Below are 112,332 nucleotides of genomic sequence, written 5' to 3'. Positions count from 1 at the left end.
GCCCTGGAATATCTCCGGCTGCGGATCGATCGGCTTCGGCTTCATCGAGTAGTTGGTAAAGCGATAGAAGTCGCCCTTCAGAGTGAAATTGTCCTCGGTCCAGATGCCGCGCAGCGCACGGATGAATTCCTCCGAGCGGCGATAGCGCTCGTCGTGGTCGAGCCACAGCTCGCCGATGGCGGCGAACTCACCGCGGAACCAGCCGCTCACGACATTGACCGCGACACGGCCATTGGTCAGGTGATTGATGGTGGCTATCTGCTTGGCCGCCAGCGCTGGATTCCATGGGCCGGGCAGGATCGCCGCGATGACTTTCAGCGTTGTGGTGGCAGCGAGCAAGGCATGGCTGAACGAGACGGATTCGTGCTGGTTGTCGGCGCCATAGCCGGCCGTGAAGCGTATTTGGCTGAGCGCGTAGTCGAAGCCGTTGGCCTCGGCGATCTGGGCAAGCTTGCGGTTATAGTCGATGTCCCAGCCTGTCCGCTGCTCGATGTTGGAGATGACAAGGCCGCCCGAAACGTTCGGGACCCAGTAGGCGAACTTCACGTTGTCGGAATTCGAGGTCATTTCGTTCGTTTCCCCTTTTGATTGGCTTCAACCGACGCGCGTGGCGACGGCAGTGTTTGCATCACTGGAATTAAGCAAGGAAATCGCTTCGGTAGCGGCCCGTGAGATGCGCTCGATAATCGCCGCGCGGACGATCTTGGCATCGACGAAATCGTCGGGCGCGCCGTAGACGCCGGTCGGGACGGTGACGGCCCCGAAAAAACCGAACAATGGCCGGAGCTGATGTTCGAGAACCAGGCCATGGTATGGACTTCCGCCGGTTGCCGCGAGAAGCACGGTCTTGCCCGTCAGTGCACGATGATCGACGAGGTCGAACAGGTGCTTGAGAGCGCCGGTGTAGGACGCCCGATAGACCGGCGTTCCGACCACGAGCAGGTCGGCCTTCTCGACACGCTGGATGATCGCTTCGCCAGACGCGCCGAGCGCACGACGAGACAGCCCGGCGAAAATCGAAGGCGCCGCCTCGGTGATTTCGATCAGGCCGGTTTCTGCCGGGACGCGCAAGGCGACTGCCTTGACCAGCGCGTTGACCACCGCGGTAGTGCGCGATGGTGTGCTTACGCCGCCGGATATTCCGAGAACCGATAGCCTTGCCAACTCGTCAATCTCCCGGACCCTGCATGCGCATCGGGTCATTTCCAAACCGGGGCAGACGATATTCGACAAAATCTATAGAGATAAGGAACTACATTCCGATTTTTCGGCCTCGCGGAGAAAAATGCCGTTCTGCTAATGGACGTAGCAATGTCCGTATAGCGAGCAGACCGAAGCTCAGGCCATCAATACGGCTTCGCATTCATCCATCACCATTTTCAAACGCGCCTAAGCCTTGGGCAATTAGGTTCGTTGCCATGACCAGTGAAACGATCGCGCCGGAATTGAAAACGACGACCCACCATTTACCGCCGGTCAGGAAGCCGTAGCCGTCGGCGACGGCTAGCCCCCAATCGGCGGAAGGCGGCTGGATGCCGAGGCCCAGAAAACTCAGCGTCGCGATCGAAAAGAACGCGTAGCCCAGCCGAGTGACGAACTCGATGAGGATGGTCTCCCTGATGTTGGGCAATATCTCCAGGAACATGATGGCGAGCGCGCCTTCGCCGCCAAGCCGGGCGGCGCTGACATAGTCGCGCTGCTTCTGCTCGCGCACGGCGGCGCGGACGGTGCGCGCCACCAGCGGCGCATAGGCGATGCCGATCACCAAGACGACGGTCAGGTTCGACGGCCCGATCGCCACCAGCGTCATGGTGACGAGAACGATGAATGGAAACGCCATCAGTGTATCGAGCAACCGCGCGCCGATGGCATCGGTGAGGCCATCGAAATAGCCGAGCACCAGGCCGATGATGCTGCCGGCGGCAACGCCGACCAGCGTCGCCAGCGGCGCAACCAGCAGGATATCGCGCGATCCGACGATAATGCGGGACAGCACGTCGCGGCCGAGCTGATCGGTCCCGAACCAGTGCGAGGCATCGGGCGGCGTCAGCATCGCCAGAAAATCCTCGGCATAGGGATCATACGGAACGAAAAGATTGCCTGCTACCGCGCATACGACCCAGAACAGTAGCAGCAGCGTTCCGATCACGACCGATGGGGGCAGTCCGGAGAAGGCACTGCCGATCCTGCGCACCGCCGGAAAACCGGCCACGGCGCGCCGTGATGCGGAAAACTCCGTCAGATCCGTCATGGCGAGGTCCGACGGCGTTGCCGCGGATCGAGCAAGGCCAGCACGAAGTCGCCCGCCGCCGCCGAAAGAACAAAGATTGCCGCCATCACCAGCACCCCCGCTTCAAGCATCGGGAAATCTCGCGCCTTGGCCGCGTTCAGAACCAGATTGCCAAGTCCCTGGATGCCGAACAGCGCTTCGATCACAACCAGCCCGCCAAGCATGTATCCGGTCTGCGTCGCCAGCACCGCGATGGTCGGGGTCAGCGCATTGCGCAGCACGTGCCGAAGGATGATCTCGCGCCGCTCAAGCCCTTTCAGGACGGCGGTGCGTGTGTAGTCGGCGGCCATCGCCTCGATCACGCCGGCCCGCGTCATCCGGGCGATGTAGCCGGCCAGATTGAGCACCAGCGGCAGCGCCGGCAGGATCAGATAATAGCCTTGCGTCCAGAAGCCCGCGCCATCCGGCGCAACGCCTGAGATCGGGAACCAGTTCAGCCACAGGCCGAAAACGATGAGCAGCATCAGGCCGGACACAAAATCCGGGACGATGCCGAAGGAGACGCCCGCCATCACGATCAGCCGGTCGATGAGGCGGCCGGCGTTGAGACCGGCGATGACACCGCCGCCAACCCCGAGCGGAATGAGAAAGACCAAAATAATGCCGGCAAGGGATGCGGAGCGCTTCAGGCTCTCCAGCACGAACGGGGCCACCGGCGCGCGCATCGAAAACGAGGTGCCGAAATCGCCTGACACCGCCTTGCTGAACCAGAGCCAATACTGGACGAGAACTGGCTGGTCGGCGCCCAGCCGCTTGTTCAGCTCCGCCACCGCCTGCGCGTCGGCAAACGGCCCGAGCATCACGCGGCCGACATCGCCGGGCAAAACCTGCCCGGCGAAGAAAACCAGGACACTGACAAGCCACAGCGTGAGGACGAGAGTGCCGACACGCGCTGGCAGAATGCGGCCGGTCAGCATGTCGCGATCATGCCTGGACGAAGGAAACGCGATCGAGCAGCAGATGCGAGATTGCGGTGAAGCGCACGCCCTCGACCTTCGAGCTGACAATCCGGCTGTATTGCGAGAAGTAGCTGATGATCGCCGGCGTCTCGTCAAGCAAAAGCGTCTGGATCTTGCCGGCAGCAAGGCGCTGGGCATTGAGGTCACGCGCCTTCGAGTAGTCGAGCAGCAGCGCATCATAGCCGGGGTTGTTGAAATGCGCCGCGTTCCAGGCTCCCGTACTCTTCAGCGTGGCGTTGAGGAAGATGTCGGGCGTGCCGCGATGGCCGTAGTCGGTGATGCCGAGAACCGAATCCAGCCAGGGCGAGCTGCCGAAGGTCGCCGAGCCGTAATAGGCGTCCTGCGGCAGGACATTGAGCTTGACATCGATGCCGACCTTCTTGGCGAAGTTCTGGATGATCACCGCATAGTCGGGAATGTCATAGGCGCGTTCGGTGGTCAGCGTCACCTCGAAGCCGTTCGGCACGCCAGCCTCGCCAAGCAGCCGCTTGGCCTCCGTGATATCGTGCTTGCGCTGCGGCACCGACGGATCGGCCGAAGGGAAGATCGGCGCGAACGGGGTGTCGTTGCCGACGATGGCGCGGCCCTTCAGCAGGCCCTTGACCACCGCCTCGCGGTCGATGGTGAGTGCCAGCGCGCGGCGGATGCGCTTGTCGGTGAACGGCGCCTGGTCGGTTCGCAGATGCACCTGATCATGCGAGCTTGCCTGCACGCTGAGCAGCTTGAAGGCGGGGTTGCCCTCGATCGCCAGTTCCAGGCGCGCCGTGCTCGGGATGACGTCGAGCTGGCCGGCCTGCAGCGCCAGCACCTGGGCCTGCTCGTCGTCGAAGAACTTGATCTCGACACGATCGGGAAGTGCCTTCTCGCCCCAGTAATCGGTGTTGCGCACGAAGCTGGCGCCTTGCTTGGGACGGAAGGATTCGAGCTTGAACGGGCCGGTGCCGTTGAAAGTCTTCTCGAAATCGCCGGCATAGTCGGCCGGCAGGATGACCGCATTGTAGACGTCGGAGGAGACATAGAAGGGAAAGTTGCTGTTGGGACCGTCGAGATCGAAGGCGACTGTCTGCTCGTCGACCAGTTTGGCGCCACCCTTGGACAGGATGCCCTTGTAGGCTGAGAGCGCCGACGAGCCGCTGGCCGGATCGACCAGCCGCTCGAAGCTCGCCACCACGTCCCTGGCGGTGACCGCGCGGCCATCGTGGAATTTCACCCCTTGCCGCAATTTGAAGGTCCAGCGGCTGGCTGTCTCGTCGGCCTCCCACGACAAGGCGAGCTTCGGCTGGAGACCGTCCTTCGGATCGTCCAGGATCAGATATTCGCCGACCTGGCTGATCACCCCGATGCTGGCCGGATCGGTCACCGAAACCGGATCGATCGCCTTGGTCGGCTGACCGAGCCCGACACGAACCGTGCCGCCGGCGGCGGCCGCGGCGCGTGCGGCTCCGAACCCCTGCGAGGCGGCAAAGCCTGTCAGGCCGAGCAGTGCGGCGTATTTCAGGAGATCGCGGCGCTTGAGAAAGCCGCCCTGATATTCGTCGACGGCGACATTCCAGATGTCCCCCGACAGGCTGCGAAGTGCGTCGATATCCCTGCGTTTGGTCATGTTAAAACCCTGCTTTGAAATGAAAATTGAAAACCTATGCGACGGGTTCGCCGTCGAGATGGATGCGGTCAACGGCCTGCGGATAGAAGGCGATGAGGCCTTTGATCTTCGGCATTTCGGCGATTGGTTCCCGGTAGCTCCAGGCGATGTCCGGGCGCACCGTTCCGTCGCTCAGCAGCCCCGACCAGTAGGAGGCGATGCCCTTGTAGGGACATCGCGTCGTTGTAACGGACGCCGTCAGCCGCTCCAGCCGGATGTCTTCCGCCGGCAGATAGAAACGCGTCGGCAGATGGGTCTCGAACAAAAGCACCGGGCGGTGACTGTCGGCGATCGGCTCGCCGTCGAACCAGACCTGCACATGGCTCGTGCTTTGCAGCACATCAATGCGCGCATAAGGGTCTCGCGCATGGACGAAGACCTCTTCGTCCTCCTCGAACCATTGGTCGACGGCCTTCCAGGTGAAGGCGATCCGCCCGGCCAGGGACGCCAGCGCTTCGTCCGGCGGCGAGATGAACGCCCACGCCGCGTTGGCACTGCGCCTGTCGCCGCTGTCGATATCCCAATAGGCCGTCTCGCCACCGACTGGATGCGGTTCGCGATGCAGCGAGGGCTTCAGCACCGACGGGTCTACCGCTGACGGCGGGAAGAAATAGATCGGCAGGAAATGGTTGGAGCGCAGCACCAGCACGTTGCGGCTGTCGGCGATCGTGCGGCCGCCGAATTTGACGCGCACACGCTTGGGACTGTGCAGGACATTGACGAGCTGCGGCGCGGTGGCTTCGCGAGGCTGCAATCTTGGCGCGACGGTCATGATCGTTCTCCCGGTCAGGACACGGCGCGTGCGTTGTCGCGCTGCTCGGCGAAGCGGTTTGCCGGCCGCGCCAGACCGAAGCGGTCGCGCAGCGTTCCCGGCGCGTATTCGGTCGGGAACACGCCGCGACGCTGCAGCTCCGGCACCACCTGCTCGGCGAAATTCACCCAGTCCTCGGGCAGCAGCGGGAACATCAGGTTGAAGCCGTCGGCGGCGCCTGAAACGAACCAGTCCTGCAACTGGTCGGCGATCTGTTTGGGCGTGCCGGCGACGGTCGGCACCGAACCGCTGTTGGCGAGCTTGCGGGCGATGTCGCGTAGGCTGAGATTCTGCTTCGACCATTCCTTGACCCGGTTGAGCGATGTCCGTCCGCCATTGAAGGTGCTCTCGTCCGGCAGCGGCGGCAGCGGCCCGTCTGGCGGATAGACGGAGAGATCGATGCCGCTCCAGCTGGACAGAAGGTCGATGCCGACCTGATCGGGCAACAGGGTCTGGAGATATTCCTGCTTTTCGCGGCCTTCCGCCTCGGAAGCGGCGACAATCGGCAGAATGCCCGGCAGGATCTTGAAGCTCTCCGGCTTCCTGCCATAGCGGGCGAGGCGCTCGTTGATGTCCTGCCGGTATTTGATGCCGTCTTCCCTGGTGCTGTAGATGGCGAAATGCACGTCGGCCTGGGCGGCGGCGAAGTTCTTGCCGTCCTCGGACGAGCCGGCCTGGACGATCAGCGGGTGGCCCTGCGGCGGCCGCGAGACGTTGAGCGGCCCGCGCACCTTGAAGTGCTTGCCCTTGTGATCGACGGGGTGGACCTTGTCGGGATCGGCGAAATAGCCCGCCTCCTTGTCGATCAGCAGCGCCTCGTCTTCCCAGCTGTCCCAAAGCGCCTTGACGATATCGAGGAATTCGGCCGCGCGCTCATAGCGGAACGCATGTTCTATGTTGCCGTCGCGGCCGAAATTGCGCGCCTCCTCGTCCATGGCCGATGTGACGACGTTCCACGACGCCCTGCCCTTGCTGATATGGTCGAGCGAGGCGAACATGCGCGCAACATTGTAGGGCTCGCTGTACGAGCTCGACACCGTGGTGATCAGGCCGATGTGTTTGGTCACGCCGGCCAGTGCCGACAGCAGCGTCAATGGCTCAAGGCGGGCATTGGCGTAGTGGGCGACACCGCTCTTGACCGAATCCCAGATCGAAGCGTGGTCGGCGACGAAGATGGTGTCGATCCTGGCCCGCTCGGCCGCCTGCACGAGATCACGGTAGAACTCGAAGTCCAGCACCTCCCGGCCCGGCGCCCGCGGATGGCGCCACGACATCCGATGATCGCCCTGCGGGTTGAAGAAAAATGCGCTGAGGATCATGTGGTCTCGAGCCATGCCAGTCTCCTTCCAGATCTGCGCTGGAGCCAAATCTGCTCCGGAGATTGTCGCGCTGCTTCGGCAAGCGGCGACAATCGCTCTTGAGCCATGAAAGTTAGATTGCGCTCCGGCTTAATTCTAGTAATTTTATAGAGATAAAGCATTGCAAAAGTGGAAGCGATTGCCCTCGATCGCGACGCTGGAAGAAAGTGGTTTCAAGCTCCCAATGTCCTCCTCGGTTCTGAACGTCGACCAGCTTTCCATCGCCTATGACGGGCGCAATGGATCGCATCCCGCCGTCAGTGGCGTCTCCCTGCGCATAGGCGAAGGCGAAGCACTCGGCCTTGTCGGCGAGTCTGGATCGGGGAAAAGCTCGGTGGCGCTCGCCATCCTGCGCTATCTGCCGAAGAATGCCCGCATCGCGGCGTCAGCGCTGGAGTTCCAGGGCCGCGAAATCCGCGACCTTTCCGCCGAGCAGTTGCGCCAACTCAGGGGAAATCATATCGCCGCCGTCTACCAGCACCCGGGCGCGGCCCTCAACCCAAGCATGACGATCGGCCGCCAGATCACCGAGACGATCATGCGGCATCGCCCGGTGCGCCATGACGAGGCGCGCGAGCGGGCTTGCGAACTGCTCGGGCGCGTTCGGGTGAGCCATCCGGAGCGGGTGCTGGGGCTCTATCCACACGAACTCTCCGGCGGCATGCAGCAGCGCGCCAACATCGCCATCGCGATTGCGCTCGACCCGTCGCTGCTGGTGCTGGACGAGCCGACGACGGCGCTCGACGCCAGCGTCCAGTCCGAGATCATCGCTATCCTCTCCGGCCTGCGCAAGGACCACAAAACCAGCATTCTGCTGATCAGCCACGACATCAACATGATCCGCCGCACCTGCGACCGGGTGGCGGTGATGCAGTCGGGAACCGTGGTCGAAAGCGGCGCCGCCGGCGACGTCTTCGACAACCCCTCTCACGCCTATACGAAGGCGCTGATCGCCTCGATCCCGGCGCTCAACTACACGAAGCGGAATGGAAGACTGGCGGAGGCGGACGGCCTGCCATCGCACTCGGCGGTCCAGAATGAAGACGCGGGCCGGCGCAAAGAACGCCGAATCGCGATCGCCTGCAAAGGCATCAGCCATGCGTTCGGCAGCCAACTGGTGCTCAGCAATATCGATCTCGACATCGGCCACGGCGAGACCTTCGGGCTGATCGGCGAATCCGGTTCCGGCAAGTCTACGTTGGCAAGGATCGTCACCGGCCTACAGATGCCAGACGCCGGATCGGTCGAGCTGTTCGGCAGGACGGTCGCACCGCGCGTCGAGAAGAGAAGTATTGGCGAACGCCGCGATGTGCAGATGGTTTTCCAGTCGCCGGATCGCACGCTCAATCCGCGTAAGCGGATCGGCAGGATACTCGGCCGCCCGCTGCGCCGGCTCGCCGGCCTGCGCAGCAGTGAGATAAAGGCCCGCGTCAGCGATTTGCTGCAATCGGTTCGCCTTGCCGGCGCCACAGCCGAGCAGAAGTCGCGATCACTATCCGGCGGCCAGCGGCAACGGGCGGCCATCGCACGGGCCTTCGCCGGCGTGCCGAAGGTCGTCGTGCTCGACGAACCCACTTCGGCGCTCGACGTTTCCGTCCAGGCAACCGTTCTCAACCTGCTCAACGACCTGCAGCGCGACAAGGACACGACCTATCTGTTCATCAGCCACGATCTCAGGGTCGTGCGCTACATGGCCGACAGGATCGGCGTGCTGTACCGCGGCCGCCTGGTCGAAACCGGCTCATCCGACCAGATTTTTCACGGACCCAATCATCCCTATACGAAACTGCTGCTGGCGGCGTCTTCAGACGATGCAGCGCCGAAGATCATCTCTCAGGCCGACACCGCGGCGGGCCCGAGCCAGGGATGCGCCTTCGCCGGCCGTTGCTCGCTCGCTGTTGCCGATTGCTGGAAAGCCGAACCGCCCCTCAGCCAAGCTGGGGACGAGCACCTGATCGCATGTTGGCGGCTCGACCAAGGTTCATGAAGGACGGATCATCATTCTGAAGATCCGTCGCGCTCGCGAGGAAGGCGCGATGGAGCTGATCCCCGTCGCAAAGTGCCAAGAGACCGGGAGCTGCGGCCGTTCGAGGCGCGGATAGCAGGAAGCTTGGCGATCAAGCATCCACCGTAGTCACAGGCAAGCTCGCATGGTATTTCGTCTGAGGCTCGCTCCTTACAAGCCAATGTCTACAAGTTTGATAGACATTTGCTAAGAAGCCGGTCATACTGCCCGCTTCAAGTGCCTGACTTTTCGCCGTCCATGTTCGCAGGATCAGGAGATGACGATGACGCAGACATTTCTGGAAGCCGTTCCGGGCTGTATCAGGATCGTGATCGGCGCCCTTTTCCCGCCCATGGAGCGTTCACGTTATGCGCCGGATCAGGCGCAGGCGGACGACGCTTCTGACTCCGAGGCGAAATTTCGCCGCTCAGGACGGGATGAAGCCTTCTATTGGGGCATCGGCACTTGCGGCTATTGGGTAGGCGCCCGTCGCATCCGGCCATAGACCAATCATCGAAATGCGGGGGTTACCTGGCAGCATTGGCTGGCTGCCGCGATCCAGGAGGAGACCGATGACCACACGCCTTTTACCCGTACTGCATGAGGGCCATGCTCCGATTCATTTGCACGGAGCCTTCGACGATGCCTTGGAAGCTTACCAAACCTGGATTCCGGGAACGGACGAGCCGCACGTGGAATTTGAGGACCAGATGGTGCCGATCAGTTCGGTCTTCGGCCGCATGCGGACCTGCACCGATATTCTTCCTTGGCGCATCGAGGGCGATGTCCTAGAGGTTGTCGGCAATGCACTGGTTTTCGGCGGCGAAAAGGCGATCACTTACGCCGATGCCGCTCTGGTCCTTCGCGCTTTGTGCGTGAAGCGGCTCCGGAGCGGCGACGTCGGCAACTAACAGGCGACGCTGCATAGGTTCCCGTCAAAGCCGGAGGAGCCGGGCACAAGGCAGCTCGGCTCCGTATCATTCAGCCGGTATGCGTCGCGATCTGCCCTGATAGCCTCTATTTGCTCAGTCGGTCATGCGCGGCGATGGCCATAGCTCTGCATGGTGCGGATAGACTGGTGCTGCGAGAGAGGATTGAACTCTCGACCTCTCCCTTACCAAGGGAGTGCTCTACCACTGAGCTACCGCAGCCGCCGATGGCGGGGCTTCTGCCATATCGAACCGGCAAGCGCAAGGCCAAGACAAAGACGGGTTGAAAGGCCGCACCGGGCGATCGTTGCGGACATGGCCGTGCCACAATGTTGGCTATCCCTTTATATGCACCGGCGGGTCGCCGGCCGGGGGCAGAACGATGAACGGCAAGACAGTTTCTCCGAACAAGGATGGATCACCGAAGAAGGATGGATCACCGAAGAAGGATGGTTCAGCGAAAAAGGCCGGAACGGGCCGCAAGGACCGGCTGGCCGAGCAGTTGCGCGCCAACCTGCAGAAGCGCAAGGCGCAATCGCGCTCACGAAGAGCCGGCGACGCCGACAAGCGGCCGGAGGGGCTGCAAGCGGTGATGAAAAAAGATTAACGCGAATCGGCTATGTTGGTCGCCGGTACTTTGGCCAAGTCGGCGTGGGCCAAAGTGGGGAGTAGCCTGTTTCTTGAACCAAGCCGGCCAATGGTCTAGATGGCCGCAACAGACTCAACCGATTTAAACCGGCCTTGGCGCCGAGGGGACGCTCTTCATGGATCGCATCAGAATTGTCGGCGGCAACAAGCTTGCCGGAAGCATTCCGATCTCGGGCGCGAAAAACGCTGCGCTGCCGCTGATGATCGCCGCGCTTTTGACCGATGACACGCTGACGCTGGAAAACGTGCCGCATCTGGCCGATGTCGAGCAGCTGATCCGCATCCTCGGCAATCACGGCGTCGACTATTCGGTCAATGGCCGCCGCGAAAAGCAGCAGGAAGGCTATTCGCGCACCATCACTTTCTCGGCCCGCAACATCGTCGACACGACGGCGCCTTACGAGCTGGTGTCGAAGATGCGGGCGTCGTTCTGGGTGATCGGCCCGCTGCTGGCCCGCATGGGCGAGGCCAAGGTGTCGCTGCCCGGCGGCTGCGCCATCGGCACACGGCCGGTTGACCTCTTCCTCGAAGGCCTGCAGGCGCTGGGCGCCGATATCGACGTCGACACCGGCTACGTCATCGCCAAGACCAGGAACGGCCGGCTTGTCGGCAACCGTTATGTGTTCCCGAAAGTTTCGGTCGGCGCCACCCATGTGCTGATGATGGCGGCCTCGCTGGCCAAGGGCGAGACGGTGCTCGAAAACGCCGCGCGCGAGCCGGAGATCGTCAATCTCGCCGAATGCCTCAACGCCATGGGCGCGAAGATCTCGGGCGCCGGCACGGCGACCATCACCATCGACGGCGTCGAGGCGCTGTCGGGTGCTCGCGTCAGGGTGATCCCCGACCGCATCGAGACCGGCACCTATGCGATGGCGGTGGCGATGACCGGCGGCGACGTCGTGCTGGAAGGCGCGCGGCCCGACCTGTTGCAGACGGCGCTCGACATCATTTCGCAGACCGGCGCCGAGATCACGCAGACTAATTCCGGCATCCGCGTCAGGCGCAACGGCGCCGGCATTTCGCCGGTCGATGTGACGACGGCGCCCTTCCCGGCTTTCCCGACCGATCTGCAGGCGCAGTTCATGGGCCTGATGACGATGGCCAAGGGCAAGTCGCGCATCACCGAGACGATCTTCGAAAACCGCTTCATGCACGTCCAGGAACTCGCCCGGCTCGGCGCCCACATCACGCTGTCCGGCCAGACGGCGATCGTCGACGGCGTAGCGAAGCTGAAGGGCGCGCCAGTCATGGCGACCGATCTTCGGGCCTCGGTGTCGCTGGTCATTGCCGGCCTTGCGGCCGAAGGCGAAACCACGGTCAACCGCGTCTACCATCTCGACCGCGGCTTCGAGCGGCTGGAGGAAAAGCTGTCCGGCTGCGGCGCGGAGATCGAGCGCATTTCGGGGTGACCATAGCAGGCTCAGGTCGGCGCTGCCCCTCATCCCCCTGCCGGGACCTTCTCCCCGTATAGGGACGGGGAGAAGGGACGCCTCGCGAAGGATTTCGCCAATCTCCAGCGTTGCGGGAGGGTGCCGAGGTTGCGGCCAGCCCCTTCTCCCCGTCCCTATAAGGGGAGAAGGGGCTGGCAGGGGGATGAGGGGCAGCGCTGACCGGGGCGATTGCCTGGACAAGACCTCCGGCGCGGTTGCACGAGCAGGAAAGACCGCCTAACAGAAGGTCGAATAATCAACTCGCAGGTGCGAATTCCGCATGAATGGCCTCAAGCTTGTCGCGCTCGACGATCAGGATCTGAGCATCATCTCGGCGCATGTCCAGGATGCCGTCATGAAGGTCAGCGATCTCGAGTACCTGCCTTCGGTAAAGCGCTTCGTGCTGACCATGAACCGCTTCGTCTGGGAGGCGAAATCCGGCTTCTTCCGCCAGCACAATGAGCGGCGGCAGGCCGTGCTGCATTTCGACCGGGTGCTCGGCGCCAAGACCAGCGGCATTGCCCGCGACAAGCCGGACGAGGTGCTGTCGCTGCTGGCGATCAGCTTTCTCGCGCTCGACAAACCGGCCGGCATCGTCGAGCTGATCTTTTCGGGCGGCGGCGCGATCATGCTCGATGTCGAATGCATCGAGGCGCGGCTTGCCGATGTCGGCGGCGCCTGGGAAGCGACGTCGCGCCCGGTCCACAGGGTCTGATGTAATGGCTATCACGCTTCGCCAGTCCGACGCCGATTTCGAGCAGCGCTTTGCCGCGTTCCTGCTGACCAAGCGGGAAGTCTCGGCCGATGTCGACGCCGTGGTGCGCGAGATCATCGCCAAGGTGCGCGCCGAGGGCGACGCGGCGCTGGTCGGGTACACGCAGAAATTCGGCGGCGGCGACCTGGCCAGGCTCGGCATCGCCGTCTCCAGGGACGACATTGCCAAGGCTTACGAGGCCGCCGATCCGCAGACGGTCGAGGCGCTGAAATTCGCGCGCGAGCGCATCCGCTCCCACCACCAGCGGCAGCTGCCGCAGGACGACCGCTACACCGATGCCGCCGGCGTCGAGCTCGGATCGCGCTGGACTGCAATCGAGGCCGTCGGGCTCTACGTGCCGGGCGGCACGGCGAGCTATCCGAGTTCGGTGCTGATGAACGCGGTGCCGGCCAAGGTCGCCGGCGTCGAGCGCATCGCCATGGTGGTACCGGCCTCTGGCGGCGAGGTGCCGCCGCTGGTGCTGGTGGCAGCCGACCTTGCCGGTGTCTCCGAAATCTACCGCGTTGGTGGCGCCCAGGCGATCGCGGCCCTTGCCTATGGTACCGAAACGATAAAGCCCGTCGCCAAGATCGTCGGCCCTGGCAATGCCTATGTCGCGGCGGCCAAGCGCCAGGTGTTCGGCACGGTCGGCATCGACATGATCGCCGGGCCGTCGGAAGTGCTGGTTGTCGCCGACGGCAGCAACGATCCGGACTGGATCGCCGCCGACCTCCTCGCCCAGGCCGAACACGATGTGTCGGCGCAGTCGATCTTGATCACCGACGACCGTGCCTTTGGCGCAGCGGTAGAACAGGCGGTGGGGCGGCAGTTGCAGAACCTGCCGCGCGGAGAAACGGCGGCGGCGAGCTGGCGCGATTTCGGCGCCGTCATCCTGGTGCCGACGATCGAGGCAGCACTGCCGCTGGTCGACCGCATCGCGGCCGAACATGTCGAGCTTGCCATCGACGACCCAGAGGCGTTCCTGGCGCGGATGCGCAATGCCGGTGCGGTGTTTCTCGGCCGCCACACGCCGGAAGCCATCGGCGACTATGTCGCCGGCTCCAATCACGTGCTGCCGACGGCGCGCTCGGCGCGCTTTTCGTCCGGGCTTTCGGTGCTCGATTTCGTCAAGCGCACTTCGATCCTGAAGCTCGGGCCGGAGCAGTTGCGGGCACTGGCGCCGGCGGCGATCACGCTCGCCAAGGCGGAAGGCCTCGATGCGCATGGACGCTCCGTCGCCATCCGGCTGAACATGTAGAAATGTCCGACTACGACCAAACCCGCGCCAGGCTGATCGATGTCGAGCTCGACGAGACGATCGGCCGCTCGACGCCCGATGTCGAGCATGAGCGGGCGGTGGCGATCTTCGACCTGATCGAGGAGAACCGCTTCCAGCCGGTCAATGACGACGGCGCCGGGCCATACCGGCTGAAACTGTCGCTGGCCGAGTCCCGGCTGGTGTTCGCGGTGACGCGCGAGGACGGCGCAGCCGTGGTCACCCACATCCTGTCGCTGACGCCGCTTCGGCGCATCGTCAAGGACTACTACATGATCTGCGAAAGCTATTACGATGCCATCCGCACCGCGACGCCAAGCCATATCGAGGCGATAGACATGGGCCGGCGCGGCCTGCACAATGAAGGCTCGCAGAGGCTGATGGACCGGCTTGCCGGCAAGATCGAGATTGACTTCGACACGGCGCGCCGGCTGTTCACGCTGGTTTGCGTGCTGCACTGGCGAGGCTGAAACTGGCCGCCCCGCTGCCCCGCCAGATCCTGCCCCGCTCGATCCTGTTTGTCTGCGGCATGAACGCCGTGCGCTCGCCGATGGCCGAATTGCTGGCGCGCAAGGTGCTCCCGCCTACCACCTTCGTCGCCTCGGCGGGAGTGCGCGGCGGCGAACGCGATCCGTTCGTCGATGCCGTGCTGGCCGAAGAAGGGCTGTCGCTCGGCGAACGGCACCCGAGAACGATGGATGACCTCGAGGACGATTATTTCGACCTGATCGTCACGCTGGCGCCGGAAGCCCACCACATCGCGCTCGAACTCACCCGCTCGCTGGCCGTCGAGGTCGAATATTGGCCGATGCCCGACCCGACCGGCGTCAGCGGCACGCGCGAGCAGATCATGGCCGCCTACCGCGACGTGCGCGAGCGGCTGAAGGCGCGGATCGGCCGCCGTTTCCTCGGCAACGGGGCTGAAAACGCCGCGGATTAAGCATGTTCACAAGCGGGCGTTTATCATATAGGTTCCGCGCAACTTTCCGGCCGGGGCGCTGGAAGTACCCATCCAAGCAAAGGTATCGAATGCCGAAGGAAGAAGTCCTCGAGTTTCCGGGTGTCGTGACGGAACTGCTGCCCAACGCGATGTTCAGGGTCAAGCTCGAAAACGAACATGAAATCATCGCCCATACGGCCGGCCGCATGCGCAAGAACCGCATCCGCGTTTTGACCGGCGACAAGGTCCTGGTCGAGATGACGCCCTACGACCTGACCAAGGGCCGCATCACCTACCGCTTCAAGTAAGTTCAAGGACCCGGCCGGGATCGCGATGGGCATTTTGCAGAAGCTCGTGCTTGCCTCGGGTTCGCCACGCCGGATCGAGCTGCTGCAGCAGGCCGGCATCGAGCCGGACCGTGTGCTGCCGGCTGATGTCGACGAGACGCCGCTGCGCGCCGAGCACCCGCGCTCGCTGGCCAAGCGCCTGGCGACGCAGAAGGCCGAGAAAGCGCTGGCCTCGCTGAAAACCGAGACGGAATACGCGCCGAGCTTCGTGCTGGCGGCCGACACGGTGGTTGCCGTCGGGCGACGCATCCTGCCCAAGGCCGAGACGCTCGACGACGCCGCCAACTGCCTTGGGCTTTTGTCCGGCCGTTCGCACCGCGTCTATTCCGGCATCTGCCTGATCACACCTGGCGGCAAGCAGCGCTTGCGGCTGGTCGAGACCAGGGTGCGCTTCAAGCGGCTGCCGCGCGAGGAGATCGAGGCCTACATCGCATCCGGAGAATGGCGCGGCAAGGCCGGCGGCTATGGCGTCCAGGGGCTTGCCGGCGCCTTCGTCGTCAAGCTTGTCGGCTCCTACACCAACGTCGTCGGCCTGCCACTCTACGAGACGGTAGCGCTTTTGAGCGGCGAAGGGTTTAAGGTGCACGCCAACTGGCTGTCGGGTGCGCGGATATGAGCCCGGACGACAAGGTCACGCCGTTGCGGCCCAAGCGGCCCTGCCCCGAATGCGGCAAGCCATCGGCGCGCGAAACCTACCCGTTCTGCTCGACGCGCTGCAAGGACATCGACCTCAACCGCTGGCTGAAGGGGGTCTACGTCATCCCGGGCCGCGACGACGAGGACGAGAACGACGACCAGAAATAGCGCCGTCCACCTGCGGTTTTCCACAGGCTTGGGACGGTTTCGCAGCCGCGATCGTGACTAATGATCGGCCTTGCGGACTGCCTGTCGTTTCCCGCCTGCGATCAATGTCCAGAACCTGTTCCATCCCGGCACTGTCGGACGGAACAGGTTCTGGCGTTTTGTCTGAGCATGATCTTTTCCGAAAACCGGATTCCACTTTTCGGGATCATGCTTTTTGTCTGAGCATGATCTTTGCCGAAAACCGGATTCCACTTTTCGGGATCATGCTTTTTATCTGAGCATGATCTTTTTCCGAAAACCGGATTCCACTTTCGGGATCATGCTCTAAGCGCTGGACAGTCCGGATTCCCGTGCTATAACCCACGCGCTTTCAAGGGGTGCCGACGGCGCTTTCATGAACCCGGTGTGCAGATTGCCGCCCACCGGAGCAGGCCCAGATAGCTCAGTTGGTAGAGCAGCGGACTGAAAATCCGCGTGTCGGTGGTTCGAATCCGCCTCTGGGCACCATCACTTTCCTGTATGAATTCAAGCTGTTGGTGATGACTGGAGCCACGACGGAACCAGTTTCCATGTCGCGCCATGTTGCAACTGGGTTCCCTTGATTTCCAAGCGTTTCCTGCGACTATCGGCAGGTCCGCGCGACATGAAGCGCGATATAGCCTTTGGGGGCGAGGCATGGCTAAATGGGTGCTATCCATAGGAAAGCGCGTCATGAAGACGGCTGTCGCTGTGATAGCGCCCCTGGCTTTATCAGGCTGTGACGGTGTATTCGGCAGCCGCACGCAGGAGACCCACTGCTTCTCTGTTATCCCTGGCAATGGAAACCAGCCCTATGCATCCGTGATGCTCGACAATTGCACAGGCCGCACTTGGCTTCTGGTCAAGAGCCGTATGAGCAATAAGCCTGAAGACGGATACACCTACCAATGGTTTAACGTCGAGCGCTACGACACCCTCCACCCATCCTTGGTTGGTGGGTAAGCGCGAAGGGGGCGGCGAAGCTTGTCATTTCGCCGTGCCTCCCGTTACATTCGTTCGGCACAATGAGCCTCATGAGACACAGTTCGGTGACGATGACCGCTGACGTCTATGGCCACCTGTTCCCTCGTGGCGATGACGCCGAGGAAATGGCCGCCGCTGAAAGAGCATTTTTGGCATGAACCGTTTCACCATCGATTTCGACGCCGATACCTGGATGATGCCCCTGAGAAAGGAACTAGGAGACCTTCTGCCTAACGACATCGAGGCGGTCCTACGGAGTGCTGCGCCGAAATTCGTAGAAGATGCTCGAGATATCCTATACCGCGCTTCATCCGATCCCGAGACCCTCATTGATAGATCGATCGATTGGGTCAAAGGGAGTGACGTATTAGCGTTCCACGGAACGCGCCTCACGGACATTGAAGCCAATAAGTTGTGGCAATCAGGCCTTCGGGCGCTAGACATTCAAGACCGGATCGACTGGATTTTTCGAACAGTCCCGGATCTCGCAGATGCATTGGCGCAACATGAGGCCATTAAACTAGCTCACAGCCACAGTATGGGGAATCGTGGCGGTCAGGTTCATCTTGCCATCTCCAGGCAATTTACCCAGCTCGGCTACGACTATCATCGTGAAGGGTCAGAATTTGACCGGCGCCTCCTCCAATTCGCTGGCTTGGATCACCTTCTGCCACAGCTAACACAACGTGGCCGGTCATGGCTTGTGAGCATCCGACTGTCGGGAGGCCAAGCGTTGGATGGTATGCATCCCTTCTTTCCTATCGAATACACCCGAGAAAACGACCGATATCCGAACTTGGTGAGGGAACTATTGGAAGAGTTGGCCTGGCAGGATGCACCGCCCTGGCAGTCCTCGACGGCCGATTGACTCATGCTTCATGTTACGGGCATCGCTACCTGGATCTTCGGTCGAAGCAGTCGAGCCGATTTGATTGAAGTCAAATCATCGAGCGCGACATCAACATGGGACGCTGAAAGCCTTGGGATGCAAGGGGTCTGTTCGGACTGAAAATCCGCGTGTCGGTGGTTCGAATCCTGTCGGGTGCGCCAAATCTCAAATGTACGGCTCGGAGACATGGGTAACAGTTTGTACCTAAGACATGGGTGACAACCTCGCGCCGATCGGATTGTCGATGGCGTGCAAGAATTATCGGGACCATGGCGCCAGCGGCTCCTGCTCGCCGGCCAAATGTCGATGGAGAGCATCTTCGGCATCTTGCATCCCGCTCTGGCCATAACCGCTCTACAGACCGAGGGCGCAGCCGTCCTTGCGCGGTTCAGAACCGCCCAGCAGGGTCCCGTTTGCCCAATCGATGCGAATGGCCTGCGCACCGCCGATCGGGTCCGTGGCGGGAATGATTTCGAAACCGCGTCGGCTAAGTTCAGCTACGGTTTCGCCAGCGAGCCCGTGTTCGGCCTGGACGTTCATGGTGCCGCTGACGGGGGCGACCCGCGGCAGATCAATCGCCTCCTGCAGATCCATCCCGAAATCGAGCACCTTCGTCAGCAGGTGCGCGTGGCCCATTGCCTGGTAGTAGCCGCCCATAACGCCGAAAGGCATTTCGGCCCGGCCGTCTCTCGCAAGCATCCCGGGTATGATGGTATGCAAAGGTCGCTTGTTCGGCGCCACTGCATTGGGGTGCCTGGGGTCAAGCGAAAAGCTTTGCCCGCGATTGTGCAAGACGACACCGGAGCGTGGCGAGACCAGGCCCGAGCCAAAGCTGTCGAAGACCGAGTTAATGAAACTGACCGCATTGCGGTCCTTATCGACAACGGAAATATAGACCGTGTCGCTGTGCAGCGGCATATCGAACGCCGGCAGGTCCGCGCGGGCGCGCTTTAGGTCAATCATGCCGGCCAGACGATCGGCCCAGGCATTCGACAACATGTCGGCCACCGGGACCTCGGAAGTGTCGGGATCGGCGACGAGCAGGTCACGCGCGGCGTAAGCGAGGCGTGTTGCTTCGATTTCCAGGTGAAGCCGGTCCGCGGATTGCGGGTCGCCGTGCGCTTCGAAGCGCGAGAGGATGTTTAGAATGAGCAGCGCGATCACACCCTGGCCATTCGGCGGACATTCGAACACATCGCAGCCTCGGAACGCCGTGCTGATCGGGGTCACGTATTCGCCTGTTGCCGAGGCGAAATCTTCGAGTGTGTGCAATCCGCCGAGCCCACGAAGATAGGCGACCATGTCGTCGGCCACAGGGCCAGTGTAGAAGGCCTCTCGTCCCTTCTTGGCGATCAGCCGCAGCGTTGCAGCCAACTCAGGCTGGCGATGCACTTCGCCAACACGTGGCGCGCGGCCGTTTGGCAGGAAAATCCGTTTCGCGGCTACATCGGAGGCCAGAAGTTCTTCTTCCAACGCCCAGTCACGATGGACCCGCGGTGAAATGGCGTAGCCTTCCTCGGCGAAACGTATAGCGGGGGCCAGGATTTGATCGAAGGGCATATGTCCATGATCAGCGTGCAATCTGGTCCAGGCATCGATGGCTCCCGGGATGGTGACGGAGCCGGGAGAATTGCGGGCCACCTCGGCCATGCCACGTTCGAGGAACCAGTCAATTGTCAGGGCGGCGGGTGTCCTGCCCGATCCGTTGTAGGCGATGACCTCGCCGGATCCGTTTCGCGACAGAAGAGCGAAGCAGTCGCCTCCAATGCCGGTCGAGGCTGGCTCGACGACACATTGCACCGCGCAGGCTGCGATGGCGGCATCCATGGCGTTGCCGCCGGCCGCCATGATCTCGACCGCCGTCAGGGTCGCCGACGGATGAGAGGTGGCGGCCATGGCCTCGCGTGAAACGACGACCGAGCGCGTTGGTTTCTCAAAATTTCGCATGCTATGCCCTTCTGATCGTGCTCAAGAGGCGGCGTCGCTCATCGTCGAGGGGCGGTGCCGCAGATGCCGCGACATCCAGTATTCGAGTGCCGCCAAGGCACGGATGATCGCGAAGTTCAAAGCGAGATAAATGGCGCCCGCGCAGATGAAGACTTCAAAGGCGCGGTAGGTCTGGGAGATCAATCCCTGGGCAATTCCAGTCACCTCCATCAAGGTCACGATGGAAGCCAGAGACGTGCCCTTGATCATCAGGATGATTTCATTGCCGTAACTCGGCAGCGCCTGGCGAAAGGCCAGCGGCAGGATAACGTGCCGATAGGTCAAACAGGTGGACAGGCCGACAGACCGCGCCGCCTCGACAAGGCCGCGTGGCACCGATTGAATCGCGCCGCGGAGGATTTCGCTGCCATAGGCGGTGGTGTTGAGTGTCAGCGCGATGATTGCGCACCAGTAGGGTTCGCGGAAAACGGCCCATAATCCAATTGCCGACAGTTGGTGCCGGAATTGACCAAGGCCATAATAGGTCAGAAAAATCTGCACCAGCAGAGGCGTGCCCCTGAACACGGCAACGAAGCCACGGATCGGCAAGACGACGAAGGGCGATTCCGATTGCTGGGCAAGCGCCAATGTGACGGCAAGAATGAAGCCGGCAACGATGGAAGTCAGGGCCAGTTCCATCGTGAGCGGCAGGCCGGCGAGTAGCTTCGGCAGGATCTCGAGGAAAAAACTGAAATCTATCATGCCGACCGGACGCGCCACGGCGCCTTCCGTTCCAGACGGTAAAAGGCGTGGCCCGTGACGGAAGCGATAGCCAGATAGAGCAAGGCTGCAGCAATGTAGAAAATGAACGGTTCACGGGTCGAACCTGCAGCGATCTGCGCCTGGCGCATCAGTTCAACGAGGCCGATTACCGATATCAGCGACGAGTCCTTCAGAACCAACTGCCACACATTGCCGAGACCTGGCAGCGCGTATCTCAGGAGCTGGGGAAAAATAACCTGTCGCAGCCGCTGCAGCCGGTTGAGACCAAGCGCGCAAGCGGCATCGTGCTGTCCCTGGTCGATGGCGACGTAAGCCCCTCGATAGACCTCGGCTTGATAGGCGCCCGAGATGATCGCGATAGCCAAGGTTCCGGTGGCAAAGGCCGGAACGCCGACGAATCCGGACCCGCCCAGGCTATGACCAAGCGAGGTCAGGGCGACGCTACCTCCATAGTAAAGCAGATAAATGGTCAGAAGGTCGGGCACGCCCCTGAAAACCGTGCAATAGCCAAGGGCCAAGAACCTCAATATTTTGGAGTTGCGGAGACGCCCGGCCGCTGCCAGCCCGCCAAATACAGCGCCAAGCGCAAAGCCCAGCATAGACAGGAGCACTGTGACCGAGGCCGCCATGAGAAGAGCAGCCCCCCAACCTCCGTGCCGGAAACCAAGCAGCCGGAATGCGTCAACCATTGATACCCCCGGCATTGATACCCCCGGCATTGATGCCCCCGGCAGGACGAACGGCTCAGCTCCGGAACGTGGTCAGGAATGGCCGTTCGCCGGCAAGCGCTTACTTGACTGGAGTAACGTCGCTCTTGAGCCATTTAAGCGACAGGGTTTTGATCGTGCCGTCGGCGGTCGCGGCGTCGATGGCGCCGTTGAGCATGTCTTTCAGCTTGGTGTCCTCTTTGCGGATGCCGGCCCCGGAGCCAAGACCGAAGAGACCCCCGACAAATCCTGGTCCTGCAAGCGTATAGTCGCTGAACTCCGGCTTGCTCAGCGTGGCGGCCAGCGCTGTCTGTTGCGCGAAGAGCGCGTCGATGCGACCCGCGGCAAGATCGAGATCGTGTTGCTCGGTGGTCTTGTATTCGCGAATCTCGGCGACGTCCGAGAAGTATTTTTTCAGGAATTCCAGGTTCGCCGTTGCAGCCTGAACTCCAATGATCTTTCCCTTCAGCAATGGCTTGAGCTTGTCGATTGCCGCCTGCGAAGTGGCTTCATTGTCCAGCTTGAACCGCTCGTTGGAAATGCCGAGCTTGCCCAGTTCGCTATCCTTGGCGACCGCGAAACCTGAGGGGTCAACCGCATATGGCTGGGTAAAATCAATGACCTTCAGACGTTTTTCAGTGATGAACATGCTCGCCATGATCACGTCGAACTTGCCGACGGTCAGCGCGGGGATCATGCCGTCCCAGTCCTGTGCGACGATCTTGCACTCGATCTTCATTCGCCCGCACAGATCGTTGGCGAGATCGACTTCGAAGCCGTCCAGCTTGCCGTCGGCTGTTGTGAAATTCCAGGGCGCGTAGGCTCCTTCGGTGGCAATAGTAATTGCCTTTGGTGTTTCTTGTGCAACGGCGGCCTGGACCAGGCCGAACAGGACCGACGCAATGGCTGCGATGCGGCTAATTTTCATGTCATTCTCCTCTTTTTTGCCGGTACGGCAGTTCCCTTTCGTCGTGCCGGATTATCTTCCGGCTTCAACGAGTTAGATGGTATTCCCTAGCGGCGGCCGGGACTTGCGAAGTTGGCCAGAAGCGGCGCTGTCTCGACGATATGATCCCGCATGACGATCTCAGCCTTGCCGGCGTCACCTGACCGCAGCACGTCGATCAGGATCTCGTGCTCGGCACGCGCGCTGGCGGGCTTGTCGACATAGTCGAACCAGATGCGCAGGTAGGGTTCGATCACGACGTGCAGGCTGGCAATCTGCCGGACGAGTTTGGGTCGGTTGCTCAGTTGGCAAATCTGCAAATGGAAGGCCTGATGGCGCACGACCCAGTCGCTGCTGCCGGTCTGGCTGGCGCGCTCCATGCGGTCCAGCTGGCGTTCCAGTTCTTCAAGCACTTCGGCATCGATGTGCGGCATGGCAAGCCTCACCGCCAGCCCTTCGAGCACCGAGCGTATTTCAAAGGTTTCGTAGATCTCATCGAGGGTAAGCCCGGCGACGATGCAGCCACGGTTCGGGCGAATGACCACAAGACCTTCCGCGGCCAGTTGGCGGAATGCTTCGCGAACCGGCATGCGGCTCATGCCGATTTCCGTCGCGATCTCTTCCGGGATCAGCCGGTCCCCGGCCCGGTAACGCCCCATCCTCAGGGCCCGCTGAATGTGGCGATAAGCCTCCTCCTCGGCGGTCGTGATGCCCAACGGCTCGATTGCGTCAGCTGCCATGTCCCTGGTCCGATCAGAGCGTATCTGTGTATCCACTTATCCAGTTATCGAAACCTGTGTCAAGCACCGATGCTTGGGCGCTTTAGAATTTCTCTTGTGAGAATAAGCACTTGGCAGGGGAAATCGGGCTAAGCACACCGTGATCGGCTACGCCGCTGATCGGCCTACTTTTCAACGTCCGGCAAAAGGCCCGCCGCTCCATTTGCGAAGCGGCGAGGCCCCATATTCGGGGACGATTGCCGGGATTTCCCGGCATTGCCTGCAGTGCAATTCAGGTGCCAGATTTGTTGATCCAAAACGGGTCACCGCACCGGAGGCGCCAACGCGGACCTTCCGCGATCACGCTACTGCCGCGCTTTGCCGTTCCTGCTATGTTACTTTGCGGCGGACGTAATTTTTCCGCCTGGCCGGCGCCCCATCAGGCAACTTACCCCAACGCGCCCCCCAGTGGCGCCGGCCAATTTCCCCTTATTGGGGCACGGGCGCGCCGATTCCGTTATGCGCTTTCGAGCTATGGCAATCCGCCGGCGAGCCGCCTTGTCCAGCTTGCAACCATCAGTCCGCACGCGATTCCCGCGCAGTCGGCGACCCAGTCGAATAGATCCGGGTCGCGCCCTATCAGTCGCACGGCCTGAAGCCCCTCGATCGCTGCGCCCGTGAGAACGAGGAGTACGATCAGCTTCGCCTTGCGTTCCGGCCAGCCGAAACTTCCGAGAGCCGCCAGGACGACGAAGGCGGCGGCGTGATTGAGCTTGTCGTGATCAGACGTGAAAGCCAGGCCAAGGCCCCGCAGGAGTTGCTCCGGCAAAAGGGCGAACAGCAGAACGCCGGCAAACGCGGCCGGAAAAGCAACCCTTGCCACGATCTGATAAGAATCCAGGCGCGACAAGGGTAGAATAGCCTTTCATCCGAAATCTGCAGGGAGCATCGGCCGCCATAGTCGCGAGCGAGCGCGGTGTCCAATTTCCGCCGTCGGGGCGTCCGATGCATCGTCAGAATGAATGAATGCCGCGGTTCAGCCGCTGGGCAGGCCGAACTGCTGGGGAGGGCTCTGCAATGGTGCGGCTTCCGCGATCACGCAATTACCTGCTGCGCCGGCGCGGCTACAATCTGGCTGCGGCGGACCTGATTTCCGCTTGGCCGGCGCTGCGTCAGGGCACCTTACCCCATGCCACACGAAGCGGCGCCGGCCAGAATTCCATCGATTGCGTGATGACCGACCCGCGTCAAAAAAGCCCGCCGCCCTGTCGGACGACGGGCTCCGTTGCCTGGGCGCCAGGGCGCCGCGGTAGCGACAGATGTTACTAATGCTCCCGCAGGCCTCCAATATGCTGCTCCCGAACGGCGTTGCGCATCGGCTAAACAAACGAAGCCCGCGCCTCTGGCGGAGGGCGCGGGCCGATCGGGTTGCACCCGATCTGCAGCAGAAACCTGGGAGGTTCCCGCTGCTTAAGATAACAATTAGAGATTTCTAATGTTCCGCGCCAGGGGAAGTTGCCGCTGCATCAGAAATCTGATGGTCGGCGCGATGATGATCGAGCCGTCAGTTCGTGCGCAAGTCGATCCGGAAAATCCGCTCGTCGAAGTGCCGCGTTTCAACGGCAAAGGTCAAAGCCACTTCAAGGACCAGACCGCCACGGTCGTCCCGGACCTTGACTGCAATCCTGCGATGAGGAAGGCCATCCCTGGCCATCTCGGCCAATGTGCGAAGGGCTTCTTTCCTGACCAGCGGGAGATCGTCATATAACGTTCCCTGATCGTCGGAATAGACAATTCCGTCTTCATCGGAATCGAAGAAGTAGCGGGGCATTGCGCTTGGCCGAAGCGGCGGCATCCGGGCACGTTGTCGATAGCTGGCCGGATCTCGGCCGATCGCGATCAGTGCCTTTCCACCGTTGGCTTCGCCGCCAGCTCACTTGCGCTCGCGCAATGCCTTCACCGCCTGCGAGAGGATCATCCGGTCGCCGCCGGTCCTTTTGATCAGCTTGCTCACCTGGCTGGGCGAAACACCATTTTCCCGCGCGAAATATTCGACCTCATAATATTCATCCGCCGAAACGCGATTGCGGTCGCTGAAGTCTCGCTTGCTCTTGTCATCGGCCATTTCCGCTCTCCTCGCCCCTTCTCTTCGCTTCAGGGGGTCAACTTTGGTGCACGCAGCAATTTGAGGGTTCGCCCGCCACAAAGTGACGCGCGAACCCTTATCGGCGCAGGAAGGGACAGTGCTGCGCAGATGCCGGGTTCGATCGGAATGGAAACAGCCAGGACCGGTGCGAGCAACCGTCGACCTTTTCCATGGAATCCTCCCGGAACGTGCAGCCAGCAACGGCCACGCGCCGCCACGGTTCCGGGTCACGCGGCAAACCCACCCTTTGCGCGCAAGGATCAGACTTAGGTCCTGCGGCAACACGTCGGTTGGTCCCTGCCGGGCGGGACCGAAGCCCCGTCGACGGAACGTTTTCAGCTGCCTTCCGTTCGAGTGAGCCTTGGCGTGAAGAGCGGACCGAGTTCGCAAAGGAGACGACCATGAGAATGCATCTTTCCACCGCGGTGGCGGGATTTTTGCTGCTGGCAGGCATCGGCGCCGCTGCGGCGCAAGACGTTGTCATCGAACCGCAGCAGGAAACGATCATCAAGGAGTATGTGAAAAAGCAGCCGCTGGCCTCGGTGAAAATCCCTGGGGTGGAGCTCAATATCGGCTCGACGCTCCCCGATACCGTCGAGCTTCATGAAGTCCCCAACGTCAAATACCGCTATGTCGTCGTCGACAACCGCACCGTCGTCGTCGACCCAGGCACGCGCAAGATCGTCAAGATCATCGAGTGACGTGAAAGCTCGGGCAGTCGTCGCCCGCCGCCCGTAAATGAGCGGCGGGCGACGTATGCGTTAGGCGGTTCCTCGGCGTCGTCGCTCAGCAGGAACCCGCCGCACCGTCGAGGGCCGGGGGGCCTCACAGGCAGTTTCAATGCGAACAATCAGCAGACTTTTTGATTCCCATGACCAGGCGGCGCGAGCCGTCGAAGCACTTCAGGCGGCAGGAATTGCGCGCCACCAGATCAGTATCATCGGACCCTACGACGACGAAATCGGCGCCGTCTTGCGCGGTCCAGGCACCGGTGCCGCCCTTGGCGCGGCGGGTTTGTTGGCCGGCCTCGGCGCCTTCGATATCCCCGGCATCGATCCCCTCGGCGCGGGATGGCTGGCATCGGCCCTCGTCGGTGCAGCCTTGGGCTGCGTTGCCGGCAGACTTTTCGGCGCATTGTCCGATATCGGCAAGCAGCCAGGCAAGCCAGATGCCGCACAAGGTGTGATCCTGGTGCTGGCGCATGTCGATGAAAGGCAGGCAGACAGCGCACAGGCGGTGCTTGGGGCTTCCGTTCAGGCAACGCAGTCTTTGGCCAGGGCGGCATGAAGGTTCAGCTCGGGCAAGGCGCTTGACCAGGCCGCGCAGCGGGGCGGCGATCCAAGCGCGAATTCAAAAATTTCTGGCAAGCCGCCGCCAGAAAGTGTTGAACACCGTGCCGATCACATTCGGCGAGCGGTTGCGCTCGGCGAGGCTTGATGATTTGCTGTCGGTTTGCGGAGAACGAATAATGCATGAGCCTGTCGGTCAAGACGAATATGGGTCGACCAGCCCGTTCGATCCGGACGATCTGTCGAGGTTGAACGCAATCGGCCCGAGCGCCGGCAGCAACGATTTCGAGAAATACGCAGTCGCCGTGATCATCGTGTTCGGCGCCCTGATCATCGGTGGCCTGATGGCTGCCGGCTTGAGCTTCGGGCGCCGCAGCACCTTCTTTTTCGCGCTTGGTGGCGCCACCGCGGCATGGATATCCGGCAATGCGCTTCTGCTCGACCGGCCACGCATCTACGCCCTGTTCGTCGGCATCGCGGCGCTGATGCTGATAGCGTCCACGATCGCGCTGGTCACCTGATTCAGAGCGAAATCTTATTGTTGACCATGATCTTATCCGAAAAACCGATTCCCACTTTTGGGGTCTAATACCCGATAGCCTTGCCGGCTGCGGCGCGGCTGTCGATGGCGCCATTGTAGCGGGCGCCGCCACCCTTCTCGATTTCCGCCAGGCTCTTGCCACCGACCAGGATGCCGGCCGCCTGGCCCCAGGTCGTGTCGGCAAGATCGAGGCGGTAGCCCATGCCGGTAAGCAGCTTTTCGGTATCGGGCGACAGGCCGAAAGGTTCGATATAGACCGTGTCGGGCAACCATTGGTGATGGATGCGCGGCGCGTCGATGGCCTCCTGGATGTTCATACCGTGGTCGACGACGTTGACGATCGCCTCCAGCGTGATGGTGATGATGCGTGAACCGCCGGGGCTGCCGATGACCATGAACGGCTTGCCGTCTTTGGCGAGGATGGTCGGGCTCATCGAGGACAGCGGCGTCTTTTTCGGCGCGATCGCATTCGCCTCGCCCTGGACCAGGCCATAGAGATTGGGCACGCCGGGTTTCTGGGTGAAATCGTCCATCTCGTTGTTGAGCAGGATGCCGGTGCCGGCGGCGACAACGCCGGCGCCGAAAGAGCCGTTCAGCGTGTAGGTTACCGCGACGGCATTGCCATCATTGTCGATGATCGAAAAATGCGTCGTCTCGTTGCTCTCGCCAAAGCCCTTCGGCATCAATTCCTGCGAGACGCCGGCCCGGAACGGATCGATCTTTTCGCGAATTTCCCTGGCGTAATTCTTGTCGAGCAGTTTTGCGACCGGATTGTCGATGAAGCCGGGATCGCCGAGCGCCGAATTGCGGTCGACATAGGCGTGGCGCATCGCCTCGACCATGACGTGAACCGTCTCGGCCGAACCGGCGCCGAGATAGGACAGCGGATAGAACTCAAGCACGTTGAGGATCTCGCAGATGATGACGCCGCCGGAGCTCGGCGGCGGCGAGGAAATGATCTCGTAGCCGCGATAATTGCAGGTCACCGGCTTGAGCTCGCGCACCGCATAGCTTTCGAAATCAGCCCTGGCCAGAATGCCGCCCTTCTCCCCACTCGCCTTGACGATGGCGTCGGCGGTCGCGCCTTTGTAGAAGGCATCCGCCCCGCGTTCGGAAATGGCGGCCAGCGAAGCCGCGAGATCGGGCTGAACAAGACGCTCGCCGACAGCATAGGGCTTGCCGTCCGGCTTGAGGAAAATGGCCGCCGCCGCTGGGTCCCTTGCCAACCGCTCCGCGCCGCCCTGGAGCGAGGCCGCATCGCCCTGCTCCAGCACGAAGCCTTCCTTGGCAAAGCGGATGGCCGGCGCCAGCAAGTCCTGCCGCGACAGCGTGCCGTATTTCTCCCGCGCCATCTCGAAACCAGCGACCGAGCCCGGCACGCCGACCGCCAGATAGCCGTCGAGACTGGCGCCTTTTACCGGCTTGCCGTCCTTGTCGAGATACATGGTTTTGGTCGCGGCCAGCGGCGCGCGCTCGCGAAAATCGAGGAAGGTCGAGCGGCCGTCCTTGAAGCGGATGGTCATGAAGCCGCCACCGCCGATATTGCCGGCGGTCGGGTAGACCACGGCCAGCGCATAGCCGACGGCGACCGCGGCATCGACCGCGTTGCCGCCCCTCTTCAGCACCTCGACGCCGACCTCAGACGCAAGATGCTGGGCGGTCACCACCATGCCGTGCTCGCCCTTCGCCGGCTGCGGCGAGGCGGCATAGGCGAGGAAGGGTACGAAGGTCAGGGTGAGGGAAAGGCTTACGGCGATCAGCGTTCGGCGGGTGTTGTGCATGGCCGTGCTCCGAGGCGTGGGGTAGGCCTAGGAAACGCGCTTGGAGCGGTTGAGTCTACTGCGAAGATCGAAAGAATCGGGAGGGTTCGCACGCCTGTGCCGGTTCGCCTCGCAACCGCCGTTGCAATCTTCGGCGACTGCAACGGCATGGATCCTAGGGTCTCCGCTACGTCGCTTCGCTCCTGCTCCGCCCTAGGATCCATGCCGTAACTGCTGAGCGCCGCAGCGTTGGTAGCAAGGCCACGCTTCATCGCGGCTCTCAGAATTTTTCAGTTACACAGCAACTTTGTTCTTGCTTTGTGCCGGCAGCTATGCTACTAATTTGAATATGGTGCTAATTGGCTCCAACGACCCGCCCTTCGTGGCGGGTTTTCATTTTCAGCCAATATCAAACAATCCCGCCGCCGACGCTCGCCACCGCCGGCCGTTCGGCTGCGACCTTCGCCCGGTAGCCGGCGGCGCGGTAGGCGGCGACCGGATCGATGGCGCCGCCGGTCTTCAGCCGCGCCATAGCAAGGATAGGCCGCAGCCACTGAGCATGGTACAGGCGCAAGCATGGCTGATCCGAAGCAATCCCAGATCCACAACTTCAAGGACGTAGCCCGCGGGCCTGAACGCGACGACGAGAAGCCCTTGGGCGAGCGGCTCAAGAAGCTGGTGAAGTACAAGCCGACAGAGAATTTGACGTGACCGACGAGCAGTTGGTTTTGGTAGCGATCCCATCGCTTGTGGCGGTTCTGCTCAATCGCGAACAGCAAAAGGGCTCGCCTTTGACTGAGGACGAAGTCGTGGCGATCAGGGACAGCGCCGCATGCATGGCGATGCCATACGACGTCGCCGCGCAGGTGGCGGAGAAGCGCGGCTATGATGACATCAGGCTTGAGAATGCTTGGGAAGACTGGAATGCGATCCGCCCAAGCCTGGGCTTATAAACGCAACAATCGCAATTGATTCGCACCGACGACCCGCCTTAGGGGGGTTTTCGTTTTTCAGCCAATATCAAACAATCCCACCGCCGACGCTCGCCACCGCCGGCCGTTCGGCTGCGACCTTCGCCCGGTAGCCCGCGGCGCGGTAGGCGGCGACCGGATCGATGGCGCCGCCGGTCTTCAGCCGCGCCATGGCAAGGATAGGCTCGACGTCGGTGCGATAGGCTGTCTTCAGCGTCTGCGTCGCCATCAGCGCGTCATTGGCGTCCTGGAAGCCTTCGAGCGCCTTGCGGTCGACCAGCAGCGCCTGGGCATAGGCGCGCTGCACCTCGACCGCCGACAACATCAGGCTTTCTATCGGATCGGTGACGTTATGGCTCTGGTCGAGCATGTGGGCCGGATCGAAACCTTCGGCACCGGCAAGCTCGGCATCGACCAGTTCATTGAAGACGAGGAACAGCCGGTAGGGATCGATCGAGCCGGCGTCGAGATCGTCGTCGCCATATTTCGAATCGTTGAAATGGAAGCCGCCAAGTTTCTTGAACTGGATCAGTCGCGACACGATCATCTCGATGTTGACGTTGGGGGCGTGATGGCCAAGGTCGACCAGACAGAATGCCTTGTCGCCAAGCTCGTTGGCGATGATGTAGTTGGTGCCCCAATCCTGCACGACGGTCGAATAGAAGGCCGGCTCGTACATCTTGTGCTCGGTGAACAGTTTCCAGCCGTCCGGCAGTCCGGCATAGATCTCCTTCATCGCGTCGAGATAGCGCTCGAATGCCTTGGCGAAATTGACCTGGCCGGGAAAGTTCGAGCCGTCACCGATCCATACCGTCAGCGCTTTGGAGCCCAGCGTCCTGCCGATCTCGATGCATTCGAGGTTGTGCTCGACCGCCTGCCGGCGTGTCGCTGCATCGGCATGCGACAGCGAGCCGAATTTATAGGAAAGTTTTTGGTCCCTGGCGTCGGAGAAGGTGTTGGAGTTGATGGCGTCGAAGCCGAGGCCGAAGCGGGATGCCGCCTGCTTCAGCCGGTTCGGATCGGCCTTGTCCCAGGGAATATGCAGCGAGACGGTCGGCGTCGCCTGCGTCAATTGCCGGATGACGGCGCAGTCCTCGATCTTGTCGAAAATGTCACGCGGCTCTCCGGCGCCGGGAAAGCGGGCAAAGCGGGTGCCGCCGGTGCCGACGCCCCAGGACGGGATGGCGACGGCGAATTTCTCGACCTTGTCGCGGATGGCGTCGATGGCGATGCCGCGGCGGTCGAGGCGCTCGCCGAGGGACTCGTAGTCGCGCTTGAGATTGGCGTTGCGCGCGGCATTATCTTTCTCGACAACATCGGCGGAGATGATGGTTTCGGACACTAAAGTTTCCTCCCAAATGCGTTCGGTTGGCGCTGCCCCTCATCCGCCTGCCGGCACCTTCTCCCCGTATGGTAACGGGGAGAAGGGTAAAGCTCCGGCGTCGGCGCCAACCCTCAAACGACTGCTTATCGCGTAAAGCTCTGTGCGTTGCCGGCGTCGACGTTGATGATGTTACCGGTCGATTTGGCCGACATATCGGAGGCGAAGAAATAGATCGCCTCGGCGATGTCTTCGGGGAACACCGACCGCTTCAGCATCGAACGCGAGCGGTAGTGCTCCTCGAGATCGTCGGTCGACATCTTGTAGGCGGCGGCGCGCTGTTCCTTCCATTCGCCGCTCCAGATCTTCGAGCCGCGCAGTACGGCGTCGGGGTTGACGACATTGACCCTGATCTGCGCTTCCGCGCCTTCCAGCGCCAGGCAGCGTGCCAGATGGATTTCGGCGGCCTTGGCAGTGCAATAGGCGGCGGCGTTTGGCGATGCGGCAAGCCCATTCTTGGAGGCGACGAAGACGACGTTGCCGCCGATCTTCTGCGCCCGAAACAGCCGGAACGCCTCCCGCGAAACCAGGAAATAGCCGGTCGACAGGATGTCCATGTTCTTGTTCCACAGCGTCAGCGTGGTGTCCTCGATCGGCGCCGAGGAGGCCAGGCCGGCATTGGAGACCAGAATATCGATGCCGCCGAATTCGACCGCCGTTTCGGCAAAGCCGGAGATCACCTGATCCTCGGACGTGACGTTGATGACTACGGGCCGCACCAAATCCTTGCCATAGGCCTTGGCAAGCTCGTCATTGGCGCCGGCAAGGGCTGCTTCGTCGATATCGGCCAGCACGACGCACGCGCCCTCGCGCAGCAGCCGGTTGGCGGTGGCCCGGCCAATGCCGCCGGCGCCGCCGGTGACCAGCGCAATCTGGCCGGCAAGAGCCTTTGGTTTCGGCAGGCGCTGCAGCTTTGCCTCTTCGAGCAGCCAGTATTCGATGTCGAAGGCTTCCTGGTCGGGCAGGCCGACATAGGTCGAGACCGTCGAGGCACCGCGCATGACGTTGATCGCGTTGACGTAGAACTCGCCCGATATGCGCGCCGTCGCCTTGTCGCCGGCGAAGGTGAACATGCCAACGCCGGGCATCAGATAGACGACGGCGTTCGGATCGCGCACCGGCGGCGAATCCGCGTGCTTGCAGCGGTCATAATAGGCCCGGTAGCCGACGCGATACTCCGCCACATCATCGGCAAGACGGGCAATGACGGCATCGACGTCGGGATTTTGGGGGTCGAACTCGATGACCAGCGGCCGGATCTTGGTTCGCAGGAAGTGGTCCGGGCAGGACGTGCCGAGTGCCGCCAGCGGCCGCAAATCCCTGGAATTGACGAATTCGAGCACGGCAGGGGAATCGTCGAAATGGCCGAGCTTGTGGCTGTTCTCCGAGATCAGGCCACGGATCCTCGGCATCAGTTTTGCGGCCGCGGCGCGACGCGCAGGCGCATCGAGGGATTTGACGACTTCGCCGCCGAAAATCGGCTTGCCCTGGCTCTTGCGCTCGAACCAGTCGATCGCCTGGTTGATCACCGAGATCGTCGTCTCGTAGCATTCCTTCGGTGTGTCGCCCCAGCTGAACAGGCCATGACTGGCCAGTACGACACCCTTGGCTTCGGGGTTTTCGCGGCAGAATTTCTCCAGCCACAGGCCGAGCTCGAAGCCCGGACGTTTCCATGGCAGCCAGCCGATCGTGTCGCCGAAGATCTCCTTGGTCAGCGCCTGCGAATCCTTGGCGGCGGCAATGGCGATGATGGCATCGGGATGCATATGGTCGACAAAAGGCTTCGGCACGAAGGCATGCAGCGGCGTGTCGATGGAAGCCGCACGCGGGTTGAGGTTGAAGGTGCAATGGGGCAGATAGCCGACCATCTCGTCTTCATGTTCGAGGCCGCGATAGAGACCTTTCAGCGCCCGCAATTTGTCCATGTAGAGCGTGGCGAAGCCGTCGAGCTTGATCGAGGCGCTGTCGCCGCCCGAGCCCTTGACCCACAGCACTTCCACGCTCTCGCCGGTGAGCGGATCGTTTTGCCAGATCTTGGAGGAGGTGTTGCCGCCGCCATAATTGGTGACGCGCTTGTCGGAGCCAAGAACATTCGAGCGATAGACCAGACGTTCGGGCTCGCTCATTGCTTGCGCTTTTGCGTCATCCCAAAGATTGGCGAGGCGCGTGCCGGAGCGCTTGTCGAGCATAGGTATCCTCCCTTTGGGACACGCAAACGGCGCGGGTCCCTTTTGTACGAATTTCTACGCAAGCAGCGGCCTTGTCAATCACAAACGATCAATATCAGTCATATTGCATTGCACAATGAAATTATCTGATCGGAAATGATTGACACTGCGCGCTTTGGGTGACTAGATGCTCCGGCAGGGAGGAACCATGCACGAGAAAGAGCGCCACAGGATCATTCTGTCCGCCGTCCAGGAAAAGCCTGTGGTGACGGTGCAGGAGATGGTCGACCTGACGGAGTCGTCGGAGGCGACGATCCGGCGCGACATCGCGGCATTGCATGTGCAAAAACGGCTGCGCCGGGTACGCGGCGGCGCCGAGGCGCTTTCGCCGCCGCAGTTCATCGGCCTTGCCGGCCGGCCCTTTTCCGTCAACGAGACCATCAACGCTTCGCAGAAGCGGGCAATCGCGCGGGAAGCCGTCGAACTGTGCAAGGACGGCGAGCCGATCATCATCAATGGCGGCACCACCACCTTCCAGATGGTGCATTTCCTGACCGGCCGCCGCATGCCGATCTTCACCAATTCCTTCCCGATCGCGGAGCACTTGCTCAGGCACTCCAAGAACACGGTGATGCTGTCGGGCGGCACCATCTACCGCGAGCAGAACATCATCCTGTCGCCGTTCGACAATGACGTGACGCGCAATTTCTACGCGCGCCGCATGTTCATGGGCGCGCAAGGGCTGGGGCCGCTCGGTCTTATGGAAGGCGACCCGCTGCTGATCCAGGCCGAGCAGAAACTGATCGACCAGGCAGACGAATTGGTGGTGCTGGTCGATTCCTCGAAGTTCCGCAAACGCTCGAGCCTGATCCTGTGCGGCCTGTCGCGCATCGCCACGGTGATCACCGACGACGCCATCGAGGATCGCGAAGCCAAGATGCTGGAGACCGCCGGCGTGACGCTGATCATCGCCCGCACAACGGCAACCAACAAGGAAGAATCTTCGCTGCAGGCCTGAGAACCACTCGCGCCCGCAGCGGCGATGGAATGCAACGCTCAAGGGAGGATATTCGATGAGCTTTCTGAAGAAACTGATGGTTACGGCGGCGTTCTCCGCCGCCATGTTCGTGAATGCCGCCTACGCCGAAAACGTCAAGATCGCGCTGGTGGTGAAGTCGCTCGGCAACGGCTTCTTCGACGCCGCCAACAAGGGCGCCGAAGAGGCGGCCAAGGAGCTCGGCGATGTCGACATCATCTACACCGGCCCGACCAAGGCGACCGCCGAAGCGCAGATCGAAGTGGTCAATTCGCTGATCGCCCAGAAGGTCGATGCCATCGCCATTTCGGCGAACGACGCCGACGCGCTGGTGCCAGTGCTGAAGAAGGCGATGCAGCGCGGCATTACCGTCATCTCGTGGGATTCGGGCGTCGCGCCGGAAGGACGCCAGCTTCACCTCAACCCCTCCGATACCAACCTGATCGGCGAGACCATCATCAAGCTGGCCGCCGACTACCTGCCGGAAGGCGGCGATGTCGCCATCCTGTCGGCTTCTTCGACCGCGACCAACCAGAATGCCTGGATCGACGCGGCCAAGAAGGTGCTGCCGGAGAAGTTCCCCAAGATCAAGCTCGTCGCCACCGTCTATGGCGACGACGACTCGGCCAAGAGCACGGACGAAGCCAAGGGCCTGCTGAAGTCCTATCCGAACCTCAAGGCGATCATCGCACCGACCACCGTCGGCGTCGTTGCCGCCGCGCAGGTGGTGACCGATGAAGGCCTGATCGGCAAGGTCAACGTCACCGGCCTGGCGCTGCCGTCGGAGTTCAAAAAGTTCATCGACAATGGCGCCAGCCAGGCGGTTGCGCTGTGGAACCCGATCGACCTCGGCTACTCCGCCGTCTACCTCGCCCACGATCTGGCGGTGAAGAAGGAAGAGGCCAAGCCCGGTGCTACGCTGTCGATCGGCCGCGTCGGCAAGGTCACGCTCGACGACACCAACTCGGCTGCGATGGCTCCGCCCTTCCAGTTCGACAAGTCGAACATCGAAAAGTTCTCCAAGATCTATTGATCCTGGGACCTTCGAAACGGTGCGGCGGGGCTCAGGTTCCGCCGCGCGTTCAAACGAACCTTGCTACAGGGCTTGATACGATCATGGACACGACAGCCCAGCACGAAGTGGCAAATGAAGCGCCTTTGTCATCCGGACCGCGCCTGACGCTGTCCGGCATCTCGAAAAGCTTTCCCGGCGTGCGGGCGCTGCACAATGTCGGCCTGTCGCTCTATCCCGGCCAGGTAACCGCGCTGATCGGCGAAAACGGCGCCGGCAAGTCGACGCTGGTCAAGATCATGACCGGCATCTACCAGCCGGATGCTGGCACGATCAGCATCGACGGCCAGCCGGTCACACTGCCCAGCGCCCACGCCGCGTTCGGGCACGGCATCACCGCCATCCACCAGGAAACCGTGCTGTTCGACGACCTGACGGTGGCCGAAAACATCTTCCTCGGCCATGCGCCGCGCACGCGTTTCAAAACCATCGACTGGCGCACCATGCGCAAGAATGCCCGCGAGGTGCTCGACACGATGGGCGCCGGCCATATCGACGCCGACGCCAGGCTGAAGGACCTCGGCATTGCCAACAAGCACCTAGTCGCGGTTGCCCGCGCCATGTCCATCGACGCGCGGATCGTCATCATGGACGAGCCGACGGCAGCGCTTTCGATGAAGGAGATCGAAGAGCTTTTCCTGCTGATCGAATTCCTCAAGAGCGACGGCAAGGCGATCCTGTTCATCAGCCACAAATTCGATGAGATCTACCGCATCGCCGACCGCTATACCGTGTTCCGCGACGGCGAGATGGTCGGCGAAGGCCTGATCAAGGACGCCGGCCAGAGCCAGATCGTGCGCATGATGGTCGGCCGCTCGGTCGATCACATCTTTCCGCAGCGCAAGGCCGAGATCGGCGCGCCGGTGCTGGCCGTCTCCGGCCTGTCGCACCCGACCGAGTTCGACGACATAGGCTTCGAGCTGCACAGGGGCGAAATCCTCGGCTTCTACGGCCTTGTCGGCGCCGGGCGCAGCGAGGTGATGCAGGCGATATCAGGCATCACCCGCACCAGCGGCGGCACGATCACGCTGGAGGGTAAGGCAATCGCGCCGAAATCGGCGGCGGATTCGATCGACGCCGGCATCGTCTATGTGCCGGAGGAGCGCGGCAAGCAAGGCGTGGTGATCGGCCTGCCGATCTTCCAGAATGTCTCGCTGCCCTCGCTCAAACGCACATCCAAGTCCGGCATATTGCGGCTGGCCGAAGAGTTCGCGCTGGCCCGCTCCTACACCGAGCGGCTCGATCTGCGCGCCTCCTCGCTCAGCCAGGACGTCGGCACGCTGTCGGGCGGCAACCAGCAGAAGATCGTCATCGCCAAATGGCTGGCGACCGCGCCCAAGGTGATCATCCTGGACGAGCCGACCAAGGGCATCGACATCGGCTCGAAGGCGGCCGTGCACGGCTTCATGGCCGAGCTCGTCGCGCAAGGCCTGTCGGTGATCATGGTGTCGTCCGAATTGCCGGAAATCCTCGGCATGTCGGACCGCGTCGTCGTTATGCGCGAGGGCCGCATTGCCGCGGTCTACGACAATAAAGGGCTCGACGCCGAAACCTTGGTCAGGACGGCAGCGGGGATCGCGGCATGAAGGCGTTTCTCAAACATCGCGAGGTCTGGCTGCTGGCGGCAATCGTCGTGCTGATCGGGCTGATCTCCACGCGGTTTCCAGGTTTTGCCGATCCGGCCAACCTGCGCCAGGTGTTCAACGACACGTCGATCCTGATGATCCTGGCGCTCGGCCAGATGGTCGTCATCCTGACCCGCTCGATCGACCTGTCGATGGCTTCAAATCTCTGCTTCACCGGCATGGTGGTGGCAATGCTGAACGCCGCGCATCCGGCGATCCCGATCCCGCTGCTGATCGTCATCGCACTGCTGGTCGGCCTGGTGCTCGGCGCCATCAACGGCCTGCTGGTATGGCGGCTGAACATTCCCTCGATCGTGGTAACGCTCGGCACCCTCACCATCTACCGCGGCGCCACGTTCGTCATTTCAGGCGGCGCCTGGGTCAACGCCGACCAGATGAGCGCTGAGTTCATCGGCCTGCAGCGCGCGGCTTTCCTCGGCATTCCGGTACTGTCGTGGATCGCCCTGCTGGTTATTGCGCTGTTCTTCCTCGTGATGACGCGCACCGCGCTCGGCCGCTCGATCTATGCCATCGGCGTCAACCCGACCGCATCGGTCTATGCCGGCATCGATGTCGGACGGACGAAATTCATCGTCTTCTGCATCTCGGGGATGATCGGCGGCCTCTGCGGCTATCTGTGGATTTCGCGCTACGTCATCGCCTCGGTCGAGGTCGCCAACGGCTATGAGCTCAACATCATCGCCGCCTGCGTCATCGGCGGCATTTCGATTGCCGGCGGCATCGGTTCGGTCGGCGGCGCCGTGCTCGGCGCGCTGTTCCTCGGCATCATCTCCAACGCGCTGCCGGTGATCAACATCTCACCCTTCTGGCAGATGGCGATTTCAGGCAGCGCCATCATCCTGGCCGTGGTGCTCAACGCGCGCGGCGAACGCCGGCAAGGCCGCATCATTCTCAAAAAGGCGGAAGCGGCATGACCGACACCCCTGCCCCACGCCACATTCCCGACCGGCTCGACAAGCCGTTGACGTCGGCGATCTTCTCATGGGAGGCGCTGCTGGTCGTCGTGGCGGTTGCCATCTTTGCCGTCAACAGCTTTGCCTCGCCCTACTTCCTCGACGCGTGGTCGTTGTCGGACCTGACCTTCAACTTCACGGAAAAGGCGCTGATCGCGCTGGCCATGGCGCTGCTGATCATCTCCGGCGAAATCGACCTGTCGGTGGCCGCCATCATCGCGCTGGCTTCAACAATGATGGGCATGGCGGTGCAGGCCGGCGCCGGCATGCCTGAACTGGTGGCAATCGGCCTCGTCGTCGGGCTCGGCTGCGGCGCCTTCAACGGACTGCTCGTCACCAGGCTCGGCTTGCCGTCGATCGTCGTCACCATCGGCACGATGAGCCTGTTTCGCGGCATTGCCTTCATCATCCTCGGCGACCAGGCCTACAAGGGCTATCCCGCGAGCTTCGCCTTCTTCGGCCAGGGCTATGTCTGGTGGGTGGTGTCGTTCGAACTGACGCTTTTCCTGGTCGCGGCAGTCGTCTACTGGTTCCTTCTGCACCGGACGAGCTTCGGCCGCCGGGTCTTTGCCATCGGTAACAACCCGGTCGCGGCGCAGTTTTCCGGCGTACGCGTCGGCCGTATCAAATTCATCCTGTTTTGCCTGACCGGCCTGATGGCGGGCATCGCCTCGGTGCTGATCACATCGCGGCTCGGCTCGACCCGGCCGTCGATCGCGCAGGGCTACGAGCTGGAAGTCATCACCATGGTGGTGCTTGGTGGCGTCAGCATCCTGGGCGGGGCCGGCAGCATAGTGGGCGTCGTGCTCGCGGCCTTCATCATGGGGCTGGTGACCTTCGGCCTCGGCCTGCTCAATGTGCCAGGGATTGTTATGTCGATCTTCATCGGCCTGCTGCTGATCATCGTCATCGCGCTGCCGATCCTGTGGCGGCGAGTACGGCGGGAGCGCTTTGCCTGATGCCGGAGAAATACGCGTTCAAGATGAAGCTCAATCCGGGCATGAAGGCCGAATACAAGAAGCGCCACGACGACATCTGGCCGTCGCTGGTCGCGCTGCTCAAGCAGGCCGGTATCTCCGATTACTCGATCCATCTCGACGAAGAGACCAACACCTTGTTCGGCGTGCTGTGGCGCCGTGACGACCACGGCATGGACGAATTGCCGAAGCATCCGGTGATGCAGCGTTGGTGGGCCGAGATGGCGGACATCATGGAGACCAAGCCGAACAACGAGCCGGTGGCGGTGCCGCTGGAAACAATGTTCCATATGGAATGACCCGCCACGTCGCCGTCATCGATATCGGCAAGACCAACGCCAAGGTGGCGCTGGTCGATCTTGCCGCAGCAAGCGAAGTCACGCTGCGCAGGATGGTGAACGAGCCGGTTCGGCAAGGCCCATACCCGCACCATGACGTCGAGCGGTTATGGGCGTTTATCCTTGGCAGCCTGGCCGAGATCGACTGCGAGCAGCGCATCGATGCGATATCGATCACCACCCATGGCGCAACGTCCGTGCTGGTCGACGCATCAGGCGAGCTGGCGCTGCCGGTGCTCGACTACGAATTCGACGGTCCGGATGCCCTTGCCGGGGACTATGACACGATCCGTCCGGCGTTCTCCGAGACCGGCACGCCGCGCCTGCCGGCCGGCCTCAATCTCGGCGCGCAGCTGTTCTGGCAGCAGAAGCGCTTTCCGGCGGATTTCGCCAGAACCGCCGCGATCCTGATGTATCCGCAATACTGGGCCTTGCGCCTGACCGGCGTCGCCGCCAGCGAGGTGACTTCGCTCGGCTGCCACACCGATCTGTGGAACCCGTGGAAAGCGGATTTTTCGTCGCTGGTCGACCGGCTGCAATGGCGCCGGCTAATGGCGCCGGTGCGGCAGGCCAAGGACCGCTTGGGCCCGATCCTGCCCGCGCTTGCGACACGGACCGGGCTCGACCCGCAAACGCCGGTGTTTTGCGGCCTGCACGATTCCAACGCCTCGCTGCTGCCACATCTCCTGTCCGACCGACCGCCTTTCTCCGTGGTCTCGACCGGCACCTGGGTGGTGTCGATGGCGGTTGGCGGCAACAAGATCGCGCTCGACCCGGCCTGCGATACGCTGGTCAATGTCAACGCGCTCGGCGATCCCGTGCCGTCGGCGCGCTTCATGGGTGGCCGCGAGTTTTCCGTGCTGACCGAGGGCCAATCGGAGAACTGGACGGAAGACGATGTTGCCACGGTGCTGGCGCGCAAGACGTCCCTGTTGCCCTCGACCCAACAGGGTTCGGGCCCGTTTCCGCATCATACCGCATCATGGCTTAACGCGGACGGTATGAGCGTCGGCCAGCGCTTTGTCACCATCTCGTTCTACCTGGCGCTGATGACCGCGACCTGCCTCGACCTGATCGGCGCGGACGGTCCAACCATCGTCGAAGGACCCTTCGCCCGCAACCGGCTGTTCACCCGCATGCTGGCTGCGGCGGCGGCGCGCGCCGTCATTGCCTCCGAGGCTGCGACTGGTACCAGCATCGGCGCCGCCTTGCTGGCATCGGACCAGGGGACACCGCAAGGCAGAGGCGAAAGGACCGAACCGTCGGCCGATCCATTCTGGACAAGTTACGTGCGCTCCTGGCGTTCGGCGGTCGACGAACGAGCCTGACCGCCGAGCTCATGCCGCCCTGATGTCCGGAGATGCCTAGCCCGCATAGAGCAATCCTTGCGGATCGATCTCCGGCTTGCGGCCGGCAACTATGTCGGCAAGGAACTTTCCCGAGCCGCAGGCCATGGTCCAGCCGAGATGACCGTGGCCGGTGTCGAGGTAGAGATTGTCGTACCGCGCCCGGCCGATGACCGGCACGGAGTTCGGCATCATCGGGCGAAGTCCAGCCCAGACCTCGGCCTTGCTCTCGTCGAAAGCGCCGGGGAACAGGTCCTTGCCGGTGTTCAGGATCGAGTTGAAATCGCGTGGCTTGAACGTGCGGTCGAACCCGGTGAACTCCGCCGTCGAGGACATCCGCAGCCGATTTCCCAGCCTGGAATAGCCGATCAGCCGGTCCTCGTCGGCGCCACCCATGATCGGCCCCTTGCTTTCATCTTCCAGCGGAACAGTCACGGTATAGCCCTTCACGGGATAGACGGGCAGATCGATGCCGTAGCGGCGGCCGAGCAGACCGCTCTCCGGCCCCATGGAAATGACCACTGCGTCACCCGCCACCGGGCCGGCCGAGGTCATCACGGCGCGCACCCGGTCGCCGTCGATGTCGAGGCCTTCGACCGTGGTGCCGTAGAGGAATTGGACGCCGAGTTTCTCGGCGGCATAGGCAGCGAGGTTCTGCGTGAATTGGCTGGAGTCGCCGGTCTGGTCGATCGGCGAATAGACGCCGCCGGCTATCTTGTCCTTGGCGCCGGCAAGGCCGGGCTCGAGCTCGACCAGCCGGTCGCGGCCGACGATCTCGATCGGCAGGCCGTGTTCGCCGAGATAACGATAATTGTCGGTGCCGGTATCAAAGCTCTGCTGCGAGCGGAAGAAATACAGAATGCCTTTCTTGCGCTCGTCATAGCGGATGCCGGTTTCGGCGGAGACGGCGTTGATGCAGTCGCGCGAATAGAGCGCCAGACGCAGCTTGACGTCGGTGTTGGCGCGCATGCGCTTATGCGTGCACTGGCGCAGGAAGCGCAGGCTCCAGGCGAAAAAATACGGATCGAAGCGCAGCCGCACCTTGATGCCGAGATCGTGGTTGTAGAGGCCGCGCAGGAACGTCTTCAGCGCGGCGGGCGAGGCCCAGGCGGTGGCATCCCCGGGCGACACCAGGCCGGCATTCGACCGGCTGGTGCCGCGTGCCGCCGCCGGATGGCGCTCGATCACCGTCACCTCATGGCCGTCGCTGGCCAGATAAAAGGCCGCCGCCGTACCGACGACGCCGGCCCCAAGCACCAGGATTTTCATTCCGCCCCCAGCGCGCTGAGCCCACCTTTGCGGAGAGCCCACTTCACCCCAGAGCCGAATTCTTGCTGGTCAGGATGCGCTCCCAGGCAAGCGCATCGGCAACGATCTGGTCGAGGTTGTCGCGCTGCGGGGTCCAGCCGAGCTCGCCGCGCGCCAGCTCCGAGTTGGCGACGACCGCGGCGGCGTCGCCGGCGCGGCGATCGCCCATCCGTACGTCGAAATCATGGCCGAAGACGCGGCGGACGCTGTCGATGACCTCGAGCACCGAATAGCCGTGGCTGTAACCACAATTGGCGACCAGGCTCGATCCGCCGGCACGCAGCCGCTGAAGCGCCAGCCGATGCGCCGCCGCCAGGTCGCTGACGTGGATATAGTCGCGCATGCAGGTGCCGTCCGGCGTCGGATAGTCGGTGCCGAACACCTGCATGAAGGGGCGCTTGCCGAGCGCCGTCTCGCAAGCGACCTTGATCAGATGCGTGGCACCGGGCGTCGACTGGCCGGTGCGTCCCTTCGGATCGGCGCCGGCGACGTTGAAATAGCGCAGCGCCGTATAGCGCAACCTATGGGCAATTGCCGCGTCGCGCAGCATCCATTCGCTCATCAGCTTGGACAGGCCATAGGGCGATTCCGGCGCAAGCCGGGCATCCTCGCGCACCGGCTCCAGGCCGGCGCCGCCATAGACGGCGGCGGTCGAGGAAAAGATAAAATTGGGCACGCCTTCGCGCACCGCAGTCTCGATCAAGGTGCGCGTCTTGCAGGTGTTGTTCTCGTAATAGGCAAGCGGGTCAGCGACCGATTCGGGGACCACGATCGAGCCGGCGAAATGGATGATCGCGTCGACCTTATTGTCGCGAATGATCGAGGCGACCAGTTCCCTGTCGGCGACGTCGCCGACGACGAGCTTTGCTTCCGGGGCAACCGCCCATTCAAAGCCGGTGGAAAGCCGGTCGAGGACGACGACGCTGTCGCCCGTGTCCAGCAATTCCCAGACCATATGGCTACCGATATAGCCGGCACCGCCTGTCACCAAAACCGTCATCCGCATCCTCGCTATTCATGATTTATCGGAACTGTCTCAATCGTCGCCGTACTGGAAAATCTGCCGCCAGGCCATTAAAACCTGCGGCAACCGGTCTCATCGGCGCGTGGCATTGTCCTGAAACAAGATTGATCCACATCAAGGGAATAGGCCACGTTCCGTGGTCGTTAGGAACAGGCTCGGGGCGTGGCATTTTGACCAAAAAGGCCAGGTGGACGACGAATGGGCCAATGACTATGATCCCGCGCAAAACTGGGAAGGCGACATGAAGTATCAGCGGTTTTTCGAGGAGGCGATCGACCAGCTCCATGCGGAGCGTCGCTATCGCGTCTTCGCCGACCTTGAGCGTATCGTCGGGAAATTCCCACGCGCCATCTGGCGCGCCAATGGCCGCGCCGAGGAAATCACCGTCTGGTGCTCCAACGACTATCTCGGCATGGGCCAGCATCCCGACGTCATTGCCGCGTTCCAGAAGGCGGCAGGCAAGATGGGGTCGGGGGCCGGCGGCACCCGCAACATTTCCGGCACCAGCAACCCGCTGGTCGAGCTCGAACTGGAGCTGGCCGACCTGCACGACAAGGAAGCCGCACTGGTTTTCACCTCCGGCTTCGTTTCCAACGAGGCGTCGATCTCGACCATTGCAAAGCTGCTTCCCAATTGCCTGATCATCTCGGACGAGCTCAACCACGCTTCGATGATCGAGGGCGTGCGGCGCTCGGGCGCCGAGAAGAAGATCTTCCGCCATAACGACGTCGCGCATCTCGAAAGCCTGCTGCAGACGGCCGGCCGCGAGCGCGCCAAGCTGATTGTCTTCGAGAGCGTCTATTCGATGGACGGCGACATCGCGCCGATCAAGCAGATCGTCGATCTCGCCGAGCGCTACAACGCCATGACCTACATCGACGAGGTCCACGCCGTCGGCATGTACGGGCCGCGCGGCGGCGGCATCACCGAGCGCGAAGGGCTGGCCGACCGCATCGACATCATCGAGGGCACACTGGCCAAGGCGTTCGGCACGCTTGGCGGCTACATCGCCGGCAACACTGCGGTGATCGACGCGGTGCGCTCCTATGCGCCGGGCTTCATCTTCACCACGGCGTTGCCGCCGGCGATCGCTGCCGCGGCAACCACCTCGATCCGCCATCTCAAGCGCTCGCAGGCCGAGCGCGATGCGCAGCTGCGTCAGGCGACACGGACCAAGCAAGTGCTGGCCGCGGCCGGCCTGCCGGTGATGGAGTCGCCTACCCACATCGTGCCCCTTCTGGTCGGCGATCCCGAGCTCTGCAAGATGGCCAGCGACCGCCTGCTCGGTGTGCACGGCATCTACATCCAGCCGATCAACTACCCGACAGTGCCGCGCGGCACCGAGCGGCTGCGCATCACGCCGACACCGTTCCATTCGGACGCGTTGATTGCGTCCCTGCAGGACGCGCTGGTCGAGACATGGGATGCGTTGGGGATTCCCTACGGTTCGGCGGGCCGACCGTCGGTCGCCAAGAGCGACCGCGTCATTCCGTTGCTGGTGCCGAAGTCGGGCGGCTGAAGCCCGTTTGAAACTCTACTCCGGCGGCCATCTGACGCGGCTTTCTGCGCTTCCGGTGCTCACGGACCCAAATGTCCGCTGCGCTCCGGTTCTCGAAACCCACGCCAGCTGACTCGCCGGAGCGAGTTTGAACTCGGGGCTTCGAGGCAGCTCACATATTCTTCATCCATTTCGCCAGCCGGTGCGCGGCTTCCTCGAGCTGGTCGAGACGGCGGTGGAAGCATAGCCTGAGAAAGGATTCGCCGCCGGGGCCGAAGGCGGTGCCGGGAGCCAGGCCGACATTGGCGCGGTCGACCATGTCGAAGGCCGCGGCGCGGGAATCGGTGATGCCGTCGACCGCGAAGAACAGATAGAATGCGCCCTGCGGCACGGTGAACCGCGCCCTGCCGGTTTCGGCGAGAATGCCGCACACCAGGTCGCGCGCCGCCCTCGCCCGCTCCACCTGCTCGACGATGAAGGCGTCGCCCTCATCGAGGGCAACGACGGCGCCGCGCTGCATGAACTGCGCAACGCCGGACGTCGAATACTGGACCAGGTTCTCGAACACCTGCTGCAAGGCGGGATGAATCTTGATCCAGCCGATGCGCCAGCCGGTCATCGCCCAATTCTTGGAGAAGGAATTGACGAACAGGATGCGGTCCTCATCGGCCATGATGTCGATGAAGGACGCCGCCCGGCCGTGGCCGTAATGAAACAGCGAATAAATCTCGTCGGCGACGATCCACAGGCCCCTTTCGCGGGCAAGATCGAGGATCGCCTGCAGCGTCTCCTTGTCGGCGGTCCAGCCGGTCGGGTTGGACGGCGTGTTGACGAACAGCGCCTTGGTCCGTGGCGTGATCGCGGCTGCGATCTTGTCGACATCGCAGGACCAGCCATTGCCCGACTGATCGAGCGTGACCGCGACTGGAACGGCGCCCGCGATGCCGGCGGCGGCGGCGAAGTTCGGCCATGCCGGCGACAGGTAGACGAGTTCGTCGCCCTTGCCGGCCACCGCATCGATGGCCATCTGGATGGCATGCATGCCGGAGCCGGTGACGATGAATTCCTCGTTGGCGAAAGTCTTGCCGAAATGCCTGGTGTAGTAGCGGGCGAGCGCCTGCCTGAGTTCGGGAATGCCCCGCTGCCAGGTGTAGAAGGTTTCACCGCCGGCGAGTGCCTTGGCGGCGGCATCAGTGATGAAGGCAGGCGTCGGCAGGTCGCCCTCGCCGGCCCAGAGCGGGATCATGCTGTCGCGGCCGCGGCCACGGTTCATGACGGCGACAATGCCGCTTTCAGGCGCCGCCCGCGCTTCGGCGCGCAGAGTATCGATCAGGGTCATGGATGGGTCCGTTTTCGTTTGCTCGACTGCTAGCGTGTTTCAGGGCGGACGAAAACAGAAAACCCCGGCCGCAGGCGACCGGGGTTTTGGTCCAGAAAGTTGCCGCAGGCGCTATTTTCTGGCGAGGAGATCGCGAATTTCGGTGAGCAGCGCGACGTCGGCCGGTGGCGGGGCAACCGGGGCGGCCGGTTTCTCGCGCTCCAGCCGCTGGCGCAGATTGTTCACCGCCTTGACCATCAGGAAGATGATGAAGGCGAGAATGAGAAAATTCAGCGCCACGGTGATGAAGCTGCCATAGGCGAAGACCGCGCCCTGTTTCTTTGCCTCAGCCAGCGATGTGGCGTTAACGGCCGAGGACAAGGGCAGAAAATAGTTGTTGAAGTCCAATCCGCCCAAAATCGCCCCGATGACCGGCATGATGATGTCGTCGACCAGCGAGGTGACGATCTTGCCGAAGGCAGCGCCAATGATGACGGCGACGGCCAGGTCCATCACATTGCCCCTTGAAATGAATTCCTGAAATTCTTTCAGCATTCGACCCTCCTTGTCCTGACCGGCCGTGCTGCCGTCCACGCCTCGGCATCGACCGGCCGGCAGAATAGCAAAAACCTGCGGTTGCGACAGGCGCAAAGACGTGTTTCCCCGGCCTTGATTGTGCGAAGCCGCGGCCATAATGCGCCGAAAGCCGCGATGGACTCGGTCGCCAAGCTGTGATTGCGTCTGCAAGGCCGGATGAAAAAGCCGGCGCAGGGAGGAAGTTCGAGCCGTGCAGGGCTGGTTCATCGTCATCATCGCGATCGCCTACGTGACGTTGCTGTTCGTCATCGCCAGCCTGGGCGACCGGCGCTCGACTTCATCCGGGCCTGGCCGCGCCCGGCCCTTCATCTATGCGCTCAGTCTCGCCATCTACTGCACCTCCTGGACCTTCTTCGGCTCGGTCGGCCTGTCCTCCGAGCGCGGCCTCGAGTTCCTCGGCATCTATATCGGACCGGTGCTGGTGTTTGTGTTCGGTTTTCCGCTGCTACAGCGCATCGTCAGGCTGGCCAAAACCGAGAAGATCACCTCGATCGCCGACTTTCTCGGCGCCCGCTACGGCAAGAGTTTTGCTGTCGCGGCGATCGCCACGCTGATCGCGACCATCGGCGCGGTGCCCTATATGGCGCTGCAATTGAAGGCGATCTCGGGCTCGGTCAGCCTGATGGTCGAGCACTATACCGGCTCGCCGCCGTCGTTCGATCCGTTCGTCAGCGACATCTCGCTGGTCGTTGCCATGCTGCTGGCGCTGTTTGCGGTGCTGTTCGGCACGCGCCACGCCGATGCCACCGAGCACCAGGACGGGCTGGTGCTGGCGGTGGCAGTCGAAACCGTGGTCAAGCTCGCCGCCTTCCTGGCAATCGGCCTGATGGTCATGTTCCTGATCTTCGGTGGGCCAGGCGACATGTTCGACCGGCTCGCCGAAAACACGCAGGTGCGCCAGGCGATGGGCTACAACACCTCGCTCGCCACCTGGCTGGTGCTGACATGCCTGAGCGGCTTTGCCATCCTGATGCTGCCGCGCCAGTTCTATGTCACCATCGTCGAGAACCGCAGCGAGGCCGAGCTGCGCACCGCGACATGGGTGTTTCCGCTCTATCTGGTGGCAATCAACCTGTTCGTGCTGCCGATCGCGCTGGCCGGCCTGGAACTGGTCGGCCCCAGGACCAGCAGCGACCTTTACGTGCTGTCGCTGCCGCTGTTCAGCGGCCACGACGTGCTGGCCATGGCCGCCTTCATCGGCGGGCTGTCGGCGGCGACCGCAATGGTGATCGTCGAAAGCGTCGCGCTGTCGATCATGATCTCCAACGACCTGGTCATTCCGCTGTTCGTGCGCCGGCTGCTGCGGACCACGACATCCGAGAACGAGGACTGGTCGACGCTCATCCTCAATGTACGCCGGGCGGCGATCTTCATCATGCTGTTCATCGCCTTTCTCTACTACCGCGAGAGCACCAATAGCGCGCGGCTGTCCTCGATCGGCCTGATGTCGTTCGCCGCGATCGCGCAGTTCGCGCCGGCAATGATCGGCGGCCTGATCTGGCGCGGCGCCAACGGAAGGGGTGCCGCACTTGGCATGGTCGCCGGCATCGTCGTCTGGAGCTATACGCTGCTGCTTCCCTCGCTCGTCGCGCCCGATACCGGCATCCTCGTCCACGGCCTGTTCGGCTTCGATGCATTGCGGCCGCAAGCGCTTTTCGGCACCGTCGCCGAGCCGCTGAACCATGGCGTGCTGTGGAGCCTGTCGATCAATACGCTGTTTTTTGTGTTCGGCTCGCTGTCGCGCGCCTCAGTGCCGCTGGAACGCATCCAGGCATCGATCTTCGTCCCGCGCGAGGCGGGCCCGCTGCCGAGCCTGCGCCGCTTCCGCACCACCATAACCGTCAACGACCTCAAGGACACGATCGCGCGCTATCTCGGTGTCGAACGCACCGAGCGGTCGTTTCAGTCGTTCGAAAAGAGCAGCGGCACTTCACTGCACGGCAACGAACAGGCCAGCATGGATGTCATCCGCTTCTCCGAGCAGCTTCTGGCCAGTGCCGTCGGCTCCTCTTCGGCGCGGCTGATCCTGTCGCTGCTGCTGCGACGCAACGACCGCGAATCCAAGGACGCCTTCCGCCTGCTCGATGACGCCACGGAGGCGCTGCAGCACAATCGCGATCTGCTGCAGATCGCACTCGACCAGATGGAACAGGGCATCACTGTCTTCGACCGCGATTTCCGGTTGATTTGCTGGAACCGCCAGTACCGGGCGCTGTTCGACCTGCCCGACGAGATGGGCCAGGTCGGCGTCTCACTCGATCGTATCCTGCGCCATCTTGCCGAGCGCGGTGACATACCGGCAGACCAGCGCGTCACCATGCTCAACCGCCTGACCAGCTTCGTCAGCCCATGGCAGATGGAGCTGAAGACCAGCGGGCGCATCCTGGAATTGCGCTCCAATCCGATGCCGGACGGCGGCATCGTCGCCACCTACGCCGACATCTCTGGACGCGTCGAGCAGGATCTGGCGCTGAAGCGCGCCAATGAATCGCTGGAGCAGCGAGTGAAGAACCGCACTGCGGAACTCACCCGCGTCAACGAGGAGCTGGCGCAGGCGCAGATGCTGGCCGAGGAGGCCAATCTCGGCAAGACCCGCTTCCTCGCTGCCGCCGGCCACGACATCCTGCAGCCGCTCAACGCCGCCCGCCTCTATTGCTCATCGCTGATCGAGAAGACCGGCAAGGGACCTGCCGGCAAGGCGGCGATGAACATCGAATCGTCGCTGGAATCGGTCGAGACCATCCTCGGCGCGGTGCTCGACATTTCGCGCCTCGATGCCGGCGCGATGAAGCCGGACGATACGAGCTTCGGCCTCGACGGGCTGCTGCGCCAGATCGGCAACGACTTCCGGCCGCTTGCCGCCGAAAAGAAGCTCGAACTCTCGATCATGCCGTCGTCGCTCAGCGTCATGACGGACCGCAATCTGCTGCGCCGGCTGATCCAGAACCTGGTCTCAAACGCCATTAAATATACGCGCCATGGCCGCATCCTGGTCGGCGTGCGGCGGCGCGGCGAACTGGCCGAGATCCAGGTTATCGACACCGGCATCGGCATTGCCGGCGACAAGCTCAACACCGTGTTTCGCGAATTCACCCGGCTCGACGAGGGCGCACGCGAGGCGGAAGGCCTCGGCCTTGGGCTCTCCATTGTCGACCGCATCGCCCGCGTCCTGCGCCTCGAAATCCGGATCTTCTCCAACCCAGGCAAGGGCACACGCTTTTCCGTGTTGCTGCCGGTGGCGGCCGTGCAGGCACCGCGGCGTGAGGCGGAGGCGAAGCCGCCTGCCCGTGCAGCGGCCTCGCTTGCCGGGCTCAATGTGCTCTGCATCGACAACGACGCCCGCATCCTCGACGGCATGCGGCTCCTGCTCGAGGGTTGGGGCTGCAGCGTCGACACGCTTTCCGGCGCGGAGGATCTCGACAGGTCCGGCATGCATCGGCCGGACATCGTGCTTGCCGACTATCATCTCGACAACAGGACCGGCCTCGAATTGATCGCCCAGTTGCGTGCGATCCATGGCGAGGACCTGCCGGCCGTGCTGGTCACCGCCGACCGCTCCAGCGAGGTTCGCGGCGCTGCCGGCAGGCTCGACGTGCCGGTGATCAGCAAACCACTGAAACCGGCGATGCTGCGCTCGATGATGGCCAGGGTCAGGCCGCTGGCGCCGGCGGCCGAATAGGAATCAGCCGGCCGCCTGAACCGGGTCGCTGCCGATTTTGGACAAAAGGATGACCGCCTGCGTGCGGCTGTCGACCCCGAGCTTCTGCAGGATAGCCGAGACATGCGCTTTGATCGTCGCTTCGGAGACCCCGAGTTCATAGGCGATCTGCTTGTTGAGCAGTCCCTCAGCCAGCATGCCGAGCACGCGCGTCTGCTGTGGGGTCAGCGCCTGCAGTCGCTTGATCAGATCGGAAATCTCAGGATCGCGCTCGACGCCGAGATCGACCCCGGCGGGTGCCGCGATATCACCTGCGAGCACCGACTGCACCGCATTGCGGATCTCCTCCATGCTGGCCGATTTGGAGATGAAGCCGGAGGCGCCGAGATCGAGCGCGCGCCGGATCGTCACCGGATCGTCATGCGCCGAGACCACCATCATCGGCACCGCCGGATGGATGCCGCGCAACGAAATCAGGCCGGAAAGACCGCTTGCCCCCGGCATCGAGAGATCGAGCAGCACCAGATCGACGTCCTCATTGGCCAGGACCAGCGCCTTGGCGCTTTCGAAATCGCCGGCCTCGTGAATGGCGGCAACGTCTCCGATGCCCACGAGTGCCTCCCTCAATGCACCGCGAAAAAGCGGATGATCGTCGGCAATGACGAATGTGTAGCCCAACGGTGATATCCCTCCCCGAATCCCGTTGGCGATTTTCCGCCTTGCAGGATCTGAACGATCATAACGCTACGCCTGCTGTTCGGCGTGGCCGGCTTGCTATTCCCGCCCCAGGTCTTTTTGCGAATTGCCTAGGTCTTTTGCGAATTGGGCTTGGCGCCGTCTTCGTCCTTGTCCATGTCCTTGACGATGTCCATGAAGCTGCGCAGGAAGCGCTCCATGTAGCCCATCGTCTTGTTGAAATCCTCCTCGCTGGGCAAAGTCGATTCGAAACGCGCGGCAAGCGAATTTTCGAGCTTGGCGACGCGCTCGTCGAGCGCCTTCACCGAATTTTGCAGCCGGTCGACCTCATCCTGGAGGGCGGCACGTTCGTCGGCCGCCGTCTTGCAGACGAGCTGGCCAGAGCGTTCCTCGCAGAGCGACATGGCGCCGGTTTGCGTATCCATGCGGACATAGCCATTGGCCGATTTCTCCAACCGGTAGCGATCGGCTTCCTCGGAAAAGGCCGACGCCGCGACAAGCGACACCACTGCTGCGGGGATCAAGACGTGTTTCAGACGCATGTTTTCCTCCATGAGCCAGTCAGCGCAATCTATCACAGTTTGCGCCTGAAATGGGGACCAACCTGAAATGGAGAAGAACACGGGCCTGCCCTTCCCCGCGTGGTCGGTTCGGACTATAGCGCAACCATGTCCGAGATCATCTACAAGATAGTTCCCGAGGCGCTGTGGCGCGAGGCTGAAAGAGAAGGCCGCTTCACCGGCGCGCCTATCGACGTCGCCGACGGCTTCATCCATTTTTCCACCGCCGGGCAGGTTCGGGAAACGGCAGTAAAACATTTCGCCGGCCAGGCGGGGTTGCTGCTGGTTGCCGTCGACAGCGCGCGCCTCGGCAATGCGCTGAAATATGAGGTCTCGCGCGGCGGCGCCCTGTTCCCGCATCTCTATGGCGGGCTCGGCCTCGATGCGGTCGTTTCGGTGCAGGCATTGCCGCTCGGCGCTGACGGCCGGCATGAATTCCCGGCGCTGGAGGCCGAATGAGCGCGTTCGACCGGATCGGCCAGAAACTGCTGTTTACGCTCGATCCGGAAACCGCGCATGGGCTGTCGATTGCCGCGCTGAGATGCGGGCTGCCGGTCGCCGGTCGTCCGCCGCACGACAACAGGTTAAAGGTCAGCCGTTGCGGGCTGGATTTCCCGAACCCGCTCGGCATGGCCGCGGGTTACGACAAGAATGCCGAAGTGCCGGACGCGCTGCTCGGCCTCGGCTTCGGCTTCGCCGAGGTCGGCACGATCACGCCGCTGCCGCAGACGGGCAATCCGAAGCCGCGCATCTTCCGGCTGCCTTCGGACGGGGCGGTGATCAACCGGCTGGGCTTCAACAATGAAGGCCACGCCGCCGCAGAGAAGCGTCTTGCCGCCCGAAAAGGCCGCCCCGGCATCATCGGCATCAACATCGGCGCCAACAAGGACAGCGCCGACCGCGTCAGTGATTATGAGCGCGGCGTGATCCGGTTCGCGCGATACGCCGGCTATCTGACAATCAATATCTCCTCGCCGAACACGCCGGGCCTGCGCAATATGCAGGCGCGCGAACAGCTTGGCGAGCTCCTGTCGCGGGTCATGGCCGCGCGTGCGGCGGCACCGGCAAAACCGCCCGTGTTCCTCAAGATCGCGCCGGATCTGGTCGAGGCCGAGCTTGAGGACATCGCTGCCGAGATCAGCGACAAGCAAATGGACGGCGTCATCGTCTCCAACACAACGATCGCGCGAGCCGGCCTGAGCAGCGCCGGCCTTGCCGGCGAGACCGGCGGGCTTTCGGGGAAACCCTTGTTCGAGCGCTCGACTATCGTGCTGGCAAGGATGCGAAAACTGCTTGGCCCGGATCCTACTATCATCGGCGTCGGCGGCGTCGATTCCGCCGAGACGGCGCTGGAAAAGATCCGTGCCGGCGCCGATCTCGTCCAGCTCTATACCGGCATGATCTATGCCGGGCCCGCGCTGCCGGGGCGCATTCTTTCCGGCATGGCCCGTTTCATGGACAATCAAGGGCTGAAGTCGCTGTGCGAGCTTCGCGACAGCCGCCTCGATCACTGGGCGGCGAAACCGCTTTAGCGATCAGTTAAAGGCTGTGCGCACCCGCAGCCGCAATATGGCGAGCAGGCTGAAGCCGCGTACCAGCAGGAAGACATGCAACGCCGCCCACAAGCCGTGATTACCGAAGGCCGGCGCCAGGATCAGCAGCGCGGCGCTGAACGCCAGGAATGACAACAGCATCATGTTGCGCATGTCGCGCGACCATGTTGCGCCGATGAAGACACCGTCCATCTGGAAAGCCAGCACGTCGCCCTGCCCGACGGCGCCGGCGATGCAGCCTATCTGGAGCGGCTGGACGCCATCCTGCCGGAGCTGTCGGCGCGAAGGCGCTGGGGCCTCGTCTTCTACAATGCCGGCGTCGATGTCCATGTCGAGGACCGGCTCGGCAGGTTGTCGCTCACGGATGACGGGCTGCGCGCCCGCGACGATATGGTGATCCGCCATTTCCGCACGCTTGGCATACCGGTATGCAGCGTTATCGGCGGAGGCTATTCGACGGATGTCGCAGCACTTGCTGCACGGCACGCCATCCTGTTCGAGGTGGCGGCGGGCTACGCCTGAAAATTCACTTCCGGTAGTTAGCGATCCTGAGCAGGATGAAGGCCGGCACGACGATCGCGGCACCGAGCAGGATGTAGCCGAGAAAGCGGTCGATGGCGTGGAAGCCCATATTCCACAGGTCGGTGAAGAATTTGCGGATGCCGTAAAGCACATCCATCGGCGACCAGCCGAAGGCATTCATGACCAGCCCGACGAGGAACGACACCACAAGCAGCTCCAGGATCACCCGGAGCGGCGTGTCGCCGAGAAAGCGGTTCAGTGCGGACAAGCCTGTCTCCACAGTCGGGTGCCGCGATTCGGGCACATGCCTAGAAATACGCAGTTGGTCGTCCGGCATCAAGCCGAGCCCTCAAACCGGATTGCGCATCGGCGCCGGGCCATGATATCGGAGGAACCAGCGCGGGTATGATGTAATGGTAGCTTGTCAGCTTCCCAAGCTGAACGCGCGGGTTCGATTCCCGCTACCCGCTCCAGCTTTTGCCCCGGGTGCATTGCACTTGTTCTGGCCAAGCTGAAAACCAGCGGATTTATAGGCAGTTTTACAGCCCGGCTGGCCGTCTTTCATCTGTTTGGCCGATGTGCCAGTTCGTGGAATATCTCACATTGAGGGTCGGCGGGGCCTCGAATGACCCCAACCGGAAAGTCTACCCTTGGCCCGCTGGCTTCTGCTGGCGGGCTTTTTTGAGCATCAGGCAGTAGTAGCCGACGTGCATCGGCGCCGCTGCTGGCGGGCCCTGTCTGGTCGTCTGGCCGGGCCGCGGGATGCGCCCGCTACCCGCTCCAACCCTCAGCCCACCTCTCGCAAAATAAAATCGTGCAGCATCTTGGCTGCCGGTGACAGCGCGCGGTTCTTCACCGTGATCAGGCTGTAGGGCCTGACCTCGATGTCGAATTCAGTCTGGACGACATCGATGGCGCCGGCCAGGCCTTCGGGGTTCTGGATGAACTTCGCGACCTGGATCGAAACCGGCGCAATGGCGTCGGATTGCGCGACCATGACCAGAGTCAATAGCAGCGAGCTGGTGTTGAGGATGCGGTCCGGCAGCGCGATGTTGCGGTTCAAAAAGTTGCTTTCCATCGCCTGGCGCAGCGGCGAGCCGCCCGACTGGAAAACCCAGTCATAGGCGGCGGTGTCTTCCAACCGGACCGCCTTGCCCTTGGTCAGCGGGTGGCCGCGGCGCACGATCAGGCAGGCTTTCTCGACGCCGATAACGCGCGCTTCGAACAGCCGCGGATTGAGGTCGTCGGGGATGCGGGCGATGATGAAATCGTGGCGCGAGGCGATCAGCTCGCGCGCCAGGACGTTCGAGGTCTCGACCTGCATGGTGATTTCGATGCGCGGATAAAGGCGCCGGATCTCGCGGATCGCCGGCACCGCCAGCTCGATCGCCGGTGCTGTCACCGCGCCCAGGAATACCGAGCCGCCCTTGCCCGCCTTGAGCTCGAAAATCTCGCGGTCGACCTCACGCATCTCGAGCAGGATCGATCGCGCGCGCCGTGCCAACGCCTTGCCATAGGGTGTCAGCGTGATGCCGCGCGGCAGCCTTTCGCAGAGCTTGACGTCGAGCACGGCCTCCATCTCGGCGATCATGCGCGAGGCCGCCGGCTGCGAGATGTTCATGACCTGGGCCGCGGCGCTCACCCGGCCGTGCTCGTCGAGGGCTGCGATCATGCGCATGTGACGCAGGCTCAAGCCGCTGCGCAGCAAGGTTCCGCCATCACTCGGAATTTCATCGTAACTGGCTGATATTCCGTCAGGATTTCGCAGCGCCGCCATGATTCTTCTCTGCTCTTACGCCCGGCGCCTTGGCTGGATCCGGCAGCGTCGTCAGTAGCCTAAGCCATATCAGTCTCGATATAGCAACCATCAAAGATCGCATTTGACAGTTATGGCAAAGCGACACACCCTTCGCGCGTCCTGAGGCTTGACGGTCGGTGACGAGGGAAAACTCGTATCGATTGAAACCAGAGTCTCGGGGCCGATTGGGAGGATACCGGAGATCGATTGACGGCAGCGGCGCGTTTGGCGCTCCTGCACGATTGCGCGGCCCACGAAACCCAAGGGTACGCGTCCATCAACCAGGGAGAGTTAATGTGAAGATTATCAAGACACTGGCCGCCGTCGCGGCCCTAGGCATCGCGGCCATGACGCTGCCGGCGCAGGCGGGCGAAGGCCTGATCGGCGTGCTGATGCCCACCAAGACCTCGCAGCGCTGGATCAACGACGGCGACGCCGTCAAGTCCCAGCTCGAGGCTCTGGGCTACACTGTCGACCTGCAGTACGCGCAGGACGACATTCCGAACCAGCTCAGCCAGCTGGAAAACGAAATCACCAAGGGCCCGAAGGCGCTGATCATCGCTTCGATCGACGGCACCACGATGGGCGATGCGTTGCAGAAGGCGAATGACGCCGGCGTTGTCGTCGTCGCTTACGACCGCCTGATCAAGAAGACGCCAAATGTCGACTACTACACCACCTTCGATAATTTCGGCGTCGGCGTCATCCAGGCCAAATCGCTGCTCAAGGGTCTCGGTTATCCCGAGAAGAAGGGCCCGTTCAACATCGAGTTGTTCGGCGGTTCGCCGGACGACAACAATGCGTTCTTCTTCTATAACGGCGCCATGTCGGTTCTTCAGCCGCTGATCGACGACAAGACCCTCGTCGTGAAGTCCGGCCAGATGGGCATGGACAAGGTCGGCACGCTGCGCTGGCTGGCGGCAACCGCCCAGGCCCGCATGGACAATCTGCTCTCCGCCAACTACTCGGACGGCAGCCGCGTCGATGGCGTGCTCTCGCCCTATGACGGCCTGTCGCGCGGCATCATCGCTTCGCTGCGCGCCGTAGGCTACGGCACCGCCGATCAGCCATGGCCGATCGTCACCGGACAGGACGCCGAGACCGCTTCGGTCAAGGCGATTATCGCCGGCGAACAGTATTCGACCGTGTTCAAGGACACCCGCGAACTCGCCAAGGCGACGGTCGAACTCGTCGACAAGGTGCTCTCGGGCGGCAAGCCGGAAGGCCTCGACACCACGACCTACAACAACGACGTCAAGGTCGTTCCCTCGATCCTGTTGACACCGCACGACGTCGACAAGTCGAACTATCAGGCCCTGGTGGTCGACTCCGGCTACATCAAGGCCGAAGAGCTGAAGTAATCGCGGTTACAAAGCCTGGGGTCCTGCGCAGGCAGGGCCCCTTTTCGTTGGCGAGCCAGCCCGGTATTGTTTGCGGACCTCGCAGGAGTGGTATTCTCAATGGCATCGACGATTTTGGAGATGCGCGACATCACTAAGACGTTTCCCGGCGTCAAGGCGCTGTCGAACGTCAAGCTCATGGTCGAGGAAGGCGAGATCCATGCCGTGGTCGGCGAGAACGGCGCCGGCAAGTCGACGCTGATGAAGGTGCTGTCGGGTGTGTATCCGTCCGGCACCTATGACGGCCAGATCATCTATCGCGGCGATGAGTGCCATTTCAAAGGCATCCATGACAGCGAGCGCAAGGGCATCGTCATCATCCACCAGGAGCTTGCGCTGGTGCCGATGCTGTCGATCGCCGAAAACATCTTTCTCGGCAACGAGCACGCCAGATACGGCGTCATCGACTGGAATGCCAATGAGGCGCGCACCAGCGCCCTGCTCAAGAAGGTCGGCCTCAAGGAAGACCCCAACACGCTGATCACCAATATCGGCGTCGGCAAGCAGCAGCTGGTCGAGATCGCCAAGGCGCTCAGCAAGGAAGTGAAGTTGCTCATTCTCGACGAGCCGACCGCGAGCCTGTCCGAAAAGGACAGCCAGGCGCTGCTCGATCTGCTGCTCGAATTCAAGCGGCAAGGCATCACTTCGATCCTGATCTCGCACAAGCTCAACGAGGTGAACCGGGTCGCCGACAAGGTCACCATCATCCGTGACGGGCGGACCATCGAGACGCTGGCCAAGAAGGACATCTCGGAGGACCGCATCATTACCTCGATGGTCGGCCGTTCGCTCGACGACCGCTATCCGCCGCGCGAGCCGAAGATCGGCGAGACCGTTCTCGAAGTGAAAAACTGGTCGGTCTACCACCCCATCCATGCCGAGCGGCAGGTCATCAAGGGTATCAACCTCAACGCCCGCAAGGGCGAAGTGGTCGGCATTGCCGGGCTGATGGGTGCCGGCCGGACCGAGTTTGCCATGAGCCTGTTCGGCCGGTCCTATGGCCGTCGCATCACCGGCGAGGTGTTCCTCAACGGCAAGCCGATCGACGTCTCTTCGGTGAGCAAGGCGGTGGAACACGGCATCGCCTACGTTACCGAGGACCGCAAGACCTACGGGCTCAACCTGATCGACCACATCAAGCACAACATCACGCTGGCCAACCTGCCCGGCGTGTCGCGCCACGGCGTGATCGACGATTTGCGCGAGCTTTCGGTCGCCAACGATTATCGCGGCAGGACCAATATCCGCGCCTCGAGCGTCTACCAGATGACCGGCAACCTTTCTGGCGGCAATCAGCAGAAGGTGGTGCTGTCGAAATGGCTGTTCGCCAATCCGGAAGTGCTGATCCTCGACGAGCCGACACGCGGTATCGACGTCGGCGCCAAGTATGAAATCTATACGATCATCGCGCGTCTCGCCTCCGAGGGTAAGGCAATCATCGTCATCTCGTCGGAAATGCCCGAACTGCTCGGCATCACCGACCGCATCTACGTCATGAACGAAGGACGCATCCTCGGCGAAATGGCGGCAAGCGACGCCAGCCAGGAAAAGATAATGCGCGCCATCGTCCGCGGAGAAGGAAAAGCATCATGAGCACCGAAAGCGCTCCCGGGCCGCAGACCGGCGTTGCCCAGGATCTACAACAGGGACCTCGCATTGCCGTCTCGGCGCTGGTCACCAACCTGCGCGAATACGGGTTGGTGCTGGCGTTGATCGCAATCATGGTGTTCTTCCAGTTCACCACGTCCGGAACGCTGTTCAAGCCGGTGAACCTCAGCAATCTCGTGCAGCAGAACAGCTTCATCATCGTGATGGCGCTGGGCATGCTTCTGGTGATCGTTTCGGGCCACATCGATCTCAGCGTCGGCTCCGTCGCCGGCTTCATCGGCGCGCTGGCGGCGATGATGATGGTCATCTGGCCGCTTGGCCCATTGAGCAATCCGCTGGTGGTGTCGATCATCTGCCTGATCGTCGGTGGTGCGATCGGCGCGGCACAAGGCTACTGGATTGCCTATCACCGAATACCGAGCTTTATCGTCACGCTGGCGGGCATGCTGATCTTCCGCGGCATCTGCCAGGCGCTGCTGGGTGGCGGGTCTTCGGTAGGGCCGCTTCCCGTCGGCTTCAAGGCGCTCAGTTCCGGCTTCATTCCGGACCTGATCGGCCCATTGACGCTGATACCGCCAACCGTGAACGCCGCCGGCAAAACCATTGTCGGCAGCGGCCTGACGCTGCACCTGACGACGATCGTGATCGGCCTCGTCGCCGTGCTCGCCTATGCCTATTTCGGGCTCAGGGCACGGCGCACCCGGGAGAAGCATGGCTACGAAGCCGAGCCCTTCTCGCTGTTCGTCGTCAAGACCCTGGTGATCAGCGCGCTGGCGCTGTTTCTCGTTTACCAATTCGCCACCTATAGGGGCCTCCCCATCGTTCTCATGGTGATGGGCGTGCTGATCGCGTTGTTCGTCTTCGTTACCAAACGCATGACGATCGGCCGTCGTATCTATGCGATGGGCGGCAATGCCAAGGCAGCCCAGCTATCGGGCATCAAGACCGAACGGCTGACGTTGATGGTGTTCATCAATATGGGCGTGCTGTCGGCACTCGGCGGCCTGATTATCGCAGCGCGCCTGGGGCAGGCTGTGCCGGCGGCCGGCCTCGGCAGCGAGCTCGACGTCATCGCCGCGGTGTTCATCGGTGGCGCTTCGGCGATGGGCGGCGTCGGCCAGGTGATCGGCGCGGTGGTCGGCGGCTTCATCATGGGCGTCATGAACAACGGCATGTCGATCATGGGCGTCAATGTCGATTGGCAGCAGGTGGTCAAAGGCCTGGTGCTGCTCGGCGCCGTCGTCTTCGACGTCTACAACAAGAACAAGGCTTGAGAGGCAACCAGGAGGCATACGGGTCACATCGCGGCGCTGCCGGGCGGCGCAAAAAAGTCCCCGAGGGACCTGATCCGCGAGCGCAATCCGGACGAAGAATTTCAACCGAGGCGCGGACAAGGGTCCGAGCCGCGCTGGGCAGGGTTTGCCAAGAAAGGCACGCCAAGCCCGCAATTCAGAGAGGGTTACCATGCTGATCTCACAAATCCTCGACGACGCCGAGACGATCCGGGTCGTTGCCCGCAACGGCGGCAAGACCCGCGTCATCAACGGCGCCCGCAGCGTCTATTCGCTGGCGATGGAAGCCGCGCGTACCGGCAGCGGGCTTGTCGCCCTGATCGAGCGCAAGGGCTTCGGCGAAACCGTCGATCTCGACGCAGCCTACAAGAAGGGCCGGCTGCTGTCGCCGATCAACCATCCCGATCCGGCGCATCTCCATCTCACCGGCACCGGGCTGACGCATCTCGGCTCCGCCGCGACCCGCGATTCCATGCACAAGAAGCTCAGCACGGACGGCGAGGAACAGCTGACCGATTCCATGAAGATGTTCCGCATGGGGCTTGAGGGCGGCAAGCCGGCGAAGGGCCAGATCGGCGTGCAGCCGGAATGGTTCTACAAGGGCAACGGCACCATGGCGGTGGCGCCCGGTGCGGCGCTTATGTCGCCGGCCTTCGCTCAGGATGCCGGCGAGGAGCCGGAAATTGCCGGCATCTATGTGATCGGCGACGACGGCGCCCCCTTCCGTGTCGGCTTCACGCTGTCGAACGAGTTTTCCGACCACGTCACCGAGCGCGTGAACTACCTCTTCCTCGCCCATTCCAAGCTGCGCAACGCCTCGTTCGGGCCGGAGATCCTGATCGGCGATCTGCCGCCCGACATCCGCGGCGCTTCACGCATCCTGCGCGACGGCAAGCTGCTTTGGGAAAAGCCGTTCCTGTCGGGCGAGGCGAACATGTCGCACACCATTGGCAATCTCGAGCATCACCACTTCAAATACTCGGCCTTCCGCCAGCCGGGCGACGTGCATGTGCACATGTTCGGCACGGCGACGCTGTCCTTCGCCGACGGCATCAGGACCGAGGCCGGCGACGTATTCGAAATCGAGGCGCAGGATTTCGGCCTGCCTTTGCGCAACCCGCTTGAAATCGAGCAGCCGGTGAAGGTGGTGGTGAAGGCGTTGTAAACTGGTGACATAATTCAGGGGCGAGAAATGAACGGCCTGCGGATTGGCACTGTGTTCGTAAGTTTAGTCCTGTTCCTCGCCTATTTCTCCCCAGCGGCTTACAGCGCCGGACAATGCAGCGCAAAATCCTATCGCGAGGCCCGGATGTCGATGACTAACCGGCTTCTGGCCACCGGCTATTCGAAATCGCAAGTGAGCTTTCTGATGCGCAACGCGGATCGCATGACGTCCGCACTCCGCGCTGACAGACTGAACGACAATGGCAGAGCCTGCGGTGTCGACTCCGCCAGAGCCCATGTGCTGGGATGTATCGACAAGCAGTTGTTCCCCTTGCAGTCCAGCTCAAGCGCCTCACTTGACGACGAGAAGCAAACCAGAGGATTTTGGGGGAAGAAGCGATTGGCAGTGCGAGAACTGCTCTTTATCGGTCAGTTTCATGGCTGCCTTGGCGCCGCGAAAGAATATCTGTTTCGCGGCTGACGGAATTGCGAACAAGCTCAGCGGGCGGCGCGGAAATGCTTGGACAGTTTCAGGCCCTGTGCCTGATAATTCGAGCCGAGATCAGTGCCGTAGAGCGCCTGCGGCCGTTTCAGCATGTGCTCGTAGACCAGCCGTCCGACGATCTGGCCGTGGTCGAGGATGAACGGCACTTCGTGGCTGCGTACCTCGAGCACCGCCCGGCTGCCGGTGCCGCCCGACGCCGAATGGCCGAAACCCGGGTCGAAGAAACCGGCATAATGGACGCGGAACTCGCCGACCAGCGGATCGAAGGGCGTCATTTCGGCCGCGTAGAGCGGCGGCACATGCACCGCCTCGCGCGACACCAGAATATAGAATTCGTCCGGATCGAGCACCAGCTCGCCGGCACCGCTCTTGTAGAGCGGCTCCCAGAAATCGACGACATCCTGCGCGGCGCGCTTGTCGACGTCGACCAGGCCGGTGTGGTGCTTGCCGCGATAGCCGACAAGCCCATCCTTGTCGCCGTCGAGGTCGATCGACAGCGCGATGCCGCCGCCTGAGATGTTGGGTGGTTCGGTGGCGACCAACATTTCGGCGTGGTGCAACTCGTGCAGCTCGTTTTCCGACAAGAGCGCATTGCCGGTGCGGAACCTGACCTGCGACAGCCGCGAGCCGGTCCGCACGACAATCGGGAAAGTGCGCGGGCTGACCTCCAGATAGAGCGGGCCTTCATAGCCGGCGGCGATCTTGTCGAACTCGTGGCCACGGTCGGTCATTACCCGGGTGAAGATATCGAGCCGTCCGGTCGAGCTTTTCGGGTTGGCGGAGGCGGAAATATGGGCGGGCAGCGCCAGGCTCTCGAGCAGCGGCACGATGTAGACGCAGCCGGTTTCCAGCACGGCACCTTCGGCGAGGTTGATCTCGTGCAGCTTCAGCCGGTCGAGCTTGTCGACAACCCTGTGGTCCGGGCCGGGCAAGAAGGAAGCACGCACCCGCCAGGCCTTGTCGCCGAGCCTGAGGTCAAGGCTGGCCGGCTGGATCTGATCGGCATCGAGCGTGCGCGGCGATTTCAGCGCGCCCGTCTGGAACAGCGCGGAAATATCCTGATCGGGAAGAATGCCTGTCTGCCGCAAGGGTCTGGCTCCGTTCGAACGCCGGGCGAGGTCTTGTTCTGTCGCAGGTCCGACCGTGGACGCGTTTGGCACCTGCTTGGTACAACCCTCTTAATCATGCCGGCAATTGACGCAAGCGTGGCGCGGGTCTAAAGCTCGTTATCCCGTGGTGATTTGGCCGGTCGGCTTGCAGCCACGTTAAACAAGTCGCTAAAGGACCGTCAGGCCGCAAGGCCATATGGACCGGTTGCGACTTTCGCGACCGGTTTTTTGTTGTTTGGACCAATTTTGGTGTTTGGATGGAATGATGACCAAGAAGCGCGACTGGAAGCCTCAGACCGCACTCGTGCATGCCGGAACGCTGCGTTCCGGCTTCGGCGAGACCTCCGAGGCGATGTATCTCACCCAAGGCTATGTCTACGAGACGGCGCAAGCGGCGGAGGCCCGCTTCAAGGGCGAGGAGCCGGGCTTCATCTATTCGCGCTATGCCAATCCGACGGTCGACATGTTTGAAAAACGCATGTGCGCGCTGGAAGGAGCCGAAGACGCGCGCGCCACGGCATCCGGCATGGCGGCGGTGACGGCAGCACTGCTGTGCAGCGCCAAGGCGGGCGACCATATCGTGGCGGCGCGCGCGCTGTTCGGCTCCTGCCGCTGGGTGGTCGAGACGCTGGCGCCGAAATACGGCATTGAGGCAACGCTGGTCGACGGCACCGACATCGCCAATTGGGAAAAGGCGGTCAAGCCAAACACCAAACTGTTCTTCCTGGAAAGCCCGACCAATCCTACGCTGGAAGTGATCGACATTGCCGCCGTCGCGGCACTTGCCAATGCGATCGGCGCCAGGCTGATCGTCGACAATGTGTTCGCCACGCCCTTGCAGCAGAAACCCCTGCAGCTCGGCGCCCACATCGTCGTCTATTCGGCCACGAAGCATATTGACGGCCAGGGGCGCTGTCTTGGCGGCATCGTTCTGTCGGACAAGAAATGGATCGACGAGAACCTGCATGACTATTTCCGCCACACCGGCCCAAGCCTCTCGCCCTTCAATGCCTGGACGCTGCTGAAGGGCCTGGAGACGCTGCCGCTACGCGTACGCCAGCAGACGGAAAGTGCCGGCCGCATCGCGGATTTCCTGGCCGAGCGCCCGCAAATCGCCCGTGTCATCTATCCCGGCCGTGCCGACCACCCGCAAGCGGCCGTGGTCAAGAGGCAGATGTCGGGTGGCTCGACGCTGATCTGCATGGATGTGAAGGGCGGCAAGCAGGCGGCCTTTGCCTTCCAGAACGCACTCGACGTCGTGCTCATTTCCAACAATCTCGGCGACGCCAAGAGCCTGATCACCCATCCGGCGACGACGACGCACAAGAACTTGACCGATGAGGCCCGCGCCGAGCTCGGCATCGGACCGGGAACGCTCAGGCTGTCAGTTGGCCTTGAGGACGCCGACGACCTGCTCGAAGACATCGAGCAGGCACTGAGAGTTGCCGGATAAGGGCTGGCCGAACAGAGGCGAGCGGGAACGCGCCCGATCAGGCGCCGGACGGGGTCTCTTCCAGCTCCGCGACGGTCTTTGTCTGGATAGTCATCACGTTGCCGCGCCAGTCGACGGCGCCGCTCAGCCATCCGCGCGCCCAAATGGCGGGAAGCATCAGGTCTCGCGCCATCATCGCCGGGATCGTGCGCGGCGACAGGTGCCATCCCTTGGCCGAGGCCAAGGCGCATTCCGGCAGGTAGGCCGCGACCAGCACGGCGATGGCGGTTGCCGGCAGGCTGACGCCGGCGTCAGCCGCCGCGATCAGCGCAAACACCAGCGGCGGCGCCGCGCCGATCAGGATCTCGGGGGCGAAGAACAGCGCGAAGGTGACGCGGCGCAGCCGCGCCCAGCGCGCCTGCCGCGACCAGATCTCGCCAAGCGTGCGCCGGCCGAGCGGCTGTTCGAAGGGCGAGGCGACAAGATTGACCCGCAGTCCGAGCCCGTTGACCAGCTTGGTCGCGGCCGCGTCCTCGGCGATCTCGGCGGCAAGCGCGCGGATGCCGCCATTGGCGTCGAGCATCGGCTTGTTCCACAACATGCTCTTGCCCTGCGCGAAGCCGAGGCCGAGCGCCTCTCCGGCGTACTGCCAGCGTGCCTGCAGCGTGTTGAGAAAGGCGCATTCGACCTCCCCCCAGAAGCCGTCCGGCCGCGAGCCGATCGGCGTCGAGCAGACGAGGCCGGTGTCGTGCCGCCATGCCGCCATCAGCTGCTGGACGTAGTCGCTCGGCATAAGCACATTGGAATCGGCAAGGATGACCCAGCGATAACGCCCCGCCTCCCAACCCTTCACGCAATTGTTGAGTTTTGGATTGCCGCTGATGCGGTCGTCACCGACTAGAAGGCGGGCGCGAATAGCTGGAAAGCGCGCCATTGCTGCGGTGATCGGCTTGACCACCGGGTCGTCGGCATGGGCGACACAGAAGATGAGTTCGTAGCGCGGCCAGTCGAGTGAGAAGGCGCGCTCCAGCGTCTCTTCGGCAAACGGCTCGACGCCGCGTGCCGGGATGACGATCGATACCGGCGGCGCGTTGGCGGGCGGTGCGATCCTGGCTGGTCGCTTCAGCTTCAGCGAAGCTAACAGGATGCTGGCGAGATTTGAAAGAAGGAGGGCTATGGAAAGGAGGGCGGCTGCGAATGTCGGTTCCATCGAGATCTGGTCACTCCAGAAGTGCCGGCCGCATGACGGCCGTTTTCAACAATTCGACAGAACGCTGAGTCGCCCGGCACAAGCCTGCACACCATCATTGTCATGTGTCACTTAAATGACATTGTTTTTCGGCACCTGCGCTCGAGTCGGGCAAGGAGATGACGCGCATCGTTGATCAAACTGCGCTGAGCGTCGAAAGTTCCATCTACATTGCTTTGGAGCAGTTTATGTACAGCGCCGTCACCCGCAACATCGAAGTGCAGGTCAGGCCGTTCTATCTGGAGGATCACTCCGACCCTCCGCAAAACCGCTATGTCTGGGGATATCAGGTGACCATCGACAATCAGTCGGATGAGTTCGTGCAGCTTCTGTCGCGCTACTGGCACATTACCGACGGCACCGGCAAGGTCGAGGAAGTGCGCGGCCCCGGGGTCGTCGGCGAGCAACCCGGACTCAACCCCGGCGACAGCTATCAGTATACGTCTGGATGCCCGCTCTCGACGCCGTCCGGCATCATGGTCGGGCACTACACCATGCGCAACAGGCGGGGCGAGACGTTCGACGTCGCCATCCCCGCCTTCTCGCTCGACTTGCCGGGAATGCGGCGCACCGTCAATTGACGGCCGTCATCCGGCCGCTGCAAACTCCGCCGGGTCGAAGTCATATTGCTTCGAGCAGAATTCGCAGGCGACGTGAATGCTGCCATCCTCGGTGCTGTCCCTGATCTCCTCGGCGGAAAAGCCTTCAAGGATGCCGTGGATCTTGTCCCTCGAGCATGAGCACTGGTCGGCGACCGGCACCCCGCCGAACACACGGACGCCATGCTCGTGGAAAAGCCGGTAAAGCAGCCGTTCGGCGCCGATCGTCGGATCGATCAGCTCGGTCGGTTCAATAGTACCAAGCAGCGCCAGCAGCTCCTGCCAGGAATTGTCGGTCGGGTCGTGGATCTCCTCACGCGGATCGCCGTCGCCACCGGGAAGGTCGGGTACGCGCATGCGCTCCGCCGATTGCGGCAGGAATTGTGCCAGCAGGCCACCGGCCCGCCATTGCTCGCGAGCACCGCCGACGCCCGGCGTCAGAAGCTTGGCAACCGAAAGCCGGAGGTCGGTCGGAATCTGCTCCGACTGGCGGAAATAAGTGCGTGCGGCATCTTCCAGTGTGACGCCGTCGAGCTGGACGATGCCCTGGTAGCGTTGTGTGTGGGCGCCCTGGTCGATGGTCAGCGCCAGGACGCCGCTGCCGAGCAGCGTCTGCGGTGACGTCTCGCCGGCAGAAGTCAAAGCCTGCAGCCGGTCGGCATCGAAGCGGGCATAAGCGCGCAGCGCGTGCGGCGTGGAGAAATCCGCGACCAGCATGTCGACCGGCCCGTCGGTGCGGGTCTGCAGAATGAACTTGCCCTCGAACTTCAGCGAAGTTCCGAGCAATACCGTCAACACACAGGCTTCAGCCAGGAGCCGGGCGACCGGCTCGGGATAGTCGTGACGGCTGAGAATAGCATCGAGCATCGGCCCGAGCTGGACGGTGCGACCGCGCACGTCGAGTGGGCCGACCTCGAACGGCACGACATGGTCGTCGCCGGCGTAGCCGAATTCGCCGAGCTTGGGTTTATGTTCAGCCAATTGATGAGTTTCCAACATGACAAAGCTCCGGGGCGCGGCGATGCCGCCCTCCGGGGCGCATGCGACGAGACGCGCTCGATTTGCGTGATGCGCCTGAGATAGGCACCACCAACTCCCGGATCAAGGCGGCCCAGATCAAGGCGGCGCAGATCAGGCCGGCGCGGATCACCGCGGCTCGTATCAAACGCCCAGGCACCAGGCCAGGACTGCCTTCTGGGCATGGAGCCGGTTCTCGGCCTCATCGAACACCACCGAATGCGGTCCGTCGATGACCTCGTCGGTAACCTCCTCACCGCGATGCGCCGGCAGACAGTGCATGAACAGCGCATCCGGCTTGGCTTTCGCCATCAGTGCCGCATTGACCTGATAGGGCAGGAAGACATTGTGGCCGCGGGCACGGTGCTCCTGGCCCATCGACACCCAGCAGTCGGTGACGATGCAGTCGGCCTCGTGAACGGCCTCCTCGGGCGAACGGGTGAATTTCAGCTTGCCGCCATTGGCTTTCGACCAGTCGACATGCTTCTGGGCCGGTTCGCTGCCCTCGGGCACGGCGACATTCAGCTTGAAATGGAACCGCGCGGATGCCTCCAGCAGCGAATGCAGCACGTTGTTGCCGTCGCCGGTCCAAGCGATCGTTTTACCGGCCACCGGACCGCGGTGCTCTTCGAAGGTCATGATGTCGGCCATCAGCTGGCAGGGATGGGTCTCGTCGGTCAGCCCGTTAATGACGGGGACCGTAGCGTTTTCCATCAGTTCCAGCAGCCGGTCATGCGAGGTGGTGCGGATCATGATGGCATCGACGTAGCGCGACAGCACCTTGGCCGTGTCGGCAATGGTCTCCGAGCGGCCAAGCTGCATCTCGGTGCCGGTCAGCATGATCGTCTCGCCACCCAATTGCCGCATACCGACGTCGAACGACACGCGCGTGCGCGTCGACGGCTTGTCGAAGATCATCGCCAGCACCTTGCCTTCGAGCGGCTTGCTGCGTTCGCCGGCCTTGAGCCTTGCCTTTCGCACCGCTGCGTCGTCGAGCATGAAGCGCAGATCGCCTTCGGAAACGGCGGAAAGATCGGTGAAATGGCGAAGGGACATCAGGAATTCCAGGATTACTTCGCAGCGGCAGCGACGATGGCATCTGCCAGGCTCTTGGCGCCGACACGAATGCGCTCGAGCGCTTCGCGGATCTCGGCGTCGGTGACGGTGAGAGGCGGCAGCAGGCGGATAACGTTGTCGCCGGCCGGAACCGTCAAGAGATGCTGGTCACGCAGTGCCACCGTGACCTTGGTGTTGGGCATCGCGCATTTAAGCCCGAGCATCAGGCCGGTGCCCCTGATGCTTTCGATAACATCCGGAAATTCGTCGGCGACGCCAGCGAGCCCCTGCTTCAACAGCAGTGCCTTGCGCTGGACGTCTTCGAGAAAGCCGTCTTCCAGTACCACGTCGAGCACGGCGTTGCCGACCGCCATTGCCAGCGGATTGCCGCCGAAGGTGGTGCCGTGCACGCCGGCGGTCATGCCGACCGCTGCCTCGTCGGTGGCGAGGCAGGCACCCATCGGGAAGCCGCCGCCGATGCCTTTGGCCACCGCCATGAGGTCGGGGGTGACACCCGCCCACTCATGCGCGAACAGCTTTCCGGTGCGGCCGACGCCGCATTGGACCTCGTCGAAAATCAGGAGCAGTCCGTGCTGATCGCAGAGCTGCCTGAGCCGCTTCAGCGATTGCGTCGGCACTTGCCTGATGCCGCCCTCGCCTTGCACCGGCTCGATCAGGATCGCCGCGGTTTCAGGCGTGATCGCCTTCTCGGTGGCATCCACATCGTCGAAACCGACCTGGTCGAAGCCGTCGACCTTGGGGCCGAAACCTTCCAGATACTTGTACTGGCCGCCGGCGGCGATGGTCGCCAGGGTGCGGCCGTGGAAGGCGCCTTCGAAGGTGATTGTGCGGTAGCGCTCGGGATGGCCCTTGACGAAGTGGTAGCGCCGCGCCGTCTTGATGGCGCATTCGAGCGCCTCTGCGCCGGAATTGGTGAAGAACACCTTGTCGGCAAAGCTTGCGTCGGCCAGCCGCTCGCCGAGCCGGCTCTGTCCCGGAATCTCGTACAGATTAGAGACGTGCCAGAGCTTGGCGGCCTGCTCGGTGAGGGCCGCGACCAGATGCGGATGGCTGTAGCCCAACGAATTCACGGCGATGCCGCCGGCGAAATCGAGATATCGCTCGCCCTTGTCGGTGACCAGCCAGGTGCCTTCACCGTGGTCGAAAGCCAGGGGTGCGCGAACAAAGGTCTCGAAAAGCGCCGAACCGCTCATTATATGCGTCTCCGGAACCGGAAAAATCAAAAAGCCGCCAAAGCGGCGGCCCTTGTGGCTTATCGTGTTTTTCGGCCGTGAAGTCAACGAAAAGGTCGCGCAAGGTCGCGCGGCAAGCCCCCCAGCATAACGCCGGCTCCTAAGCGACCGGGCAAGTTGGGGAAAACCGAAAAAACCGATTCGTGTTGGCCTTGGGACTCTTGTCACCGAGTCAGCGCATAAGGTAATTGTAGTAGAGAAATAACTAGATTTCGTGCGGCGGACCTAATCACCCGATATATGTGGTGTCTGCCCGGCAGAAGCCGGGTCGGGAATGGATTCCGATTGCCGCACGTTTCAGCAGGAGCGCGGTCTCATGAACTGGACTGACGAGCGAGTCGAACTTCTCAGAAAATTGTGGTCGGAGGGCCTCAGCGCCAGCCAGATCGCCGCACAGCTTGGCGGGGTCAGCCGCAATGCGGTCATCGGCAAAGTGCACCGGCTGAAACTGTCCGGTCGCGGACGCACGACCGCCTCACCGGCACGCCAGAAGAAGACGGTGCAGGGATCGACGATCCAGAAATCGGTGTCCCGGGCAGCAAGCGCCACGCGCCATGCCACCACCTCGATGTCGATCGGTGCGACCGCGCTCAAGGCGCAGTTCGATGCCGAACCGGTGGCGCGCCACTATATCCGCCCGGTCGAGAACGTCGTCGTGCCGATCTCGCGGCATCTGCAACTTGTCGAACTCAACGAGCGCACTTGCAAATGGCCGAACGGCGATCCGCTTTCGGAAGACTTCCATTTCTGCGGCAACGACGCCGCCGAAACCGGCCCCTACTGCAAGTACCACGCCCGCGTGGCGTTCCAGCCGGCATCGGAGCGGCGGCGGAGCAGGTGAATGGTGAATGGTGAATGGTGGCGGGCTGAGCTTGGAGTAAGAAAGCAAGGCTCTTGCCTAGCCCTATTCACTATTGATCATTCACCCACTTCATAGCCACCCATTCTTGCGAAACCGCCAGTAAAGAAACGTGCAGATCAGGGCAATTGCCGCCAGGACGGCCGGGTAGCCATATTCCATCCTCAGTTCCGGCATGTCGCTGAAATTCATGCCGTAAATGCCGGCGAATGCCGTCGGCACGGCCAAGATTGCGGCCCATGAGGCAAGCTTCTTGGAGATCGCCGTCTCCTGGCTTTGACCGACCAGAAGGCTCGCCTCGAAGGCGAAGGCGAGAACCTCACGCAGGCTGTCGATCTTTTCCTGGACAGTGCGGATGTGGTCGGTGACGTCGCGAAACAGCGGGTGCATGGCTGTGTGGATTTGCGGCAGATCGGCGCTGGTGAGCCGCCGGCAGACCTCCACCAGCGGCAGGGCCGCATTACGCAGGCGCAAGAGATCGCGGCGCAGCATGTAAAGCCGTTCGATATCGGAGCCGGTCATCGGTTTCAGCAGAACCTTGTCCTCGATCGCCTCGACCTCGTTTTCGATCTGCTCAAGCACCGGCATATAGTTGTCGACGATGAAATCGAGAATGGCGTAGAGGACGAAATCCTCGCCCTTGGCAAGGGAATGCGGGCAGCTTTCCCAATGCTGGCGAACGGCGGCGTAGGAGGTCGACGGGCCATGCCTGACGCTGACGATGTAGCCCGCGCCGACGAACAGATGCGTCTCGCCGAAGGTGACGCGGCTGTCGATCAGCTGCGCCGTGCGGGCAACGATGAACAGGGCATCACCATATTGCTCGATCTTCGGTCGCTGGTGCGGATGCTCGGCGTCCTCGATCGCCAGCTCATGCAGATGGAATTGCGCCTGGACGCGCAGCAACAAATTGCGGTCGGGCTCCAGCAGTCCGATCCAGACCACGTGGCCCGGCTTCCCGGCCCATTCGCCGGCTTCCTCGATCGGAATGTCGGCGATGCGCCGCCCAGCCGTATAGACGCCGCAAGCGATTATACCCGACATCGGCGGCGCAGGAGCAAACTCGCGGACATATCCCATCGCAGCCTCCTGAAGGCGGGGCCTTCATCGCGGAACTGAGAAGTCGGCGCGTCGAAAGCTTAGCGCAATTTTCTGTCGGGTGGCGAATCCGAAATTCGCATCAGTGCTGAGAGAACTCACTTCGCTGGTTGGGTTGCGGGAAGAATAATCTTGTCCGTCTTATCGCCCTTCGGACGATCGGCCGGCATCTGGTCGCCGGTGACGATATAGTAGATCGTCTCGGCGATGTTGGTGGCGTGGTCGCCGATGCGCTCGATGTTCTTGGCGCAAAACAGGAGATGTGTGCAGGGCGTGATGTTGCGTGGGTCTTCCATCATGTAGGTCAGCAATTCGCGAAACAGAGAGGTGTACATGGCGTCGATCTGGTCGTCGCGGTCGCGCACGAAACCGATTTTCTCCACCGACCGCGACGCATAGACGTCGAGTACTTCCTTGAGCTGGGTCAGTGCCAGATTGGCCAAAGCCTCGAGGCCGCGGAACAGGCTGTTCGGCTGGCGCCCGTCTGCGACGGCAACCACCCGCTTGGCGACGTTCTTGCCGAGGTCGCCTACCCGTTCGAGGTCAGCCGAGATGCGGATCGCGCCGACGATCTCGCGCAGATCCGTCGCCATCGGCTGGCGTTTGGCGATGATGATGATCGCCTTGTCGTCGATCTCGCGCTGTCCCTCATCCAGAACTAGGTCGTCCCGAATGACTTTCTGGGCAAGCCCCGGATCCGCATTGACCAGCGCCGCGACCGCCTGCTCGACCATGCGCTCGGCATGCCCGCCCATCGCAGCGATGCGCTTCGACAGATATTTCAGCTCCTCGTCATAGGCGCTGACGATATGCACGGACTGCATGGACGAAATGCCTTCCCGGGATCTCGTGGTTGAGTCGTTCCCTCGAATCCCCGCTGATACGCTAGCCGGATGACAGAAAAAAGAAACGGCCCATTATGTGCTAGAGATAGTACTACGTTAGCGAGCCGGCAAATGGACCGTGAACGCCGCACCCTTGCCGATCTCCGACCTGATGGAGAGTCTGGCGTTGTGGCGGGTCAGGATATGCTTGACGATGGACAGGCCAAGGCCGGTGCCCTTCTGGGTTCGGCTGTTCTCGACGTCGACGCGGTAGAAACGCTCGGTGATGCGCGGGATGTGCTCTTCGGGGATGCCGGGGCCGAAATCCCTGATGGTGACGTCGATGCCCGGTTCGGGATCGCTGTCGCTGCGTATGATCGACACCACGACACGTCCGCCCGACTGACCATATTTGCAGGCGTTTTCCAGCAGATTTTCGAAGACCTGGAAAAGCTCGTCCCGATCGCCGGCCACGTCGAGCGGCCCTTCCGCGAAATCACGCTCGATGACGACGCCGTTTTCCTTTGCGAGCGGCCCAAGCGAATCGATGACGCTGTCGATGGCCTGGCGCACGTCGACCTCGGTTCCCGGCTTGAGATAGGGCTTCATCTCCAGGCGCGACAGCGACAGAAGGTCGTCGATGAGGCGCGCCATGCGGCTGGTCTGGTTCTGCATGATCTGCAGGAACTGCTCGCGCGCCGCGGGGTCGTTGCGGGCCGGCCCGCGCAGCGTCTCGATGAAGCCGGCGATCGAGGCGAGAGGCGTGCGCAGCTCGTGGCTGGCATTGGCAATGAAGTCGGCACGCATTCTGTCGATCCGGCGCGCCTCACTCTGGTCCTTGAACACCAGCACGTAGAGATCCGTGGCATGGCCGACTGAAGACGCGCTCACCCGATAGGCTCGTTCGACCGGCAGCTTTTCTATGTAGTCGACGCTGTCCGAAGCGACGTTGCCCGCCAAGATGCTATCCAGCAAGGCCTGCATTTCCGGCGCGCGGAATTTCAGCGACAGCGACATGCCGGGGGCAATCCCACCGAAGGCGGCAAAGGCAGCGGCGTTGGCGTGGACGATGGCGGCGGAGCGATCGAAAATGATCAGCGGATCGGCAACCGCCGCCGCGAGATATTCGCCGGAAAGTTGTTGCACGCCCGACTCGATGGCCGCGGCATTTTCGGTCGATTGGCGGGCGATGCCGGCCGGCAGCATCGCAGCGGCAACCAGCACGGCGCCAGCCAGCAGCACCACATAGCCAGACATGCCGGCAAAACCATAGACCATCAGAACCGCAACGAGACCGGCCGCCAGCAGCCAGCGGCTGTTCCACAGCCGCATGGCGACGGTTTGCGCCCTGCCTCTCCGCTCTGTGCCGATGTCGGCCATTTGCGCTCCGTCTGCGGCCACTTCAAGAACTTCTTGCTGGACCGGCGCTAGAGCGCAGTGCGTCCAATTGGGCGCACAAAGGACGCTCTACCTCTTTATCTGCTGCATCGTTCTTTCCGAAAATCGATTCCGATTTTCGGGCCGATGCAGTAAGGCTCCCAATAGCACGAGTCCGGAAGCTGGAAAGGTTCGCCTCGATGAAAAACGCCAAGGAAAGCCCCGCCGCACCCTCATCGGGGCCGCTGAAGATCATGATCGGCGGCAAGGAGAGGGCGTTCGACATCGAGGCCCCCGCGCTTCCCGACTGGGTCGAGGACCGCAAGCTCACTGCCGGCGGTTACCCTTACGACAAGAAGATGAAGAGCGAGGAGTATGACGAGAGGCTAGAGAAGCTGCAGATCGAGCTGGTCAAGGCGCAGGCGTGGCTGCAGTCGACGGGCAAGCGGGTAATGTCGCTGTTCGAGGGGCGCGACGCTGCCGGCAAGGGCGGCACGATCTTCGTTTTGCGCCAGTATCTGAACCCTCGCACGGCGCGCAACGTGGCGCTGACCAAGCCAACGCCCACCGAGCTTGGACAATGGTACTTCCAGCGCTACGTCGACCACTTCCCGACGTCGGGCGAATTCGTCACCTTCGACCGCTCCTGGTATAACCGCGCCGGCGTTGAACCGGTGATGGGATTCTGCACGCCCGAGCAGCACGAGCAATTTCTGGACGAGGTTCCGCATTTCGAGCGGATGATTCGCAACGAGGGCATACATTTCTTCAAATTCTGGCTGAACATCGGCCGGGAAACGCAGCTCGAGCGATTCCACGACCGCCGCTGGAGCCCGCTGAAGAGCTGGAAGTTTTCGCCAATCGACATCGCCGGCATCACCAAATGGGACGAATACACCAAAGCGCGCGACCTGATGGTCGAGCGCACGCACAAGGAGTTCGCGCCCTGGATCATTGTGCGGGCGAACGACAAACGGCGCGCGCGGCTGGCCGTCATGCAGCGCATTCTCCTTTCGCTTCCCTATGACGGCCGCGACCTCGACGTCATCGGCAAGGAGGACAAGAAGATCATCGGCGAAGGGCCGACTTTCCTCGAAAAATAAGCTCACCTCATCGATACGCGGCTCTCATGCCGCCAGCCGGGCAATCCGCTGCAGTCGCTTCAGCGTGGTGTCGTCCTGCAGCGCCTGCTGGAAAAGCGAGATCTCCTGATCGATGCGGTCGCAGAGCGCGCCGGTGTCGCCCCTAAGCAGGTCGCGCGTCTGTAGCAGCGCCGCGACAGGCTTCTTGGCGAGTTGCCTGGCTCTTGCCAACGTGGCTTCCTCGACGCTGCCGTCCGTCACGATCTCGCCGACAAGGCCCAGTGCCCTGGCATCTTCGGCGGCGAGCGTGTCGCCCAGGCAGAAGAAGCGGAACGCCCCGGCATAGCCGAGCTTCTGCGGCGCCAGAATGCTGGTCGCCGCGTCCGGCACCAGGCCGAAATCGACGAACGGCACCCGAAACGTGCTCTTGCTCGAGGCGATCACCATGTCGCAGTGGAACAGGATGGTGCAACCGACGCCGACGGCGTCGCCGTCGACACAGGCAAGGACCGGTTTCGGAAACGTCGCCAGCGTGCGGAACATATCGGTGACGGCGGCGATCAGTCGCCGATGTTTGGTGGCGTCGAGAAATTCGGAGAAATCGGCACCGAGGCAGAAGCACCCGGCCAAGCCGCGCAGGACCACTACGCGGACGTCGTCGTCGACAGCGGCTTCGTGGAATGTCCTGGCCAGGCTTTCATAGGCCCGCCTGTCCAGCACCGGGCGGCCGTCACCCGACGATACCGTGACGATCAGCGTGTGATTGCGGAATTCTGCTTTTGAGTGAACGTTCATGGCCTCTCTCCAATCTCACGAGGCGCGTCTCTGTCCGAGCATGTCCGGGTACCCTCTGGCCAGCACCGGCGCAAAGTGGTTGCGGCGCGAACGCACCACGTCGAGCGTGTGCTCGTTGAAGGTGAGCAGTGTGGCAACCACCTGCTGGTTGCCATAGGTACGCTGGTAACCGAGCGGCGTTGCCAGGAAATGCAGCTGCAGCGCGCGAAGCACCCACATCGGCTCGAATTCGATGATCACCTGGTTGACGTTGCGCTTCAGACCCCACTCGACGAAGCCGGCGATCAGCTCGGTGCCGACCGTCGACACGCCGCGCCGACCGTCGCGGAATCCCGGCGCAACCGCATAGCGGGTCAGTTCATAGACATTCGGGCCCGACGGTGGGGTTCCCTCATAAAGGTCCGCCAGCACATCGGTTAGAAGATGGGCCCGGGTTGTCGGCAACATCCGCTGATAACCGGCGAGCTCGCCATTGCGGATGACGATCTGGTGCACTGCCTCGTCGTGGTCGAATTGATCGATCTCGAGGCCATCAGGGCGCTGCAGATCGGTCCATCCCATCTCTTCGACGAAAACTCTGTAACGCAAACGATGAACTGCCTCCCAGAGGTCGGGCCGTTCCATCAATTCCTGGGTTGTGAGGGAAAAAAGCATTTGCCGTCTCCTAGTTTCAATAGGAAGATACGGCCGTGCTTTCCCAAAAAAATTACGCGATCACGCAAGCAAGAATTTCTAGGCCGGCGCGGCCGACCTAGTTAATATAGCCGCGCCTTATCGCTTCCGCGACGGCCTGGACCCGGTTGACGGCACCGAGTTTGCTTTTGGCGTTAAGAAGGTGTTTCTCTGACGTGTGTTCCGAAATGCCGAGAATTTGTGAAATCTCCCATTCGGACTTGCCAACAGCAGCCCATTGCAGGCATTCGCGCTCACGCGGCGTTAATTCGACATGATCGATGGTTTTGCCCGCCATGGTGTGGAGCTGCATTGCGCGGCCAATCGCATAAGTCGAGACCAGCGACACCAACCCGAAATCGGCGCTCGACAATTCGACAGCCTCGCCGCCTAGCGACACCATGACGATCTGGCCATCGAGCGTGATTAGCGGGAAGGCCAACCCGTCGCGCAGCTTGAATTCGCCGGCATCGCCCATCACCTCGCCGCCGCTCTTGCCGATGCGGATGCCCTGAGATGCTTCCCGCCACTGGAATGGCGCTTGAAGCTGCTTCATGTGGCTGACGACGGGGTCGTGATCGACGTAGTTGCGCGCGACGTAGCGCTCAAGCCATTCAGCCGGCCAGTCGCAGAGCAGCACATGGTCCTTTTGCTGGTTTCTCGGTGTGCCAGGTTGCGGAACCGTCCCGGCCATCAGCGCCGTCAGCCCGAACCCGCTTGTTACCCCCAGCAGCTTTTCGCAGACGGCGGCGGCTGTGCCGGCGTGCTGCAACTGATCTATCAACTCCAGCGTACGATCGAAATGACCCATCGCAACATCTACCCCATGTTGCCTTCCGCTCTTGACGCCAATGGCAGTGATCAACCCGCACCACGCCATCAACCCCGGACTGCAAAGCTGCCTCCCCTGTGCGTCCTACTGCTCCTCTTCAGCCGGCATCACGCAGTCACTTGCAAACTCACTAAACAATATCCCTAAATTGCAATGATGAAACCAAAAACCGTCGTACCTGTGTTTTTTTCGTACAAAAACCTGTTATTTCGTACGAAAGCCGGGGCAAGACCCGGACGGAGTCGTCGCGTGGCGTTTCGGCGCATATCCATTTCATTGATCTCGATATTGATCGGAGCGCAATCGCTTGCGGTTGCTGCGCTCGCCGCGGAGCCGCAGGTGCCGGTGTTCTGGGACGCCAAGGAGCGGCTGCCAAAGCCGGACCTTTCGATGCTGCCGCGGCTGCGATTCCTGACCACCACGGATTTCCCGCCGTTCAATTTCCTCGATGGGGCAGGCCGGCTGTCGGGCTTCCATGTCGACCTGGCGCGCGCCATCTGCGCCGAGCTCGGCATTGCCGAAAAATGCCAGATCCAGGCGCTGCCCTGGGCCGAGCTCGAAGGTGCGCTCGGGAAAGGCGAGGGCGAAGCGATCATTGCCGGCATCGCCGCGACGCCGGAGTCGCGGTCGAAATACGCATTTTCACGCTCCTACCTGCAATTTCCGGCACGCTTCATCATGCTGAAGACACAGGCGCTGACCGAACCAATGTTCGACAAGCTGCGCAGCAAGCGTGTCGGCGTGATCGCCGGCTCCGCGCACGAGCGGATGCTGCGCGATTATTTCGGCGACGTCCAAATCGTCCCGTTCGCAAAGCCGGAGGAGCTTTATGGCGAGCTGAAAGCGGGCAAGATCGATGCCGCCTTCGGCGACGGCATGCGTTTCGCCTTCTGGCTCGGCGGTTCGGATGCAGCGGGCTGCTGCCGCTTTGCCGGCGGCCCCTATCTGGCGCCCGAATATCTCGGCTCAGGCATGACAATCGCCACCAGGGCCGACGATCCGGCACTGGCCGCCGCTTTCGACTACGCGCTGCAGGAAATCTCGATGAAAGGCACGTTCGCCGAGTTCTATCTGCGCTATTTTCCCGTCAGTTTTTTCTGAGCTTGGCCGCCGGCTCAGGTCAGCGTGCGAAGGCGGGCCTTGGCGGCTCGCGCAATGGCGGCGACCGTCAGCGCATCGAGGTCGAGTTCCCGGCGGACGAGCTGCAGAACGCGTACCTCCTCCAGGCGTATTTCGAGATCGACAGCTGCGACCTCGAAGGCGGCGGCATAGGCGGTGTCACGCAGGCGTTCGGGCAGCGCCTCGGCGACGCGCGCCAGGACGCCCTCCAGCCCATCCTTTTCATGCAGCATTTTCTGGCAGGCCTGGGCGACCTCGACCAGCCGCTCCTGGTTGAAATCCTCAAACACCGGCCAGGATCGAACGACGTCGCCGATCCGCGCCAGTTCGACGTCGGTCATGTCGCGGTCTGACGCCGAGGTGATGACCATCAGGTAGATCATGGCTTCGTGTGGCGACAATGGCATTTACAACTCCTTGAGATGGTCCCGAAGTTAGGAACGAGGGACCGGCGCCGCAAGGAAAAACAGCCGCGATCGTTGGCGCTCCGATCACGCCTTGGAAGTTGATCCATCCTGACTATCGGGACGGGGGCTCTTAATCTTCTTGCCTGATCACGGTCCTGCCCGAAAACCGGGTTCCACTTTTCGGGATCATGGTCTAGAGCATGCGGCTGCCGGCATGGATGCTGGCAAAGTGCAGGAATAGCATCATGGCCGAACAACAGCCGATCGATCTCAGCCCGGAAGTCCTCGCCGCCGCCGCCGAAAGCAAGGCGTGGCCATTCGAGGAAGCGAAAAAGATCGTCGCCCGCTACGCGAGCAGCGGCTACCCGGAAACGGTGCTGTTCGAGACCGGCTACGGCCCGTCCGGCCTGCCGCACATCGGCACGTTCGGCGAGGTGGCGCGCACATCTATGGTGCGCCACGCCTTCCGCGTGCTGACCGAAGACAAGGTCAAGACGCGGCTGCTTTGCTTCTCCGACGACATGGACGGATTGCGCAAGGTGCCTGACAATGTGCCTAACAAGGACATGCTGCGCGCCTATCTCGGCAAGCCGCTGACCAGGATACCGGACCCGTTCTCCAATGAGTATCCGTCCTTCGGCGCCGCCAATAACGCACGGCTGCGCACTTTCCTCGACCGTTTCGGCTTCGATTACGAATTCGCTTCCTCGACCGACTATTATACTTCCGGCCGCTTCGACGCGACGCTGCTCAAGATGCTCGAGCGCTTCGATAAGGTGATGGCAATTATGCTGCCGTCGCTGCGCGAGGAGCGGGCGCTGAGCTATTCGCCCTTCCTGCCGATCCATCCCAAGACCGGCATCGTCATGCAAGTCGCGATCGACGAGCGCAAGCTCGACGCCGGCACCATCGTGTGGCGCGACCCGGACACCGGCGAGCGCTTCGAGACGCCGGTGACCGGCGGTCATGCCAAGCTGCAATGGAAGCCAGATTGGGCGATGCGGTGGGCAGCACTCGGCGTCGATTACGAGATGTCCGGCAAGGATCTGATCGATTCCGTCAAGCTCGCCGGGCAGATTTGCCGCGCGCTCGATGCTCCGGCACCGGAGGGCTTCAATTACGAGCTGTTCCTCGATGAGAACGGCCAGAAGATCTCGAAGTCGAAGGGCAATGGGCTGACCATCGACGAGTGGCTGACTTACGCGCCGACCGAGAGCCTTAGCCTTTATATGTTCCAGCGCCCGCGAACCGCGAAGAAGCTCTATTTCGACGTCATCCCGAAGGCGGTAGACGAATATTACACGTTCCTCTCTGCCTATCAGAGGCAGGACTGGAAGGAGCGGCTGGGCAATCCGGTCTGGCACATGCATGACGGCAATCCCCCGGCAGTCGACCTGCCGGTTCCGTTCTCGCTGCTGCTCAACCTGGTCAGCGCCTCGAATGCGCAGAACAGGGACGTGCTGTGGGGTTTCATTTCGCGCCACGCGCCGGGTGTGACGCCGACAACCCATCCCGAGCTCGACCGGCTGGCCGAATATGCCATCCGCTATTTCGACGATTTCGTGAAGCCGGCGAAAGTGTACCGTGCTGCCGACGCGGTCGAGCGCGAGGCGCTGACCAAGCTTTCGGAAGCGCTCGCCGCGCTGCCGGCTGATGCCGACAGCGAGGCAATCCAGAACGCTGCCCTCAATGTTGCGCGCAAGATCGAGCGCTACCAGGATCATTCCAAGCAGAGCCCGGAGGGCGGACCCGGTGTCTCCGTCGCCTTCTTCCAGATGATCTATCAGGTGCTGATAGGTCAGGAACGCGGACCGCGCTTCGGCTCCTTCGCCGCGCTCTACGGCATCGCCGAAACGCGCGAGCTCATTCAGCGGGCGCTGGCTGGTCAGCTGGCGGCATGAGGACGCCGTCTTGCTCCTCCAGGATCGAGCTAGGCGCTACAGGCGCGGATCGCGACGCAGCAGCCGGGAGCGGCGGCAGGCCTGAAACGCTCGGCGCCGGCCCGAAGACGCCTTTTTTTGCTGCACGCGCCTTCTCGCCGGCTTCTACGTAAGGGCCGCCCTTGGCGGCGCGCGCCCAGCCATTTTCGACCAGCCATTGACCGACATCCTGATTACCGATCCGGCACTCGGCGGCGATCAGATCACGACCGCCTTCGGGCGGCACGGCACAGACCACCGCACGACTGCGGAGAAAGGCGCGGAAGGCCGTTCGCGCCCGAATGCCGCAATTCCAGGACTCGCCGCCGTCGGTGCAAGTCTCCTCCTGCTTGACGATGTCGATCCCGGAAACCGCAATCGAATAGCCCTTTGCTTCGATGACCCCGGCGGCCGACGCGACGGGCTGGAATAGTTTCGTGCCTTTCCAGTCGTCGGGCATTTTCGTTTTTGGCGGCTTGGGCGGTCCAGCCAATGCCAGATCGCTCAACGGGGCGCGCGGCTCTATCCGTTCAAGCTCGTTGGAACCGGGCTGCGGCGGCACCACGATGTCTGGATCGATTGCCCTCGAATGCGCCGCCTGCTTGGCCGGCACTGGTTTCGGGATGGCCGACGTAGCCGGCGCGGCGGGCTGAGTTTCGGCGCCGACCTGGATTTGCTCCCAGGGGCCGCCGCTTTCGCTCTGGACGGCGCGGCCGCCGGCGACAATTGCCGTGGCCATCGCCGGGATCGCCAGAACAGCCAAAGCAAGGTGAGGCAGACGCACCGGCCCCGCGCCTACTGGCTTGCCCAGACAATCCGCGCCACCCATTCGACATCGCGCATGAGGATGTCGCGGTCCGGGTGATCGGGATTGAGGGAGACCAGCGCGATCGACCTCGGTGTCTGGCGGTCAAGCACCTTGGCCATCACCTCGCCGGCATTGGTCTTGACGACGACGCGATCACCCTTTCGTATGGTAGCCCCTGGCTCGACGATCAGGACATCGCCATTGCGATAGAGCGGCAGCATGGAATCGCCCTGGACCTTCAAGGCATAGGAGGTCTCGGTTGCCCGTGCCGGAAGCTCGATCAGATCCCATCCCTGCCCCGCTGGAAACCCGGCGTCGTCGAAGAAGCCACCGGCGCCCGCCTGGGCGAAGCCGAGCAGCGGCACCGACGATCTCTGCACGGGTAGTGCGCCGGAATTACCCCGACCCTCGACCAGCCCCGCAAATTCGTCCAGCGAGGCGCCGGTCGCCTCAATGATCTTGGCCAGCGATTCGGTCGACGGCCAGCGCGGCCGTCCATCTGAGGACAGCCGCTTCGATTTGTTGAAGGCGGTCGAGTCGAGGCCTGCGCGCCTGGCCAGTCCGGAGGCCGAAAGCGAATAACGCTCGGCGAGAGCGTCGATGGCGGCCCAAACGCGGTCGTGCGAGAGCACCTTGCTCTCCTTCGAAACAGGAAAAAATACCTTCCGTGTTCTACCCCTTGGCCGCCATCTTGTCCACCGCCGAAGACGGCGTCAGGCCGCCTCCTTGGCCTCGTCCCTGGTATAGGGATCGAAGCGCTCGTAGAAGGTCTCGCCCTTCTCGGCCATATCAAGCAGCAGCTTCGGCGCCTTGAACTCGGTGCCGTATTTCTTCTGCAGGCGCTTGGCGATTTTGACGAATTTCTTAGCGCCGATGCCGTCGATGTAGGACAGTGCACCGCCTGTATAGGGCGCGAAGCCGAAGGCCAGGATCGAGCCGACATCGGCCTCGCGTGGGTCGGTAACGATGCCCTCTTCCATCACCCGTACCGCCTCAAGCGCGATGGTGACCAGCAGCCGCTGCTTCAGTTCCTCATAATCAACCTGCTCCGGCGCCAGCTGCGGGTAGAGATCCCTGAGACCTGGCCACAGCTTCTTCTTGGCCGGTTTTGCCGGATAGTCATAGAAGCCCTTGCTGTTCTTGCGGCCCAAGCGACCATGCGTGTCGACCATCGTGTTGATCAGCGCCATCTGCTTCGGATCGACCGCCTTGTCGCCGAGATCGCGCATGGTCTGCTTCATGATCTTCTGGGCAAGGTCGATCGCGGTCTCGTCGGTCAACGCCAGAGGACCGACCGGCATGCCGGCGGCTTTCGCCGCATTCTCGATCATCGGCGCCGGAACACCTTCGATCAGCATCTTGTAGGCTTCCGACATGTAGCGCAGTACGCAGCGATTGACGTAAAAACCGCGCGTATCGTTGACAACGATCGGCGTCTTCTTGATGGCGCGGACGAAGTCGATTGCGGTGGCCAGCGCCTTGTCGCCGGTCTTCTTGCCGAGGATGATCTCGACCAGCATCATCTTGTCGACCGGCGAGAAGAAGTGGATGCCGATGAAATTCTTTGGCCGCGCCGAATTCCTGGCCAGCGATGTGATCGGTATGGTCGACGTATTCGAGGCGAAGATCGCCGACTGCTTGAGCACAGCCTCGGCCTGTTCGGTGGCATCCTTCTTGACGGCCGAGTCCTCGAACACCGCCTCGACCACAAGATCGCAGCCGGCAAGATCCGCGTAATCGGCCGTCGGCGTGATCAGCGACAGCAACCGATCCTTGTCCTGCGGCTTGGCACGGCCCTTTTTCACCTGATCCGAGATAAGGGTCTCGGAATGCGCCTTGCCCTTGGCGGCGGACTCCATGTCACGGTCGAGCAGCACCACCGGAATGCCGGCCTTGGCCGTCACATAGGCAATGCCAGCGCCCATGAAGCCGGCGCCGAGTACGCCGATCTTCTTGAACTTCGTTTCCGGCACACCGGCCGGGCGGCGCGCGCCCTTGTTCAGTTCCTGGAGCGACACGAACAGCGAACGGATCATCGCTGCCGCTTCCCTGGTCTGCATAATCTCGGTGAAATAGCGTTGCTCGATCCGCAGGGCGGTGTCGAACGGCACCAACAAGCCCTCGTAAACGCATTTCAGGATGGCGGCAGCGGCGGGATAATTGCCATAGGTCTCGCGGCGCAGAATGGCGATGGCCGGGGGCCACAGATTGGCACCGGCCACCGAATAGATCGGGGCGCCGGGCAGCTTGAAGCCCTTTTCATCCCATGGCGCCACCGGTTTCAAGCCGTTCCTGATCATCGCCTTGGCGGTTTCGACCAGCTTGTCCGGCTCGGCAATCTCATGGATCAAGCCCATCGACTTGGCCTTCTGAGGCGACAGCGTCTGGCCGGACGTCAGCATTTGCAGCGCCTGCTGCTGGTCGGTCAGCCGCGGCACGCGCTGGGTGCCGCCGGCGCCCGGAAAAATGCCGATCTTCACTTCGGGAAGCGCCATCCTCACTTTGTCTGAATCGGCCGCGACACGGCCATGGCAGGCGAGCGACAATTCGAACGCGCCACCCATGCATGTGCCGTTGATCGCCGAAACCCATGGCTTTCCCGACGTTTCCAGCTTGCGGAACAGGCCGTTCATGGTGCCCGCATTGTCGAACAGGGCCTTGGTCGCCTTCTCCGGGTCCTTCGCCTTGTCGGCGGCGAGGGTCGCCAGCATCTTCTGCAGCATGGTGATGTCGGCGCCGCCCGAGAACGTATCCTTGCCGGAGGTGATCACCGCGCCCTTTATCGCTGCATCGCTCGCCACTTTGTCGACGATGGTATTCAGTTCGAGCATCACCTCCTCGGTGAAGACGTTCATCGAACGGTCCGGCATGTCCCAGGTGACCAGCGCAATGCCGTCGGCGTCGATGTCGAGGGTGAAATTGGTGTAGCTCATCATCTCTCTCCGTCAGACGCGTTCGATGATCGTTGCAGTGCCCATGCCGGCGCCGATGCAAAGCGTCACCAGCGCGGTGTTGAGGTCGCGGCGTTCCAATTCATCCAGCACCGTACCGAAAATCATCGCACCGGTGGCGCCGAGCGGATGGCCCATGGCGATGGCCCCACCATTGACGTTGATCCGGTCATGCGGAATGTCGAAAGCCTGCATGTAGCGCAGCACCACCGAAGCGAAGGCCTCGTTGAGCTCGAACAGGTCGATGTCCGACAGCTTCATCTTCGCCCGCTTCAACAGCTTCTCGGTGACGTCGACGGGGCCGGTCAGCATCAGCACCGGTTCGGAGCCGATGTTGGCGAACGCACGGATGCGTGCGCGCGGCTTGAGGCCGAGCGTCTTTCCCGCCTTTTTCGAGCCGAGCAGCACGGCCGCCGCGCCATCGACGATGCCGGAGGAATTGCCGGCATGGTGGACGTGGTTGACCTGTTCCACCTCGGGATGCTTCTGCACGGCGACGGCGTCGAAGCCGCCCATTTCGCCGGGCATGACGAAGGACGGGTTGAGCGCGGCAAGCGACTGCATGTCGGTCGAGGGCCGCATATGTTCGTCATGGTCGAGGATGGTCAGGCCGTTCTGGTCCTTGACCGAGATCACCGAATTCTTGAAGCGGCCCTCGCCCCACGCCTTGGCGGCACGCTTCTGGCTTTCGACTGCGTAGGCATCGACGTCGTCGCGCGAAAAGCCGTATTTGGTGGCGATCAGGTCGGCCGAGATTCCTTGCGGCACGAACCAGCCGGGTAGGCCGACCGATGGGTCCATGAACCAGGCGCCGCCGGAGGCGCCCATGCCGACGCGCGACATCGATTCGACGCCACCGGCGATGACGACCTCGTCGGCGCCCTGCGCGATCTTGGCGGCGCCGAAATTGATGGCGTCGAGGCCCGAGGCGCAGAAACGCGATATCTGCATGCCAGGCGCCTTGGTGTCGTAGCCGGCCTCGAAAGCGGCGGCACGTGGAATGACCGCACCCGCCTCGCCAACCGGATCGACACAACCGAAGATGATGTCGTCGACGGTGCCGGTGTCCAGCCCGTTGCGGTCGCGGATGGCCTCGAGCACCTTGGCGCCGAGCCGCACCGCCGGCACTTCGTGCAGAGAGCCATCCTTCTTGCCCCTGCCGCGCGGCGTGCGCACGGCATCATAGACATAAGCTTCGGCCATTTTCCTGCTCCTTGGGTTTGCCGAAAAGTCGCTCAGAGCGAGCGCCCGATCAGCAATTTCATGATCTCGTTGGTGCCCCCGTAGATGCGCTGGACGCGGGCGTCGCGAAACATGCGCGCAATCGGATATTCATTCATGTAGCCATAGCCGCCATGCAATTGAAGGCATTCGTCGATGACTTTTCCTTGCAGGTCTGACAGCCAGTATTTGGCCATCGAAGCGGTCACCGGGTCGAGGCCGCCGTTAATGTGGCGTGCAACGCAGTCATTATAGAAGACGCGGCCGATGGTCGCCTCGGTCTTCAATTCGGCAAGCTTGAACTGGGTGTTCTGGAATTCGATGATGGCCTTGCCGAAGGCCTTGCGCTCCTTGACGTAGTCGATGGTAAGCGCCAGCGCCCGCTCGACCATGGCAATAGCAGTGGTGCCGATCTGCAGCCGCTCCTGCGGCAATTGTTGCATCAACTGGACGAAGCCCTGGCCTTCGTCGTTGCCGAGCAGGTTCGAGGTCGGCACACGTACGTCGTTGAAGAACAGTTCCGACGTGTCGTTGGCCTTGAGGCCGATCTTGTCGAGGTTGCGGCCGCGCTCGAAACCCTCCACCTCGTCGGTCTCGACGACGATCAGCGAGATGCCCTTGGCGCCCTTCTCAGGATCGGTCTTGGCAACGACGATGATGAAATTGGCGAGCTGGCCGTTGGTGATAAAGGTCTTCGAGCCGTTGAGCTTGTACTGGTTGCCGTCCTTTTCGGCGCGCGTCTTGACGCCCTGAAGGTCGGAGCCCGCACCGGGCTCGGTCATGGCGATGGCGCCGATCAGCTCGCCGCTCGCCAGCCTCGGCAGCCACTTCTTCTTCTGCTCCTCCGAGCCGTAGTGGAGGATATAGGGGGCAACGATCGAATTGTGCAGGCCAATGCCGAACCCGTCGACGCCGACATGGCCGATCGCCTCGATAATGGCGCTCTCATGCGCGAAGGTGCCGCCCGATCCGCCATATTCCTCCGGCATCGAGGCGCACAGCAGGCCGGCAGCACCCGCCTTCAGCCAGCTCTCGCGGTCGACCATTTCGTTCTTCTCGAACTCGTCGTAACGCGGCGCGATCTCTTCCGACATGAAGCGGTGCGCCATGTCGTAAAGCATGCCGACCTCGTCCGCCGCCCAGGCGGGCTTGGGAAGGCCAAGGATTTCGGCGGGGTGGGTCATGATTTCTCCCTCGCGCCGACGTTCCCCTCCCCCTCGAGGGGAGGGTGGCCGCGAAGCGGCCGGGTGGGGTCGCCGATGACTTGCTCGACCTTATCTTTTACAACCTGCGCCATGTGCCACGGCATTGCGATCATTTTCCTCCAAGGCATGCACCAGAATGGAGGTCGGCGCACTGCACGCAGGACCCCTCCCGGCCCTTCGGGCCACCCTCCCCTCGAGGGGAGGGGAACGCCGAAGCTAGAACGCTTCCGCCGGCAGTGCCATCAATGTGTCGGCACCGCTGGAGATGCGGGCAAGATGTGCCGACGTCTCCGGCATGATCCGCTCTATGAAGAAGCGCGCCGTCACCAGCTTGTTGTCGTAGAAAGACGAAGCGCCGTCAGCGCCATCAGCCAATTTCGCTGCGGCCACCCTGGCCATCCGGGCCCACATATAGCCCAGCGCCACCAGGCCGAAGAGATGCATGTAGTCGGTCGAGGCGGCACCGGCATTGTCGGGCTTGGCCATGCCGTTCTGCACCAGCCACATCGTCGCCGCCTGCAGATCGTTGAGGCCCTTTTTAAGCGCCTTGGTGAAGGGCGCCATCGTCTCGTCGGTGCGGTTCTCCTCGCAGAACTCTCCGACTTCCCTAAAGAAGGCCTGGACCGCGCGGCCGCCATTCAAGGCCAGCTTGCGGCCGACGAGATCGAGCGCCTGGATGCCGTTGGCACCCTCATAGATCATGGCTATGCGGGCATCGCGGACGAACTGGCTCATGCCGTGTTCTTCTATATAGCCGTGGCCGCCGAACACCTGCTGCGCCATTACCGCGTGATCGAAACCCTTGTCGGTGAGCACGCCCTTGACCACCGGCGTCATCAGGCCGGTATAGTCGTCTGCGACCTGGCGATCTTTGTCGTCACCGGAGCGGTGAGCGATGTCTGACTTGATTGCCGTCCACAGCGCCAGCGCGCGCCCGGCCTCGTTGAACGCCTTCATGGTCATCAGGCTGCGGCGGATGTCCGGATGGACAATGATCGGATCGGCCTTCCTGTCCGGCGCCTTCGGTCCTGACAGCGAGCGGCCCTGCAGACGGTCCTTGGCGTAGGAAACCGCATTCTGATAGGCGACCTCCGATAGCGAGAGGCCCTGCAGGCCGACGCCAAGCCGCGCCTCATTCATCATGGTGAACATTGCTTTCAGCCCGCCATTGGCCTCGCCGAGCAGCGTGCCTTCAGCGTCGTCGTAATTCATGACGCAGGTCGAGTTGCCGTGGATACCCATCTTCTGCTCGATCGAGCCACAGGAGACGGTGTTCTTCTCGTCCGGATTGCCTGAGGCATCGAGCTTGAGCTTCGGCACGATGAACAGCGAGATGCCCTTCACGCCATCCGGCGCGCCCTCGATACGGGCCAGCACCAGATGGACGATATTGTCCGACATGTCATGCTCGCCGGCAGAGATGAAGATCTTCTGACCGGAGATCCTGTAGGTGCCGTCGCCATTTGGGACGGCCTTGGTGCGCAGCAAGCCAAGATCGGTTCCGCAGTGTGGCTCGGTCAGGTTCATGGTGCCGGTCCAGGCGCCCTCGACCAGCTTCGGCAACCATGTTGCCTTCTGCTCTTTGGTGCCATGGGTGATGATCGCAGCGATCGCGCCTTGCGTCAGGCCGGCATACATCATCAGCGACATATTGGCCGACACCATGTATTCGGCAACCGCAGTGTGCACCGCGTAGGGCAAGCCTTGCCCGCCAAACTCGACAGGTGCCGCGAGCCCCATCCAGCCGCCTTCGCGATACTGGTCGAAAGCTTCCTTGAAGCCTTTCGGCGTCGTTACCGAACCGTCGTCATGGCGCATGCAGCCTTCCACGTCGCCAACGCGGTTCAGCGGCTGCATCACGTTTTCGGCGAGCTTCGCGCCCTCGGCAAGGATGGCCTCGAGCACATCCGGCGTCGCGTCGGAAAATCCGGGAAGATTGGAATAACGCTGATATCCCAGCACTTCGTTCAGCACGAACAGCGTGTCCCGGACCGGCGCTCTGTAGATCGGCATGCGTTTCCTCCACCATGCGGTCTTGGCCCTGAAATCAGCCCCAGCATATGAGGATGGCAGACGGACCAACGTTGTGGTCGAGATAACAAATATTGACGTTTGCGTAAACGTCAATTCTGTGCTGAGGTAAATTTTCTCCCGCGCGCCAGGACGACAAACGACAAAGCACGGCAAACGACGAAAAACCGCGCAGCGAAAGCCGCGCGGCTCTTATTCGTCACAAATCGAAAGCTTAGTTTAGCTCGCCACACTGGCCTGCGGCGTCGAGCGCTCGATCAGCATTTGCCGGACGGTCGACATCGAAGCACTCAGTTCGCTGATGGCATCGTCGATCAGCGCCCGCTGCTTCTGCAGGCGGGCAAGCTGCTTCTCCGACTTGTCGAGCGCCAGCCGCAATTGCTTGGTGTTGGAGCCGTTCGGATCGTAGAGGTCCATCATCTGCTTGACGTCACGCAGCGAGAACCCGACCTTGCGGCCAAGCAGGATCAGCTTCAGCCGGGCCCTGTCGCGGCGTGTATAAAGACGGGTCGAGCCGTCGCGCTGCGGGTTGAGCAGACCCTTGTCCTCATAGAAACGCAGCGTACGCAGCGTCACTCCGTATTTCTTGGCCATTTCGCCGATGCGGACAAGCTCTTCACCGGCTTCGCTCGACATATCGTTGGTGTTGGCCGCGGCTTGGCCGGGCGAAATAAGTTTCATGGTCACTGGCTTTCCCCGTCTGGTGGCGTCGCGGTCGCCGACCTTGCGTCGCCTGAGTGAAAGCGGGGGCGTGCTTCCACTCGTGGTTTCAACAAACAAATCGCAAACGGCGTAATCCGCTCATTTACGTTTACGTCAATTCTATATCGATAGCCGCCTCAGCACGCAAGAGTGTTCTGGTCTTGCAACTTTATGCCGCAGCACCAGCGGACAACCTAAAAGGTCGTTGCCGATTTCGGGAGCGATCATGCGGCTGATCAAAATTCTACAACGTCTTTTGCGCGTCCAAAAAAGACACCCGCGCCGTCGGCAGCCAGCCGACAAAGTTGCAACTTCTTAAGCTTGGTTAACGCGTTGTTTACCACGTTGGGGCGAAATGTGCGCATGTCGGTTACCCGTGTCTATCCTGTACTGAATTTTTCACGGTTTTTCGGAGCGCGGATGAGACCGGGAAGCTCGTCTTCCACTGCAACAAGCCAAGCAGTCGCCTTCGTCCCGGCAGGACTTTGGGAACCTGGTGAAAGCCAGCAATTCTGAAACGGGCGCATTGATGAACAGCAAGCGGTCCTACCTCGATACACTCAACGCCGGCAGGCAACGCCGGCCGCACACGACGCTTGAAGAGCTCAACCGCTCCCTGGAAACTCTGGAGCAGCGGCTGGAGCGGACGCGCGAGGAGACGGCAAGCCACCCCGATCCGCGCCGACCAGCGGCAGAACCACGCTATCCCAGCGCCCAACCCTATGGCCAGCAGCGCCGGTATGAGGATCCACGCGCGCAGCGGCCGAAAGGTCCAGCAGCGGCTTTCGACCAGAATTACCAGGCGATCGCCCGCGATATCGACCGGGTGCGCGGCCAGGAGGACGGCGTCGCCCTAGCCGGCAAGATCGCCGGGGAATTGCGCGGCCTGCGCGAAGAGTTGCGCCAGCAGATGACCTCCGGCATGCAACGCGAGTTCGAGGTACTGCGGAAGAATATTGAGCGAGCCTTCCAGTCAAATGGCGGCGGCAAAGGCAGCGCCGAACTCAGCGTCGAATTCGAGCGGCTTTCCGGCGCCATCCAGACACTGGCCGAAAAAAGCGACGACAGAAGCGTCAATATGCTGCGGCTCGAGCTTGAGCAGGTCAAAGCCGCGCTCGATACGCTAGCGCGCGAGGAGAGCGTGCAGGCGGTCGGACGCCGCTGGGACGATTTCGACCGCCGCTGGAACGCTTTCGAGGATCGCGTCGAGGCCGATCAGCGCAAGCGTTCCGATGCACCCGGCCTGTCGGCGCTGACGGAGCGGCTCGAACAGATCAGCAATGCCGTCAGCAATCTGCCGGAATCGCTGTCGCTGCGCTCGCTCGAGGAAAAGGTCCGCACGCTTGCCGGAGCGGTCGACCATTTCGCCCGCCAGCAGGACAATCGCGGCGGCGACACATTCAGTCAGATCGACGAGCGGCTCGACGAGATTTCCCGCGCGATCGTCGCCTCGACGGTTGCCGCGCAAGCCAATTCGTTCGACCCCGAGCCCTTCGAACGCATCGAGAAGCGGATCGATTCACTGGCCCAGCAAATCGAAGAAGTGTCGCAGGATCGTCCGGGTCGGGAGGTCATCGACCGTCTCAACACATTGTCGAGCCGCGTGGATGAACTGGCCGGCCGAGCCAATCTGCCGGAACAGGCGATGGAGCGCCTTGCCAGGCAAGTCGCGCTTATTGCCGACAAGATCGACCACGCACCTGCCATGCCCGACGCCGACTACATCTTCCAGGGGCTCGAGCAGCGCTTCGACGTGCTGTCCAGCATGATGGAACGTCGCCAGGGCGACGCAATCGAACAAGGCAACATGCTGTTTCGCGACCTTGAGCGCCGGTTGGACGAGGTCGCCGACAGGCTAGACCAGCGCATGCCGCAGGTCGATAGCGCCGGCATCATGGATGCCATCGACGCCCGCTTCACCGCGCTGGCCAAGCGGATTGAGACGCGCGTTCCAGATCCCGCCAACGAGGCGGCGATCCGTGGCCTGGAGAGCCGGCTCGAAGACATCTCAAGCCGGCTGGATTCGTCCGCGGCACAGGTCGCCAGCATCGACCCGGCGTTGATCCGCAGCCTTGAAGCGCAGGTCGCCGGCCTGGCGGCGCATCTTTCCAAGCCCGGCACGCCGCTGCCGGAATTCGACGACATCAGCCCGCGTCTCAACGAAATCGAGAAGTCGCTGGCCGGAACCCGCGATTCCATCCTCGGCGCGGCGCGCGAGGCGGCTGAGAGCGCCGTCCGCTCACTGGCCGGATCAAGCGCCAACACGGCGGCCGTCACCGGCCTCGCCCAGGACCTGAAGACGCTCGAGGCACTGACGCGGCGTTCGGACGAGCGCAATTCGAGAACGTTCGAGGCTATCCACGATACGCTGCTCAAGATCGTTGACAGGCTTGGTTCATTGGAGACGGGCGAACCGGCAAGCGCGGAGTTGAGCAAGCGTTTCGGCCGGCCATCCAAGATCTCGGTGCAGGACGCACCGTCGATGGACCTCGACCAGCCGCTGCCGTTGACGGGCAGCATGGCCGATCTCGACGGCCGCGCCGCGGCGCTCGTGCGCGACGAGCCAGGTCCGCGTACGCCAGCCGAGGCCGCCGCCGCAGCAGCCCTGGCGGCTCTCGGTTCAGACACGACGCGTGAAAAAACCGAGCAAGGCGGCGGCAGGAAATCGATGTTAGGCGGGCTGGCGCGCGCCTTGAAGGGCAAGAAGGACGCCGAGATGCCGCCGCTTGCAGGCTCGGCGCAGAGCGCCGAGGTACCGAGCGTCGATCTCGACGAGCCCCTCGACCCCAAGCTCGCCAACCGGCCACTGGAACCCGGCTCCGGCGCACCCGACCTCAGCGCCATCATGAAGCGCGTGCGCGACGAGCGCGGGCAGCCGACCCGGGAAGGCGGCGCTGAGGCGGCGAAATCGGACTTCATCGCGGCAGCCAGACGGGCCGCGCAAGCGGCGGCCGCCGAGGCGGACGCCCTCAAGCGCCAGTCGACGATGAAAGGCCCGGTCAAGGCGCTCAGGATCGGCGACCTGCTCAAGGCGCGGCGCAAACCGATCCTGATGGGGGCAATCGCGATCATGCTGGCGCTTGCCGGCCTGCAACTGGGCAAAGCCTTCTTCTCCGACCCGGTCGAAGTCACCAACAATGAGGCGGCACCGGCCGTGGCCGTACAGCCGGTGGAAACCGCTTTGGCCAGCGTTGCCAGCGAGCCGAAGGCGGACGCGCAGACGACAACACAGGAGAGCGCGCCGTCGCCCACCGTCAGGCAGGCAGAGCCATCCGCATCGATAACCAAGGACGACACGGCGGCGCAAACCGGCCCCGCTACACCGGCAGCCGAGACATCGACGGCGCCCTCGGCTTCCGCGGCGCCCGCTGACCTGGCGGCGCAAGACACCGCGGCCGCAGTGCCCGCGCCGGCAGCGGCGACGGCCAGCGACGCCGAGCCAATGGCTGCCGCGCCTGCTATAGCCACCGCTGCGACCCAGGACACGACCGGCACGGTGCCGCCGGCGGATGCTGCCGCGGCAGGCGTTGCCAAGATCGACGTTCCGGCCGATGCCGGTCCGGCCGCCCTGCGCGATGCAGCGGCCGGCGGCGACGCCAAAGCGCTGTTCGAGATCGGCTCGCGCTACGCCGAGTCTCGCGGCGTCAAAGAAGACATGGCGGCGGCGGCTAAATGGTATGAGAAAGCTGCCGAACTCGGTTTCGCACCGGCAGAATACCGCATCGGCAATTTCTACGAGAAGGGCATCGGCGTCGCACGCGACATCAAGAAAGCGAAAACCTGGTACCAGCTTGCCGCAGCGCAGGGCAATGCCAGCGCGATGCACAATCTTGCCGTGCTGTTTGCGATGGCGGCGGATGGCGTGACCGACAATGAATCGGCAGCGCGCTGGTTCCAGGCGGCGGCGGATCTCGGTGTCAAGGATAGCCAGTTCAATCTCGGCATCCTCGCGGCGAAGGGCGTCGGCATGAAGCAGAACCTCGAGGAGAGCTACAAATGGTTCGCACTCGTCGCCAAGACCGGCGACAAGGATGCGGCGGCCAAGCGCGACGAGATCGCCAAGGCGCTGAGGCCCGAGCAGCTGGAGCGTGCGCGGGCCGCGGCTGAACTGTGGAAGGCCAAGCCGCTCGATCCAGCCGCCAATTCGGCCGACGTTCCCGAATCGTGGCAGGACGGCACACCGCAGACGACCGCCGGCATCGACATGAAAAAAGCGGTCCAGAACATCCAGCGCATTCTCAACAAGAACGGCTACGAGGCCGGCAATCCCGACGGCATGATGGGCCAAAAAACCAAGAACGCGATCATGGCCTTCCAGGCCGACAACGATATGAAGGCAACCGGCGCGATCGACGAAAAGCTGGTCAAGGCGCTGCTTGCGCGTAAATAACGGCGGATGCGTCGTTTCCGCGACGCCCTTGCCACAGATTTGCCTGTTAACTGATTGAGTTGTTTTTTGTTTCGGCGGTGCGGCGAAGTTTGACTTCACGGCCCGGCCGGCGCAAGAACGAGATAGCCTTCTGACGCAAAATGCCCGCAACGGTTGCATTCGCCAGGAGGCAAACTGATCGAGACTGACGGGTGGGCATCTATCTCCCGATCGCGGAAATTTCCGTCAACATCTTCGTGCTGCTGGCCATGGGTGCGGCGGTGGGTTTCCTGTCGGGCATGTTCGGCGTGGGCGGCGGCTTTCTCATTACGCCGCTGCTGATCTTCTACAACATACCGCCGGCAATCGCGGTCGCCACCGGCGCCAACCAGGTCATCGCTTCCTCCTTCTCCGGCGCCCTGTCGCACATGAAGCGCGGCACGCTCGACTTCAAGCTCGGCGGCGTGCTTTTAGCCGGCGGCATCGTCGGCTCGACCGGTGGTATCTATGTCTTTGCGCTCCTGCGCCGGCTCGGCCAGCTCGACCTGTTCATCTCGCTGCTCTACGTCGTGCTGCTCGGCACCGTCGGCGGACTGATGCTTGTCGAGAGCGTCAATGCGCTGCGCGCCACTCGCAGCGGCGCCGCATCGGTGTTGAAGAAATCCGGCCAGCATAATTGGATCCACCGCCTGCCGCTGAAGATGCGGTTCAGGGCCTCGAAGCTCTTCGTCAGCGTCATTCCGGTGCTTGGGCTGGGCGCGGCGATTGGCTTCCTGTCCTCGATCATGGGCGTCGGCGGCGGCTTCATCATGGTGCCGGCCCTGATCTACCTTTTGAAAGTGCCGACCAACGTTGTCATCGGCACCTCGCTGTTCCAGATCATCTTCACCTCGGCTTACACCACGCTGGTCCACGCCACTACCAACCAGACGGTCGACGTCATGCTCGCCTTCCTGTTGATGGCAGGCGGCGTCGCCGGCGCGCAATATGGCGCCAAGGCTGGTCAGAGGCTGCGGGGCGAGCAACTCAGGGCGCTGCTGGCGCTGCTCGTGCTGGCGGTAGCCATCCGGCTTGCCATCGATCTTTTCGTCACGCCGCCCAATCTCTATTCTCTGTCCGGCGTGGGCCTGAGCTGATGGCCGGCCTAAGGACGCTCGCGGCCGCCGCCTTGCTGTCGCTGCTGGCTGCTGCGCCACCGGCGAAGGCGCAGGCGCCACTAACCGAAAACATCCAGATCGGCCTTTCCACCGACAATGTCTCGATTACCGCCGGCTTTTCCGGCGCCGACCTGACCATTTTCGGCTCACTGGAAAATGCCGATCCGCTTGTCGCGCGGCAAGGGCGCTACGACGTGATCGTCGTGCTGGAAGGCCCGGCTCGGCCGGTCGTCGTGCGCCGCAAGGACCGGGTGCTCGGCGTCTGGGTCAATCTGGAGTCGGAGACCTTCAAAAACGTACCTGTCTCCTATTCGGTGGCGACGACGCGGCCGCTGCAGGACGTCACCGATCCGAACAGCTACAAGCAGCTGTCGCTTGGCGCCTCCAACCTCTATTTGCAGCCGGCCGACGCGGAGGACAGCCCGGCGACAATCGAGGAGTTCACCGCCGCGCTGCGCGAACGCAAGGCGGCGACCGGCCTCTACAGCGAGAATGTCGGCGGTGTGCAGTTCCTGTCGCAGAACCTGTTCCGCGCCACCGTCAGGCTCGCCCCAAACGTTCCGGTCGGCACCCATAAGGCCCGCGCGTTCCTGTTCAAGAGCGGCCTGTTCATCAAGGAAAGCTCCGCCCAGCTCGAAATCCGCAAGTCCGGTTTCGAACAGTCGATCTTCCGCGTCGCGCACGACTATTCCTTCCTCTACGGTGTCTTTGCCGTATCGCTGGCCATGCTGACCGGCTGGCTCGGAAGACTGGTGTTCAGGAAAGACTGAACTCTCGTAAAAGTGGTTTCCCTTTCCGAGGGTATGGGTTAGACCGCGACCCCCGGCCCCGACCGGATACGAGCTGCTGCTCCCCAAATCAGAACTACAGGAACGCACGATGCGACCAGCATTTGCCGGTATCGACTTCGGCACTTCGAATTCCACCGTGAGCGTGGTCAGGAACGGGCAGCCGCGGCTGGTGGCGTTGGAAGACGGCCAGGTCACGCTGCCCAGTGCGGTATTCTTCAATTTCGAGGACAACCGCACCTATTTCGGGCGACGCGCCCTTGCCAACTATACGGACAGTATCGAAGGCCGCCTGATGCGCTCGCTGAAGAGTGTGCTCGGCAGCTCGCTTGCCCACGAAAAGACGCGCATCAAGGCGCGCTCGGTCGGCTTCATGGAGATTGTCGGCCTGTTCGTCGGCCATCTGAAAAAGAAGCTGGAAGAAGAAGCCCATGACGCGGTCGACAGCGTCGTGCTGGGACGGCCCGTGCAGTTCGTCGACGACGATGCCGAGGCCGACGCCAAGGCGGAGCACGAACTCGAAAATGCCGCTCGTGCCCACGGCTTCAAACATATCGCCTTCCAGTTCGAGCCGATCGCGGCGGCACTCGATTACGAACAGAAGGTGACGTGCGAGGAACTGGCGCTGATCGTCGACATGGGCGGCGGCACGTCCGACTTCTCAATCGTGCGGGTCTCGCCCGAGCGCGCCCGCTCGCTTGACCGCAAGGACGACATCCTGGCCAGCCGCGGCATCCACATCGGCGGCACCGACTTCGACCGGCTGTTGAGCATCGCCCATGTGATGCCGCAGCTCGGCCATCTCTCACCGACCAAGGATGGCAAACGTAATCTGCCGGCGAGCTACTTCATCGACCTGGCGACGTGGCAGCGCATCAACCTGGTCTATAACGCAAGGGCGATGACGCATCTGCGCCAGATCCGCTATGAGGCAGAGCGCGCAGACCTGGTCGACCGCTTCATCCACATCGTCGAGCATCGTTACGGCCACGCCCTGGCGGCGCTGGTCGAAAAGGCCAAGATCGAGCTGACGGACCGATCGTCGGCCGATGTCGAGGTCGCGCTGCCGGAGGTGAGGTTCACGGCAGAAATCACGCGCAAGAGTCTCGAAGCCACCATAGCCAGGGACATTGAGCGTGTTGCGGCTACGGTCGAGCAGACCATCCGCGACGCACAGGTGAAGGCCTCGGATATCACCGCGGTGTTCTTGACCGGCGGATCGACCGCGATCCCGCTGGCTAGGCAGCAGATCCTGGCGCTGGTGCCGCAGGCGTCGGTAATCGAAGGCGATGTGTTCGGCTCGGTCGGGCTTGGGCTGGCGCTCGACGCGCAGCGGAAGTTCGGCTGATCGGCTTAAAGCGGCGCGGCTCTCTCAGCTTTGCCGCCAAGATGCGCCTTGAGCGCCATCTGGGCCAGGCTTGGCTGCCGGTCGCGATGCGTGATCATGGCAAATTCGCGCTTCGGCAGATCGATCGGCACGGAACGCAGACTGCCTTCGGCGACCGCGCGCGCGACGACGAGTTCCGAAATGATGCTGGCGCCGGCGCCGGCCTCGACCGCCTGGCGAATAGCCTCATTGCTCGGCAATACCAGGAATATCTGCAGGTCCGCGAACGAAATCCCGTCGCGTCGGGCAAGGTCCTCCAGCGCCTCGCGCGTCCCCGACCCGCCTTCGCGAATGATCCAGCGAAGCCCGCCAAGGTCGGGATGTCCAGGCGAAACTTCTGCGATCTCAGGGTGCGAGCGCGCCACGACCAGCATCATGCGATCGATATCGAGCTTGGCACGGCGCAAAATGTCGGATTCGGTGCGCCCCTCGACCAGGCCAAAATCGGCTGCGCCATCAAGTACATTGGTCTCGACCTGCCTGGTGTTGCCAATGCTCACGCTCAGCCTGACGGCAGGATAGGCTTCGTGGAAAGAGGCGAGCCGGCGCGGCAGCCAATAACTGGCGATGGTCTGGCTGGCAGCGATCGAGAGACTGCCTGATATCGTCTGCGCGACATGCTCCAGCACATTGTGGGCGGCCGCAGTCCGCTCGAGGACCGCCTTGGCCTCGGGCAAGAATCGGCGTCCGGTCTCGGCGAGCTCGATATTGCGGCCCACTCGGTTGAACAACTGGACGCCGTGCTGCTGTTCGAGCGAGCGGATGGCGGCGGATGCGGCCGACTGTGAGATGCCCAGCAACTCGGCCGCTTTGGTCATGTGCGCCCGTTCGGCGACGGCGACGAAGATCCGCAACTGGTCCAGGGTCATTCCGACACTAAGAAGCAAATCCGATTGGAATTACAAGAGCAAGTTGTTAGACGGATCGGTCGCTTTGTTCTAAATTTTGACCCGAAATTGGAAAAAAGTCGCGCCAGAGCAGTCGAGGGTAGAATTGGTGGGGCGGTTCAAATCCGTGTTTGCGCACTGGACCCGCAGCCTGCGGCGGCGGCTCTTGGGTGAACGCTATCGGCCGGAAGAGCATTACATGCGCGGCCCCGGCCCGAAGACGAGAGCCAAGGTCGCGGAGCGCAAGAGCATCACCGGATCATGACCAACAACCTGCTGCGCGGAGCCAATTCGGCACCATCACAACGGCCGCTTGCCGATACGCGCGCGCCCGCTGAAGGCGACGGCGTCGATACGTCGCCCGATGTCTCCGACAGCATCGCCAAGACGACTTGCTACATGTGCGCCTGCCGCTGCGGCATCGACGTCCATATCAAGGACGGCAAGGTCCGCTACATCAACGGCAACAAGGATCACCCGGTCAACCGCGGTGTGCTGTGCGGCAAGGGCAGCGCCGGCATCATGCAGCATTACAGCCCGGCCCGGCTGAAGAAGCCGCTACTGCGCACCGGCCCGCGCGGCTCGGGTGAGTTCCGCGAAATCGAGTGGGAGGAAGCCTTGTCGATCGCGACAGAACGGCTTTCGAACATCCGCCGAACCGATCCGAAGAAACTTGCCTTCTTCACCGGGCGCGACCAGTCGCAATCGCTGACCGGCTGGTGGGCGAGCCAGTTCGGCACGCCGAATTTTGCCGCCCATGGCGGCTTCTGCTCGGTCAATATGGCGGCCGGCGGCCTCTACACGATTGGCGGTTCGTTCTGGGAGTTCGGCGAGCCCGACTGGGACAACACCAAATATTTCATGCTGTTCGGGGTTGCCGAAGACCATGATTCCAATCCGATCAAGATCGGCCTCGGCAAGCTCAAGGCGCGCGGCGCCAAGGTGGTTTCAATCAATCCCTGCCGCACCGGCTATAATGCAATTGCCGACGACTGGATCGGCATCCGGCCCGGCACCGACGGCCTGTTCGTATTCGCCCTCATCCATGAATTGTTGAAGGCTGGCCGCATCGATCTCGAGTACCTCTTGCGCTACACCAATGCCCACATCCTGGTCGTTCAGGAGCCTGGAGCTGTCGATGACGGGCTGTTCATGCGCAATGGCGACGGCAATCCGCTGGCTTGGGACAGGGTGGCGAAGATGCCTGTCAATGCCAGCGATGCCGACGCGAAGCCCGCATTGACCGGCAGCTTTCTCGTCGACGGCCGCCGCTGCGTGCCGGTCTTCCAACTCGTCGTCGACCGTTATCTGGACGAGACCTATTCACCGGACGCCGTCGCTGACCGGTGCGGCATCTCCGCCGACACCATCCGACGCATTGCCGCAGAACTCGCCCATGTCGCCTTCGAACAGCAAATCGAATTGCCGGTGGCCTGGACGGACTGGGCTGGCCGCCGGCACGAGACCATCAAGGGCCGCCCGGTGTCGATGCATGCGATGCGCGGCATCTCGGCCCATTCGAACGGTTTTCACTCTTGCCGGGCCATTCATCTGCTTCAGGTGCTTCTCGGCACGGTGGACGTGCCGGGCGGCTTCCGCTTCAAGCCTCCCTATCCGCGGTCCGCGCCGCCGGGTCCCAAGCCAGCCGGCAAGAATGTGAAGCCGATGACGCCGCTCGAGGGCATGCCGCTCGGCTTCGTCTGCGGGCCGGGGGACCTGCTGATCGATGAAGCCGGCAAGCCCATTCGTATCGACAAGGCCTACTCCTGGGATGCGCCGCTGGCCGCACACGGGCTCATGCACACGGTTATCCGCAACGCCTGGGCCGGCGATCCCTACACAATCGACACTCTGTTCATGTACATGTCCAACATGGCTTGGAACTCGTCGATGAACACCGTCGAGACGATGGCAATGCTGACCGATATCGATGCGTCGGGCGAGTACAAGATCCCGTTCATCATCTATTCCGACGCCTATTATTCCGAGACCCTGCCTTTTGCCGATCTGGTGCTGCCGGACACGACCTATCTCGAGCGTCATGACTGTATCAGTCTGCTCGACCGGCCTATCAGCCATGCCGACGGTCCGGGCGACGCCATCCGCCATCCCGTCGTCGAGCCGGACCGCGACGTCAGGCCGTTCCAGACGGTGCTGATCGAACTCGGCGCGCGGCTCAGCCTGCCCGGCTTCGTTGACGACGACGGCTCCGCCAAATACCGCGACTATGCCGACTACATCGTCAATCACGAGCGCACGCCAGGTGTCGGTCCGCTCGCCGGCTGGCGCGGCGAGGACGGGACCTCGGTCGGCAAGGGCGACGTCAATCCCGACCAGTTGCAGCGCTACATCGACAATGGCGGCTTCTGGCACCAGGACTTCGCCGCCGATCAGCGCTACTACAAGATGGCCAACCGCTCCTATCTCGACTTCGCCGAGAACATGGGCTTCATCCCGAAAGCCGAGCCGATCGTGTTCCAACTCTATTCGGAGCCGATGCAGCGCTTCCGCCTTGCGGCGCGCGGCCATGGCCGGGTGCTGCCGCCGGAGGCGGAGCGCAGCCGCATCGAGACCTATATGGATCCGCTGCCATTCTGGTATGCGCCCTTCGAAGAGGCTGCGGTCGACAGCCAAGCCTATCCGCTGCACGCGCTGACGCAGCGGCCGATGCACATGTACCATTCCTGGGGCGGGCAGAATGCCTGGCTAAGGCAGATCACCAGCCAGAACCGGCTGTTCGTGCACGATCGGACCGCCGCCAGCCTCGGGCTTGTCGATGACGACTGGGTGTGGATCGAGAGCATCAACGGCAAGGTCAAAGGACAGATCAAGCTGGTCGACGGCGTCAACGCCAATACGGTGTGGACCTGGAACGCGATCGGCAAACGACGCGGCAGCTGGGGGCTCAAGGACGACGCGGCCGAATCCAATCGCGGCTTCCTGCTCAACCACATCATCGGCGACCAGACCTCCGCCGATGCCAACGGCAAACGCTATTCGAATTCCGACCCGGTAACGGGCCAGGCCGCATGGTTCGACCTGCGCGTGCGCATCGTCAAATGCGCGCCCGAGGAAGCGGGCTTCACCGAACCGCAGTTCGAGCGGTTCCGCCAGCTGCCGGACTCTGAGCTCTCGCCCGATAAGCTTAGTTTCGGCGCCGAATTCCGCCGGGAAAGAGAAGCTGCCAAATGACTTGCCTTCCCACCCACACCGACAAAAAGCTCGGCCTTGTCATTGACCTCGACACCTGCGTCGGCTGCCAGGCCTGCGTTACCGCCTGCAAAGAATGGAACACCGGCGGCCATATGGCGCCGCTAACCGACATCGACCCCTATGGCGGCAATGTCGACGGCGTCTGGTTCAACCGCGTGCACAGTTATGAGCACATGACCGAGATGGGTGGGCGCACGGTCAATTTCCCACGCTCCTGCCTGCACTGCGAGACGCCGGCGTGCGTCACGGTCTGCCCGACCGGCGCCTCCTACAAGCGGGCGTCGGATGGCATCGTGCTGGTCGACGAGGATAAATGCATCGGCTGCAAACTGTGCAGCTGGGCCTGTCCCTACGGAGCGCGCGAATTCGACACCGATGTCGGCGTGATGAAGAAATGCACGTTGTGCGTCGACCGCATCTACAACGACAATCTGGCGGAAGAAGATCGCGTGCCGGCCTGCGTCGCTGCTTGCCCGACCAGCGCGCGGCATTTTGGCGATCTGGGCGATCCGGCATCCGCTATCTCGCAACTGGTGGCCGAGCGCGGCGGTGTCGATCTGATGCCGGAAATGGGCTATAAGCCGACCAACAAATATCTGCCGCCACGTGCCCACACCACCCGCGCCGCATCGGTGCCGGCGCCAGCGCTTGAAGCGGTGCGGGCCGAAGGCGGCTTCCTCGGCTGGGTCGACCGCATGCTTTCGAACTGACCCGTGCCTTCATGCATCCAGCCTTCTCCGTCGTCTTTTTCACCACGGCCACGGGCGCCGGTTACGGCCTGCTCGCGCTGCTTGGCGTGCTCGCCGGACAGGGCTTTATCCCGCCCGATTTCTGGCTTGGCCTCACCGGCATGGGGCTGGCGCTTGGCCTGATCTCGACAGGCCTGCTGTCGTCGGCCGGCCATCTCGGCCGGCCCGAACGCGCCTGGCGTGCCTTCTCGCAATGGCGTAGCTCATGGCTGTCGCGCGAAGGTGTTGCCTCGGTCGCCACCTTCGTGCCGGCGGGACTGTTCGGTATTGGCTGGGTGGTCCTCGGCCGTACGAGCGGCTGGGCGGCTGTCGCCGGGCTGCTCGCTGCCATCGGCGCGGTCGCAACCGTCTGCACCACCGGCATGATCTACGCGTCGTTGAAGCCGATTGCCCAGTGGCACAGCCGCTTCACCCTGCCCGCCTACCTGGTCTTTTCGGCGATGACCGGCAGCGTACTGCTCAACGCCCTGCTGCAGGGATTTGCCGCAGGCTCGAATATGCTTCTGGCGGCTGCCCTGTTGCTGACCGCGCTCGGCTGGGGTTTGAAGCTGGCGACCTGGCGATACAATGACAGGCTGGAGATCCCGACCAATGCCAACACCGCAACCGGGCTTTCCGGCGGCACGGTGCGGTCGCTGGAATGGCCGCATACCGAGGAAAACTATCTGCTCAAGGAGATGGGTTTTCGCATTGCGCGCAAGCACAGCGCTAAACTCCGCCAGATCACGCAGGTGCTGGCCTTTGCTTTGCCCGCGTTGCTGCTGGTCGCGGCGTTCGCCTTGCCGTGGCCCTATGCGGCAGCACTGTCGATACTCGCCGCAATCGCCCAACTCGCCGGAATGCTGGTCGAGCGCTGGCTGTTCTTCGCCGAGGCCAAGCACACGGTTACTTTGTACTACGGCAGGTAGGTTCAGCCCGGCCTGAGCATCGCGTGGGAAATCGCGAAAATGCGCTCTGTGCCAAGCATATAGGCCATCAGCGTTTCACGGCGGAACAGCCCGGCATAGGCGTGATCGAGCACGTTGAGCGAGCCGGTATAGGCGCCGAAAGCCGGCATGATCATGCGGCCGCCATCGCCGGCAAAGCAACGACGCCGCACCGAACGGCCTTGCTGCACGATGCGGGCGCAAGGATGCAGGTGGCCTGATATCTCGCCTTCCACTCTCACCGCCGAAGGCTCGTGCCGGAAGAGTAGCGAGCCTATGGCCAGCTCGCGCACGGTCTCGCCCGGCAGGTCGGCCGGCGCTTCAGGATCATGATTGCCGGCGACCCAGAACCAGTCGCGCCCGACCATCAGCCCTTCCAGCCTTTGGCGAAAGCTCGCGTGCATACGTGCGGCGCCGCCGCCATCGTGAAAACTGTCGCCCAGGCTGATAACGATCGCAGGCTGATAATCGGCGATCACCGCCTGCAGCCGGAGCAAAGTCGCACCGGTGTCGTAAGGTGGGACCAGCGTGCCGCGCCTGGCCAGTGATGAGCCTTTTTCCAGATGCAGGTCGGATACGGTCAGAAGCCGGAATTCGGGAAAATAGAGCACGCCGCGACGGTCGCAGATCGCGCGTTCGCCGGCGATACGGACAGCGCCCGCATCCGCCAGAGGCGCAGCCATGGCGAGCGCGACAGTCATTTCGTCCCCATGGCCTCCTCGACCAGCGTGGCAGCATCCATCAGCAGCGTGTCATCGGCCTCGCCGTGCACCGGCATTTTGCCGATCTCGAGCATGATCGGCACGGCGAGCGGCGATATCTGCTCGAGGTTCTTATGCATGATTCGACCTTGGACGCGCGAGAGCATCTCGGCAAGTCTGCTGACATCCAAGAGACCGGTCGCGGCATCGGCACGCGTCGCCTGCAAAAGGATATGGTCGGGCTCGTGGCTGCGCAGCGCGTCGTAGATGAGATCCGTCGACACGGTTACCTGGCGGCCGCTCTTCTCCTGCCCTGGGTGGCGTTTCTCGATCAATCCCGAGATCAGCGCGCAATTGCGAAAGGTGCGCTTCAACAACCAACTGCCGGCGAGCCAGGCTTCGAGGTCGTCGCCCAGCATGTCCTGATCGAATAGCGCAGCCAGCGACGGTTTCTTCGCCCTGAACATATGGCCCATATCGGCCAGCGACCATATGGCAAGCGCATAGTCGGTGGCGACGAAGCCGAGCGGCTTGGCTCCCGCCCTATCGAGGCGGCGGGTGAGCAGCATGCCGAGCGTCTGGTGCGCCAGCCTGCCCTCGAACGGATAGGCCACCAGATAGTAGCGGTTGCCGCGCGGAAAGGTCTCGATCAGCAGATCGTCGCGTTTCGGCAGCACCGACTTGTCGGCCTGAAAGCGTAACCAGTCGGCGACCTGCTCCGGCAGCTTCTTCCAGCGCTGCGGATCGTCCAGCATGGCGCGGACCTGTTCGGCCAGGTACGTCGAAAGCGGGAATTTGCCACCACCGTAATACGGCACCTTGGCGTCGCTGCCGGGTGCATTCGAGACAAAGCACTCATTCTCGCGGATACCTTCGAAGCGCAGCACCTTGCCGGCGAACATGAAGGTGTCGCCATGCGTCAGCGTTTCGAGGAACGCCTCCTCGATTTTGCCCAGAACCCGGCCGCCACGCGAAGCCGCGCCTCTGCTGCCGGCCTGGACATAGCGGACGTTGAGCGCCGGCACTTCGATGATGGTGCCGACATTGAGCCGGTATTGTTGGGCGACGCGAGGATTTGAGACCCGCCACAGCCCGTCCTTGTTGAGACGAATACGGGCGTAGCGTTCATAGTTCTTCAGCGCATAGCCGCCGGTGGCGACGAAATCGATGACGCGATCGAATGTCGGCCGATCGAGATCGGCATAGGGTGCTGCCGTTCGCACTTCCTCAAACAGCGCATCGGCATGGAACGGCGCACCGCAGGCACAGCCCAGCACGTGCTGCGCCAGGACGTCGAGCCCGCCATTGACCAGCGGCGGCGTATCCTGGGCACCGAGATAATTGGCGTCGAGCGCCGCCCTGCATTCCAGCACCTCGAAGCGGTTGGCCGGTATCAGGATCGCCTTCGACGGCTCGTCCATACGGTGGTTGGCGCGGCCGATGCGCTGCGCCAGCCGGCTGGCACCTTTCGGCGCGCCGACATGGACGACTAGATCGACATCGCCCCAGTCGATGCCGAGGTCGAGCGTCGACGTGGCGACGATGGCGCGCAGGGCGTTCTCGCCCATTGCCTTTTCGACACGCCGGCGCTGCGCGACGTCGAGCGAGCCGTGATGCAGCGCGATCGGCAACGTCTCCTCGTTGACCCGCCACAACTCCTGGAACAGCAACTCCGCCTGGCTGCGCGTGTTGACGAACAGCAGGGTTGTCTTGTGGCGCTTGATCTCGTTGTAGATTTCCGGCGTTGCGTAGCGGGCCGAATGTCCCGCCCACGGCACGCGCTCCTCCGAATCGAGAATGGAGATGTCGGGCTTGGCGCCGCCAGTGACGACGATCAGTTCGGCCATCGGCCCCGGTGGATTCTGGCTGACCAGCCAGCGCCGCAATTCGTCAGGCTCGGCGACCGTCGCCGACAGGCCTATCGTCTGCAGGGCGGGCACAAACGAGCGCAGCCGGGCCAGCCCGAGCGACAGGAGATGCCCGCGCTTCGAGGTCACCAGCGAATGCAATTCGTCGAGCACGACATAGCGCAGGTCCTCGAAGAAGCGCCTGGCATCGGGCGCGGCAATCAGCAGCGCCAATTGCTCGGGCGTGGTCAGGAGAATGTCGGGCGGCGCCAGCTTCTGCCGCTGGCGCTTGTGTGCGGGCGTGTCGCCGGTGCGCGTCTCGACGGTGACCGGCAGCCCGATTTCTTCGACGGGTTTGCCGAGATTGCGCTCGATGTCGACGGCCAGCGCCTTCAGCGGCGAGATGTAGAGTGTGTGGATGCCTCGATGCGCCTGCCCCGGCCTTCTCCTCGGCCGGCCGGCCAGTTCGGTCAGCGATGGCAAGAACCCGGCCAGCGTCTTGCCGGCGCCGGTCGGGGCGATTAGCAATACCGACCGGCCGCCCTGGGCTTTGGCCAGCAAATCGATCTGGTGGGCGCGCGGCGACCAGCCCTTTTCCGCAAACCATTTGACAAATGGCTCGGGCAGGACGACGGCGGCATTCTGTTCGGCAAGGCGCGGCTGCTCTGTCACGCGCCAGACGTAGCGCGGCGGCGCGCAATCGCCAAGCAGAATCAGAACAAAAGGTGATCGATTCGCGCTACGGCCGGCGAAACCCGGTCGGTCCGCCATAGAGATAGCCGATACGGGCGACCGCCTCCCTCAGTCCTTCACGCGACACCAGCATGGTGTGGCCGTTGGCGTGGATCATGGTCTCCGGATCTGTCATGATCGCGACGTGGCCTTTCCAGAAGACCAGGTCGCCGCGCCGCAACCCGGCAAAATCCGGCCCGGGTTCGAGCGGCTCGCCGACGGTCGCCGCCTGCATGTCGGTGTCGCGCAGCACTTGCCTGCCAGCCATGTGCATTGCAAGTTGCACGAGACCGGAACAATCGATGCCGAAGCCGGAGACGCCGCCCCACAGATAGGGCGTGCCGAGAAACGCCTCGGCGACCGCGACGTAGTCGGGATGAACCTCGGCGACCGGCCTGAGATGACCCGAGATGACCGCCTGGCCGGACGGCAGCAGAGCATAATGCGTGCCGCGCGTTTCCGCTGAGCCCGTCACCGCCACCAATGACCCCATCGAGAGCTCCCCGCTCACCGGGAACCGCAAATCCGGTCCCGGATAGAGGAAAGTGCGCGGCACCGAGACAACATGGGTGGGCGCATGCTCCCGACCGCCCAGCACGGTGTCGGCGACATAGCCGACATAGCCGTCGCGCTCGGCCTGTATCCAGGCCCAGCCCTCAACGTCCTCGAAGACGAGGACGTCTTCGCCGAACAGAAGCTGGGTATCGACGCCGGCGTCCGGGCTCGGCGCCTTGCGGATGTCGGCGACGGAGGCTGATATGCGAGCCGGCCGGCCGGCGACGAAACGGTCGGCGGCGACCTCGCCTCGCAGCCTGGCGTCGGCGAGATCGGAGCGGAAGGCATGGAGGCGCGCATCCCTGGCGGTCAAATCGGCAACTCGTTCAAATTGGCAACTCTTGGGCTCTGGCAATGATAACATCGCCAAAGCGCTCGACAAAGAGCGCGCCTTCGACTGTGCGCCTGACCAGCACGTTGCGCTTGTCGAGCTCGTCGCGGTGGCGCGACACCAGTTTCAGCGCCCCCATCGTATCGAGCGCACGGGTGATCACCGGCTTGGTGACGTTGAGGCGGGCGGCTAACCCCCGCACCGTGTGCGGCGGCGGATCGAGATAGATGGTGAACAGGATCGCCGTCTGGCGCATGGTGAGATCGGGCGCGTCGTCGCGCACCTCCGACAGCACCACCTGTTGCCATAGTCGCAACGCTTGGCTTGGACGCATGATAATCGACATCCGTCCAGCATGACGGAAAATTGTTTCGGTTCCGTTTCAGTCAAAACCTTCGTCGGCTATGTCCTAGAATCAGCCGTAGCGGTTCGAAATGACCTGCTCCAGCGCCCGGATGCCTTGCGCTTCGCCACCGGCAAGGCCGTGCGGGCGGTCGAACGGGTTCCAGGCGAAGATGTCGACATGCGCCCAGCCGGCGGTCTTTTCCACGAAGCGCTTCAGGAAAAGCGCCGCCGTGATCGAGCCGGCGAAACCGTCCGGCGTGACGTTGTTGACGTCGGCCACCTTCGACGCCAGCTTGGCGTCATAGGGCTTCCACAACGGCATCCGCCATAGCGGATCCTCGACCGCAACGGAGGCGTCCGCCAGCTCGGATGCAAGCGTCTCGTCACCGGTATAGAACGGCGGCAAGTCGGGACCGAGCGCAACACGGGCAGCGCCTGTCAGCGTTGCCATATCGACCAGCATCTGCGGCTCTTCGTCATCGGCCAAGGCCAGGGCATCGGCGAGCACCAACCGTCCTTCGGCGTCGGTGTTGCCGATTTCGACGGTAATGCCCTTGCGGCTCACCAGCACGTCGCCTGGCCGGAAGGCGTTGCCGGCTATCGAATTCTCGACAGCCGGGATGAGCACGCGCAGCCGAACCTTCAACCCGGTGGCCATGATCATGGAAGCGAGACCCAGCACGTTGGCAGCGCCACCCATGTCCTTCTTCATCAAAAGCATGCCCGAGGACGGCTTGATGTCGAGACCGCCTGTATCGAAGCAGACGCCCTTGCCGACCAGCGTTATCTTGGGGGCATTGCTCGGCCCCCAAATCATGTCGATCAGGCGTGGCGCGTCGGCAGAAGCCCGACCGACGGCGTGGATCATCGGAAAGTTGGCGGTAAGAAGATCGTCGCCTTTGGTCACCGATATTTCGGCCTTGTGCGTCGCGGCCAAGGTCCGGGCGGCCTTCTCCAACTGCCCGGGGCCCATATCGCTGGTCGGCGTGTTAACCAGATCGCGCGCGAGGAAAATGCCATCGGCGAGGCGGCGGATGCGGGCGGCGTCGGTGCCTGCCGGCAGCGCGAGGCGAAGCGTCTTGCCTGGCTTCTTGCCGTAGCGGGTGAAGACATAGCCGCCGAGCGCCACGGCGAGTGCCGTAAGCTCCGGCTTGGCCGGTGCGGACGCAAAATGCCACTCGCCTGCGGGCAAGGCTCTCGCTAGTGCGCCGATGGCCAGTGCGCCCTCGCCATCGCCGGTGCCGAACAGGGCTCCGGCAATCGCGCCGTTGTCGCCAGGCATGATCAGCGTCCTGCCGGCCTCGCCGGAAAAGCCGTTGGCCTTGGCCCAGGCGACCGAGGATGGCGCAAGGCCCGCCGCCGCCAGAGCATCCTTCGCCACCAGATGGACCGGCAGCGCATTGCTCAATTCTTTCTCGACGAGTTCGACAGGCATTCGCTGGCCTCCGGCTTCCGAGTCGGCGTTTCTTAACTCTCCGTTAGGGTTAACAGAATATTTCTGCGGGAGGAAAGATGACCTCGCAAATGGTCACGCGCATGAACGGAGCCCTGGTGCCGATGCCGACCAACCGCAGGATGAACGCCAGCGCAAATAGGCTGATCACCACGGCGTTGATGATGGTGCTTGCTGCAGGCGTCGCCGGCTGCGGAACCAGCAAATTGACGACTGGCTCGATTTCTCGTCCAAGCGGCAAGCCGCTGGAAACAATGTCGGCGGGCGAACTGCACAACGCTACGATGGCGCTCGGCCAGTCCTATTCGAAAAACCCCAGCGACAAGCGGATCGCGACAAATTATGCCGCGGCGCTGCAGATGGACGGCGACGCAGACCAATCGCTTGCGGTGATGCGCAAGCTGGCGATCGCCTTGCCGAAGGATCGCGACGTGCTCGCCGCCTATGGCAAGGCGCTTGCCGCCAACGGACAGTTCGAGCCGGCACTCGATGCCGTGCGCCGCGCCCAGACGCCCGAATATCCTGACTGGAAACTGGTATCGGCGGAAGCTGCTATTCTCGACCAGCTCGGCCAGAAGGACGAGGCTCGCCAAGGCTATCGCAAGGCGCTTGACCTCAGGCCGAACGAACCGTCGATCCTTTCCAATCTCGGCATTTCGTACGTGCTGGAAGGTGATTTGCGCACAGCCGAAACCTATATGCGCTCAGCCGCCCAGCAGCCGAATGCAGACAGCCGCGTCCGCCAGAACCTTGCGCTGGTCGTCGGTCTGCAAGGCCGTTTCGACGAGGCAGAGAAGATCGCCTCGCAAGAGCTGTCGCCGGATCAGGCGCAGGCTAACGTCGCTTACCTTCGCCAGATGCTGGCGCAGCAGAATGCCTGGAGCCAGCTCAAGGACCAGGACAAGGCAAAGCCCGCCACCAACTGACCGCTTCGAGCGCCGAACCGGCGCGCGAATTCCGCAACATATCTAACGCAAAGAGCCGCGCTGCACCGGCAGCGTGGCTCTGGATCGTATCAGCGTTTCTGGCAACGCCGCTGGCGCTACTCGCTGCTTGATTTCGGCTGGTCGCCAAAGATGCCGCGCTGGCTCACCTGGATGCCGGCGGGACCCAAAATGATGGCGAACAGCACCGGCAGGAAGAACAGGATCATCGGCACGGTGAGCTTCGGCGGCAGCGCGGCCGCCTTCTTCTCGGCGGCATTCATGCGCATGTCGCGGCTCTCACTGGCAAGCACCCGCAATGCATGCGCCACGGGCGTGCCGTAGCGCTCGGCCTGAACCAACGCCTGGGACACCGACCTGACGGATTCCAGGCCAGTTCGGCTTGCAAGGTTCTCGTAGGCCTGCTTGCGCTCCTGCAGATAGGAAAGCTCGGCGTTTGTCAGGATGAATTCTTCCGCCAATGCCACCGATTGCGCGCCGATCTCATCGGCGACCTTGCGAAGCGCCGCTTCCACCGACATGCCGGACTCGACGCATATCAGCAACAGGTCGAGCGCGTCCGGCCACGCCATCTGAATCGATTGCTTGCGCTTGGTAGCGCGGTTGTTGACGTAGAGCACCGGCGCGTAGAATCCCGCATAGGCTACCACGATGCACACGAACAGCTTCACGAAAAGCGGCTGCTCGGGCAATCCGCCGAGCACGAACAGATACATTGCCGCCAATGCAAAGCCGATGAAGGGCAGGACGAGACGGAAGAAAAGGAAGCGCGTCAGCGGATTTTGCCCGCGAAAACCCGCCACTTTCAATTTCTGCAAGGTACCTTCATCCGCCAGCGCACGCCTGAGATCCAGGCGATCGACAATATTGCGCATGCCGACCGACTGTTCTTCGCGCAGGCCCTTGCGGCGGCGGTCGGCTTCGACTGCCAGCCGCGCGCGCTGCTTGGCGCGCAGCTCATCGCGCTCCAGCGCTACGGATTTCATGCGCGCCTTGAGCTGGTTCCCGCCAAAAGCGGGCAGCAGCGTGAAGACGGTCGCAAACACCGCGATGCCGACCAGCAGTGCGATCAGCAGGGACGGGTCGGTGAGAGTTCTGATGACGTGATCGGTCATACGCGAGTCCTAGACTTCGAAATTCATCATCTTGCGCATTACCAGGACGCCCATCGACATCCAGATGCCGGAACAACCGAGGATCAGATGGCCTGTGCTGGTGATGAAGAGGGGCATGATGTAGTTCGGGCTCGTCAAATAGACGAGAAAGGCGACGACGAAAGGCAACGCGCCGATGATCACGGCGGACGCCTTGGCTTCCATGGACAATGCCTGGACCTTGGCTTTCATTTTCTTGCGGTCGCGAAGCACGCGCGAAAGATTGCCCAGCGCTTCGGAAAGATTGCCGCCGGCCTGAGACTGGATCTGGATGACGATGCCGAAGAAGCTCGCCTCGGTGCACGGCATCGTTTCTGGCATGCGCATGGCCGCGTCGGGGATCGACAAACCCATTTGCTGCGAATCGACTATGCGGCGGAACTCGGTCTTGACCGGCTCGGGGGATTCGTTGGCGATCAGGCGCACGGCGTCGTTCAGCGGCAGGCCGGATTTTACCGCACGCACGATGATATCGAGCGCGTTCGGAAATTCGTTGAGGAACGCCTTGACGCGGTGCGCGCGGCGAAACGAGACGAACCAGCGGGGCAGACCCAAGACGCCGACCAGCAGCGCAGCCGGCAAGACCAGCAACGGTGCGCCGATGAAATAGACAAGAGCCGTCAAGACGACGCCGCAGACCGCCGAGTAGACATAGAAGCGCTCAAGCGAGATCTTCATGCCGGCCTGGCGGATTTGGATCTTCAGCGGTGGTTTCTTGACCAGGCTCTGATTGGACTTTTGCTTTTGATCGAGATCCTTCAGCGAATCCTGGACGGACTTGCGACGCTTGGCCGCTTCCGCCACGCGATCGCGCGACGCCTTGACGACGGAACGATCCGTCTCGGCGGTCTTGATCGATTCAAGCCGCTTGCCAACCTGCTTCTCGGTGCTGATCCGGTTGAACAGGAAAGCATAGGCCACAGCGCCGGCGCTGAAGCCGGCGAGCACGACGAATGCCAATACGGTGCCGTCAATTCCGAACATCGACCCTGGCCCCCACGCTTCCAGACGGATCAATCAGCGCGTTTCTCCATCGCCTCGAGCGCGACCGCGAGGCGCTGCTCCTCACCGTAGTAGCGGGCGCGCTCCCAGAAATGCGGACGGCCGATGCCAGTCGACACGTGCTCGCCCAGCAGCCTGCCGCTCGCGTCCTCGCCCTTGATGTTATAGAGAACGATGTCCTGGGTGATGATGACGTCGCCTTCCATGCCGATTACCTCGGTGATGTGGGTGATACGCCGCGATCCGTCGCGCAGGCGTGCAGCCTGTATGATCACGTCGACGGAGCCGACGACGATCTCGCGCACGGTTTTTTGCGGCAGCGTGTAGCCGCCCATGGCGATCATCGACTCTATGCGGTTGAGGCATTCGCGCGGGCTGTTCGAGTGGATCGTTCCCATCGAGCCGTCATGGCCGGTGTTCATCGCCTGCAGCAGATCGAACACTTCGGGTCCGCGCACTTCGCCGACGATAATACGTTCGGGGCGCATGCGCAGACAGTTCTTGACCAGATCGCGCATGGTCACTTCGCCCTCGCCTTCGAGGTTGGGCGGACGGGTTTCGAGACGCACCACATGCGGCTGCTGCAATTGCAACTCAGCTGAGTCCTCGCAGGTGATGACGCGTTCTTCGCGGTCGATATAGTTGGTCAGGCAATTGAGCAGCGTCGTCTTGCCTGAGCCGGTACCGCCCGAGATGACAATGTTGCAGCGGACACGCCCGATGATCTTGAGAATCTCGGCCCCTTGCGGAGAAATCGAGCCGAACTTGACCAGCTGGTCGAGCGTCAGCTTGTCCTTCTTGAACTTGCGGATGGTAAGTGCGGTGCCGTCGATAGCCAGGGGCGGTGCGATGACGTTGACACGGGAGCCATCAGGAAGACGCGCA

Annotated in this window: 103 protein-coding genes, 3 tRNA genes, 3 pseudogenes and 1 riboswitch (2 of these 110 running past the window's edge); of the genes and pseudogenes, 52 read left to right on the top strand and 57 right to left on the bottom strand. The window is 62.6% G+C overall.

The genetic code is table 11. The features are described 5' to 3' along the window. The 7 genes from sfnG to NKJ81_RS18840 form a co-directional block, all read right to left on the bottom strand. Nucleotides 1–567, bottom strand: partial view of a dimethylsulfone monooxygenase SfnG gene (gene sfnG / locus NKJ81_RS18870; protein WP_023722893.1) — the 5' portion only. Its footprint begins 534 nt before the window's first position; the window shows 567 of its 1,101 coding nt (coding positions 1–567); its start codon is at nt 565–567; its stop codon lies beyond the left edge, outside the window. A 27-nt stretch (nt 568–594) separates the two neighbouring features. Then, nucleotides 595–1,164, bottom strand: a complete 570-nt coding sequence (msuE, locus tag NKJ81_RS18865; RefSeq protein WP_352541343.1) for an FMN reductase — start codon at nt 1,162–1,164, stop codon at nt 595–597. 199 nt (nt 1,165–1,363) lie between these two features. Beyond that, a complete protein-coding gene (locus NKJ81_RS18860) occupies nt 1,364–2,251 on the bottom strand; it encodes an ABC transporter permease (protein ID WP_352541342.1) in 888 nt (295 codons plus the stop codon). After that, nucleotides 2,248–3,207 (bottom strand): ABC transporter permease, encoded by a 960-nt coding sequence (locus NKJ81_RS18855; protein ID WP_352541341.1) that lies wholly within the window; start codon nt 3,205–3,207, stop codon nt 2,248–2,250. Before NKJ81_RS18855 ends, NKJ81_RS18860 begins: the two co-directional genes overlap by 4 nt. 7 nt (nt 3,208–3,214) lie before the next feature. Next, nucleotides 3,215–4,852: an ABC transporter substrate-binding protein gene (locus NKJ81_RS18850; RefSeq protein ID WP_352541340.1), complete on the bottom strand. Its 1,638-nt coding sequence runs from the start codon at nt 4,850–4,852 to the stop codon at nt 3,215–3,217. A gap of 34 nt (nt 4,853–4,886) precedes the next feature. Next, the gene (locus NKJ81_RS18845; protein ID WP_352541339.1) at nt 4,887–5,663 is read right to left on the bottom strand and encodes a DUF427 domain-containing protein; all 777 of its coding nucleotides are present in this window, start codon (nt 5,661–5,663) and stop codon (nt 4,887–4,889) included. A gap of 14 nt (nt 5,664–5,677) precedes the next feature. Next, nucleotides 5,678–7,036 carry an LLM class flavin-dependent oxidoreductase gene (locus tag NKJ81_RS18840; RefSeq protein WP_352541338.1) on the bottom strand — a complete coding sequence of 453 codons (1,359 nt, stop codon included), beginning with the start codon at nt 7,034–7,036 and terminating at the stop codon, nt 5,678–5,680. Nucleotides 7,037–7,244: 208 nt separating this feature from the next. On the opposite strand from NKJ81_RS18840, the gene NKJ81_RS18835 reads away from it, so the two are divergent. The 3 genes from NKJ81_RS18835 to NKJ81_RS18825 all read left to right on the top strand — a co-directional run bounded on the left by NKJ81_RS18835 (nt 7,245) and on the right by NKJ81_RS18825 (nt 9,976). Further along, the gene (locus NKJ81_RS18835; protein WP_352541337.1) at nt 7,245–9,047 is read left to right on the top strand and encodes a dipeptide ABC transporter ATP-binding protein; all 1,803 of its coding nucleotides are present in this window, start codon (nt 7,245–7,247) and stop codon (nt 9,045–9,047) included. Nucleotides 9,048–9,342: 295 nt separating this feature from the next. Next, nucleotides 9,343–9,570, top strand: coding sequence for a hypothetical protein (locus tag NKJ81_RS18830; RefSeq protein WP_352541336.1), 228 nt, complete (start codon nt 9,343–9,345; stop codon nt 9,568–9,570). Nucleotides 9,571–9,637: 67 nt separating this feature from the next. Beyond that, complete coding sequence (locus NKJ81_RS18825) at nt 9,638–9,976, top strand: BRA0787 family protein (RefSeq protein ID WP_352541335.1); 339 nt, start codon at nt 9,638–9,640, stop codon at nt 9,974–9,976. A gap of 165 nt (nt 9,977–10,141) precedes the next feature. On the opposite strand, the gene NKJ81_RS18820 is transcribed toward NKJ81_RS18825, so the two are convergent. Next, nucleotides 10,142–10,216: transfer RNA gene (locus NKJ81_RS18820), tRNA-Thr, on the bottom strand. Between the two features lie 160 nt (nt 10,217–10,376). Between NKJ81_RS18820 and NKJ81_RS18815 the strand changes: the two genes are divergently transcribed. The 12 genes from NKJ81_RS18815 (at nt 10,377) to NKJ81_RS18760 (ending at nt 18,063) form a co-directional block, all read left to right on the top strand. After that, nucleotides 10,377–10,601 (top strand): hypothetical protein, encoded by a 225-nt coding sequence (locus NKJ81_RS18815; protein ID WP_352541334.1) that lies wholly within the window; start codon nt 10,377–10,379, stop codon nt 10,599–10,601. A gap of 157 nt (nt 10,602–10,758) precedes the next feature. Continuing rightward, a complete protein-coding gene (gene murA / locus NKJ81_RS18810) occupies nt 10,759–12,051 on the top strand; it encodes a UDP-N-acetylglucosamine 1-carboxyvinyltransferase (RefSeq protein ID WP_023677408.1) in 1,293 nt (430 codons plus the stop codon). A gap of 301 nt (nt 12,052–12,352) precedes the next feature. Further along, nucleotides 12,353–12,787, top strand: a complete 435-nt coding sequence (locus NKJ81_RS18805) for a DUF2948 family protein (RefSeq protein WP_352470153.1) — start codon at nt 12,353–12,355, stop codon at nt 12,785–12,787. A 4-nt stretch (nt 12,788–12,791) separates the two neighbouring features. Then, nucleotides 12,792–14,084, top strand: a complete 1,293-nt coding sequence (hisD, locus tag NKJ81_RS18800) for a histidinol dehydrogenase (protein ID WP_352541333.1) — start codon at nt 12,792–12,794, stop codon at nt 14,082–14,084. 2 nt (nt 14,085–14,086) lie between these two features. Beyond that, the gene (locus NKJ81_RS18795) at nt 14,087–14,572 is read left to right on the top strand and encodes a UPF0262 family protein (protein ID WP_352470151.1); all 486 of its coding nucleotides are present in this window, start codon (nt 14,087–14,089) and stop codon (nt 14,570–14,572) included. Continuing rightward, nucleotides 14,560–15,042, top strand: coding sequence for an arsenate-mycothiol transferase ArsC (locus NKJ81_RS18790; protein ID WP_502893829.1), 483 nt, complete (start codon nt 14,560–14,562; stop codon nt 15,040–15,042). The genes NKJ81_RS18795 and NKJ81_RS18790 overlap by 13 nt, the downstream gene beginning before the upstream one ends. A gap of 89 nt (nt 15,043–15,131) precedes the next feature. Then, nucleotides 15,132–15,350, top strand: a complete 219-nt coding sequence (gene infA, locus NKJ81_RS18785; RefSeq protein ID WP_006200926.1) for a translation initiation factor IF-1 — start codon at nt 15,132–15,134, stop codon at nt 15,348–15,350. A 25-nt stretch (nt 15,351–15,375) separates the two neighbouring features. Beyond that, nucleotides 15,376–16,005, top strand: a complete 630-nt coding sequence (locus tag NKJ81_RS18780) for a Maf-like protein (RefSeq protein ID WP_352541332.1) — start codon at nt 15,376–15,378, stop codon at nt 16,003–16,005. Continuing rightward, on the top strand, nt 16,002–16,193 hold the full coding sequence (yacG, locus tag NKJ81_RS18775; protein WP_023677402.1) for a DNA gyrase inhibitor YacG: 192 nt from the start codon (nt 16,002–16,004) through the stop codon (nt 16,191–16,193). Before NKJ81_RS18780 ends, yacG begins: the two co-directional genes overlap by 4 nt. Before the next feature lie 431 nt (nt 16,194–16,624). Next, nucleotides 16,625–16,700, top strand: a tRNA-Phe gene (locus NKJ81_RS18770). Nucleotides 16,701–16,904: 204 nt separating this feature from the next. Next, the gene (locus NKJ81_RS18765; RefSeq protein ID WP_352541331.1) at nt 16,905–17,174 is read left to right on the top strand and encodes a hypothetical protein; all 270 of its coding nucleotides are present in this window, start codon (nt 16,905–16,907) and stop codon (nt 17,172–17,174) included. A 175-nt stretch (nt 17,175–17,349) separates the two neighbouring features. Beyond that, nucleotides 17,350–18,063, top strand: a complete 714-nt coding sequence (locus NKJ81_RS18760) for a hypothetical protein (RefSeq protein ID WP_352541330.1) — start codon at nt 17,350–17,352, stop codon at nt 18,061–18,063. Nucleotides 18,064–18,438: 375 nt separating this feature from the next. On the opposite strand, the gene ggt (NKJ81_RS18755) is transcribed toward NKJ81_RS18760, so the two are convergent. The 8 genes from ggt (NKJ81_RS18755) to NKJ81_RS18720 all read right to left on the bottom strand — a co-directional run bounded on the left by ggt (NKJ81_RS18755) (nt 18,439) and on the right by NKJ81_RS18720 (nt 25,290). Continuing rightward, a complete protein-coding gene (ggt, locus tag NKJ81_RS18755) occupies nt 18,439–20,031 on the bottom strand; it encodes a gamma-glutamyltransferase (protein WP_352501729.1) in 1,593 nt (530 codons plus the stop codon). 21 nt (nt 20,032–20,052) lie between these two features. Next, entirely contained in the window at nt 20,053–20,772 is a 720-nt protein-coding gene (locus NKJ81_RS18750; protein WP_352501748.1) for an ABC transporter permease, read from the bottom strand. Next, the gene (locus tag NKJ81_RS18745; RefSeq protein ID WP_502904299.1) at nt 20,769–21,482 is read right to left on the bottom strand and encodes an ABC transporter permease; all 714 of its coding nucleotides are present in this window, start codon (nt 21,480–21,482) and stop codon (nt 20,769–20,771) included. Before NKJ81_RS18745 ends, NKJ81_RS18750 begins: the two co-directional genes overlap by 4 nt. A 100-nt stretch (nt 21,483–21,582) precedes the next feature. After that, on the bottom strand, nt 21,583–22,428 hold the full coding sequence (locus NKJ81_RS18740; protein ID WP_352470146.1) for a transporter substrate-binding domain-containing protein: 846 nt from the start codon (nt 22,426–22,428) through the stop codon (nt 21,583–21,585). 86 nt (nt 22,429–22,514) lie between these two features. Continuing rightward, entirely contained in the window at nt 22,515–23,186 is a 672-nt protein-coding gene (locus tag NKJ81_RS18735) for a GntR family transcriptional regulator (protein ID WP_352470145.1), read from the bottom strand. Nucleotides 23,187–23,697: 511 nt separating this feature from the next. Next, nucleotides 23,698–24,075, bottom strand: a complete 378-nt coding sequence (locus tag NKJ81_RS18730; protein WP_352541328.1) for a VanZ family protein — start codon at nt 24,073–24,075, stop codon at nt 23,698–23,700. 654 nt (nt 24,076–24,729) lie between these two features. Then, entirely contained in the window at nt 24,730–24,996 is a 267-nt protein-coding gene (locus NKJ81_RS18725; RefSeq protein WP_352501726.1) for a DUF6894 family protein, read from the bottom strand. Between the two features lie 102 nt (nt 24,997–25,098). Further along, on the bottom strand, nt 25,099–25,290 hold the full coding sequence (locus tag NKJ81_RS18720) for a DUF3606 domain-containing protein (RefSeq protein WP_023719459.1): 192 nt from the start codon (nt 25,288–25,290) through the stop codon (nt 25,099–25,101). A 422-nt stretch (nt 25,291–25,712) separates the two neighbouring features. Here NKJ81_RS18720 and NKJ81_RS18715 point away from each other — a divergent pair, with 422 nt between their 5' ends. The 3 genes from NKJ81_RS18715 to NKJ81_RS18705 all read left to right on the top strand — a co-directional run bounded on the left by NKJ81_RS18715 (nt 25,713) and on the right by NKJ81_RS18705 (nt 27,121). Next, nucleotides 25,713–26,012, top strand: a complete 300-nt coding sequence (locus NKJ81_RS18715; RefSeq protein WP_352470142.1) for a DUF1236 domain-containing protein — start codon at nt 25,713–25,715, stop codon at nt 26,010–26,012. Between the two features lie 139 nt (nt 26,013–26,151). Then, nucleotides 26,152–26,598 carry a hypothetical protein gene (locus NKJ81_RS18710; protein ID WP_352541327.1) on the top strand — a complete coding sequence of 149 codons (447 nt, stop codon included), beginning with the start codon at nt 26,152–26,154 and terminating at the stop codon, nt 26,596–26,598. Nucleotides 26,599–26,779: 181 nt separating this feature from the next. Beyond that, on the top strand, nt 26,780–27,121 hold the full coding sequence (locus tag NKJ81_RS18705; protein ID WP_292663955.1) for a hypothetical protein: 342 nt from the start codon (nt 26,780–26,782) through the stop codon (nt 27,119–27,121). Nucleotides 27,122–27,185: 64 nt separating this feature from the next. Here NKJ81_RS18705 and ggt (NKJ81_RS18700) read toward each other — a convergent pair whose 3' ends face one another. Together ggt (NKJ81_RS18700) and NKJ81_RS18695 are read right to left on the bottom strand one after the other, a co-directional pair. After that, on the bottom strand, nt 27,186–28,922 hold the full coding sequence (gene ggt, locus NKJ81_RS18700; RefSeq protein WP_352541326.1) for a gamma-glutamyltransferase: 1,737 nt from the start codon (nt 28,920–28,922) through the stop codon (nt 27,186–27,188). Nucleotides 28,923–29,310: 388 nt separating this feature from the next. Next, nucleotides 29,311–29,451 (bottom strand): annotated as a pseudogene (locus tag NKJ81_RS18695) (sugar isomerase); the annotation flags it as partial. Between the two features lie 26 nt (nt 29,452–29,477). On the opposite strand from NKJ81_RS18695, the gene NKJ81_RS18690 reads away from it, so the two are divergent. Together NKJ81_RS18690 and NKJ81_RS18685 are read left to right on the top strand one after the other, a co-directional pair. Beyond that, a complete protein-coding gene (locus NKJ81_RS18690) occupies nt 29,478–29,612 on the top strand; it encodes a hypothetical protein (protein ID WP_352470139.1) in 135 nt (44 codons plus the stop codon). Beyond that, nucleotides 29,609–29,854: a hypothetical protein gene (locus NKJ81_RS18685; protein WP_352470138.1), complete on the top strand. Its 246-nt coding sequence runs from the start codon at nt 29,609–29,611 to the stop codon at nt 29,852–29,854. Before NKJ81_RS18690 ends, NKJ81_RS18685 begins: the two co-directional genes overlap by 4 nt. Nucleotides 29,855–29,921: 67 nt before the next feature. On the opposite strand, the gene rhaI is transcribed toward NKJ81_RS18685, so the two are convergent. Both rhaI and NKJ81_RS18675 read right to left on the bottom strand, forming a co-directional pair. After that, on the bottom strand, nt 29,922–31,214 hold the full coding sequence (gene rhaI, locus NKJ81_RS18680; RefSeq protein WP_352470137.1) for an L-rhamnose catabolism isomerase: 1,293 nt from the start codon (nt 31,212–31,214) through the stop codon (nt 29,922–29,924). Between the two features lie 125 nt (nt 31,215–31,339). Next, the gene (locus NKJ81_RS18675; protein ID WP_352541325.1) at nt 31,340–33,442 is read right to left on the bottom strand and encodes a bifunctional rhamnulose-1-phosphate aldolase/short-chain dehydrogenase; all 2,103 of its coding nucleotides are present in this window, start codon (nt 33,440–33,442) and stop codon (nt 31,340–31,342) included. A gap of 187 nt (nt 33,443–33,629) precedes the next feature. Here NKJ81_RS18675 and NKJ81_RS18670 point away from each other — a divergent pair, with 187 nt between their 5' ends. The 7 genes from NKJ81_RS18670 to NKJ81_RS18640 all read left to right on the top strand — a co-directional run bounded on the left by NKJ81_RS18670 (nt 33,630) and on the right by NKJ81_RS18640 (nt 40,771). Continuing rightward, the gene (locus NKJ81_RS18670) at nt 33,630–34,439 is read left to right on the top strand and encodes a DeoR/GlpR family DNA-binding transcription regulator (RefSeq protein ID WP_352488252.1); all 810 of its coding nucleotides are present in this window, start codon (nt 33,630–33,632) and stop codon (nt 34,437–34,439) included. Nucleotides 34,440–34,494: 55 nt separating this feature from the next. Continuing rightward, a complete protein-coding gene (gene rhaS, locus NKJ81_RS18665; RefSeq protein ID WP_352541324.1) occupies nt 34,495–35,490 on the top strand; it encodes a rhamnose ABC transporter substrate-binding protein in 996 nt (331 codons plus the stop codon). An 83-nt stretch (nt 35,491–35,573) separates the two neighbouring features. Beyond that, complete coding sequence (locus tag NKJ81_RS18660; RefSeq protein ID WP_352541323.1) at nt 35,574–37,115, top strand: sugar ABC transporter ATP-binding protein; 1,542 nt, start codon at nt 35,574–35,576, stop codon at nt 37,113–37,115. Beyond that, on the top strand, nt 37,112–38,089 hold the full coding sequence (locus NKJ81_RS18655) for an ABC transporter permease (protein WP_352488249.1): 978 nt from the start codon (nt 37,112–37,114) through the stop codon (nt 38,087–38,089). The genes NKJ81_RS18660 and NKJ81_RS18655 overlap by 4 nt, the downstream gene beginning before the upstream one ends. After that, entirely contained in the window at nt 38,086–39,087 is a 1,002-nt protein-coding gene (locus tag NKJ81_RS18650; RefSeq protein WP_352541322.1) for an ABC transporter permease, read from the top strand. The genes NKJ81_RS18655 and NKJ81_RS18650 overlap by 4 nt, the downstream gene beginning before the upstream one ends. Beyond that, entirely contained in the window at nt 39,087–39,404 is a 318-nt protein-coding gene (gene rhaM / locus NKJ81_RS18645) for an L-rhamnose mutarotase (RefSeq protein WP_352470130.1), read from the top strand. Before NKJ81_RS18650 ends, rhaM begins: the two co-directional genes overlap by 1 nt. Then, on the top strand, nt 39,401–40,771 hold the full coding sequence (locus NKJ81_RS18640; protein WP_352541321.1) for an FGGY-family carbohydrate kinase: 1,371 nt from the start codon (nt 39,401–39,403) through the stop codon (nt 40,769–40,771). Before rhaM ends, NKJ81_RS18640 begins: the two co-directional genes overlap by 4 nt. A gap of 36 nt (nt 40,772–40,807) precedes the next feature. On the opposite strand, the gene NKJ81_RS18635 is transcribed toward NKJ81_RS18640, so the two are convergent. After that, entirely contained in the window at nt 40,808–42,058 is a 1,251-nt protein-coding gene (locus NKJ81_RS18635) for a D-amino acid dehydrogenase (RefSeq protein WP_352541320.1), read from the bottom strand. 43 nt (nt 42,059–42,101) lie between these two features. Then, the gene (gene galE / locus NKJ81_RS18630) at nt 42,102–43,097 is read right to left on the bottom strand and encodes a UDP-glucose 4-epimerase GalE (protein ID WP_352541319.1); all 996 of its coding nucleotides are present in this window, start codon (nt 43,095–43,097) and stop codon (nt 42,102–42,104) included. 265 nt (nt 43,098–43,362) lie between these two features. Here galE and hemA point away from each other — a divergent pair, with 265 nt between their 5' ends. Continuing rightward, a complete protein-coding gene (gene hemA, locus NKJ81_RS18625) occupies nt 43,363–44,640 on the top strand; it encodes a 5-aminolevulinate synthase (RefSeq protein WP_352541350.1) in 1,278 nt (425 codons plus the stop codon). 151 nt (nt 44,641–44,791) lie between these two features. On the opposite strand, the gene NKJ81_RS18620 is transcribed toward hemA, so the two are convergent. Both NKJ81_RS18620 and mscL read right to left on the bottom strand, forming a co-directional pair. Continuing rightward, on the bottom strand, nt 44,792–45,958 hold the full coding sequence (locus NKJ81_RS18620) for a pyridoxal phosphate-dependent aminotransferase (protein WP_352541318.1): 1,167 nt from the start codon (nt 45,956–45,958) through the stop codon (nt 44,792–44,794). Between the two features lie 111 nt (nt 45,959–46,069). Then, nucleotides 46,070–46,492, bottom strand: a complete 423-nt coding sequence (gene mscL, locus NKJ81_RS18615) for a large conductance mechanosensitive channel protein MscL (protein ID WP_352488570.1) — start codon at nt 46,490–46,492, stop codon at nt 46,070–46,072. A 232-nt stretch (nt 46,493–46,724) separates the two neighbouring features. Here mscL and NKJ81_RS18610 point away from each other — a divergent pair, with 232 nt between their 5' ends. Continuing rightward, nucleotides 46,725–50,213 (top strand): hybrid sensor histidine kinase/response regulator, encoded by a 3,489-nt coding sequence (locus tag NKJ81_RS18610; protein ID WP_352541317.1) that lies wholly within the window; start codon nt 46,725–46,727, stop codon nt 50,211–50,213. 3 nt (nt 50,214–50,216) lie between these two features. On the opposite strand, the gene NKJ81_RS18605 is transcribed toward NKJ81_RS18610, so the two are convergent. Further along, nucleotides 50,217–50,879, bottom strand: a complete 663-nt coding sequence (locus NKJ81_RS18605; protein ID WP_502895700.1) for a response regulator — start codon at nt 50,877–50,879, stop codon at nt 50,217–50,219. Between the two features lie 119 nt (nt 50,880–50,998). Continuing rightward, nucleotides 50,999–51,430, bottom strand: coding sequence for a hypothetical protein (locus NKJ81_RS18600; protein ID WP_352501713.1), 432 nt, complete (start codon nt 51,428–51,430; stop codon nt 50,999–51,001). A 126-nt stretch (nt 51,431–51,556) separates the two neighbouring features. On the opposite strand from NKJ81_RS18600, the gene NKJ81_RS18595 reads away from it, so the two are divergent. Then, a complete protein-coding gene (locus tag NKJ81_RS18595) occupies nt 51,557–51,907 on the top strand; it encodes a DUF952 domain-containing protein (protein ID WP_352541315.1) in 351 nt (116 codons plus the stop codon). Further along, nucleotides 51,904–52,980 (top strand): quinone-dependent dihydroorotate dehydrogenase, encoded by a 1,077-nt coding sequence (locus NKJ81_RS18590; protein WP_352541314.1) that lies wholly within the window; start codon nt 51,904–51,906, stop codon nt 52,978–52,980. The genes NKJ81_RS18595 and NKJ81_RS18590 overlap by 4 nt, the downstream gene beginning before the upstream one ends. Nucleotides 52,981–52,983: 3 nt before the next feature. Here NKJ81_RS18590 and NKJ81_RS18585 read toward each other — a convergent pair. Continuing rightward, nucleotides 52,984–53,208: pseudogene (locus NKJ81_RS18585) on the bottom strand (MATE family efflux transporter); the annotation flags it as partial. Here NKJ81_RS18585 and NKJ81_RS18580 point away from each other — a divergent pair. Further along, nucleotides 53,209–53,523: pseudogene (locus NKJ81_RS18580) on the top strand (arginase family protein); the annotation flags it as partial. A gap of 4 nt (nt 53,524–53,527) precedes the next feature. Here NKJ81_RS18580 and NKJ81_RS18575 read toward each other — a convergent pair. Further along, the gene (locus NKJ81_RS18575; protein WP_352541313.1) at nt 53,528–53,791 is read right to left on the bottom strand and encodes a DUF6460 domain-containing protein; all 264 of its coding nucleotides are present in this window, start codon (nt 53,789–53,791) and stop codon (nt 53,528–53,530) included. A gap of 131 nt (nt 53,792–53,922) precedes the next feature. On the opposite strand from NKJ81_RS18575, the gene NKJ81_RS18570 reads away from it, so the two are divergent. Continuing rightward, nucleotides 53,923–53,996: transfer RNA gene (locus NKJ81_RS18570), tRNA-Gly, on the top strand. A 314-nt stretch (nt 53,997–54,310) separates the two neighbouring features. On the opposite strand, the gene NKJ81_RS18565 is transcribed toward NKJ81_RS18570, so the two are convergent. After that, nucleotides 54,311–55,300: a LysR family transcriptional regulator gene (locus NKJ81_RS18565; RefSeq protein ID WP_352541312.1), complete on the bottom strand. Its 990-nt coding sequence runs from the start codon at nt 55,298–55,300 to the stop codon at nt 54,311–54,313. Nucleotides 55,301–55,617: 317 nt separating this feature from the next. On the opposite strand from NKJ81_RS18565, the gene chvE reads away from it, so the two are divergent. The 5 genes from chvE (at nt 55,618) to NKJ81_RS18540 (ending at nt 61,266) form a co-directional block, all read left to right on the top strand. Next, nucleotides 55,618–56,682 (top strand): multiple monosaccharide ABC transporter substrate-binding protein, encoded by a 1,065-nt coding sequence (chvE, locus tag NKJ81_RS18560; RefSeq protein WP_254816339.1) that lies wholly within the window; start codon nt 55,618–55,620, stop codon nt 56,680–56,682. A gap of 99 nt (nt 56,683–56,781) precedes the next feature. After that, nucleotides 56,782–58,314 carry a multiple monosaccharide ABC transporter ATP-binding protein gene (gene mmsA, locus NKJ81_RS18555; protein WP_352541311.1) on the top strand — a complete coding sequence of 511 codons (1,533 nt, stop codon included), beginning with the start codon at nt 56,782–56,784 and terminating at the stop codon, nt 58,312–58,314. Further along, nucleotides 58,311–59,603: a multiple monosaccharide ABC transporter permease gene (mmsB, locus tag NKJ81_RS18550; RefSeq protein WP_292659525.1), complete on the top strand. Its 1,293-nt coding sequence runs from the start codon at nt 58,311–58,313 to the stop codon at nt 59,601–59,603. The genes mmsA and mmsB overlap by 4 nt, the downstream gene beginning before the upstream one ends. A gap of 190 nt (nt 59,604–59,793) precedes the next feature. Further along, the gene (gene araD1 / locus NKJ81_RS18545) at nt 59,794–60,786 is read left to right on the top strand and encodes an AraD1 family protein (RefSeq protein WP_352541310.1); all 993 of its coding nucleotides are present in this window, start codon (nt 59,794–59,796) and stop codon (nt 60,784–60,786) included. Between the two features lie 27 nt (nt 60,787–60,813). Continuing rightward, a complete protein-coding gene (locus tag NKJ81_RS18540; RefSeq protein ID WP_352541309.1) occupies nt 60,814–61,266 on the top strand; it encodes a hypothetical protein in 453 nt (150 codons plus the stop codon). 17 nt (nt 61,267–61,283) lie between these two features. Here the strand turns inward: NKJ81_RS18540 and NKJ81_RS18535 are convergent, their stop codons facing one another. Next, nucleotides 61,284–62,378, bottom strand: a complete 1,095-nt coding sequence (locus NKJ81_RS18535) for a 2'-deoxycytidine 5'-triphosphate deaminase (protein WP_352541308.1) — start codon at nt 62,376–62,378, stop codon at nt 61,284–61,286. 135 nt (nt 62,379–62,513) lie between these two features. After that, nucleotides 62,514–62,591: riboswitch (SAM riboswitch) on the top strand. A 70-nt stretch (nt 62,592–62,661) separates the two neighbouring features. Here NKJ81_RS18535 and NKJ81_RS18530 point away from each other — a divergent pair. Continuing rightward, the gene (locus NKJ81_RS18530; RefSeq protein ID WP_352541307.1) at nt 62,662–63,852 is read left to right on the top strand and encodes an O-succinylhomoserine sulfhydrylase; all 1,191 of its coding nucleotides are present in this window, start codon (nt 62,662–62,664) and stop codon (nt 63,850–63,852) included. A gap of 37 nt (nt 63,853–63,889) precedes the next feature. On the opposite strand, the gene NKJ81_RS18525 is transcribed toward NKJ81_RS18530, so the two are convergent. Next, complete coding sequence (locus NKJ81_RS18525) at nt 63,890–65,041, bottom strand: ceramide glucosyltransferase (RefSeq protein ID WP_352541306.1); 1,152 nt, start codon at nt 65,039–65,041, stop codon at nt 63,890–63,892. A 227-nt stretch (nt 65,042–65,268) separates the two neighbouring features. Between NKJ81_RS18525 and apaG the strand changes: the two genes are divergently transcribed. After that, the gene (gene apaG / locus NKJ81_RS18520) at nt 65,269–65,661 is read left to right on the top strand and encodes a Co2+/Mg2+ efflux facilitator ApaG/CorD (protein ID WP_352470114.1); all 393 of its coding nucleotides are present in this window, start codon (nt 65,269–65,271) and stop codon (nt 65,659–65,661) included. A gap of 6 nt (nt 65,662–65,667) precedes the next feature. On the opposite strand, the gene NKJ81_RS18515 is transcribed toward apaG, so the two are convergent. The 3 genes from NKJ81_RS18515 to NKJ81_RS18505 form a co-directional block, all read right to left on the bottom strand. Continuing rightward, nucleotides 65,668–66,678, bottom strand: coding sequence for an Hsp33 family molecular chaperone (locus NKJ81_RS18515; protein ID WP_352541305.1), 1,011 nt, complete (start codon nt 66,676–66,678; stop codon nt 65,668–65,670). 162 nt (nt 66,679–66,840) lie between these two features. Beyond that, nucleotides 66,841–67,752 carry an ornithine carbamoyltransferase gene (gene argF / locus NKJ81_RS18510; protein ID WP_352541304.1) on the bottom strand — a complete coding sequence of 304 codons (912 nt, stop codon included), beginning with the start codon at nt 67,750–67,752 and terminating at the stop codon, nt 66,841–66,843. A 14-nt stretch (nt 67,753–67,766) separates the two neighbouring features. Next, the gene (locus NKJ81_RS18505; protein WP_352541303.1) at nt 67,767–68,966 is read right to left on the bottom strand and encodes an aspartate aminotransferase family protein; all 1,200 of its coding nucleotides are present in this window, start codon (nt 68,964–68,966) and stop codon (nt 67,767–67,769) included. Between the two features lie 355 nt (nt 68,967–69,321). Here NKJ81_RS18505 and NKJ81_RS18500 point away from each other — a divergent pair, with 355 nt between their 5' ends. Further along, complete coding sequence (locus NKJ81_RS18500) at nt 69,322–69,846, top strand: GcrA family cell cycle regulator (protein WP_023677348.1); 525 nt, start codon at nt 69,322–69,324, stop codon at nt 69,844–69,846. A gap of 90 nt (nt 69,847–69,936) precedes the next feature. Here the strand turns inward: NKJ81_RS18500 and NKJ81_RS18495 are convergent, their stop codons facing one another. From NKJ81_RS18495 to NKJ81_RS18485, 3 genes are all read right to left on the bottom strand, one after another. Then, complete coding sequence (locus tag NKJ81_RS18495; protein WP_352541302.1) at nt 69,937–70,944, bottom strand: magnesium and cobalt transport protein CorA; 1,008 nt, start codon at nt 70,942–70,944, stop codon at nt 69,937–69,939. A gap of 116 nt (nt 70,945–71,060) precedes the next feature. Then, entirely contained in the window at nt 71,061–71,786 is a 726-nt protein-coding gene (gene phoU / locus NKJ81_RS18490) for a phosphate signaling complex protein PhoU (RefSeq protein ID WP_023677346.1), read from the bottom strand. Nucleotides 71,787–71,903: 117 nt separating this feature from the next. Further along, nucleotides 71,904–73,166 (bottom strand): ATP-binding protein, encoded by a 1,263-nt coding sequence (locus NKJ81_RS18485; RefSeq protein WP_352501704.1) that lies wholly within the window; start codon nt 73,164–73,166, stop codon nt 71,904–71,906. A 197-nt stretch (nt 73,167–73,363) separates the two neighbouring features. Between NKJ81_RS18485 and ppk2 the strand changes: the two genes are divergently transcribed. Further along, nucleotides 73,364–74,266 carry a polyphosphate kinase 2 gene (gene ppk2 / locus NKJ81_RS18480; protein ID WP_352541301.1) on the top strand — a complete coding sequence of 301 codons (903 nt, stop codon included), beginning with the start codon at nt 73,364–73,366 and terminating at the stop codon, nt 74,264–74,266. A 24-nt stretch (nt 74,267–74,290) separates the two neighbouring features. On the opposite strand, the gene NKJ81_RS18475 is transcribed toward ppk2, so the two are convergent. The 3 genes from NKJ81_RS18475 to NKJ81_RS18465 form a co-directional block, all read right to left on the bottom strand. After that, the gene (locus NKJ81_RS18475) at nt 74,291–75,040 is read right to left on the bottom strand and encodes an enoyl-CoA hydratase-related protein (protein WP_023677343.1); all 750 of its coding nucleotides are present in this window, start codon (nt 75,038–75,040) and stop codon (nt 74,291–74,293) included. 15 nt (nt 75,041–75,055) lie between these two features. Then, nucleotides 75,056–75,694: an acyl-homoserine-lactone synthase gene (locus NKJ81_RS18470; protein WP_023677342.1), complete on the bottom strand. Its 639-nt coding sequence runs from the start codon at nt 75,692–75,694 to the stop codon at nt 75,056–75,058. Nucleotides 75,695–75,791: 97 nt separating this feature from the next. Then, nucleotides 75,792–76,523 (bottom strand): helix-turn-helix transcriptional regulator, encoded by a 732-nt coding sequence (locus tag NKJ81_RS18465; protein WP_352470107.1) that lies wholly within the window; start codon nt 76,521–76,523, stop codon nt 75,792–75,794. A 270-nt stretch (nt 76,524–76,793) separates the two neighbouring features. On the opposite strand from NKJ81_RS18465, the gene NKJ81_RS18460 reads away from it, so the two are divergent. After that, on the top strand, nt 76,794–77,645 hold the full coding sequence (locus tag NKJ81_RS18460; RefSeq protein WP_352541300.1) for an ABC transporter substrate-binding protein: 852 nt from the start codon (nt 76,794–76,796) through the stop codon (nt 77,643–77,645). 14 nt (nt 77,646–77,659) lie between these two features. Here the strand turns inward: NKJ81_RS18460 and NKJ81_RS18455 are convergent, their stop codons facing one another. Next, entirely contained in the window at nt 77,660–78,070 is a 411-nt protein-coding gene (locus NKJ81_RS18455) for a tellurite resistance TerB family protein (protein WP_352541299.1), read from the bottom strand. Between the two features lie 245 nt (nt 78,071–78,315). On the opposite strand from NKJ81_RS18455, the gene NKJ81_RS18450 reads away from it, so the two are divergent. Further along, nucleotides 78,316–79,971: a lysine--tRNA ligase gene (locus tag NKJ81_RS18450; protein ID WP_352541298.1), complete on the top strand. Its 1,656-nt coding sequence runs from the start codon at nt 78,316–78,318 to the stop codon at nt 79,969–79,971. Here the strand turns inward: NKJ81_RS18450 and NKJ81_RS18445 are convergent. The 7 genes from NKJ81_RS18445 to NKJ81_RS18415 form a co-directional block, all read right to left on the bottom strand. Further along, the gene (locus NKJ81_RS18445; RefSeq protein WP_352541297.1) at nt 79,934–80,773 is read right to left on the bottom strand and encodes a thermonuclease family protein; all 840 of its coding nucleotides are present in this window, start codon (nt 80,771–80,773) and stop codon (nt 79,934–79,936) included. The two genes, NKJ81_RS18450 and NKJ81_RS18445, sit on opposite strands and share 38 nt — an antisense overlap. Before the next feature lie 11 nt (nt 80,774–80,784). Continuing rightward, complete coding sequence (locus NKJ81_RS18440; RefSeq protein WP_352541296.1) at nt 80,785–81,429, bottom strand: S24 family peptidase; 645 nt, start codon at nt 81,427–81,429, stop codon at nt 80,785–80,787. 81 nt (nt 81,430–81,510) lie between these two features. After that, nucleotides 81,511–83,730 (bottom strand): 3-hydroxyacyl-CoA dehydrogenase NAD-binding domain-containing protein, encoded by a 2,220-nt coding sequence (locus NKJ81_RS18435; protein WP_352541295.1) that lies wholly within the window; start codon nt 83,728–83,730, stop codon nt 81,511–81,513. A gap of 12 nt (nt 83,731–83,742) precedes the next feature. Further along, nucleotides 83,743–84,951, bottom strand: a complete 1,209-nt coding sequence (locus tag NKJ81_RS18430; RefSeq protein ID WP_352541294.1) for an acetyl-CoA C-acetyltransferase — start codon at nt 84,949–84,951, stop codon at nt 83,743–83,745. Between the two features lie 32 nt (nt 84,952–84,983). Further along, the gene (locus NKJ81_RS18425) at nt 84,984–86,153 is read right to left on the bottom strand and encodes an acyl-CoA dehydrogenase family protein (protein ID WP_352541293.1); all 1,170 of its coding nucleotides are present in this window, start codon (nt 86,151–86,153) and stop codon (nt 84,984–84,986) included. A gap of 237 nt (nt 86,154–86,390) precedes the next feature. Beyond that, nucleotides 86,391–88,187 (bottom strand): acyl-CoA dehydrogenase, encoded by a 1,797-nt coding sequence (locus NKJ81_RS18420; protein ID WP_352541292.1) that lies wholly within the window; start codon nt 88,185–88,187, stop codon nt 86,391–86,393. Nucleotides 88,188–88,424: 237 nt separating this feature from the next. Continuing rightward, nucleotides 88,425–88,886, bottom strand: coding sequence for a MerR family transcriptional regulator (locus NKJ81_RS18415; RefSeq protein WP_023677331.1), 462 nt, complete (start codon nt 88,884–88,886; stop codon nt 88,425–88,427). Between the two features lie 550 nt (nt 88,887–89,436). Here NKJ81_RS18415 and NKJ81_RS18410 point away from each other — a divergent pair. The 4 genes from NKJ81_RS18410 to NKJ81_RS18395 all read left to right on the top strand — a co-directional run bounded on the left by NKJ81_RS18410 (nt 89,437) and on the right by NKJ81_RS18395 (nt 96,569). Further along, nucleotides 89,437–93,297, top strand: a complete 3,861-nt coding sequence (locus NKJ81_RS18410) for a peptidoglycan-binding protein (RefSeq protein WP_352541291.1) — start codon at nt 89,437–89,439, stop codon at nt 93,295–93,297. A 191-nt stretch (nt 93,298–93,488) separates the two neighbouring features. Continuing rightward, a complete protein-coding gene (locus NKJ81_RS18405; RefSeq protein ID WP_352541290.1) occupies nt 93,489–94,412 on the top strand; it encodes a sulfite exporter TauE/SafE family protein in 924 nt (307 codons plus the stop codon). Continuing rightward, a complete protein-coding gene (locus NKJ81_RS18400) occupies nt 94,412–95,203 on the top strand; it encodes a TIGR02186 family protein (protein WP_352455141.1) in 792 nt (263 codons plus the stop codon). Before NKJ81_RS18405 ends, NKJ81_RS18400 begins: the two co-directional genes overlap by 1 nt. 109 nt (nt 95,204–95,312) lie before the next feature. After that, entirely contained in the window at nt 95,313–96,569 is a 1,257-nt protein-coding gene (locus NKJ81_RS18395) for an Hsp70 family protein (RefSeq protein WP_352541289.1), read from the top strand. A 5-nt stretch (nt 96,570–96,574) separates the two neighbouring features. Here NKJ81_RS18395 and NKJ81_RS18390 read toward each other — a convergent pair whose 3' ends face one another. Continuing rightward, nucleotides 96,575–97,477, bottom strand: coding sequence for a LysR substrate-binding domain-containing protein (locus tag NKJ81_RS18390; RefSeq protein ID WP_352541288.1), 903 nt, complete (start codon nt 97,475–97,477; stop codon nt 96,575–96,577). 279 nt (nt 97,478–97,756) lie between these two features. On the opposite strand from NKJ81_RS18390, the gene NKJ81_RS18385 reads away from it, so the two are divergent. The 3 genes from NKJ81_RS18385 to NKJ81_RS18375 are packed head-to-tail and all read left to right on the top strand — an operon-like array spanning nt 97,757 to nt 102,365. Continuing rightward, nucleotides 97,757–100,687 carry a molybdopterin oxidoreductase family protein gene (locus NKJ81_RS18385; protein ID WP_352541287.1) on the top strand — a complete coding sequence of 977 codons (2,931 nt, stop codon included), beginning with the start codon at nt 97,757–97,759 and terminating at the stop codon, nt 100,685–100,687. Next, nucleotides 100,684–101,418: a 4Fe-4S dicluster domain-containing protein gene (locus NKJ81_RS18380; RefSeq protein WP_352541286.1), complete on the top strand. Its 735-nt coding sequence runs from the start codon at nt 100,684–100,686 to the stop codon at nt 101,416–101,418. Before NKJ81_RS18385 ends, NKJ81_RS18380 begins: the two co-directional genes overlap by 4 nt. An 11-nt stretch (nt 101,419–101,429) precedes the next feature. Further along, nucleotides 101,430–102,365 carry a dimethyl sulfoxide reductase anchor subunit family protein gene (locus NKJ81_RS18375; protein WP_023676943.1) on the top strand — a complete coding sequence of 312 codons (936 nt, stop codon included), beginning with the start codon at nt 101,430–101,432 and terminating at the stop codon, nt 102,363–102,365. Nucleotides 102,366–102,367: 2 nt separating this feature from the next. Here the strand turns inward: NKJ81_RS18375 and pdeM are convergent, their stop codons facing one another. From pdeM to NKJ81_RS18350, 5 genes are all read right to left on the bottom strand, one after another. Continuing rightward, on the bottom strand, nt 102,368–103,084 hold the full coding sequence (gene pdeM, locus NKJ81_RS18370; protein ID WP_352541285.1) for a ligase-associated DNA damage response endonuclease PdeM: 717 nt from the start codon (nt 103,082–103,084) through the stop codon (nt 102,368–102,370). Then, the gene (locus tag NKJ81_RS18365; protein WP_352541284.1) at nt 103,081–105,603 is read right to left on the bottom strand and encodes a ligase-associated DNA damage response DEXH box helicase; all 2,523 of its coding nucleotides are present in this window, start codon (nt 105,601–105,603) and stop codon (nt 103,081–103,083) included. Before NKJ81_RS18365 ends, pdeM begins: the two co-directional genes overlap by 4 nt. A 67-nt stretch (nt 105,604–105,670) precedes the next feature. Beyond that, a complete protein-coding gene (locus tag NKJ81_RS18360) occupies nt 105,671–106,582 on the bottom strand; it encodes a C40 family peptidase (RefSeq protein WP_502904298.1) in 912 nt (303 codons plus the stop codon). Further along, nucleotides 106,545–106,895 carry a MarR family winged helix-turn-helix transcriptional regulator gene (locus tag NKJ81_RS18355; RefSeq protein WP_023676939.1) on the bottom strand — a complete coding sequence of 117 codons (351 nt, stop codon included), beginning with the start codon at nt 106,893–106,895 and terminating at the stop codon, nt 106,545–106,547. Before NKJ81_RS18355 ends, NKJ81_RS18360 begins: the two co-directional genes overlap by 38 nt. 69 nt (nt 106,896–106,964) lie before the next feature. After that, a complete protein-coding gene (locus NKJ81_RS18350; RefSeq protein WP_352541282.1) occupies nt 106,965–108,329 on the bottom strand; it encodes a leucyl aminopeptidase family protein in 1,365 nt (454 codons plus the stop codon). Between the two features lie 122 nt (nt 108,330–108,451). On the opposite strand from NKJ81_RS18350, the gene NKJ81_RS18345 reads away from it, so the two are divergent. Next, nucleotides 108,452–109,273, top strand: coding sequence for a tetratricopeptide repeat protein (locus NKJ81_RS18345; protein ID WP_352541349.1), 822 nt, complete (start codon nt 108,452–108,454; stop codon nt 109,271–109,273). Nucleotides 109,274–109,389: 116 nt separating this feature from the next. Here the strand turns inward: NKJ81_RS18345 and NKJ81_RS18340 are convergent, their stop codons facing one another. The 3 genes in view from NKJ81_RS18340 to NKJ81_RS18330 are tightly spaced (at most 29 nt apart) and all read right to left on the bottom strand, a layout consistent with a single transcriptional unit that may run on beyond the window. Continuing rightward, nucleotides 109,390–110,406 (bottom strand): type II secretion system F family protein, encoded by a 1,017-nt coding sequence (locus NKJ81_RS18340; RefSeq protein ID WP_023676936.1) that lies wholly within the window; start codon nt 110,404–110,406, stop codon nt 109,390–109,392. A gap of 9 nt (nt 110,407–110,415) precedes the next feature. Continuing rightward, entirely contained in the window at nt 110,416–111,429 is a 1,014-nt protein-coding gene (locus NKJ81_RS18335; protein WP_023676935.1) for a type II secretion system F family protein, read from the bottom strand. 29 nt (nt 111,430–111,458) lie between these two features. After that, nucleotides 111,459–112,332 carry the 3' portion of a TadA family conjugal transfer-associated ATPase gene (locus NKJ81_RS18330; RefSeq protein WP_352541281.1) on the bottom strand. Its footprint extends 635 nt past the window's final position, so only the last 874 of its 1,509 coding nucleotides appear in the window; its start codon lies beyond the right edge, outside the window — the gene reads right to left on this strand; the stop codon is at nt 111,459–111,461.

It is taken from the genome of Mesorhizobium sp. M0018 (genome assembly GCF_040323955.1).
Taxonomy (GTDB): Bacteria; Pseudomonadota; Alphaproteobacteria; order Rhizobiales; family Rhizobiaceae; genus Mesorhizobium.
The sequence above is the reverse complement of the archived record's forward strand: the minus strand, read 5'-3'. Positions and strand labels throughout refer to the sequence as shown.

Excerpts from the sequence above, each read along its gene's own strand:
- NKJ81_RS18475 (WP_023677343.1), bottom strand. The coding sequence starts at position 75,040 with ATGAACGTTCACTCAAAAGCAGAATTCCGCAATCACACGCTGATCGTC.
- galE (WP_352541319.1), bottom strand. The coding sequence starts at position 43,097 with ATGACGGTTTTGGTGACAGGCGGTGCCGGCTATATCGGTAGCCATATG.
- pdeM (WP_352541285.1), bottom strand. The coding sequence starts at position 103,084 with ATGACTGTCGCGCTCGCCATGGCTGCGCCTCTGGCGGATGCGGGCGCT.
- NKJ81_RS18635 (WP_352541320.1), bottom strand. The coding sequence starts at position 42,058 with ATGAAAATCCTGGTGCTTGGGGCCGGCGTCGTCGGTACGGCGGCGGCC.
- NKJ81_RS18655 (WP_352488249.1), top strand. The coding sequence starts at position 37,112 with ATGAAGGCGTTTCTCAAACATCGCGAGGTCTGGCTGCTGGCGGCAATC.
- NKJ81_RS18540 (WP_352541309.1), top strand. The coding sequence starts at position 60,814 with ATGAACGGCCTGCGGATTGGCACTGTGTTCGTAAGTTTAGTCCTGTTC.
- hemA (WP_352541350.1), top strand. The coding sequence starts at position 43,363 with ATGAAGTATCAGCGGTTTTTCGAGGAGGCGATCGACCAGCTCCATGCG.
- NKJ81_RS18410 (WP_352541291.1), top strand. The coding sequence starts at position 89,437 with ATGAACAGCAAGCGGTCCTACCTCGATACACTCAACGCCGGCAGGCAA.
- rhaS (WP_352541324.1), top strand. The coding sequence starts at position 34,495 with ATGAGCTTTCTGAAGAAACTGATGGTTACGGCGGCGTTCTCCGCCGCC.
- NKJ81_RS18505 (WP_352541303.1), bottom strand. The coding sequence starts at position 68,966 with ATGAGCGGTTCGGCGCTTTTCGAGACCTTTGTTCGCGCACCCCTGGCT.
- mscL (WP_352488570.1), bottom strand. The coding sequence starts at position 46,492 with ATGCTGAAAGAATTTCAGGAATTCATTTCAAGGGGCAATGTGATGGAC.
- NKJ81_RS18530 (WP_352541307.1), top strand. The coding sequence starts at position 62,662 with ATGATGACCAAGAAGCGCGACTGGAAGCCTCAGACCGCACTCGTGCAT.
- yacG (WP_023677402.1), top strand. The coding sequence starts at position 16,002 with ATGAGCCCGGACGACAAGGTCACGCCGTTGCGGCCCAAGCGGCCCTGC.
- NKJ81_RS18835 (WP_352541337.1), top strand. The coding sequence starts at position 7,245 with ATGTCCTCCTCGGTTCTGAACGTCGACCAGCTTTCCATCGCCTATGAC.
- NKJ81_RS18745 (WP_502904299.1), bottom strand. The coding sequence starts at position 21,482 with ATGGTTGACGCATTCCGGCTGCTTGGTTTCCGGCACGGAGGTTGGGGG.
- NKJ81_RS18840 (WP_352541338.1), bottom strand. The coding sequence starts at position 7,036 with ATGGCTCGAGACCACATGATCCTCAGCGCATTTTTCTTCAACCCGCAG.
- araD1 (WP_352541310.1), top strand. The coding sequence starts at position 59,794 with ATGCTGATCTCACAAATCCTCGACGACGCCGAGACGATCCGGGTCGTT.
- NKJ81_RS18390 (WP_352541288.1), bottom strand. The coding sequence starts at position 97,477 with ATGACCCTGGACCAGTTGCGGATCTTCGTCGCCGTCGCCGAACGGGCG.
- NKJ81_RS18355 (WP_023676939.1), bottom strand. The coding sequence starts at position 106,895 with ATGTCGATTATCATGCGTCCAAGCCAAGCGTTGCGACTATGGCAACAG.
- NKJ81_RS18455 (WP_352541299.1), bottom strand. The coding sequence starts at position 78,070 with ATGCCATTGTCGCCACACGAAGCCATGATCTACCTGATGGTCATCACC.
- NKJ81_RS18690 (WP_352470139.1), top strand. The coding sequence starts at position 29,478 with ATGGCTGATCCGAAGCAATCCCAGATCCACAACTTCAAGGACGTAGCC.
- phoU (WP_023677346.1), bottom strand. The coding sequence starts at position 71,786 with ATGCAGTCCGTGCATATCGTCAGCGCCTATGACGAGGAGCTGAAATAT.
- ggt (WP_352541326.1), bottom strand. The coding sequence starts at position 28,922 with ATGCACAACACCCGCCGAACGCTGATCGCCGTAAGCCTTTCCCTCACC.
- NKJ81_RS18660 (WP_352541323.1), top strand. The coding sequence starts at position 35,574 with ATGGACACGACAGCCCAGCACGAAGTGGCAAATGAAGCGCCTTTGTCA.
- NKJ81_RS18740 (WP_352470146.1), bottom strand. The coding sequence starts at position 22,428 with ATGAAAATTAGCCGCATCGCAGCCATTGCGTCGGTCCTGTTCGGCCTG.
- NKJ81_RS18515 (WP_352541305.1), bottom strand. The coding sequence starts at position 66,678 with ATGTTGGAAACTCATCAATTGGCTGAACATAAACCCAAGCTCGGCGAA.
- NKJ81_RS18815 (WP_352541334.1), top strand. The coding sequence starts at position 10,377 with ATGAACGGCAAGACAGTTTCTCCGAACAAGGATGGATCACCGAAGAAG.
- NKJ81_RS18385 (WP_352541287.1), top strand. The coding sequence starts at position 97,757 with ATGACCAACAACCTGCTGCGCGGAGCCAATTCGGCACCATCACAACGG.
- NKJ81_RS18825 (WP_352541335.1), top strand. The coding sequence starts at position 9,638 with ATGACCACACGCCTTTTACCCGTACTGCATGAGGGCCATGCTCCGATT.
- NKJ81_RS18850 (WP_352541340.1), bottom strand. The coding sequence starts at position 4,852 with ATGACCAAACGCAGGGATATCGACGCACTTCGCAGCCTGTCGGGGGAC.
- NKJ81_RS18395 (WP_352541289.1), top strand. The coding sequence starts at position 95,313 with ATGCGACCAGCATTTGCCGGTATCGACTTCGGCACTTCGAATTCCACC.
- mmsA (WP_352541311.1), top strand. The coding sequence starts at position 56,782 with ATGGCATCGACGATTTTGGAGATGCGCGACATCACTAAGACGTTTCCC.
- NKJ81_RS18525 (WP_352541306.1), bottom strand. The coding sequence starts at position 65,041 with ATGGAACCGACATTCGCAGCCGCCCTCCTTTCCATAGCCCTCCTTCTT.
- rhaM (WP_352470130.1), top strand. The coding sequence starts at position 39,087 with ATGCCGGAGAAATACGCGTTCAAGATGAAGCTCAATCCGGGCATGAAG.
- NKJ81_RS18705 (WP_292663955.1), top strand. The coding sequence starts at position 26,780 with ATGCATGAGCCTGTCGGTCAAGACGAATATGGGTCGACCAGCCCGTTC.
- NKJ81_RS18830 (WP_352541336.1), top strand. The coding sequence starts at position 9,343 with ATGACGATGACGCAGACATTTCTGGAAGCCGTTCCGGGCTGTATCAGG.
- NKJ81_RS18725 (WP_352501726.1), bottom strand. The coding sequence starts at position 24,996 with ATGCCCCGCTACTTCTTCGATTCCGATGAAGACGGAATTGTCTATTCC.
- NKJ81_RS18795 (WP_352470151.1), top strand. The coding sequence starts at position 14,087 with ATGTCCGACTACGACCAAACCCGCGCCAGGCTGATCGATGTCGAGCTC.
- NKJ81_RS18430 (WP_352541294.1), bottom strand. The coding sequence starts at position 84,951 with ATGGCCGAAGCTTATGTCTATGATGCCGTGCGCACGCCGCGCGGCAGG.
- NKJ81_RS18360 (WP_502904298.1), bottom strand. The coding sequence starts at position 106,582 with ATGTTATCATTGCCAGAGCCCAAGAGTTGCCAATTTGAACGAGTTGCC.
- NKJ81_RS18375 (WP_023676943.1), top strand. The coding sequence starts at position 101,430 with ATGCATCCAGCCTTCTCCGTCGTCTTTTTCACCACGGCCACGGGCGCC.
- NKJ81_RS18650 (WP_352541322.1), top strand. The coding sequence starts at position 38,086 with ATGACCGACACCCCTGCCCCACGCCACATTCCCGACCGGCTCGACAAG.
- NKJ81_RS18760 (WP_352541330.1), top strand. The coding sequence starts at position 17,350 with ATGAACCGTTTCACCATCGATTTCGACGCCGATACCTGGATGATGCCC.
- NKJ81_RS18595 (WP_352541315.1), top strand. The coding sequence starts at position 51,557 with ATGTCCGAGATCATCTACAAGATAGTTCCCGAGGCGCTGTGGCGCGAG.
- NKJ81_RS18350 (WP_352541282.1), bottom strand. The coding sequence starts at position 108,329 with ATGCCTGTCGAACTCGTCGAGAAAGAATTGAGCAATGCGCTGCCGGTC.
- NKJ81_RS18380 (WP_352541286.1), top strand. The coding sequence starts at position 100,684 with ATGACTTGCCTTCCCACCCACACCGACAAAAAGCTCGGCCTTGTCATT.
- NKJ81_RS18715 (WP_352470142.1), top strand. The coding sequence starts at position 25,713 with ATGAGAATGCATCTTTCCACCGCGGTGGCGGGATTTTTGCTGCTGGCA.
- mmsB (WP_292659525.1), top strand. The coding sequence starts at position 58,311 with ATGAGCACCGAAAGCGCTCCCGGGCCGCAGACCGGCGTTGCCCAGGAT.
- NKJ81_RS18495 (WP_352541302.1), bottom strand. The coding sequence starts at position 70,944 with ATGGGATATGTCCGCGAGTTTGCTCCTGCGCCGCCGATGTCGGGTATA.
- NKJ81_RS18765 (WP_352541331.1), top strand. The coding sequence starts at position 16,905 with ATGAAGACGGCTGTCGCTGTGATAGCGCCCCTGGCTTTATCAGGCTGT.
- NKJ81_RS18340 (WP_023676936.1), bottom strand. The coding sequence starts at position 110,406 with ATGACCGATCACGTCATCAGAACTCTCACCGACCCGTCCCTGCTGATC.
- NKJ81_RS18465 (WP_352470107.1), bottom strand. The coding sequence starts at position 76,523 with ATGGGTCATTTCGATCGTACGCTGGAGTTGATAGATCAGTTGCAGCAC.
- NKJ81_RS18845 (WP_352541339.1), bottom strand. The coding sequence starts at position 5,663 with ATGACCGTCGCGCCAAGATTGCAGCCTCGCGAAGCCACCGCGCCGCAG.
- NKJ81_RS18860 (WP_352541342.1), bottom strand. The coding sequence starts at position 2,251 with ATGACGGATCTGACGGAGTTTTCCGCATCACGGCGCGCCGTGGCCGGT.
- NKJ81_RS18805 (WP_352470153.1), top strand. The coding sequence starts at position 12,353 with ATGAATGGCCTCAAGCTTGTCGCGCTCGACGATCAGGATCTGAGCATC.
- NKJ81_RS18450 (WP_352541298.1), top strand. The coding sequence starts at position 78,316 with ATGGCCGAACAACAGCCGATCGATCTCAGCCCGGAAGTCCTCGCCGCC.
- NKJ81_RS18435 (WP_352541295.1), bottom strand. The coding sequence starts at position 83,730 with ATGAGCTACACCAATTTCACCCTCGACATCGACGCCGACGGCATTGCG.
- NKJ81_RS18420 (WP_352541292.1), bottom strand. The coding sequence starts at position 88,187 with ATGCCGATCTACAGAGCGCCGGTCCGGGACACGCTGTTCGTGCTGAAC.
- NKJ81_RS18485 (WP_352501704.1), bottom strand. The coding sequence starts at position 73,166 with ATGGCCGACATCGGCACAGAGCGGAGAGGCAGGGCGCAAACCGTCGCC.
- NKJ81_RS18590 (WP_352541314.1), top strand. The coding sequence starts at position 51,904 with ATGAGCGCGTTCGACCGGATCGGCCAGAAACTGCTGTTTACGCTCGAT.
- NKJ81_RS18750 (WP_352501748.1), bottom strand. The coding sequence starts at position 20,772 with ATGATAGATTTCAGTTTTTTCCTCGAGATCCTGCCGAAGCTACTCGCC.
- NKJ81_RS18620 (WP_352541318.1), bottom strand. The coding sequence starts at position 45,958 with ATGACCCTGATCGATACTCTGCGCGCCGAAGCGCGGGCGGCGCCTGAA.
- NKJ81_RS18400 (WP_352455141.1), top strand. The coding sequence starts at position 94,412 with ATGGCCGGCCTAAGGACGCTCGCGGCCGCCGCCTTGCTGTCGCTGCTG.
- NKJ81_RS18470 (WP_023677342.1), bottom strand. The coding sequence starts at position 75,694 with ATGCTTTTTTCCCTCACAACCCAGGAATTGATGGAACGGCCCGACCTC.
- NKJ81_RS18720 (WP_023719459.1), bottom strand. The coding sequence starts at position 25,290 with ATGGCCGATGACAAGAGCAAGCGAGACTTCAGCGACCGCAATCGCGTT.
- NKJ81_RS18640 (WP_352541321.1), top strand. The coding sequence starts at position 39,401 with ATGACCCGCCACGTCGCCGTCATCGATATCGGCAAGACCAACGCCAAG.
- NKJ81_RS18735 (WP_352470145.1), bottom strand. The coding sequence starts at position 23,186 with ATGGCAGCTGACGCAATCGAGCCGTTGGGCATCACGACCGCCGAGGAG.
- argF (WP_352541304.1), bottom strand. The coding sequence starts at position 67,752 with ATGTCCCTTCGCCATTTCACCGATCTTTCCGCCGTTTCCGAAGGCGAT.
- NKJ81_RS18335 (WP_023676935.1), bottom strand. The coding sequence starts at position 111,429 with ATGTTCGGAATTGACGGCACCGTATTGGCATTCGTCGTGCTCGCCGGC.
- NKJ81_RS18670 (WP_352488252.1), top strand. The coding sequence starts at position 33,630 with ATGCACGAGAAAGAGCGCCACAGGATCATTCTGTCCGCCGTCCAGGAA.
- NKJ81_RS18415 (WP_023677331.1), bottom strand. The coding sequence starts at position 88,886 with ATGAAACTTATTTCGCCCGGCCAAGCCGCGGCCAACACCAACGATATG.
- ggt (WP_352501729.1), bottom strand. The coding sequence starts at position 20,031 with ATGCGAAATTTTGAGAAACCAACGCGCTCGGTCGTCGTTTCACGCGAG.
- NKJ81_RS18675 (WP_352541325.1), bottom strand. The coding sequence starts at position 33,442 with ATGCTCGACAAGCGCTCCGGCACGCGCCTCGCCAATCTTTGGGATGAC.
- NKJ81_RS18345 (WP_352541349.1), top strand. The coding sequence starts at position 108,452 with ATGCCGACCAACCGCAGGATGAACGCCAGCGCAAATAGGCTGATCACC.
- ppk2 (WP_352541301.1), top strand. The coding sequence starts at position 73,364 with ATGAAAAACGCCAAGGAAAGCCCCGCCGCACCCTCATCGGGGCCGCTG.
- NKJ81_RS18710 (WP_352541327.1), top strand. The coding sequence starts at position 26,152 with ATGCGAACAATCAGCAGACTTTTTGATTCCCATGACCAGGCGGCGCGA.
- NKJ81_RS18780 (WP_352541332.1), top strand. The coding sequence starts at position 15,376 with ATGGGCATTTTGCAGAAGCTCGTGCTTGCCTCGGGTTCGCCACGCCGG.
- apaG (WP_352470114.1), top strand. The coding sequence starts at position 65,269 with ATGTACAGCGCCGTCACCCGCAACATCGAAGTGCAGGTCAGGCCGTTC.
- NKJ81_RS18500 (WP_023677348.1), top strand. The coding sequence starts at position 69,322 with ATGAACTGGACTGACGAGCGAGTCGAACTTCTCAGAAAATTGTGGTCG.
- NKJ81_RS18600 (WP_352501713.1), bottom strand. The coding sequence starts at position 51,430 with ATGCGTCTGAAACACGTCTTGATCCCCGCAGCAGTGGTGTCGCTTGTC.
- infA (WP_006200926.1), top strand. The coding sequence starts at position 15,132 with ATGCCGAAGGAAGAAGTCCTCGAGTTTCCGGGTGTCGTGACGGAACTG.
- NKJ81_RS18855 (WP_352541341.1), bottom strand. The coding sequence starts at position 3,207 with ATGCTGACCGGCCGCATTCTGCCAGCGCGTGTCGGCACTCTCGTCCTC.
- murA (WP_023677408.1), top strand. The coding sequence starts at position 10,759 with ATGGATCGCATCAGAATTGTCGGCGGCAACAAGCTTGCCGGAAGCATT.
- NKJ81_RS18565 (WP_352541312.1), bottom strand. The coding sequence starts at position 55,300 with ATGGCGGCGCTGCGAAATCCTGACGGAATATCAGCCAGTTACGATGAA.
- hisD (WP_352541333.1), top strand. The coding sequence starts at position 12,792 with ATGGCTATCACGCTTCGCCAGTCCGACGCCGATTTCGAGCAGCGCTTT.
- NKJ81_RS18425 (WP_352541293.1), bottom strand. The coding sequence starts at position 86,153 with ATGACCCACCCCGCCGAAATCCTTGGCCTTCCCAAGCCCGCCTGGGCG.